The sequence below is a fragment of the Paenibacillus sp. Soil766 genome (genome assembly GCF_001428105.1).
Taxonomy (GTDB): Bacteria; Bacillota; Bacilli; order Paenibacillales; family NBRC-103111; genus Paenibacillus_E.
Genome location: NZ_LMSJ01000013.1, coordinates 57,672 through 158,016 on the forward strand (window position 1 = coordinate 57,672; position 100,345 = coordinate 158,016).

Annotated in this window: 90 protein-coding genes, 8 pseudogenes and 2 riboswitches (1 of these 100 running past the window's edge); of the genes and pseudogenes, 19 read left to right on the plus strand and 79 right to left on the minus strand. The window is 43.4% G+C overall.

The window, feature by feature from the left end:
* On the plus strand, positions 1-160 hold the 3' portion of the coding sequence (locus ASG89_RS11775; protein WP_057310843.1) for an MBL fold metallo-hydrolase. Its footprint begins 566 nt before the window's first position; only the last 160 of its 726 coding nucleotides appear in the window; its start codon lies beyond the left edge, outside the window; the stop codon is at positions 158-160.
* A 436-nt stretch (positions 161-596) separates the two neighbouring features.
* Here ASG89_RS11775 and ASG89_RS11780 read toward each other — a convergent pair whose 3' ends face one another.
* The 6 genes and pseudogenes from ASG89_RS11780 to ASG89_RS11805 form a co-directional block, all read right to left on the minus strand.
* Positions 597-1,214: an HD domain-containing protein gene (locus tag ASG89_RS11780; RefSeq protein WP_057310845.1), complete on the minus strand. Its 618-nt coding sequence runs from the start codon at positions 1,212-1,214 to the stop codon at positions 597-599.
* 82 nt (positions 1,215-1,296) lie between these two features.
* Positions 1,297-1,956: pseudogene (locus ASG89_RS11785) on the minus strand (HAD hydrolase-like protein).
* A 156-nt stretch (positions 1,957-2,112) separates the two neighbouring features.
* Entirely contained in the window at positions 2,113-4,383 is a 2,271-nt protein-coding gene (locus ASG89_RS11790; RefSeq protein ID WP_057310847.1) for a glycoside hydrolase family 2 TIM barrel-domain containing protein, read from the minus strand.
* Between the two features lie 132 nt (positions 4,384-4,515).
* Positions 4,516-6,141, minus strand: coding sequence for an extracellular solute-binding protein (locus ASG89_RS11795; RefSeq protein ID WP_057310849.1), 1,626 nt, complete (start codon positions 6,139-6,141; stop codon positions 4,516-4,518).
* 27 nt (positions 6,142-6,168) lie between these two features.
* Positions 6,169-7,059, minus strand: a complete 891-nt coding sequence (locus ASG89_RS11800; protein ID WP_057310851.1) for a carbohydrate ABC transporter permease — start codon at positions 7,057-7,059, stop codon at positions 6,169-6,171.
* 31 nt (positions 7,060-7,090) lie between these two features.
* Positions 7,091-8,053, minus strand: coding sequence for an ABC transporter permease (locus tag ASG89_RS11805; RefSeq protein WP_235549724.1), 963 nt, complete (start codon positions 8,051-8,053; stop codon positions 7,091-7,093).
* 258 nt (positions 8,054-8,311) lie between these two features.
* Between ASG89_RS11805 and ASG89_RS11810 the strand changes: the two genes are divergently transcribed.
* Complete coding sequence (locus ASG89_RS11810) at positions 8,312-10,081, plus strand: sensor histidine kinase (RefSeq protein WP_057310853.1); 1,770 nt, start codon at positions 8,312-8,314, stop codon at positions 10,079-10,081.
* Positions 10,059-11,621 (plus strand): helix-turn-helix domain-containing protein, encoded by a 1,563-nt coding sequence (locus ASG89_RS11815; protein WP_057310855.1) that lies wholly within the window; start codon positions 10,059-10,061, stop codon positions 11,619-11,621. Before ASG89_RS11810 ends, ASG89_RS11815 begins: the two co-directional genes overlap by 23 nt.
* Before the next feature lie 62 nt (positions 11,622-11,683).
* Here the strand turns inward: ASG89_RS11815 and ASG89_RS11820 are convergent, their stop codons facing one another.
* The 22 genes and pseudogenes from ASG89_RS11820 to ASG89_RS11925 form a co-directional block, all read right to left on the minus strand.
* Positions 11,684-15,319 carry a fibronectin type III domain-containing protein gene (locus ASG89_RS11820; RefSeq protein WP_057310857.1) on the minus strand — a complete coding sequence of 1,212 codons (3,636 nt, stop codon included), beginning with the start codon at positions 15,317-15,319 and terminating at the stop codon, positions 11,684-11,686.
* A 186-nt stretch (positions 15,320-15,505) separates the two neighbouring features.
* Positions 15,506-17,128: a hypothetical protein gene (locus ASG89_RS11825; protein ID WP_057310859.1), complete on the minus strand. Its 1,623-nt coding sequence runs from the start codon at positions 17,126-17,128 to the stop codon at positions 15,506-15,508.
* 159 nt (positions 17,129-17,287) lie between these two features.
* Positions 17,288-17,749: a hypothetical protein gene (locus ASG89_RS11830; RefSeq protein WP_057310861.1), complete on the minus strand. Its 462-nt coding sequence runs from the start codon at positions 17,747-17,749 to the stop codon at positions 17,288-17,290.
* Positions 17,706-18,590 (minus strand): hypothetical protein, encoded by an 885-nt coding sequence (locus tag ASG89_RS11835; protein WP_057310863.1) that lies wholly within the window; start codon positions 18,588-18,590, stop codon positions 17,706-17,708. Before ASG89_RS11835 ends, ASG89_RS11830 begins: the two co-directional genes overlap by 44 nt.
* Positions 18,533-19,723 carry a hypothetical protein gene (locus ASG89_RS11840; protein WP_057310864.1) on the minus strand — a complete coding sequence of 397 codons (1,191 nt, stop codon included), beginning with the start codon at positions 19,721-19,723 and terminating at the stop codon, positions 18,533-18,535. Before ASG89_RS11840 ends, ASG89_RS11835 begins: the two co-directional genes overlap by 58 nt.
* Before the next feature lie 163 nt (positions 19,724-19,886).
* Positions 19,887-20,075: a hypothetical protein gene (locus ASG89_RS11845; RefSeq protein WP_057310866.1), complete on the minus strand. Its 189-nt coding sequence runs from the start codon at positions 20,073-20,075 to the stop codon at positions 19,887-19,889.
* A 220-nt stretch (positions 20,076-20,295) separates the two neighbouring features.
* Positions 20,296-22,635, minus strand: a complete 2,340-nt coding sequence (locus tag ASG89_RS11850; RefSeq protein WP_082593020.1) for an FAD-dependent oxidoreductase — start codon at positions 22,633-22,635, stop codon at positions 20,296-20,298.
* A gap of 454 nt (positions 22,636-23,089) precedes the next feature.
* Positions 23,090-24,493, minus strand: coding sequence for a cobyrinate a,c-diamide synthase (locus tag ASG89_RS11855; RefSeq protein WP_057310868.1), 1,404 nt, complete (start codon positions 24,491-24,493; stop codon positions 23,090-23,092).
* Positions 24,486-24,629: a hypothetical protein gene (locus ASG89_RS36305; protein ID WP_157276617.1), complete on the minus strand. Its 144-nt coding sequence runs from the start codon at positions 24,627-24,629 to the stop codon at positions 24,486-24,488. The genes ASG89_RS11855 and ASG89_RS36305 overlap by 8 nt, the downstream gene beginning before the upstream one ends.
* A gap of 113 nt (positions 24,630-24,742) precedes the next feature.
* The gene (locus ASG89_RS11860) at positions 24,743-25,762 is read right to left on the minus strand and encodes an ABC transporter substrate-binding protein (RefSeq protein ID WP_057310870.1); all 1,020 of its coding nucleotides are present in this window, start codon (positions 25,760-25,762) and stop codon (positions 24,743-24,745) included.
* A 20-nt stretch (positions 25,763-25,782) separates the two neighbouring features.
* Positions 25,783-26,622, minus strand: coding sequence for an energy-coupling factor ABC transporter ATP-binding protein (locus tag ASG89_RS11865; RefSeq protein WP_057310872.1), 840 nt, complete (start codon positions 26,620-26,622; stop codon positions 25,783-25,785).
* A gap of 14 nt (positions 26,623-26,636) precedes the next feature.
* A complete protein-coding gene (cbiQ, locus tag ASG89_RS11870; RefSeq protein WP_057310874.1) occupies positions 26,637-27,431 on the minus strand; it encodes a cobalt ECF transporter T component CbiQ in 795 nt (264 codons plus the stop codon).
* Complete coding sequence (locus ASG89_RS11875) at positions 27,424-27,711, minus strand: energy-coupling factor ABC transporter substrate-binding protein (protein ID WP_057310876.1); 288 nt, start codon at positions 27,709-27,711, stop codon at positions 27,424-27,426. The genes cbiQ and ASG89_RS11875 overlap by 8 nt, the downstream gene beginning before the upstream one ends.
* On the minus strand, positions 27,708-28,484 hold the full coding sequence (locus ASG89_RS11880; RefSeq protein WP_057310878.1) for an energy-coupling factor ABC transporter permease: 777 nt from the start codon (positions 28,482-28,484) through the stop codon (positions 27,708-27,710). The genes ASG89_RS11875 and ASG89_RS11880 overlap by 4 nt, the downstream gene beginning before the upstream one ends.
* A 68-nt stretch (positions 28,485-28,552) precedes the next feature.
* Positions 28,553-30,607, minus strand: a complete 2,055-nt coding sequence (locus tag ASG89_RS11885; protein ID WP_057310880.1) for a VWA domain-containing protein — start codon at positions 30,605-30,607, stop codon at positions 28,553-28,555.
* Positions 30,594-34,475: a cobaltochelatase subunit CobN gene (cobN, locus tag ASG89_RS11890; RefSeq protein WP_268795614.1), complete on the minus strand. Its 3,882-nt coding sequence runs from the start codon at positions 34,473-34,475 to the stop codon at positions 30,594-30,596. The genes ASG89_RS11885 and cobN overlap by 14 nt, the downstream gene beginning before the upstream one ends.
* A gap of 10 nt (positions 34,476-34,485) precedes the next feature.
* On the minus strand, positions 34,486-34,905 hold the full coding sequence (locus tag ASG89_RS35560) for a (2Fe-2S) ferredoxin domain-containing protein (RefSeq protein ID WP_082593022.1): 420 nt from the start codon (positions 34,903-34,905) through the stop codon (positions 34,486-34,488).
* Positions 34,906-34,949: 44 nt separating this feature from the next.
* On the minus strand, positions 34,950-35,552 hold the full coding sequence (locus ASG89_RS11900) for a cob(I)yrinic acid a,c-diamide adenosyltransferase (RefSeq protein ID WP_057310884.1): 603 nt from the start codon (positions 35,550-35,552) through the stop codon (positions 34,950-34,952).
* Between the two features lie 18 nt (positions 35,553-35,570).
* Positions 35,571-36,341, minus strand: coding sequence for an ABC transporter ATP-binding protein (locus ASG89_RS11905; RefSeq protein ID WP_057310886.1), 771 nt, complete (start codon positions 36,339-36,341; stop codon positions 35,571-35,573).
* Positions 36,342-36,357: 16 nt separating this feature from the next.
* Complete coding sequence (locus ASG89_RS11910; protein WP_057310888.1) at positions 36,358-37,419, minus strand: FecCD family ABC transporter permease; 1,062 nt, start codon at positions 37,417-37,419, stop codon at positions 36,358-36,360.
* A 144-nt stretch (positions 37,420-37,563) separates the two neighbouring features.
* Positions 37,564-37,766, minus strand: a riboswitch (cobalamin riboswitch).
* 383 nt (positions 37,767-38,149) lie between these two features.
* Positions 38,150-38,503: pseudogene (locus tag ASG89_RS11920) on the minus strand (helix-turn-helix transcriptional regulator); the annotation flags it as partial.
* 126 nt (positions 38,504-38,629) lie between these two features.
* On the minus strand, positions 38,630-39,631 hold the full coding sequence (locus ASG89_RS11925) for an aldo/keto reductase (protein WP_057310897.1): 1,002 nt from the start codon (positions 39,629-39,631) through the stop codon (positions 38,630-38,632).
* A 113-nt stretch (positions 39,632-39,744) separates the two neighbouring features.
* On the opposite strand from ASG89_RS11925, the gene ASG89_RS11930 reads away from it, so the two are divergent.
* Positions 39,745-41,154, plus strand: a complete 1,410-nt coding sequence (locus tag ASG89_RS11930; RefSeq protein WP_057310898.1) for a PLP-dependent aminotransferase family protein — start codon at positions 39,745-39,747, stop codon at positions 41,152-41,154.
* Positions 41,155-41,399: 245 nt separating this feature from the next.
* Here the strand turns inward: ASG89_RS11930 and ASG89_RS11935 are convergent, their stop codons facing one another.
* Positions 41,400-41,915 carry a hypothetical protein gene (locus tag ASG89_RS11935; RefSeq protein ID WP_057310900.1) on the minus strand — a complete coding sequence of 172 codons (516 nt, stop codon included), beginning with the start codon at positions 41,913-41,915 and terminating at the stop codon, positions 41,400-41,402.
* Positions 41,916-42,202: 287 nt separating this feature from the next.
* On the opposite strand from ASG89_RS11935, the gene ASG89_RS11940 reads away from it, so the two are divergent.
* Positions 42,203-42,565, plus strand: coding sequence for a winged helix-turn-helix transcriptional regulator (locus ASG89_RS11940; protein ID WP_235549726.1), 363 nt, complete (start codon positions 42,203-42,205; stop codon positions 42,563-42,565).
* Positions 42,566-42,792: 227 nt separating this feature from the next.
* Positions 42,793-43,974, plus strand: a complete 1,182-nt coding sequence (locus ASG89_RS11945) for an MFS transporter (RefSeq protein ID WP_057310901.1) — start codon at positions 42,793-42,795, stop codon at positions 43,972-43,974.
* Positions 43,975-44,034: 60 nt separating this feature from the next.
* Here ASG89_RS11945 and ASG89_RS11950 read toward each other — a convergent pair whose 3' ends face one another.
* The 13 genes from ASG89_RS11950 to ASG89_RS12015 all read right to left on the minus strand — a co-directional run bounded on the left by ASG89_RS11950 (position 44,035) and on the right by ASG89_RS12015 (position 55,360).
* Complete coding sequence (locus ASG89_RS11950) at positions 44,035-44,331, minus strand: helix-turn-helix domain-containing protein (RefSeq protein ID WP_082593024.1); 297 nt, start codon at positions 44,329-44,331, stop codon at positions 44,035-44,037.
* 177 nt (positions 44,332-44,508) lie between these two features.
* The gene (locus ASG89_RS11955; RefSeq protein ID WP_057310905.1) at positions 44,509-45,303 is read right to left on the minus strand and encodes a Cof-type HAD-IIB family hydrolase; all 795 of its coding nucleotides are present in this window, start codon (positions 45,301-45,303) and stop codon (positions 44,509-44,511) included.
* Positions 45,304-45,908: 605 nt separating this feature from the next.
* Positions 45,909-46,355, minus strand: coding sequence for an NUDIX hydrolase (locus tag ASG89_RS11965; RefSeq protein WP_057310908.1), 447 nt, complete (start codon positions 46,353-46,355; stop codon positions 45,909-45,911).
* Between the two features lie 97 nt (positions 46,356-46,452).
* Complete coding sequence (locus tag ASG89_RS11970; protein ID WP_235549727.1) at positions 46,453-46,791, minus strand: DUF5412 domain-containing protein; 339 nt, start codon at positions 46,789-46,791, stop codon at positions 46,453-46,455.
* A gap of 463 nt (positions 46,792-47,254) precedes the next feature.
* On the minus strand, positions 47,255-47,761 hold the full coding sequence (locus ASG89_RS11975) for a GrpB family protein (RefSeq protein WP_057310912.1): 507 nt from the start codon (positions 47,759-47,761) through the stop codon (positions 47,255-47,257).
* Positions 47,762-47,849: 88 nt separating this feature from the next.
* Positions 47,850-48,278 (minus strand): SRPBCC family protein, encoded by a 429-nt coding sequence (locus ASG89_RS11980; protein WP_057310914.1) that lies wholly within the window; start codon positions 48,276-48,278, stop codon positions 47,850-47,852.
* A 501-nt stretch (positions 48,279-48,779) separates the two neighbouring features.
* The gene (locus ASG89_RS11985; RefSeq protein ID WP_235549728.1) at positions 48,780-49,466 is read right to left on the minus strand and encodes an HAD family hydrolase; all 687 of its coding nucleotides are present in this window, start codon (positions 49,464-49,466) and stop codon (positions 48,780-48,782) included.
* A gap of 340 nt (positions 49,467-49,806) precedes the next feature.
* A complete protein-coding gene (locus ASG89_RS38205) occupies positions 49,807-50,040 on the minus strand; it encodes an aspartyl-phosphate phosphatase Spo0E family protein (RefSeq protein WP_321166494.1) in 234 nt (77 codons plus the stop codon).
* A complete protein-coding gene (locus tag ASG89_RS36315; RefSeq protein WP_057310917.1) occupies positions 49,979-51,376 on the minus strand; it encodes a hypothetical protein in 1,398 nt (465 codons plus the stop codon). The genes ASG89_RS38205 and ASG89_RS36315 overlap by 62 nt, the downstream gene beginning before the upstream one ends.
* Positions 51,377-51,899: 523 nt before the next feature.
* Positions 51,900-52,136, minus strand: a complete 237-nt coding sequence (locus tag ASG89_RS11995) for a hypothetical protein (protein WP_057310918.1) — start codon at positions 52,134-52,136, stop codon at positions 51,900-51,902.
* 173 nt (positions 52,137-52,309) lie between these two features.
* Positions 52,310-52,450, minus strand: coding sequence for a hypothetical protein (locus ASG89_RS36320; RefSeq protein ID WP_157276619.1), 141 nt, complete (start codon positions 52,448-52,450; stop codon positions 52,310-52,312).
* Positions 52,451-52,609: 159 nt separating this feature from the next.
* The gene (locus tag ASG89_RS12005) at positions 52,610-53,494 is read right to left on the minus strand and encodes a hypothetical protein (protein WP_057310921.1); all 885 of its coding nucleotides are present in this window, start codon (positions 53,492-53,494) and stop codon (positions 52,610-52,612) included.
* 480 nt (positions 53,495-53,974) lie between these two features.
* Positions 53,975-55,360 (minus strand): copper amine oxidase N-terminal domain-containing protein, encoded by a 1,386-nt coding sequence (locus tag ASG89_RS12015; protein WP_235549729.1) that lies wholly within the window; start codon positions 55,358-55,360, stop codon positions 53,975-53,977.
* Between the two features lie 378 nt (positions 55,361-55,738).
* Here ASG89_RS12015 and ASG89_RS12020 point away from each other — a divergent pair, with 378 nt between their 5' ends.
* The gene (locus tag ASG89_RS12020) at positions 55,739-56,206 is read left to right on the plus strand and encodes a helix-turn-helix domain-containing protein (RefSeq protein ID WP_057310926.1); all 468 of its coding nucleotides are present in this window, start codon (positions 55,739-55,741) and stop codon (positions 56,204-56,206) included.
* Between the two features lie 275 nt (positions 56,207-56,481).
* On the opposite strand, the gene ASG89_RS12025 is transcribed toward ASG89_RS12020, so the two are convergent.
* The 18 genes and pseudogenes from ASG89_RS12025 to ASG89_RS12105 all read right to left on the minus strand — a co-directional run bounded on the left by ASG89_RS12025 (position 56,482) and on the right by ASG89_RS12105 (position 75,665).
* Complete coding sequence (locus ASG89_RS12025) at positions 56,482-57,105, minus strand: hypothetical protein (protein WP_057310928.1); 624 nt, start codon at positions 57,103-57,105, stop codon at positions 56,482-56,484.
* Positions 57,106-57,154: 49 nt separating this feature from the next.
* Positions 57,155-58,057, minus strand: a complete 903-nt coding sequence (locus ASG89_RS12030; RefSeq protein ID WP_057310930.1) for a DMT family transporter — start codon at positions 58,055-58,057, stop codon at positions 57,155-57,157.
* 109 nt (positions 58,058-58,166) lie between these two features.
* Complete coding sequence (locus ASG89_RS12035; RefSeq protein WP_057310932.1) at positions 58,167-58,652, minus strand: DinB family protein; 486 nt, start codon at positions 58,650-58,652, stop codon at positions 58,167-58,169.
* Positions 58,653-59,116: 464 nt separating this feature from the next.
* A complete protein-coding gene (locus tag ASG89_RS12040) occupies positions 59,117-59,632 on the minus strand; it encodes a GyrI-like domain-containing protein (RefSeq protein WP_057310934.1) in 516 nt (171 codons plus the stop codon).
* A gap of 285 nt (positions 59,633-59,917) precedes the next feature.
* Positions 59,918-61,189 (minus strand): erythromycin esterase family protein, encoded by a 1,272-nt coding sequence (locus ASG89_RS12045; RefSeq protein ID WP_057310936.1) that lies wholly within the window; start codon positions 61,187-61,189, stop codon positions 59,918-59,920.
* A gap of 332 nt (positions 61,190-61,521) precedes the next feature.
* The gene (locus ASG89_RS12050) at positions 61,522-61,980 is read right to left on the minus strand and encodes a VOC family protein (protein ID WP_057310938.1); all 459 of its coding nucleotides are present in this window, start codon (positions 61,978-61,980) and stop codon (positions 61,522-61,524) included.
* Between the two features lie 644 nt (positions 61,981-62,624).
* Positions 62,625-63,377, minus strand: coding sequence for an MBL fold metallo-hydrolase (locus ASG89_RS12055; protein ID WP_235549730.1), 753 nt, complete (start codon positions 63,375-63,377; stop codon positions 62,625-62,627).
* A gap of 53 nt (positions 63,378-63,430) precedes the next feature.
* Positions 63,431-64,174 carry an HAD family hydrolase gene (locus tag ASG89_RS12060; protein ID WP_057310940.1) on the minus strand — a complete coding sequence of 248 codons (744 nt, stop codon included), beginning with the start codon at positions 64,172-64,174 and terminating at the stop codon, positions 63,431-63,433.
* A gap of 12 nt (positions 64,175-64,186) precedes the next feature.
* Complete coding sequence (locus tag ASG89_RS12065; protein WP_057310941.1) at positions 64,187-64,987, minus strand: carbohydrate ABC transporter permease; 801 nt, start codon at positions 64,985-64,987, stop codon at positions 64,187-64,189.
* A gap of 10 nt (positions 64,988-64,997) precedes the next feature.
* Positions 64,998-65,891, minus strand: coding sequence for a carbohydrate ABC transporter permease (locus ASG89_RS12070; RefSeq protein ID WP_057310942.1), 894 nt, complete (start codon positions 65,889-65,891; stop codon positions 64,998-65,000).
* Positions 65,892-65,922: 31 nt separating this feature from the next.
* Positions 65,923-67,284 (minus strand): ABC transporter substrate-binding protein, encoded by a 1,362-nt coding sequence (locus tag ASG89_RS12075; protein ID WP_235549731.1) that lies wholly within the window; start codon positions 67,282-67,284, stop codon positions 65,923-65,925.
* A gap of 281 nt (positions 67,285-67,565) precedes the next feature.
* On the minus strand, positions 67,566-69,614 hold the full coding sequence (locus tag ASG89_RS12080; RefSeq protein ID WP_057310944.1) for a stalk domain-containing protein: 2,049 nt from the start codon (positions 69,612-69,614) through the stop codon (positions 67,566-67,568).
* Positions 69,615-69,892: 278 nt separating this feature from the next.
* Positions 69,893-70,201 carry a DUF2809 domain-containing protein gene (locus ASG89_RS12085; protein ID WP_321166495.1) on the minus strand — a complete coding sequence of 103 codons (309 nt, stop codon included), beginning with the start codon at positions 70,199-70,201 and terminating at the stop codon, positions 69,893-69,895.
* 154 nt (positions 70,202-70,355) lie between these two features.
* Positions 70,356-70,841, minus strand: a complete 486-nt coding sequence (locus tag ASG89_RS12090; RefSeq protein WP_057310949.1) for an NUDIX hydrolase — start codon at positions 70,839-70,841, stop codon at positions 70,356-70,358.
* A 380-nt stretch (positions 70,842-71,221) separates the two neighbouring features.
* Positions 71,222-72,838 (minus strand): LamG-like jellyroll fold domain-containing protein, encoded by a 1,617-nt coding sequence (locus ASG89_RS12095; protein WP_082593032.1) that lies wholly within the window; start codon positions 72,836-72,838, stop codon positions 71,222-71,224.
* Positions 72,839-73,006: 168 nt separating this feature from the next.
* Entirely contained in the window at positions 73,007-73,144 is a 138-nt protein-coding gene (locus tag ASG89_RS37630) for a hypothetical protein (RefSeq protein ID WP_235549732.1), read from the minus strand.
* A gap of 71 nt (positions 73,145-73,215) precedes the next feature.
* Positions 73,216-74,778 (minus strand): arylsulfatase, encoded by a 1,563-nt coding sequence (locus ASG89_RS12100; RefSeq protein ID WP_057310953.1) that lies wholly within the window; start codon positions 74,776-74,778, stop codon positions 73,216-73,218.
* Positions 74,779-75,190: 412 nt separating this feature from the next.
* A pseudogene (locus ASG89_RS12105) lies at positions 75,191-75,665 on the minus strand (GNAT family N-acetyltransferase).
* Positions 75,666-75,880: 215 nt separating this feature from the next.
* On the opposite strand from ASG89_RS12105, the gene ASG89_RS12110 reads away from it, so the two are divergent.
* Positions 75,881-76,072 carry a hypothetical protein gene (locus tag ASG89_RS12110; protein ID WP_057310955.1) on the plus strand — a complete coding sequence of 64 codons (192 nt, stop codon included), beginning with the start codon at positions 75,881-75,883 and terminating at the stop codon, positions 76,070-76,072.
* A 54-nt stretch (positions 76,073-76,126) separates the two neighbouring features.
* Here ASG89_RS12110 and ASG89_RS12115 read toward each other — a convergent pair whose 3' ends face one another.
* A complete protein-coding gene (locus ASG89_RS12115; protein WP_057310957.1) occupies positions 76,127-76,450 on the minus strand; it encodes a hypothetical protein in 324 nt (107 codons plus the stop codon).
* Positions 76,451-76,823: 373 nt separating this feature from the next.
* On the opposite strand from ASG89_RS12115, the gene ASG89_RS12120 reads away from it, so the two are divergent.
* The gene (locus ASG89_RS12120; RefSeq protein ID WP_057310959.1) at positions 76,824-77,261 is read left to right on the plus strand and encodes a DUF2231 domain-containing protein; all 438 of its coding nucleotides are present in this window, start codon (positions 76,824-76,826) and stop codon (positions 77,259-77,261) included.
* Between the two features lie 215 nt (positions 77,262-77,476).
* On the opposite strand, the gene ASG89_RS12125 is transcribed toward ASG89_RS12120, so the two are convergent.
* On the minus strand, positions 77,477-77,887 hold the full coding sequence (locus ASG89_RS12125) for a DUF4386 family protein (protein WP_057310961.1): 411 nt from the start codon (positions 77,885-77,887) through the stop codon (positions 77,477-77,479).
* Positions 77,878-78,138 carry a hypothetical protein gene (locus ASG89_RS36325; protein WP_057310963.1) on the minus strand — a complete coding sequence of 87 codons (261 nt, stop codon included), beginning with the start codon at positions 78,136-78,138 and terminating at the stop codon, positions 77,878-77,880. Before ASG89_RS36325 ends, ASG89_RS12125 begins: the two co-directional genes overlap by 10 nt.
* Positions 78,139-78,230: 92 nt before the next feature.
* Here ASG89_RS36325 and ASG89_RS35570 point away from each other — a divergent pair, with 92 nt between their 5' ends.
* The 3 genes and pseudogenes from ASG89_RS35570 to ASG89_RS38635 form a co-directional block, all read left to right on the plus strand.
* Positions 78,231-78,851, plus strand: coding sequence for an AraC family transcriptional regulator ligand-binding domain-containing protein (locus tag ASG89_RS35570; protein WP_157276620.1), 621 nt, complete (start codon positions 78,231-78,233; stop codon positions 78,849-78,851).
* Positions 78,852-78,890: 39 nt separating this feature from the next.
* Positions 78,891-79,286, plus strand: coding sequence for a helix-turn-helix transcriptional regulator (locus tag ASG89_RS35575; RefSeq protein ID WP_057310965.1), 396 nt, complete (start codon positions 78,891-78,893; stop codon positions 79,284-79,286).
* 38 nt (positions 79,287-79,324) lie between these two features.
* Positions 79,325-79,463 (plus strand): annotated as a pseudogene (locus ASG89_RS38635) (manganese catalase family protein); the annotation flags it as partial.
* A 112-nt stretch (positions 79,464-79,575) separates the two neighbouring features.
* Here ASG89_RS38635 and ASG89_RS12145 read toward each other — a convergent pair.
* Positions 79,576-81,249, minus strand: a complete 1,674-nt coding sequence (locus tag ASG89_RS12145) for a ribonuclease J (RefSeq protein ID WP_057310967.1) — start codon at positions 81,247-81,249, stop codon at positions 79,576-79,578.
* A gap of 275 nt (positions 81,250-81,524) precedes the next feature.
* On the opposite strand from ASG89_RS12145, the pseudogene ASG89_RS12150 reads away from it, so the two are divergent.
* The 6 genes and pseudogenes from ASG89_RS12150 (at position 81,525) to ASG89_RS12175 (ending at position 86,367) form a co-directional block, all read left to right on the plus strand.
* Positions 81,525-82,388: pseudogene (locus ASG89_RS12150) on the plus strand (MBL fold metallo-hydrolase).
* 108 nt (positions 82,389-82,496) lie between these two features.
* Positions 82,497-83,702 (plus strand): MFS transporter, encoded by a 1,206-nt coding sequence (locus ASG89_RS12155; protein WP_157276621.1) that lies wholly within the window; start codon positions 82,497-82,499, stop codon positions 83,700-83,702.
* 189 nt (positions 83,703-83,891) lie between these two features.
* Positions 83,892-84,404, plus strand: coding sequence for a DUF2243 domain-containing protein (locus ASG89_RS12160; RefSeq protein ID WP_057310968.1), 513 nt, complete (start codon positions 83,892-83,894; stop codon positions 84,402-84,404).
* Positions 84,373-85,206: a cytochrome c oxidase assembly protein gene (locus ASG89_RS12165; RefSeq protein WP_235549733.1), complete on the plus strand. Its 834-nt coding sequence runs from the start codon at positions 84,373-84,375 to the stop codon at positions 85,204-85,206. The genes ASG89_RS12160 and ASG89_RS12165 overlap by 32 nt, the downstream gene beginning before the upstream one ends.
* A gap of 218 nt (positions 85,207-85,424) precedes the next feature.
* The gene (locus ASG89_RS37000) at positions 85,425-85,778 is read left to right on the plus strand and encodes a WGxxGxxG family protein (protein WP_057310970.1); all 354 of its coding nucleotides are present in this window, start codon (positions 85,425-85,427) and stop codon (positions 85,776-85,778) included.
* A 70-nt stretch (positions 85,779-85,848) separates the two neighbouring features.
* Positions 85,849-86,367, plus strand: coding sequence for a DUF3231 family protein (locus ASG89_RS12175; protein ID WP_057310973.1), 519 nt, complete (start codon positions 85,849-85,851; stop codon positions 86,365-86,367).
* Positions 86,368-86,667: 300 nt separating this feature from the next.
* Here ASG89_RS12175 and ASG89_RS12180 read toward each other — a convergent pair whose 3' ends face one another.
* From ASG89_RS12180 to ASG89_RS12245, 15 genes and pseudogenes are all read right to left on the minus strand, one after another.
* Complete coding sequence (locus tag ASG89_RS12180; protein ID WP_057310975.1) at positions 86,668-87,504, minus strand: hypothetical protein; 837 nt, start codon at positions 87,502-87,504, stop codon at positions 86,668-86,670.
* Positions 87,505-87,777: 273 nt separating this feature from the next.
* Positions 87,778-87,951, minus strand: a pseudogene (locus ASG89_RS12185) (small acid-soluble spore protein H); the annotation flags it as partial.
* An 80-nt stretch (positions 87,952-88,031) separates the two neighbouring features.
* Complete coding sequence (locus ASG89_RS12190) at positions 88,032-89,381, minus strand: hypothetical protein (RefSeq protein WP_057310979.1); 1,350 nt, start codon at positions 89,379-89,381, stop codon at positions 88,032-88,034.
* A 486-nt stretch (positions 89,382-89,867) separates the two neighbouring features.
* On the minus strand, positions 89,868-90,218 hold the full coding sequence (locus ASG89_RS12195; protein WP_057310981.1) for a hypothetical protein: 351 nt from the start codon (positions 90,216-90,218) through the stop codon (positions 89,868-89,870).
* A 244-nt stretch (positions 90,219-90,462) separates the two neighbouring features.
* The gene (locus tag ASG89_RS12200) at positions 90,463-91,032 is read right to left on the minus strand and encodes a dihydrofolate reductase family protein (protein WP_057310982.1); all 570 of its coding nucleotides are present in this window, start codon (positions 91,030-91,032) and stop codon (positions 90,463-90,465) included.
* A gap of 563 nt (positions 91,033-91,595) precedes the next feature.
* Positions 91,596-92,326, minus strand: a pseudogene (locus ASG89_RS12205) (KamA family radical SAM protein); the annotation flags it as partial.
* Between the two features lies 1 nt (position 92,327).
* Positions 92,328-92,862 (minus strand): annotated as a pseudogene (locus ASG89_RS12210) (4Fe-4S cluster-binding domain-containing protein); the annotation flags it as partial.
* Between the two features lie 226 nt (positions 92,863-93,088).
* Positions 93,089-93,227, minus strand: a riboswitch (cyclic di-AMP (ydaO/yuaA leader).
* A gap of 304 nt (positions 93,228-93,531) precedes the next feature.
* Positions 93,532-94,089 (minus strand): hypothetical protein, encoded by a 558-nt coding sequence (locus ASG89_RS12215; protein ID WP_057310983.1) that lies wholly within the window; start codon positions 94,087-94,089, stop codon positions 93,532-93,534.
* A 123-nt stretch (positions 94,090-94,212) separates the two neighbouring features.
* Entirely contained in the window at positions 94,213-94,443 is a 231-nt protein-coding gene (locus tag ASG89_RS12220; protein ID WP_057310985.1) for a hypothetical protein, read from the minus strand.
* A 101-nt stretch (positions 94,444-94,544) separates the two neighbouring features.
* Positions 94,545-94,997: a DinB family protein gene (locus ASG89_RS12225; RefSeq protein WP_063867835.1), complete on the minus strand. Its 453-nt coding sequence runs from the start codon at positions 94,995-94,997 to the stop codon at positions 94,545-94,547.
* A gap of 194 nt (positions 94,998-95,191) precedes the next feature.
* Positions 95,192-95,356: a hypothetical protein gene (locus tag ASG89_RS36335; protein ID WP_157276622.1), complete on the minus strand. Its 165-nt coding sequence runs from the start codon at positions 95,354-95,356 to the stop codon at positions 95,192-95,194.
* A gap of 84 nt (positions 95,357-95,440) precedes the next feature.
* Complete coding sequence (locus ASG89_RS12230; RefSeq protein WP_235549734.1) at positions 95,441-96,397, minus strand: cytochrome P450; 957 nt, start codon at positions 96,395-96,397, stop codon at positions 95,441-95,443.
* Between the two features lie 250 nt (positions 96,398-96,647).
* The gene (locus ASG89_RS12235) at positions 96,648-97,223 is read right to left on the minus strand and encodes a TetR/AcrR family transcriptional regulator (protein WP_057310986.1); all 576 of its coding nucleotides are present in this window, start codon (positions 97,221-97,223) and stop codon (positions 96,648-96,650) included.
* Positions 97,224-97,388: 165 nt separating this feature from the next.
* Positions 97,389-98,720: a UDP-N-acetylmuramoyl-L-alanine--D-glutamate ligase gene (gene murD / locus ASG89_RS12240; RefSeq protein WP_057310988.1), complete on the minus strand. Its 1,332-nt coding sequence runs from the start codon at positions 98,718-98,720 to the stop codon at positions 97,389-97,391.
* 194 nt (positions 98,721-98,914) lie between these two features.
* The gene (locus tag ASG89_RS12245) at positions 98,915-99,457 is read right to left on the minus strand and encodes a GNAT family N-acetyltransferase (RefSeq protein WP_057310990.1); all 543 of its coding nucleotides are present in this window, start codon (positions 99,455-99,457) and stop codon (positions 98,915-98,917) included.
* Between the two features lie 384 nt (positions 99,458-99,841).
* Between ASG89_RS12245 and ASG89_RS12250 the strand changes: the two genes are divergently transcribed.
* The gene (locus ASG89_RS12250) at positions 99,842-100,057 is read left to right on the plus strand and encodes a hypothetical protein (protein WP_057310991.1); all 216 of its coding nucleotides are present in this window, start codon (positions 99,842-99,844) and stop codon (positions 100,055-100,057) included.
* Positions 100,058-100,345 lie beyond the last annotated feature (288 nt).

The following is a 100,345-nucleotide window of genomic DNA, read 5'->3' on the forward strand; positions in this document are numbered from 1 at the left end:
ACGACCACCCTTCGAAGATGACCCACACACAGTAGCCCGTGAACTGACCCGCCTTCTTGATTCGGGAATACAAAAATTTTACATAGGGCATGGTTGGCCATTAGAGGCACTCGAGGTCCAACGCCACGCCAAGTCTCTCATGTTGCTGCCAAAAAAATAATAATGTCGACGTTCATAGCCCAATGACTAAAAAATTCATTAAATCATTACTCAGCTGCACAATCTCATTGTTAGCATGATTCGCATAATCCGGCACCATCATATCCCTAACCATTTTAGTTCGTAGCCATATTTAATTGAGTTTTACCTGACAACTTCCCTTTCTTTATTTCGTCTTTGGCTCCAGCGTCAAAAGGATTTATCGTCAGAAGAATTTTTCAAGCTAGTGGAGAACCTATATTCAAGAGGGATTACGCCCTATTTTAAAGAATGAGTCTGTCATTCAAACCAAATCCATATGTTGTATAACAATACGTTTTCGACGGTGGAAATATTAGTTATAACTAAACTCCCGTTACTTCAAAAGGAAAAAGGCAACCGATCAATCTAGCCGGTTACCTTTCTCCAGAATACTATTGTTCTGCGCTAACGTTCCCTTAATTTAATTCACTACCTGATTTATCTTCGGAATTATAAAGATAGCCTTCTTTTTTTGCGAAATTCCATAGATAATTAAATAGTTCCGAAAATGAATCATTTTGATGTCTCCAGCTTTCGTTATAAGCTAATATTTTCTCAGGTGCAATTTGATTTTCTTTCCAAACCGTTCCCTTTGTATTGACGTTCTGAGCAAAAGCCTGCATCTTGTCTATTGTCTTAACGAATTGTGCTTCGCGTGTGTCTCCTGATTCAAACTCATCCCATAACTCATTGAATTCGTTTTTGAAATCCTCAGGGAGTTGTGCAAACAGAATTTCAGCAGCTTCATCCTCTCTCAACTTCTTCCCAACACGTGCCTTAATATCATGAGTGAATGTATCTCCGGCATAAATTTCCACTAAATCGTGAATTAGAATCAATTTCAAAGTTTTTTCTAAGTTAATTTCATACCCAATTTCCTTATGTAACAAAAGAGCAAACATACACATGTGCCAGGTATGTTCTGCATCATTTTCACGTCGTGCCGTATTCGATACATAGGTTCTGCGTTCGATTGTTTTAAATTTGTCTACTACTGAAAGGAAATTAATTAACTGAGTAATACGGGTAAACATTAAAACTTCTCCCCTTACTTGACTAAAAAGTCAACTACTTGTTGATGACCAGACAGCTTTATTGTTTAACTGTAGTTAATACCTATTTTTTCAACTGTGAGACTATTGTTTTCAGCTCAATTAAGTCATCAATAACGATATCAGCTTGAGAAAGTTCGTCTTCTCGAGCAAAATCAAAATTACATCCTATGGCAACTAAACCATTATCTTTAGCTGCATTTATATCCGATAGGCGGTCTCCTACTACTGCTGCATTGGTGATACCATATTTTTCAATAATAATTTGAACTAAGTCTGATTTATTTAACGACTTAATTTGTTGGATACTAAAAGTTTCAGAAACCCAATTATCTAAATTATAATAAGTAACAATTGCCTTTAAATATTCCGTTAAACCATTACTTGCTATGTAAATTGATCAATCATTCTCTTTTAAATGACTGAAAACTTCCATTACATTTGGATATAAAGCCCCTTTCCCACTTCTTATATTCTCAATTAATCTTTCTAGAAAGTATATATCGGTTTGTTCTCTTATTTCATTGGAATGATTGGGCATAAGAGCTTCCCATACTTTTGGTAAAGGTACACCCATAATTTCACGATATTTATTAATAGGCGTAACTGTATCCCATTCATTTATATCCCTTAAATGATTAAAAGTGTCTTCGAGTGATATTTCTAAAATTTTATCTGTTTGAAATAGTGTTCCATCCATATCAAAGATGAGTGATTGTGACATTGTACCTCTCCCTTTTTTTAATAACTGATTGATTATCATCCATATTTTAACACAAGCCTGTCAGGATAACTGCCCGTTCGTTTAGTTTTTTTTGTTCTTTCTCTGTGCTCTAGTAGCTCTACACGAAACAACAGCGACTTTACCAGCCTGTGATTTTTAATAGAGTTGCTTGGTTCGCTGTGGAATGGGAACGATTTGTGCTTGCAACACCTCCGATCGGATTACTACCTCAGCAACCATCACCCCCTTCACATTCGCTATACAGCGAATTATCCCTGGCGTTCTAGCTGCCTGGATATACACAGCACCTCTGCCAGCTTCCAAGCTGAAGGGATTTTCACCAATCAATCTGCCTGGACCCTCGACATGGAATGAAACCGCATGATGAGCAAGCTGAAGGGTCTGCCCCTTGCTGTCCTGTAAAGCAACTACCACTCGGGTGCAATCTGCACCGTCTGCGATAAGCTCGAGATCATCCGCAAGCATTGCCAATTGATCCGGCATCCCCACCGGAAACAGCTCATGCTCAGCTGCTGCGACACCGCCAATTTTGCCAACAACCTTGAGACTCGTTAGCAGACTCGATCCCCACTCCCACCAACTGCAGCCTGTGAACATAATCGGAGGATGCGGCAAGCTGGGGTAATTCACATAGTCAGGGCGTTCTGAGGCAACCTTAACCCCATTAACAAATAAATCTGCTTCTTCACAATTCGTAAATACAGGAACGACATCCCGAAAGTCTTCATTAAAGGACGGAATCAAATACCGGGCGATAAACACGACGGGCTGCTTGCCAGGCTCCATCTGACTGCGGTAGAAGTATCCGGCGAACTTGGGCAACCTGAAAATATCACAGACACCGTGATAGCAAATGCGATCACCAGAACCGAAATCCTGATGCGTGTTATAATCGAACGCACACCAACCAGCTGCTCCTGCTACGTGAGGAACGCCATATTGCCCATTCTGAATCTGAGCATGACCGAGCGCATGTTTAATTTGCCGTTCCACGCTGTCATACGACTTCGTCGGATACATATGCCCCATGTATTCCGTAATGAGATACGGGGAATGGTTTGGCTGAAGGATTTTCCCTTCCCGATTGCGCGTGAAATCGTTGTATGTAAACACATCTTCCAGAAACTCGCTCCCATGTATGGCACGCACACCACCGGTAGCCCGTGATGGATCCAGCTCGTGAGCAAGCGCATTCGTTCGCAAATAGAACTCGGTGTCGTCCTGAGATTCATTAATACGAACGCCCCATAAGAAGATCGAAGGGTGATTACGATCACGCACAATCATTTCTTCCAGCTGAAGCAGTGCTTTGTTCTTCCACTGCACATCGCCAATATACTGCCAGCCAGGCAGCTCTTCGAAGACAAGTAAACCAATCTCGTCGCACCGATCGAGGAACGATGGATCTGCGGGATAATGTGATGAGCGAACAAAGTTCAGCCCCAGCTCCTCTTTTAGAATATCCGCGTCTTTGCGTTGTCCCCTTTCACACATGGCTCCGCCCAAATAGGGGAACATCTGATGCCGATTCAGCCCTCGCAGTTTTAACGGATTCCCATTGAGATAAAATCTCCCATCCTTGCGGAACTCAGCACTTCGTATCCCTACTCTCGTCGTCAAATCGTCGTGTTCAAATCTCTCCTCCCCCATGTCGCACAAGGTCGTCCTCACTACATATAGATAAGGATCGTCGATATCCCACAGATGCGGGTTGTCCACCTTCATCGTCATTTGTCCAACTTCCGACTCCCCAACCTCAGCTGCGATAGTTGTAGTGACTTTCTCTACCACATCCCCCTCAGAATTGAGCAAGGAGGTATGGAGCATAAAGGTCCTCGCTTCACCCCGATTGTTAATCCGAAATATGCCGTCCATCGATGCTTCCTGTGAAGTCACATCTTTCCACGCATAAGAGGCCCATTCGATATACACTGAGCTCGTCACGATAAGACGGACATTCCGGTAGATGCCGCCAAACAGCATATAATCAACCAATCGCCCTTCTGGCGGAATATCGGGTCTACATGTAGAGTCCACTCTAACATTAATCACATTGGATTCCCCAATCACAACCCATTTACTAATCTCGAATGAAAATGAAGTATAACCACCTTGATGCTCGCCGACAGAAGCGCCGTTGACATAAATCTCCGCAGCAGACATCACACCATCAAACTCCACAATCAGACTTTTGCCCGTCCAATCAGCTGGAACCTCAAAGTGACGGCGATACCAGGAAACAAACTGATAGTCCTTTTCACTAAAATAGTGATGTGGAACAAGCTTATTCGTATGTGGTAGATGTACCTCCTCAAAATGAACATCTTTAAAGTCCTTGTGTTTGATTCTCGGCTCATCCAGGGCGCAAAATAGCCATTCCGTGTTAAAGTTTAAAATCTGTCTCATAGACATAACCCCTTTCTTTTAAATTGTCTTCCCCCTATTAAAAAGCACAAAAAGACATATGCAAACGTGTGGAGAGAGCTAACCACTTACGAACGTTGCATATGCCATTTTGCTCGCTTATCCGATCACAGCTTATTTCTTAATATTCGCCGGCCAGACGAATTGAACGCCTAGGGCTTTCTTGGCTTCCTGGAATTTCTTGTTTTGATAGTCATACAGCTTTTGAGAGCCCAGCTTTTCTTCTTGATCAATGCCTTCTTTGTAGAATTTCTCTACATCCTCTGGAGATTTCGCGAGAATCATTTTCGCTCTTGTTTTGACGCGAACTTCTTCACGTTTCGCATTGATTCCTGCTTCTTCCGAACCGCCAATCGGCGAAATGTTTTCGAATGCAAGCGCATCGTACGTGTATTTACCGAAATAAATGTTCGCTTTGGTTCCTTCCGTTTCCAGTACGCCGTTCACTGGCAACGTACGTTGAACGGGCATATAGCTAATCAGCCAATTTAACGATCCGTTGCCGTATTTTAATTTCGCTTTATTGGCGTCCTCGCTTCTAGCCTTAATAAACTCATCGGATAATTTCACCTTGCCGTTCGCATCGTAATCCCACGCAATCCCCTTAGGCCCGTAAGTCACAACCAAGTTCATCTCTTCAGCGGAAAGATATTTCATGAGTTTGATGATGCGATCTTGATGTTTGGCTTTGCTGCTAACCATGGTTAGTGTCCACCCGGAAGCCGCGACTGGATCGACCACCGGTTGTTTGCCCTTTTCACCACGTACCGGTCCAACCGCAACGAAGATGGCATTCGGATCTTTGGCATATAAGGCGTCTCTTTTAATCACTTTGTTTGAAAGCGCAAAGACTGCGCCATTGTTCACTTTCTCGGTAAGCTGTGCCTGATTCAGCGTCTGACTATCTTCCGGCATCAGCCCTTCCCGATATAAACGGTTAAGGAATTGATACGCTTCCAATGATTCCGGCGTTCTTTCGCGATCGACCAGATTTCCTTGCTCATCCTCACGCGGAGCACCGAAGAAGCTTGAGATCACCCAGCTTTCGAAGTAGGCTGGAGTCACATCGAATCCGTTATATTTCGTTTTCGAATCTTTTACTTTACGTAAAGCTGTGACCAGCCCTTCCTTCGTACTGAAGTCCTCAGGCTTAATGCCAAGCTGGTCCATGATGTCTTTACGGGCATATAATCCTTGGTTGCTATATAGGGTATCCCCTGGTTTCACATTTTCTTTGGCCCAGAAATAATTGGCATATCCATAGAAATGGCCATCCGGATTACGGAACCAGTCCTGCATGGATTTTGGCACATTAAATGTAGGCTCGTACTTAATAATCAACTCATCGAGCGGTGAGACCAAGCCAGACTTCTCAAGCACGCCTCGCTGCGGGGCCGTCTTATCCACCGTAATCATATCCGGGATATCTCCTGATGCGATAAGAGCACTTAATTTATCATTATTTCCTGAAGTGAATTCGATGGAAATACCTGTATCCTCCGTAATCATCTTATCCAGCAGGTTGTTAACCGGATCCCAAGTCTTCTTATAGGATTCATCCGCGACAAACCATGTCACCTTGATTGGCGTTTTATCATCCGGCTTTGCTGAAGCTGACGCTGACGCCGATGCCTTGGGCGAGCTCGTTGTTGTTTCTGAGCCCTTATCTGTAGAACAACCTGCAAGCAAGGTCCCAACCAATGTTGTGACAAGCCCCATGCTCACTAAACTTTTTTTCATTTGCTTTTCCCCCCTGATAGTCGTAAGTTAACCTTTCACAGAACCAATAAGCACACCTTTAACAAAGTACTTCTGCAGGAATGGATAAATCGCGACGATTGGCGCTGTTGTGGCCACCATCATGGCCAACTTCAATGTAGCTGAACTCACTTGCTTCGCTTCCTCTGGCATAGCGCTTGTCGCTTGCTGGCTAAATGCATCGCCATAGGAAGCATCTGTCACCATCCGCATCAGTACAAGTTGAACCGGCTCCAAGGATGATTTTGTCGTAAACATCAAGGCATCCATATAAGAGTTCCAATGATACACGCCATTAAACAAAGCAATAGCGGCTAAGACAGGCTTCGTCAGCGGCAACACCAATTGCAGCAAAATCCGATATTCTCCGGCCCCATCCATCTTAGCCGATTCGATAATTTGTTCAGGGATCGTTCGAAAGAAGGACATAATAATAATCATATCCCAAACACTGAACAAAGAGGGAATAATATACACCATAAAATTGTTTAACAAACCGATTTCTTTATATAGCAAGTAAGTCGGGATAAGTCCACCATAGAAGAACATGGTCGTGAGCATAATGACGAGATATACGTTGCGGCCACTAAGACCTTTGCGGGACATGCCGTAAGCAACGAGCGCTGTAAAAGCGATATGCGTGGACATACCGAGCAGCGTTCTGCTAATCGTAATGAAAAATGCATGATAAATGGTCGTATCTGAGAATACGGCTTTATAATTCGCGATTGTAAACTCCCGAGGCCATACATACACGCCGCCTCGTAAGTAATCCAACCCGTCATTAAAAGAACCAACTAAAGCAAACCAGAACGGAGCCAGCGTTACGAATACAACTGTAGACATAAAGATGATATTACCGATGTCAAACCATTTGTCCCTATTGGAACGGATATTCATTTTGTGTTCCTCCTTACACGCAGGCATCCTCTTAGAACAAGCTGTTGTCTGTCACTTTACGAGATACATAATTAGCAGCAAATAACAGAATCAGGGCAACGACTGATTTCGCTAAGCCTACCGCAGTCGAATAGGAATACCTCATTTGTCTGAGGCCAACCTTGTAGACATACGTATCGATCGTTTCGCTCACATCGAGATTCAGTGGATTCTGCATGACCATAATTTGCTCGAAACCCGTATTCAATATGGAGCTTATTGCAAAAATGAGCATAATCACGACTGTTCCCATAATAGCTGGGAGTGTCACGTACCACATCCGCTGAAATCTGCCTGCACCGTCAATCTTCGCTGCATCATACATTTCCTGGTCCACACCGGCAATGGCTGCGATATAAATAATCGCTCCCCAGCCAATTCCTTTTAGTATTTCAGCGCTAACCATAATCATCCAGAAGAGATGCGGCTTTGCAATGAAATTAATCGGTTCATCGATGATATGCAAACTCGTAAGCAACAGATTAAGGATCCCGTTCGAAGGTGATAGCACCGTTAGAACTAATCCTCCAAAAATCACCCACGAAACAAAATGAGGCAGATAAGAAATCGTTTGAACGAAGCTTTTGAATCGTTTCTTATTCAACTCATTTAAAAAGAGTGCAAACACGATAGGTGCAGGAAACCCAATTATTAATCCCATCAGATTCATCGCTAGCGTGTTCCTTAATACATTCAAGAAATTCGGATCATTCACAAATTCTTGAAAATGCTTGAACCCAATCCACGGTGAATTCATCACACCCAAGAAAAGATCGTAATCCTTAAACGCAATCAGAATGCCATACATCGGAACATACGAGAACAGTAGCAAAAACAAGATCCCCGGCCATACCATGCTTTGCAGCGCGAACTGGCTCTTGAAGCGCTGCCATCTGCCCATCGCTGATAATCGTGGCGCTCGCACTCGTTGTTTCGCATTTACGGCTCCATCCACTTGACTTTCCTCCCCGATTTGCTGCCCTAGGTCGTGACAACCAAATGACAGCGTTCTCTTTTAATGCTAACTCTACTTCTGCTATAGCAAAGCAACTTCGGAAGCATATCCTCACTATACATTTTGAAAGCGCTTATAAAAATATCACCATTTTAGTTTTGATACCTTCATTTGGGCTCTGCCAAAAGAGCGAAAGGTTTAGCATGCCTTTTGTCGAATACCTCCGTACAACATCTTTGGAGAAAGAAGGAGTGCAGGTTGGTACGTACGTTTCAAGCCTTGAGTATCAAAAGTAAAGTGACGCTTGCCTTTATTTTTTTCATTTTAATCCCCTTCAGTGTGCTTGGACTTTATTCCTATAACCAGTCACAACGTTTCATTCAAGCGCAATTACTTGCGAATTCGCAAACGACCGCCAAGCAGATTAAGTATACAATCGAAAGTAAAATCGACCTTATTGAAAGCGTTAGCAACAATATTACGTATAACTACCGATTGCAACAATTTCTTGGTGAGCCGTATTCATCGGACTCAAACTCTTTAGATACCTATTTCAACTACGCGGCTCCCCTTGTTAACTATGCTATGTTATTTCAGAAAATTAACATTCAACAAATATCCATTTATACAAATAACACTTCCATCCCGGAAGGCTTTGGTTCCTTTTACTCCGAGCAAAAAATTAAAAAAGAAACCTGGTACGATACCTTCATGGCATCTGAAAAGAAAACACTTTGGGTGCTGAATACGATTCAGGCAGATGGCAGTGAACTTTTCAGGTATATTCAAAAAATGATCTCCATTGAAGGTTCTTATCTAGGCGTTACGATTGTTGACGTGCGCTCCAGCGATTTGCTTGAACCTGCGGAGAGCCCCAATATTGCGAATCAGCCTGTTTATGTGTTGGATGAAAATCATAAAGTTATTCCCCAGGGAAATAACGATACCCTGAAAGCTTTAGATAAGGTAAGCTCTTCCCTCTTCTCGCAAGGTTACGCCAAGGAATCTGGCTTCTTATATGTCGCTGACACGTTAAAAGATGTCCAGCATGTCATCGTCATGGTGATTCAGCTCCCACCGCTGCTCGGTTCCTTACAGGTTGCGGCCAATCTAGCTTTTATACTTACTTTCATTGTCTTATTGATTGCTTTCTACTTCGTCCTCAAGATGACGTTAAGTAAAATGAAAACGAGCATTAAACAGATGGATCTCGCCATTGAAACAGGGTTTAAGCCCATTCCTATTGTACGGAAGGACGAGTTCGGAGTTATCACGGAGAAATTCAACATTTTGCTGAATAAAATTACCCTGCTGCTAAGCGATATGATCAAGAAAGAAACCATGCACAAGGATGCACAGCTCATCGCACTGCAATCGCAGATTAACCCACATTTCATCTACAATACGCTGGATATCTTTAGTGCCAAAATGGAAATCGCCGGCCAGTATGATGTGTCTGATGCTATGGCTGATTTCGGTAAAATGATGCGCTATAATATGGACGGTCATGCTAAATTCGCAACTCTTTCAGATGAGCTTCGTTATCTCGGACAGTATATGACGCTTCAGAAGGTGAAATATGGAGATAGTATTCATTTCCGCGTTCATGTTCCCAATGAGCTTCTCACCATTCAGGTATTAAAGTTCATCCTACAACCGATTGTCGAGAATAGCGTAAAGCATGGCTTCGCAAAACAGGACACACTCGATATTGATATTTATGTCAGCCAAGAGAGTGATTTATCCATCCGGATCTGTGTAAAAGATAATGGTGCAGGCATTGGAACTACTCGGCTCAACGAACTTAACGAACAGTTCCGTACTTCCGTTTATTTAGCCAAAGGCGATAAAGATCGAGAAAGCATCGGTCTAGGCAATATTAATGAACGATTGAAGTTATTTTACGGTGAGAATTATCCCTTACAGCTAAACAGTATCGAAGGCCAATTCGCAGAAACGATCCTAACCCTTCCTTATGACGCAAAACGAATCGAGGAGAATGACAATGTATACCGTGTTAATTATTGATGACGAAGAATTGATCGGCAGCGGTGTGAAAGCCAAACTAGAAAGGGCCAATGTAGCAGGTATCCGAGATATTTATGTCGCGAACGGTGGTCTACAGGGGTTTGAGATGGCTAAAACCTTGATACCAAATATCATTATCACGGACATTCGCATGCCCGAGTTAGATGGCATTCAATTGATTAAAAAGCTATCTCCGCTGCTAACACGCACCAAATTCATTATGTTGAGCGGCTTTGGTGATTACCCTTATGTCCGTGAAGCATTCAAATACGGCGCACTAGACTACTTACTGAAGCCTGCGTCCTCCGATGAGCTCGGCAAGCAAGTACTGTCCGCCATTGCGAGTATTGAGCAGGATCACTTTAACGACCAGCTCGCCGAAAGAAACCTTACGGATGCAAGAGCGTTGCTAATTGCTCGATTACCCCTCGTCATCCACGGGTCGAACGCCTTGGTGAGCAGCAAAGATTCCGAGTCACAGCAATCACTCGAAGCTTACTTTGCTTATCCGCTGTTCGCCGTTTCCATGCTATCCTTTGACGATGTTACCTTTAGCGAAGAACATTTGGATACGGTAAGTACATGTTTGGAACGGTGCATTCAGGACAATGATTTAGCGTTACAACTACGCTTCCTAGCGTTTCATGATGTGCAAGGCTATGTGTGCGTTGTGTTTAATTATGCTGGAGCTATTTCTTTTGAAACCATTCAAGGTTTACTCGGTAAAGCTGTTAGCGTGCTTCGAAAAGGCAATCCGCGAACGCCTACAGCCTCGATTAGCCAATCTGGGCAGGGCTTGGACGATTTATCGCGTCTTTATAAACAAGCACATCAAGCGATGTCGGGGCGGATTTTACGAGAACCAAGCGAGGTCTTCGTGACGCTTGAGCCATTGGGCAAGACGGAAGCTTGGCTGCCTGGCAAAAAGGAGTGGGAAGAGTTCAAGCAGGCTGCTGAGACTCTGCATGTGGAACGAATCGGCCGCTGGGTTGACCGCCATCTCAGCGACGCTCTGCGCACGCAGATGTCCTTGGAGCAGCTCAAGTCGATTTACGATCTGGTGCTTTCCGAAATCCATCGCCATGTCCATGATCGGTTTCTTTTTGAAGAGACCGAACGCGCTGCAGCTTTCGACACCTTTCACACGTTAGGCGAGCTCCGGCATTATCTCAAAAGCTACGCGACAGATACGAAGCAGCTGATCTCAGAGCACGCGAACCTGGGAGAAACGGTCATTACCGTAGCGGAATCCATCGTTCGTGAGCATTATAACCGCGATCTGCAGCTAGCCGAGGTGGCCAATCGGGTATCGATGAATTACTCGTATTTCAGCAAGCTGTTCAAGGAACGAACGGGGTTAACGTTCACGGCCTACTTAACCAAGGTCCGTATGGAAGAGGCCCAGAAGCTGCTCAAAGACCCCACCTTACGGATCAATGAGATCTCGGAAAAGGTAGGGTATGGCAATCTCTATCATTTCTCGCGTGCGTTCAAAAACTATTTCGGTGTTTCACCGAAGGAACATCGGAAAACAATGTAAATTGCTAAAGGAGCCCGCCATGCGCGAGGCTCCTTTTTGTTTGTTGCATGAGCAGGTTAGCTCTATGGGTTAGCTCTAACAACCACATCGTCAAAATAAGACTTCTGCATATGGCTAAAAACACCTATTTTACCTGCAGTAAAGTTTGAGTTCGTCGCAGTGACAAGCAGCTGCCCGTCTATATAACCCTTTAATACACTGCCATTTACCTCAAAGCTATAAGTATGATAAACGCCAGCTGTCGGTGCTGTGGTCATCGGTGTTGATGCAAGCATTGTCTCTATTCCATCCTGAAACTTGACGATGGACACTCTTTTGTAGTAGTAATCATAAAGCATGACGTAATAGTTTCTCCAATCGACGTAACTTGCGACCAAACCAATTCGACTATTCCAGCTATCCACCTTTCCTTTGGCCTCTACCGTGTAATTTGACCATGTGGCGAGTCCCGCAATGGACTTTGTGCCGCCTTTGGCCGCATTATCAGAAAGGTAGACCTTTGAGCTTCCGTCCGTAACAACTGTGAACGTTCCCCATAAGGAATCAACCGACCAATCATTCGCGTTGCCATCTTCAAAATCATCTTGAAGATAGGTGTTGGTAGTCGTGGCAGTAACTTCGTTGCTTGCTTCCGAAAACCGCCCCCCCGGGTCGAATGCTTTAACCGCATACCGGTAGGTTGTTGCGATCGTCAGGCTCGTATCCTTATATCTGTAGACCTCTCCATTCATCGTGGCGATTTCTTGTCCGTCGCGATAAATCTTATAGCCTGACACGCCCGTTTCATCCGAAGACTCATCCCATGTGAGATCCATTTGTGAGGAAGAGTTTGACACTGCAGACAAGTTTGAAGGGGCAGTAGGAGCCGTTGCGTCGTCATGGCGGACAAGCACGTTATCGAAGTAAACTTTTCGGCTGGAGCTGGTTATGAGGCCTGCTTTTCCGCCAATAAAATCAGTATCTGTGGCGCTGATCACCAATTGGCCGTTCAGATAACCTTTCAACGATGTGCCAACAGTTTCAAACCGCAGCTTGTAGGCTGTTCCCGCTTCAACGCTTGGAAGCCCGTACACGGACTGAATCACGACATTCTGGTCGCTCTGGCGCTTTTCAATCTTGGCATTGCCGGGGTTTGCGTGGTACGTAAAAGCATAATAATTGCCGCTATCTGCATACCGTGCAATAAGACCGAGGTCTCCCCTGTTATTTGCTTCCTTGACGTCCGCTTCTACCCAATAATCAGTACCGTAGATTGCATCGACCACGGAAAGTCCCGATTTTTCGGACAGATAGACGGAAGAGCCGCCATCCTGCACGGTGCTCCATTGTCCTTTAAGCGGACTCCATCCGTTTGCGTTACCCGCTTCAAAGCTATCCGCATAGATCGCATCATACACTAGCTCGAAAGCGTAGCCTTTATCCGTATCAAGCTGGACAACGATGTCGTTTCCTGTGGCGATCACGGGAATTTCCTGCAGCCGTACACCGTTTGTCGCCAGCTTGTAAGCTTTGTACGCTGCCGGGATGAGTGTCGTCTTCAGATGGAATTCCATGGTCTCGTGTTTGGCAAGTGTCGGCAATTTCCCTCTTACATAGGTCCTCTTCTTGCTATCGAGAGGATCTTGAATCGTATCTTCACCTGTCGCTGCTACATCGGTGGTATAGATGACCAGCATTCTCTCGCTTTTGTCTAGTGATTTATCATCAAGCGAAGCTGCGGATACGGTTCCTTTATCCACACTTGCCTTCAAAGATACAGGACCAAGCTCGAATAGGTTGTTATTGAGAGTTCCTACAGCTCCAATTGCGTAAGGGGTATGGATCAGATAGGTATTTAAATTAAGATCAAATATAAGCTCTCCCGTGTCCGAAACCAGCTTATTTTGATTCAGATTAGAGAGCATGTTGTTTTTCAGATTGACATCATCTATTGCATTAATAAACGTCTCCGCAACCTGTTTCAAGGTCATGCTATTCGTAATGGATATCTTATTCTGTGCAGGAATATTACCGCTTGCGATTTGCTCTGATGTAAGCTCCGGTGTGATTTTATAGATGGCATAAGGTTCTCCAGGCTTATCTGCGTACACGGTAACCATCTTGAACAGATGTGGTATATACATTCGATTAATCTCTAAATCTTCATTCTCCGTTGATGACGCATGCGTTTTGACCGATGTTCTGTCTCTTACAATGACAAATTTAGGTTCGCTTGCAGTGATGTGACCTTTACGGAAAAGAAGTGAACTTTGATATTCGGACATTGTTACCAAGGTATCTGTTAAGGTATCGAATGAGGTAAAACCACCTAAAGTAGCACTTTGTTGAACGGCCTCTCTTACACGGGACACATATTGAAACCTGTTTAGCATATCCCAGCCATTGTAGGCGCCGGTCGCAGCCACCATCAATCCAAGGTCGTCTCTGCCTTTCGTCGGAAACTCCTGATTATATTCCGTTAATGCAAAAGGCTTCTGGTACAGCTGCCCAAGAGCAAGACCAGGAATATAATTTTTAAATATAGTCCCTCCATATTGCGGCACATAATTAGCTCTTGTTTCCGGATCAAATACCATACTGTAACGAGGATGTGACGCCGGGGTATAAGAGAATGTTGCTCCCCTTCCATCTACAAGCCCATTATATAAGTGTGTTTCATGAATATCTGTGTGTGTTCGCCAGTAGTTGGCCAAAGAATCATTTATGTAATTAATTCCCCCGATAGGCACCTTTACGCCAATTACATCTTTCAGGTAATTTTTCATTTCATTATGGGAAGATAACGTTTTTTCTGTGAAGTACTCGGCAAGATCATCACGAATGCTTGCAGGCGCACTCCAAAATGTATTTGGAAATGTGGTGATAGCCGGACGTCCTTTACCAGCCAAAAATAGATTAAAGTCTGTCTTTAACCATTCTTTTACACTTGGGTTCGAAAAATTAGCATTATAAAGAATAGTTTCATTCATGGGAGATACACCCATCAAAATAGGATCATCCTTCAAGGCGAGTCCGGTATATGGATTAACATGAGTAAGCCATTGCCGAGCAAAGGATTGCCAAATCGCTTTACCGTCCGGAAAAAGCGTTGCCATATATTTGGCACCGAACGAGCCGTATTGGCTTAAGCTTGGTACACCAGAAAAATCCGCATAGGCCAGAATGTCGATATCAATGTAGATGCCTCGCTCCTTCAGCAAAGAAACAAAGTACTCAAAATTGTCCAGTTTGGCCGGATCCAATGTAACGGTGGTCGAAGTTGGCTTCACCATAAGCCCTTTTGCCCAGTCCACATTTTCATCATTGGAATGGTAGCGCACCGCATTATAACCCATAGCAACAAGCCGGTCGGCGATGATTACCATTTCTTCCCGGGTTGGATCCGTACCATAGCTGCCAACAAGATTGGTACCGAAGAACTTTACTTTCTTATTGGGCTCATCCGTAAAATAATAATCGCCATCCGCATCAATCTTTACGAAGCCTTTCGTTCCAGCTGGGGTTTGATTCATGTAGGACAAGTCCAGCGCACTTCCAGGTGCTACCGCCAATGTTGTATCAATAGCTTTCCATGTGCTGTCAGCAACTATGGGAGCTGCATTTGCGGTAGGGCCTGCGATACCTGCAGTCCCTAATATTTGCAAGACTAAAGCAAAAACTAGCGTAACTGAAACCTTAGTAATCATTCCTTTTCTCATTTTTAATCCTCCTGTACAATTCAATTAAAGCTCATTCATGCTTTCTCGGCAGAGTCGCTGATCTGTGCGACATAAACCACCTCCTTTCAAACCCTAAGTGAATTAAATTTACTATACGTTTTGTAAGCGCTTATAAAAATATCACCATTTTTGTTTTGATACCTACATTTTGGATGCCTTGGGTAATCAATGCGTCCATATTCTCCCGATGTTTGGATCATCTTGTAATAATGGAACATCAATCTCTTCAAATATATTTCCAATCAGATATACATGATCCACATCTACTGCATGGACGCCAATGTCGGAATTTTTCATCCTATTATTTGCTATGATAATGCTTTTATTGAATTTTCCCTTGAATCCATGCGACTTGATACCGATACATCCATAAGCCCCATACCTCGGGAAAAATCCACAATTATCAAACTCACAATCTTTAATAAGAATATCGCTAGCATGACCTCCTTCTGAATGAACAGGCAGCTCCGCACCAAGCAATATCCCAGGATTCATTGTATTTCGATACTTGCAATTAAAAATATATAAATGATCATATCGTACCAAATGACCTGCACCCGCGATGTTTATGAATTCCGAATCCTTGCAAATGTAACGGCTTGCCTTCCAACAGGACGCTGTACCTAGCGTTCCTTCCTTTAGTTCCTTGGCTAGGTCGCGATCAAAGACGACTCGATAATAGTTCCCACCATCCCCCTTTCTCACGTGACTACTTTCCACGATACGGTAGCTTTCCGATTCATCTTCACAGTAGAGCTGAATTTGACTACCAGCTACAAGAGGAGCAAAAGAGTACTTACAGAAGAATTCCGCTTCGTTGGATTTCGTGATTTGCTTAAGAACCAGCCAATTGTTATGCATATTCTGACCATCCATCCGTACACCCTCTGCAATCATCCGACTAATCTCTATGTTACCGCTGCATTTGTAAATTTTCCATGCATCACGAGGGCCTGTAAAAAGCTGCTTACCTTTTGGTCTAAAGACCACACGGTCTGCTGCTATCTCATGACAGTTCTCCGTCAACATACAAAATCCGTTGGCATTATACGTTCTGATATTAGTCAGAGTCAAATCATCGCATCTGGCAAAATAAGTTTGAAAATCGGTTTGCGCTCCTTGGTGCCAAGATAAAAATTCCCCAACCTGGACCTTGGATGCCACATCCATACTGTTTAGCACTAACCTCCTCTCGCCTTGCAATCTCCATGGACTGCCTGCCCCCCCACCGTATGTAACGCTTTCACCGATAAGGGCGCCTGTTTCCGGATGTAACCGATTCATGCAATACGTTCCCATGTTGTCATAACATGGATTTCCTTGGAATACTTCAACAGAAATTTGGTTGCCATTATTAGAGACTACTACACCAGCTGAGGCAAATTCTGGTCCGCGTGTGAATGCAAGATTACTCACTTGCAAATGATTACAGTCTTCACACCACAAGATAGCAGGTAAGTAATGATGGACTTGAAGATCATTAAAGCCAACAAGTACGGTTGCAGGCTCACCATTCTCATCAACAGCTCCCTGGAGTGTTAAGTATTTGGCTCCACGGATCGGGATATGACATTCCTTAAATGTCTCATCCCGACTTCCCGCATCATGGGCAAATCCCTCCGTTTGGATAATCTGAGAGGTTTCCAGTATATAAACACGCGGCTCGAAGGCTACGATATCTGCATTTACCTCAATTGCCTTATTTATGGCTGCCCGAATGCCTGCAGCATCATCTGATACCCTAGCATCTATATAATCTTCAACATAAATAATCTTGTTATTTATCATTTAAATTAATTCCCCTTATCATCTGTTTGAATTTAGTAGATACAAATTCACTCTGCGGTGATCGGCCCTTCGCTCATCTTGTTCGAAGAATGAAGAGGAGTCTGATGAGAAACGGCGGTAACGCAGTGCGTTACCGCCGTTGAATATAAATCTAACGAATTATGGAGCTGTACGTACCACAACATCATCAAAATAAGCTTTGTTAAAATGTGTGTTCACACCAATTTTCCACGTTGGGAACGTGCTGTCTGAAGCAGTAGCAATAAGCAGATCATTCACATAAGCCTGCAGCGTGTTCCCTGCTGAGGTAAATCGCAGATTATGGTAGATGCCTGTTGCAAGCGGTGTGATTGGAGCTGAAATCGCAAGATCTGTTAGAACGCCATTTTGCAGTCTAGTGATGTAGACGTTCTTTCCGAAGTTGTCATAAGACATGCTGTAATAGTTGTTATAGTCGACGAATCTGGCGATTACCCCCATTCTGCCGCTCGTTGTCTCCATTTTCCCCTTAGCTTCTACGCTATAGTTGGTCCATGTTGAGGTTCCTGTGACTGACTTTGTTCCTCCTTTGTCCGCATTATTGGATAAGTAAGCTTTTGAGCCATTTAGATCCGACTCCACGGAGAAATACCCCCCAGTAAGAAACGACAGACCACCCATTCGCGGTGCCAGACTCGAAACCCGTGGCGTACAGCGCGTCGTATACGAGCTCAAATGCAAATCCTTTATCCGTCTCCAGCGTAACCGACAGCACCTGACCGTTCACGGTCACAGGGATTTCCTGAAGACGCGTACCATTCAGCGCAAGCTTATACCCTTTGTAACCGCCGGCTGGTTTAATAGTGGTTAACGTGAGCTGAGCCGTCTGCTGCTTTACCAGTGTAGGCAAGATCCCTCTGTAATACTTTAATTGGCCGGAAGGCTGCATCACATATTGCTCATTGGTAGCCGCTACATCTGTCTTATAGATAAGCAGCATGCGTTCGCTATCCTTCAGTTCATTTCCGTCCAAGGAGGATGCAAAAAAAGTACCTTTCTCGACATCGCTGGTCACGGTCGCTTGCCCCAGCGTAAAGGTATGATTATTCATCGTTCCTGCCGCAGCAATCACTTTCGGCGTGTTCACGAACTCCCCGGTGTCGGACAGCAGCTTATTCTGATTCAAGGCCGCTAACATTTCCGTCTTCTTGTTCGCATCGTCCAACGAATTGATGAACAGTTCGGCCATCTGTCTGTTCGTCATGGAAGACGAAATCGGCAGCTTATTGGCTGTCGGCAGATTGCCGCTGGCGATCCGTTCCGGTGTGACGTCCGGCGTAATTTCGTACACAGACAAAGGTACATTCGGTTTATCTGCATACACAGACAAGGTCTTGAACAAATGAGGAATGTACATCATGTTTGCTACATAAGCGTCGCCTTCCGAGGCTGCACCTTTGTTGCGAGCCCATGTGCGTTCCATACGAACACGAATTTCGGACTTGCTGCCTGAATCGCCTCATTGCAGAATATGACCGACGCTTCTGTCTCCGACATAATGGCAAGCGGTTCACCTGCAATTGAGAACTCCTCAGGGGCACCCAGCTTTAGATTGTTATACCCATCCCCTGCATCCCGGCCGAAGGAGTAGCGGTTCATCATATCCCAGCCCTGATATGCCCCGATTGCCCCATTAAAGATCCCAACTTCCTCACGCCCTTTGAAGGGCTGGGTATCCTGAAACTCGGTAAGCAGAAATGGTTCGGCATACGGCTGCCTGAATGAAAGAGCAGGATAGTACGTTCCAAAATGGGTGTCCGTCGGCCAATCCTTCGGATAATTGGCAGCTGTAGCGCTATTGAACGCCATACTTAGACGTGGCTCCTTAAGCGGATGATATTGATAGCCGCTCCCTATACTGTCGGTGAACCTTTGGTTTGAAAATTGGTAATAGGCATGGGTTTCATACACATCCGAAGCTTGATCGCGCCAATAGTTCACATTCGGGCTAATCAGGTAGTTTAATCCCCCAATAGGAGCATTAATGCCGAGCTGATCCTTTAAATACGTTCTCATTGCATTAGAGACATTAATCGTTTTATTAGAGTAATAAGCAGTAAGCTGATCCTTAATTTCCCCCCATGCATCCCAATAGCTGACGGGAAAATTAGTGATGGTTGGTTTACCTAGCGAGGCCAGATACTGGTTGAAATCCTGAAGCAAGTAATCGCGCAATGGCGCCTTCATGCCGCTGAGACTCATATTCTGGAGTAGGGCTTCATTCCACGGGCTGACCCCGACCAGAACGGGATCATTCTTCAAAGCGAGTCCCGTATAGGGGTTCACATGAGAGAGCCACGTGTCGGCAATCTTCTTCCACATATCCAACGCCTGCGGGAGCAGCGGAAGCAAATACGGTGAATTATAACCCTCTGCATATTCGCCAAGCCCCGGTATATTTTTAAAATCATACAGGTGGAACATATCGATCGTCACATAAATGCCCTTGGACTTCAGCTTCGCAATAAAATACTCCAATCGATCCAGTTTATCCGGATTCAGCTGGGGCGTTGTCGATCCATTCTGGACGAATATCCCCGGTGCCCAATCCTGCATGGAATCGACTGAATGTATCCGCACCACGTTGTAGCCTAACCGTGCAAGCCGATCTACGGTTTAATCCGCATCAGCATGGGAGCCGTAGTACATGTTCCAGGTTACATTGGCTCCGTATAGCTTCACCTTCTTGTGCGGTGCCAGTTCGAAGGTGTAGTCGCCGTCAGCTCCTTGCTGGATGAAGCCATACTTCCCTGCCGGAAATCGTCATCGGCTGCGTGTCCATTGGCTTCCATACATCAACTGCCTGGGCCGTCGGTGTTTGACCTAAGAACCCGCCGACGCCAATCAAAGAGAGCATTAGGGTCAAACTCAGAAAGGAAGTCCACCCTTTACTCGAATTGTACACCATCAATCAGCTCCTTAATCGAGATTACAGTCGTTCCCTCCATGTATACGATTTCACAGTGCAGAACTTGCAGGTCTGTGTTTTTTAATGGAGCTGCTTGGTTCGTTGTGGTACAGGAACAATCGGCTTATGCAGCGCCACCGTTTGAAAGCTCACTTCAGCAGGCATCCCCCCCCTTCACAATCGCTTAACAACGAATGGTCCCTGGCGTTCTGAATTATCCTTAATAACATCGAATCTCGTAGATTGCAGCCGACGGATCTCCATTGGTCGCCTCGATCACGACGCGTATTGTATCCGTTTGAACCGACTGCGCTAGGGTATATCGGCAATGGCGCTGGTAATTATCTTTCACTTGGATGAGCTCTTGCCATCCACCGTCCACATACGCTTCAATTCGATAATCCTTTGGACATTGCGGATCGCGATAAAATGGTGGATACCCGCGGTATTCCCATAATAGGTTGCCCGGGAATGAGAGCTCGATCTGTCCAATCGTTTGTTGATCCTCCCACTTCAATTCCAGCCATTGCGGAAGCGCCTCTTTTGCATCCGAACGCCACAGGTTCGTAAACCGATAAGGCCGCGTTACACCGTTAATGACTTGCTCAGGGCTGTACGCATGCTGCGGAGGATCTACGCGGAAGCTACGGGTCGGACCGTTCCAATCCCGGCGCATCTTGCCTTCGCCCATTTCATACGCACACGTATGGCCTGGCACAATACCATCCCCGCAATGCCAAGCAACGTTGGGATTCGCCAGTAAATCCAATCGCACATAGGTCCCCAGCTTCAAGCCATCATCCCCGCTCAGGTGTACATCCCAATCGATCCATTGGTACTTGCCTGGCATGATTTCCAGCTCTGTTACGGCCAGCGGCGGATTGGCGTCGCAGCGATAGTCCCAAATATGATCCACTGGAATCATCTTCGCTTCCACGATTTGAGGGGTTTCGCTCAGATTGCTCACACATACCGACACACGGTTCAGCACGCCTTCCGATATCGCAATCCATTGCCCCTTCCGCTGAAGGAGAATTTCATCCTGATGACCGAGCTGGCCGGATGCGTGCAGTTCCGCCTTCACTTCCGAACCGTTGCACGAAGCTTGACTGCTAGCCGTAACGCGCGCCTTGCGCGCAAGATCCAGCTCATCCTCGTTCGTCGTGTTCAGCAGGAAGCAGCCGTCGCGCAGCAGTGTTTGCTTCACTTCTTGTATAGCCTGACTTGGGACATCCGCTATCGCTAATCCATGCTTTAATGCAATCGCAGCCGATGTTCCCACTGCCTGCCCAATCAGCGCGGTTGTCGCCATGACTCGTACCGTGCCTAATGCGGCATGCGTAACGGAGATATTCCGCCCAGCCATCATCAAATTATCGATATCCTTGGCAATTGTTGACCGCAAAGGAATACCATAAGGGCCGCAGTAGCTTTTCACCATATAAGGGGACGTTTCATCATAGCCTTCCGAACTGGCATGCTCACTGGTAGGCGCAAGAAGTCCCCCGGGTGTATGCAGATCAAGGAACCAGCCGCCATAAGCAATTTCATCCTCAAATACGGTTCGATTTAGCGGGTCGTGTTCCGTCATCAGATAGTGACCCATAATTCTGCGGCTTTCCCGTTTGCCAGGCACTTGGCCAATCCAATCTATTGCGTGATTCGCTGCCAGCTCTTGCGTGCGAGGATCCTTGTTCTTGATCCAATCCCAAATCCCTAACACGTAGCGTGTGAGCTCATGACGAATATCTTCACTTTCATAGATGGTGTGCCAAGGCATGCCGATTTCAATCCACCAATAACCGCCTCGCATATCGTTCGGATTACGGCCCTGCTTGTAGAAAAAATCCGGATTATCGAGCTTCGCGGCCCAATCCGGTGCGGTGAACGGAGCAGGGTAGCCCAAATCCTTTGTTTTAAAAAGAAGAGAGCTCCCCATCACATCTCCGTTGGCCCGGAGTGGCGCGTGCGGCTCGTCAAATTCCTCACGCGCTTCCGAACCCATTCGCCATTCGCAGCCTGCACGTTCTGCAACGATGCCGTCACCTGTGCAATCCACGAATACATCCGCTTCGAGCTCAAGCTCCATTTCAGCGTTCGCTACATACCCCACGACCGAAGCAATCTTTCGCTCACCCGTCATCCGAACATCCAGAATGGCCGTATTCAAATAGAAGGTTAAATTCTCCGTGCGCTGCGCCAGATCATACATCGTCATATCCCAAACGCTGTTCGTCCATCCATTCTCAAAAATCTGCTCATGATTGCGCGCGCGTTCCTCAATCAATAATTCCGAAATGATCCCCGTTTCCTTGGCGTAAACATGAAAAGCTGCTGCACCATGAGGCGTCACTCTGACCTCGGACGAGCTGTTCCCGCCGAAGACAGGGCGATCCTGTACCAGACATGTTTTGGCGCCATGTCTGGCCGAAGCAACGGCCGCACAAAAACCCGCAAGTCCGCCTCCGCACACGACAACATCGTACTTCTCCGTCTTTTGCCCCTTTTTTCTCGCTGTATGATTGCCATCTGTACGCGTATCTTTGAAGCCATTCCCCATATCTCTTCGTCTCCCTCTATGCAGCCGCACCTAACAATCCTTGATGACAGCGTTTTCTTTTTCTCCTTTTCACTTTATCCTGAACAGGTACGCATTAAAATAGCACCATTTTTGATTTGATGCCTTCATTTTGGCACCACAAGTACACATCATTTGAACCCGCCGATAAAATGTTAAGTGTATATGTGATGCTTTGTTTACATAGTTTGCACCTTCGATATATATATTCGGACACAAAAGAGTCCCAATCTCAGCTAAAGCTAGAATTGGGACTAATAATTTATTTAACGACTACTTCACTGATAGATTTAAGACTTCAAAATAATTAATGTAAATTCAATTGGCTGCAAAATTCATCGTCCCAACGAAACATCCTGGGTAGCAATAATCAATTAATTCACCCAATCAGATGGATCAATTAGTGACTGGTTATACAGAAGATCCTATCGATCGGTTACTGTCTCCTTTTCTCCTGATACGCCGTACAATGCCGGACAAAACGTTTAGCAGCCTCCACATTAGATGCAAAATGAACATGCGTGTATCCCGCCGTCAGAGTTGGCAGCGCGTAGCCGTCCTTGCCGGCCCCACGCAACCCTTTTGTCTCGTAGGCATAAGGGCACTCGTCTTGATCAGGATTTACAGCGATCGTAGAATAATGGAACTCGTGCCCGCGGATCGTCTCTCCTTCCGCCAGAAGCGCACTGTCGCGCAACCCCTTCACCTCACGGTAGCCGAGTGCAGCCAGCGTTGATTCCATACGCACCTCAGCGGGAATGAGCCCAACCATTTCGTGCTTTTCGCCAGAACGATCAGTGATGGACCTGGTTAAATACATGTAACCGCCACATTCCGCAAAAACCGGAAGTCCCGCCTCCGCTCGCGTTTTTATGTCTTCACGGACATGACGGTTTTCCGAGAGCCGAGAGGCAAATTCTTCCGGAAAGCCGCCTCCGATATAGACCCCGGCGGCGTTATCAGGAACGGCTTCTCCCGCAAGCGGACTGAACAAACGGACACGAGCGCCCAAATGCTCGAGCAGCTCCAGGTTTTCAGGGTAGTAAAAGTTGAATGCTGCATCTTTCGCAACAGCGATAATCGGTCTTGTTCCGGAAACGGCCATATCTGCGAACAATCGCTGTTCTGGCCAATCGAGCACGGGTGCTTCTCCTGCTAGCGCCAGTATGGCGTCAAGATCGATGCCCTTTTCGATCACATTGGCTGCATGCCTGAAGAGCGGTGCAAGTTCGCCTCGCTCAATAGCAGGCACGAGGCCAAGGTGCCGCTCCGGCACCTGCAGCCCGTCGTCGCGGCAGAGCCAGCCGAGTACGGGGATACTGCATACTTGCTCGATTGCCGCTTTGACAAGCTTGTAATGCGCATCGCTGCCGCATTTGTTGGCGATGACCCCGGCAATTCGTCTAGGACCCGCCAACTGCTGGAAGCCGAGCACAATCGCTGCCGCGGTTCTCGCCATGCTCTGTGCATTCACGACAAGCAGAACAGGACAGTCCAGAAGCTCGGCGATTTCCGCCGTCGATCCTGCGTCGGATAGCGGGTCATTACCGTCAAACATGCCCATGACGCCTTCGATGACGGACACATCAGCGTTTGCAGAGCCTCGTAAAAAGATTTCCTTCATCGTATTATGAGAAAGCATCCATGTATCGAGATTACGTGACTGCCTGCCTGAGACGGCCGTATGATATGTCGGATCAATGTAGTCGGGGCCGCATTTGAAACCCTGCACCCGCAAGCCGCGCTGCTGCAAGGCGGCCATCAAACCGATCGTCACCGTCGTCTTACCGGCACCACTTCCAATTCCGGCCACGACAAAACGGGGTCTGCGCTCACTCATGCGCGTTCCACCGAACTTCCGAGGGACCGAAAGGGTTCATGTTCGAGGTGAAATCCAACCAGCCTTCCTCCGAGGAACTGAAAGCCTCAATTGCCGTCAACAAATCTCCTTCATGACCGTACCTTTTCAGTTCCAATCGCATTCTCTCCTATCCTATATTTAATAATGTGTAACTAATCAAGCCAATGATCAGATGTACAACGACGATTGAAAAAGGAGGAGCGAGAAACCAGCCCCTCCCCCACTTACCTATTTTTTATACAAGTCTGGATAGATCGCATTCGCGATGCCAAGCAGCGCTTGCGTGATCCGCGGACCTGGTCGGGAGAGTACGTCTCCGTTCAGACCGATGACTTGTTCGGTTTTAATTGCCGTAATATCTCTCCAGCCGGTGCGGCCGTGAATGAGATCTTCCAGCTTTTTGCCCTCTTTATCCACCTTATCAAGCGTATAGATGATCACATCCGGATTGTCTTTGATAATCTTCTCTTCGTCGATCTGAATCCAGCCCTTTACGTCGGAAGCAATGTTCAGTCCGCCAGAAAGCGTAATGAGCTCGTTCATGAACTCACCGCTCCCCACCGTCCAACCAGGGGAAAATTCGATGTAAACCTTTTTCTTCTTCTCTAGTTTGATAGTCGCCGCTACGTCGGTTACTTTCTTAATATCCGCTTTCATTTGCGCAACGAGTGCTTCAGCTTCCTTTTGTTTGTCGGTAATTCGTCCGAGAAACAGAATCTCGTTAAGAACATCGTTAAGATTTTTCGGATCCGAGCAAATGACGTTAAGACCTAGCGTGCGAAGATTTTCGAGCGCTGTATCCTTAATGGAAATTCCCGTGACGACGAGATCAGCGCCAGTGGCCACGATCGCTTCCGCATTCGGCGTGGTGGTACTTCCGATCTTTGCCTTGCTTTCCACTTCCTTCGGAAAATTGTCGGACTTCGATACGCCTACGATCCGATCCGCTAAACCAAGCGCGAATAAAATTTCCGTCTCTGAGGGGGATGTGGACACTATCTTCTCCGGCGCTTTCACAAACGTGATTTTCTTGCCAGTTGCGTCCGTTTCTGTCAGCGGATAGAGCGTCCTCTTGGCATTTTCAGCCGATGTTGATGCAGATTGGCTAGCATCCGTCACTGACGATGTCCCGCTAGACTTTGAGATTGAACTCGTGTTGTCGGACGATGAATTGTTATTGTTCGCTCCGCATGCAGCTAGTATTACGACAAGTAAGATAGATAACACGATAAGACTGATTTTTTTCATTTCCACTGTTCCCTTTCAAATTAGCTCATATGATTTGCAAAAAGTTGGGACATCTCATGTACCTTTCGTGGAGGTGTTCCTATCGTTGCACGAAGAGTACTGGGAAACCCATCCCAAATTTCAATTAACATTGGAGGTTCAAGCTCGGAAGGAAGCTCTGCTCGATTGTAATAGAACACATCGAGAGGATCACCTTCAAGAACCTTTCTTCCTTGGTCCATAACGATTACCCAATCGGCCCAAGAATAAGCCAGATTCATATCATGAGTTGCCATGACGATCGTCATTCCTTGGCCGTGGAGGCGGTTCAACTCATCGATGAACTGCCGTTCGGCATGACGATCCAAATAAGCCGTAGGTTCATCCAGCAGCAGCATTTCCGGTTCGAGTGCGACTACACCCGCCAACGCGACTCTTTTTTTAAGTCCCAAACTTAAATGATGAATGGGCAAATTCGCAACATGCTCAAGATGGAAGGTTCGCAGCATCTGTGAAGTCCGTTGTTGAATGACATCTTCGGACATCCCGGCATTGCGCATACCATAGCCTATATCCTCAATGGGCGTAGAGTGAATCAACTGATGTTCGGGATCTTGGAAGACGAGTCCGATTTGTTGGCGAAGCTGCTGCAGATCTTTGCGCTTGTAGCTGAGGGGTTCTCCCTTCCATTGCAACATTCCGCTCATTGGCTGGACGATTCCGATTGAATGGAGAAAAAAGGTCGATTTCCCCGACCCATTATGGCCGATGATCGCGGTCCGCTTCCCTGTGGGGATGTTCATTTGCAGCTCCTGAAGCGCTTTGCGATCGGAACCGGGATATTGATAGCTCACTTCAAAAGCTGCCAAAATATGATTCATGTATAAAGCTCCTTTCATCTGTAAATGAGGTTAAGCAAAAGGAGCATACTGATGCCAATAAAAGATTCTATCCTATATCTGCGTAGTACCGCTTTATGGGAATAAGGCGCTAACCGCAGTTCACCAGCGAAGCCCCTTGCTGTCAAGCCTTGATTAAGCTCATCATAACGCTGTATCGTTTTAACAATGAGTCTCGAGATGAGAATCGAACTGTCTCGCAGCCTGCTCCGAAATCCAGTCTGTCCTCCTCTTGCGGTTTGGGCCGTATAGATCATCGTGGAGGTTTCCATAAGTATGAAAAGAAAACGATACATAATTAACATGAGCTCGATCAACAACGGATGGATTTTAAGCTTGTTCATAAGCTGAAAGAGCTCAGACATCGGGGTAGTCATTACTATGAAAGTAACACAGGATGAGCAAGCCGCAATTTGAACCCCTAACGACAACCCTCTGTGAATACCTGTTGACGTCATATAGATGGACCAATTATGAAAAGTCGCAATAACATAATGATCAGGCAACATAAGGGTATCATTGGACACAGCATGACTGATTTCAAGAATGATGGCTGGCAAGCTCGCCGCATAAAATAAGAAAGGAACGATGATCAGCTTTGAGTAAATTTTAAAGGGAATTCTGGCGTGAACAACGGTCCAGTACATCATCCAACAAAAAATCACAGCCTGAAACACTGCATTGGAAAAATATGTCATTATAAGCATGATGACTGCAAAACCGGTCTTCCAGACTGCGGATTCATTCCTAAGCTGATTGGAATATGAATAAGAATCGATCAGCTTAATCATCGGATCGGGATGATGTAGCCGATCCCTTGAACTTTCCTAACACATACCCAATAAAGCCCGCGCCTAGCGCTGCTTGCAACGCGAACATCATACTTTCTGTCTCCGCGGGTAGAGAAAGGAATGACTCGAACCATGGCTGATAAGAAGGCTGTAACTCGGCAATCATTTGTTCACCTGCCCCATCGGCTCCACCGAAGTCACCGTTAATCATTAGCAGTGGAATAACAATCATAAGCGCAATGATAATTAGGAACGTGATCGTCATTGTACGAGTTTTCATTTCGTTTCAATCCCTTTCATATGTTTTTGTAAGAACTGGATCTCTTTCGAATTGTACGAGCTCAACCATTTCCAGATCATCACGGTCAGCAGTCCCTCAATAACCGCAAGCGGTATTTGCGTAACCGCGAAGATACTACCGAATTTAGCTACCGAAGTTAAAAATCCACCGTCTTCCGCAGGGAATGCCAACGATAGCTGGATAGTAGTACACATGTAAGTAGATAAATCGGCAAGCGCTGCAGCAGCAAATATGGCGAAGAGCTGCTTCTTTGTCGAATGGATGAGCCCTTTGTAAACAAAATAGCCAACGATAGGTCCAACAACAGCCATAGAAAATGCATTAGCTCCAAGTGTTGTCAAGCCACCATGTGCGAGTAGCAACGCTTGGAACAGCAATACGATGGAGCCCAACACACTCATTGCAAACGGTCCGAACATGATGGCTCCTAAACCTGTACCTGTCGGGTGCGAACTGCTGCCGGTTACGGAAGGGATCTTGAGTGCGGATAACACGAAAGTAAACGCTCCTGCCAATCCGAGCATCAGCTTTAATTCGGGAGCTTCTTTGGTAATACGAATCAGTGAACGCAAACCGACAATAAAAAATGGAATAAATACCACCCACCAGAATATGGCCCAACCAATGGGGAGAAAGCCTTCCATGATATGCATGGCATAGGCGGATTCGGGGTCATTTAGAAATAAATACAGTGAGAACACCAGTATGAGAAAAAATACAGATCCGTAACGCTTAAGATACGTTCGTTGCATCTTTAATCCAGCCTCCAGTATGATAATAAGTCGCTCAAGGCTCAACTCCAGGAATATCGAAAACCGATTTACACACACTTCAAATCGTCAAGTCGTACATAAGATGCTTTCATTGTGCTGGCGATCAAGCGTGCCAAGCCTAGCCGAATACGTCCATTCTCCGTATCGATGATTGTTGCACAGAAGTCTTCCTGAGCGATCTTTTCAGCTAAATGTAAAGCGGCCTCGAGTGAGGTTTCGTGATTTACCGAATGGCTTGATCTGCTCACTTTGCCATCGGTAAATACAAAAATGCTGGATTGGAACGATGGCTCTCTCTTGCCCCATCGTTGTAACAGCTCTAGACACGTTCGTAAGCCCTTGGCTAGAGGGGTTGTTCCACCATTGCGAAGCTGTTCCAGTGCGTGCTTCGCTTGCTTGACGCTTTTTGTCGGAGGAAGCAGAACTTCAGCTTTTCCGTTACGAAAGCTGACAATTCCAAAAACATACCGTTTGGGGTATGCCTTCTGAATCATTGACAATATCGCAGCTTTGGCTTGCTTCATCTGCATGTAGCTAGACATCGAGCCACTCGCGTCTATCGCATAGAGCTGGAACTGTTTATGCTGAAGAATGAATGTCTTCTTGTATAAATGCTCCCGCCCTAGCTTGATCTTGCAATGGTTTTCGCTCTTGTTCTGCAGTTTTGGCTGAAAAATAGCGGCTGCTAACGTCTTCTGCCAATCGAAACGGACTGATGTATCAAGCTTTCCACCAGCAAACGATTGAGAACGCAAATATCGGCCACGTAAGGGATGGTTCACACCATTGGCACGTGTGCGAGTACGCCCCCCTCCGAAGTTACGACTAGCGATTGGGCTAGTTTTAGTGCTAACTTGATCAAGGGCAGCGTCTTTGATGCGGAACAAGCTATCAATCGGCAGTAGCTGCTCATCGATCGGTGCTGGAATAGAAGGCCCCTGCCCCTCATTTGTCTCTACTTGTGGCTGGCTCGCAGTCTCGCTTTCGGTATAAGAAGGAGTCGCATTATTCGCAGCATTCTGCCCAGATTGTCCAGAATCTCCGTTATTCGGATTCCCATTGTCATTGTTGCGCGACGACTCATCCCCGCTATAATCTTCAGGGGGCGAGTCGTCGGGATCTGGCTGCCACTGCTCCGTGCTACGATGGTACAGCACTAAAGGAGCAGCGTCATTGACATCCGCTACTGTGACACTTGGATGATTCCGATATGCGGCAAGCGCCTTAGCTGCTTCACACAGGACGAGATCCGCTCGTACCCCTTCTGTTCCAGCTTGAATACAGATTCGGGCGATTTGCTCCAACCTAGTTTGCGGCAATTCAACATCGGGTAGCTTGATTCTTGCGGAAGAAAGCTGCTCACCAACAGCTTTCTCTTGCACCTCCCACTGTCGGATGAATTGTTCTGGATTTGCTTCAAATTGCATCCGTCTGCTCATGATCGAAGTCCGGGCTTCGATATCTTTCGGCGTGATTACTGGTACAGACAAGCCGAATCGGTCGACCAGCTGAGGCCGCAATTCACCTTCTTCCGGGTTCATCGTGCCGACCAGAATGAAGCGCGCCGGATGCGATACAGAAAAGCCTTCACGCTCTACATGATTCCAACCTGAAGCGGCTGCATCGAGCAGCGCATCTATCAGATGATCTGGCAACAGGTTGATTTCATCTACATACAATATGCCACGATGAGCTTGTGCCAGCAGACCGGGCTGGAAGGTGTAAATTCCATTCCGGAGTGCTGCCTCCATATTCAGATGACCGCTTAGCCTATCTTCCGTAGCCGAAAGCGGCAACTCAACGAACGGAGCTTCTGCATACTCCACCGGTCCATCCCATTTTTCCCCTTTGCAATGTGGGCAAAATTCAAAGGGCATAGCCGGATCGCAATGTGATGAGCAACCCGGTACAAAAGGAACGAGCGGCATTAACTTGCGCAGAGCGCGAACAGCAGTTGACTTCGCATTGCCACGCTCTCCTTGAATGAGCACACCGCCTACTTGAATCGAAACTGTATTAAGTAGCAGCGACAGCTTGACGGCATCTTGACCCACAATGGCATGAAACGGATAGGAATGGCGCTTTGTATTAAGATTCCCCATCGGTATTCCCTCTTTCTTCAAGAAACTCTTCCACCTGCAGCAGCGAGTCCATTAGACCCTCGATCGTCTGAGGATTAGGGGACTCCCACATCTTACGCTGCGCCGCCTCCAGCAACCGTTCCGCGATTTCCTTGAGCGCCCACGGGTTCGATTGCTGCAAAAACTCACGGTTTTGTTGATTCAGGATGTATTCTTCAGACAGCTTCTCATACATCCAATCCTCAATAACATGTGCAGTAGCATCATAGCCGAACAAGAAATCTGTCGTATTGGCCATTTCGACAGCACCTTTATATCCATGACGACGCGCTGATTCGAGCCATTTTGGATTGACAACCCGGCTTCGGAACACCCGCATCGCTTCCTCTGTGATGTCCCGCACTTTAGGCATTGATGGGTTAGAAGTGTCACCGAAGTACATTTTCGGATTATTTCCTGTGAGCGAGCGTATCGTGGCAATCATGCCGCCATGCTCTTGGAAATAGTCATCGCTGTCGAAGATGTCATGTTCACGGTTATCTTGGTTTTTAGTCGCAATTTGAACATGGCTGAGGCGATGTTTGAATTCAGTCGGAGCAGGCGTGCCATACTGCGTGCTTGTGTAAGCATAACTGGACCAATTCATAAATACTTCGGCGATTTCGTGTTCCGTCTCCCAATTACCACTTTCGATCAAGGAAAGCAAACCTGCACCATAAGTTCCCGGCTTGCTACCGAAAATTCGATACTGCGAAGATTCGTGCGCTGCGGATGCTTCCATACCCAACTGCAACTTCTCGGTCGCTTCTTCTCGTATATGCTTGCGCAGCGGATTCATTTCATCCGGCTCATCTAGCTCACTAACGAGCTTGACAGCATCATCGATCATGCGAACAATATGTGGGAATGCATCTCGGAAAAATCCGCTGATCCTCACGGTCACATCAACCCTAGGCCTTCCAAGCTCTTCTAGTGATATGACCTCAAGTCCCATTACACGACCGTTTGAAGGCTGCCATACTGGACGAACGCCCATTAACGCATAAATCTGAGCGATATCGTCGCCACGCGTTCGCATAGCCGATGTACCCCAAACGATAATAGCTACCGTCTTCGGATATTCATTCTCTTCATCCACATAACGTTGAATGAGCTCATCAGCTAATTGGAGACCAATTCTCCATGAACTCGTAGAAGGTAATGCTTGCGGATCGACTGAATAGAAATTACGTCCTGTCGGCAAAATATCCGCCATCCCTCGGGTCGGCGCTCCGCTCGGACCTGCTGGAACGAAGCCGCCATTCAAACCGACAAGCAAGTTACCAATCTCCTCTGGTATGCGCAATAGACGAGGTATTAGCGAATCCACGACATACGAAGTTACCGATTGAATAACAGGATGAACGCGAACTTCATCAGGGATTTGAGCTTCCACGCTGAGTCCCTCAGCGTTTATTTTTAACACCTGCGCGAGTTCGCTTGTTCGAATGATTTGTTGAATGATGAGACGAGAAATCTGTTCAATCGCTTCCTTCATGTCTCGGACACGAGGAGCAAACTTCTTTTGGAAACCGGCAAATGACGCTAAATACCTTGGGACTTCCCCTTGCCAAGTCTCTCCAAGCTCGCTCTGCATCGCCGTCCATTTGAGATTCAAGCTTTCAGCGACAGCGCTAGGTAACCCTGAAATATCCCCATTTGGATGCTGTACTAGTGAATAAAGCAAATCAACCCATGCTGCCTCCGACTTTGGAGTCTCCCCAAGAATATGGAGTCCATCCCTAATCTGTGCTTCTTTGAGTTCACAAAGATAGCCGTCAAGATTTTTCAGAAAAAGGCTGAGTTCCGCGTATTCCGTTGGGAGTTCCGCCTGATGTAAATCCTGATCGAGCTGTGCTTGCTTTATTGTCTTCCAAAGTTCTTCTTGAATGTAGGGAAGCTTCTTCGGATCGAGCAATTGCACTTGGTAATACTCTTCGAGTAACAACTCGATTCGGCTCAGCTCACCATAAGTGTCGGCTGTGGTAATTACAGGCACCATATGATCAATAATCGTGGCATGGGTGCGCCGCTTGGCTTGTGTCCCTTCACCTGGATTGTTGATGATATACGGATAGAAATTCGGGAGATCGTCGAGAACAACTTCTGGATAACAATTCTCCGAAAGTCCGATGCCTTTACCCGGAAGCCACTCCAGCGTTCCATGCTTCCCAAGATGGACGACCGCGTCTGCCCCAAACGTATCTCGCAACCACCGATAATAGCTAATGTAATGGTGGGTCGGCACAAGATCAGGACTATGATAAATGGCGGAGGGATTATCGCTGAATCCGCGAGGAGGCTGCAAGCCGACGAATATATGTCCGAATCGGACACCCGGAATAATCACATGATCCTCATATACAAAAATATCTCCGGGAGGTCGGCCCCAAGCTTCCTGTACCTTGTGCCGCGCCTTTTCACTAATCTGCTCCCAATTGCCAGCATAGTGAGACACAGGAAGACGACCATGAGCCGTTGCAAGCTGCTCCTCGGTCAAATAATCGCGATCATTGCTGCAAGTCGCGATAATCAAATGCGCCAGCTCATCGCCTGTTCGCGGAAGATGCTCAGGATCACCTAGATCGTAACCGGCTTCTGCCATCGCACGCATGGTGGCAACGATCGAATTGAGCGAATCCATTCCGACCGCATTGCCTATCCGTGAATTTTTCGATGGAGAATTGTTCAGCAGGAATGCAACACGTTTATCCCAATTAGCCTTCTTGCCCAGACTGGACCACTTGATGGCAAGCCGAGCTATGTACCCCGTACGGCTGCGATCTGCAGCATATTTGCGAATTGATGTCTTCAGCACCGGATCCTCTTGCTCGACTTCCTTGAAGCTGATCGGCACTGTGATGATGCGTCCATCAAACTCCGGGAGCGCAACGTTCATCGCGATATCTAGCGGTGACAAGCCTGCATCGCTTGCATCCCACTTTTGATGGCTGTTGAAAGAAACAATCGCCTGAAGGACAGGAACATTTAATGCTTCGATTGTAGAAACGCTGTTTCGGCTCGGTGGGCATACGTCGTTCCCTCTACCATGCACCGCAAAGCTCATCGTCACGATTAACCCATCCACTAGTTTACGACCGTGCGAATTAACAAGAAACTGTCCGTAGCTTTCTTGCTGCTCGTCGTTCGAATTTTCCTTGAGACTTTGGGCAAAAATCGGGAGTGGAATGCCGCCTTTTTCTGCAATGTCCTCGCACAACGAGTCGATGAACTCGATGTTTTGGCTCATCCAATGCGCCCTGTAAAATAAAATTCCGATTACCGGCAACCCTTGAGCTAACTTCGATTGATGTTCTTGCGCCCATTGATCCGATGAAATCGGCAGTAACGATTTAGATTGATAAATGCCTGCCCATGGCATTGAAGCAAGTTTATCATAGCCATAGTTTGTCTTCAGCCAGTTGTCACTGACAAAATGCAACATCGAAATGAAATTACGGACTCCACCATAAACCGTATAGGACAACGCCTTTCTTGACAGTTCAAGCGGCACGTTCGTTGCTCGGTCAAGCTCTGGGTCTTGCTCGGTATTGCCAGGCCAAGCCATGAAAGGAATCTGCTGCTGGTGACATAGATTGCGAATTCTGTCGAAAGCATATGGTTGAGCTTTACGGCCTCCATGAACAAGAAGAATAACAAGCTTGGCTTGGTCCAGCCACTGATCTAAGAACGACCCAGCAAGATCATCCCGATCCAGCCAATCGGTAACATTGGCGGCACGTATCGCTGGAAAGTCCGATGGCAATGTTGGCAAAGCTGCTTTTAATGTCAAAATGTCCGTATCTGCTGTAGTTAAATATATAATCATCGAAGGCACTCCTTTCGACATTGAGAATGATTTATTGTTCTTTTGTTTCTGCCATTGCTTTTTCTTTTGCTCTTTTCTTTTCGGCTCCAACACTCGGGAGCATACCAGTTGCTCCGTTTCCGCTAGGGGCAAAACGACCTTGATTATAGGAGAAAGAAATCTGCTCTTGTAGTGGTGTGCTCGATTGTAAAAGCCCACGAACTAAGTTCTTTCCAGTCTCAGGAGTCATGTTCATATACCAGTTTCCTTCCGGATAGACAGTGACAACAGATGCATCTTCACAACGTCCGTTGCATCTTGTTCGCGTGGTATGAATCAGATCTTCCGCTCCATGCGACGCGATTTCTTCGCGTATAGCAACGGTGACTTCATCTCCTTGCTTACGTAAGCAGCTCGAGCCGTTGCATATAAGAATATGATGTTTCGTTTTTGAAAAATCCCAAGTAGATATTCGTTACACAACCTTTCATAGTGGTATAGACAACTTTCGTCGAGTTAGGAGTTTGCATCCTTTTTCTTCATTTCTCTAAATACTTTCGGGCTTCTTACATATTCAACATCCGCGACGCCTAATCGATAATTCATTACTCTTGCAGCAGCAAATAAATAATCAGACGTACGGTTCAAATACTTAAGTACATGCGGATTAATCCGCTCCTCCTTGGACAACGCAACGACACGCCGTTCAGCACGACGTACTACCGTCCGAGCCAAATGCAGAAAAGCTGAGGCTTGGCTGCCACCGGGAAGGACGAAGCGCTCCAGCTGTGGCGATTCTTGAATATACGCATCGATGCAAGACTCCATCGCAGGCAGAAACTCATCTAAAAGCTCTTCTGTTACCTTAAAAGGCCGACGTTCTTCCATTCCTTCTTTCTTGCTTAGATCACTGCCGCAATCGAATAGAATTTGTTGGATATGTTCCAGTTCATCTTTGATCTGAACTTCGCTTTCAGGGATGTAAGTGATCGCAATGCCGATAATGCTGTTAGCCTCATCAATAGTTCCATAAGAATCCACTTTTACACTTGCTTTCGAAACACGCCCACCGACAATACTTGTTTCGCCGAGATCTCCAGTTTTCGTATAAATTCTCATTTTTCATCGCCTCTTTCTTCACTGTATAGAACGAACAGGAGTAATATTCAAACCAAACGCAATCGGTTCTATCATGCTTTCGATGCCATATACCTGTTGCAAATTTTGCTCGGTCAACACTTCACTGGGATGACCGGTTGCGTACACTTCACCTTGCTTCATAAGAATGATACGATCTGCATAGCGTGAGGCAAGCTCAAGATCGTGGAGAACCATCACGGCTGAAGTATCGTTATTTCTCACCAGAGCTTGAATCGTGTCCAGCGCTTCAAGCTGATGCCGAATATCAAGACCTGTAATCGGCTCATCCAACAGCATGACCTCCGGCTGCTGTGCCAAAGCTCGTGCCAGCATAACTTTCTGGCGTTCGCCGCCACTAAGTTCGCTAATATAACGCTTTGCTAGCGAGGAAAGTTTAAGCTCATTAAGAATGCGTTCGACTTGCACCATATCTTCTTTTGTAATCCCCCAACGAAGATGTGGCGTTCTCCCCAATAGAACGACCTCCAATACGGTCATTGGAATGGACGGGGAGAAATGCTGCGGAACGAATCCGAGCATACGTGCCCGTTGTCGGGGAGAGTAATTTTGCAGCAGCTTGTCTTTGTAAGATACAGCTCCGCTTTTCGGCGGATAGAGATAGGCCATACATTTCAACAACGTGCTCTTACCTGCTCCATTCGGACCGAGTATCGCAACGGTTTCCCCTCTAACGAGCTCAAGACTCACTTTGTGAATCGCGGAACGTCCTCCATATTGAAAGCTTACCTCCTCTAATCGCAGGCTCATGGTATCCCCCCTTTTCTTAATTCCAATATTCTCTTTTCTTGCTGATCAATAAATAGATAAAGAATGGAACGCCGATGATCGAAGTAACGATTCCAACCGGAATCTCGACAGGAGAAAAGAGTGACCGTGCAAGAGTATCTGAGAGTAATAATAGGATCGCACCTAGCAAGCAGGATGCCGGAACGAGAAATCGGTGGTCGACTCCGATGATCATTCTCGCTACATGAGGCGCCACAAGTCCGACGAAGCCGATAACTCCTGTGAATGCGATCGTGATTGACGAGATGACCGTCACAGTGATAAGTGAGACTAGCCGAAGCTGTTTTACCCGAATCCCCGACGTTCTTGCAATTTCCTCTCCAAGTGCCAGCACATTTAACTGCCATGAGTAGCGCATGATGATCAACATACCAATCAAAGTGACAGGTGCGATTAGCTTTATTTCTGACCAATTCGTCCCGCTTGTACTACCCATCAGCCAAACAATCAAATCTTTAAGCACATCATTTTTGGAAATATATTTAAGTGCAGAAAGCCCTGAAGAGAACAAGTAACTGAAAGCAACCCCCGCAAGTAACAGCACCGTGCCTGAATGATTCTTTAAGCTAGAGATCATATATACTAACAGAATGGACAAGCAGCCAAATACAAACGCATTAGTTGCAATCAGCCATGAGCTTGTCAGTATCGTTTTAATGCCAAACAAACTAGTGCCCAAAACGATTGCCAACGCTGCACCGAAGGAAGCTCCACTTGACACGCCTAGCGTAAACGGGCTGGCAAGTGGGTTTCGCAAAATAGCCTGCATGATGACGCCTGCTCCAGCAAGTGCGATGCCCGTAAACACATCCATCCCTATGCGTGGGAACCGTACATTTCGTAGAATTATCAGATTCGTCGACTCCACCGATGGGGCAAACAACCCCTGCATAATCTCGTGATTGGTCACTTGAATCGTTCCAAATTTGGCGGCGCCAATGATGATAATTATCAAAAAGGCTGATAGTAACAAAAGGACTTGCCATTTTCTGCGAAGGGTTGCCGCATATTCGTTACTTGGAACTAACGTTTCATCCATCTGGATCCATCTCCTATGCTTGATTCAAATATAAAAAGCCCCCTGAACAGTTTCAGGAGGCTTGCATGCAGAATTAAAAAGTGTACACGACAAAACGGTCGCAACCTACTTTTAAGTTCCATGCATCTTTTCCTCGAAGATATTCATGAATAACACCAAATAGGCAGGTCTCCTGGCTATTGCGTCTTCGCAGTATCCAACCTTCCCATGAAGAACAAACATCACAGTGGCATAACGGATACGACTCGGCAAGTACAGTGGCGGGACCGCGTCGGTTTCGAACCGAACTTCCCTTTTAATCTCCCAATCGACTTCGATCAAGGAGAACCTATTGGCAAATATTTAGTTTTTGTTAGGACAATGTATAAGTGAACGCAATTAGTAATTATAGTGAATGAAAGTGCTTTTGTAAATGTATTTAGCGTAAAAACTGCGTTGTTATTTTTGACATTCTACTTTGCTGTTTTGTCACGATATATAATCAGAGTAATTGCATTTAATATGATGGTTACTATGAGAAGAACTGCTGCGACGTACGCCACAGTATCCATTGTGTCCATAAGTGCAGACCAATCCTTGATCTTTACCTTATGATATTCTTCTTCCACAATCCTGCTCTTCAAGAACGCTCGGATTGATAAAGTCCAATAATACACATCCATAAAATTTCGGTTCTCATCTTCGAATTCAGGGTGGATGACTCGGGTCAAAAGCTTTTAATTCAATTATGGAAGGAAAGCCGAGGATAAGCTTTTAGCTCGATTACTTCTTGACGGACCTTTGCCGGAGTAACACCATGCATCAATTGAAAAGCTCTCACGAAAATAACTGGTGATTCATAACCATACTTAAAGGCAATATCAATAACTTTTGCTTTGTTATTTTGCAAATCAATTGCTGCAAGGGTAAGCCTTCTGCGCCGTATATATTCCGTTAGCGTCACATTCGTAATGTATGAGAACATTCTTAGAAACTGATGCGACGAACAACAAGCTTTTTGTGCAACTTTATCAACTTCAATTTCTTCGGTTAAATTCATTTCGATGTAATCCATCGCTCGATTCATCCTCGCAAGCCAATCCATCTGATTCCCTCCTCTCCTTCTTTCACACCTAGCACCAATAAAGTTACGGAACCGGTTGAGTATAAACCTAGCGCCTTCATCTATTTAAGCTTATCTCCAGTACTCTAGTATCAACCTTGTTGGATTTTAGTTGACTGCACTTTGAGTCAGCAATTGCTGGATTTGCTGCAACTGTGTCTGGGTTAACGGTCCGAAATCCAACGCTTTGGCGTTCTCCGTCACTTGCTTTACTGTGCGGAATCCTGGGATGGGGAGCGTCATTTCGCTTCTTGCCCAAAGCCACGCTAAGGCACCTTGGGTAAGCGTCCGGCCATTTGAGGTCAAAATTTCTCGGATGTCTCGCAAATGATTGGTCATAATTGAGGATGGAATTCCATCTTTGAAATAAGTTAACCAATCCAAATTGTTTCTACTTCGAATATCTTTAGGGTCTACGACCGTTGTCACTTCTGAATATTTTCCTGTCAACAATCCCATTGCAAGAGGACCTCGGTTAATACTTGCTAATTGATGCTTCTCACAGAGGTCTATCATAGTAGTATTATCACGGAATATGTTCATCTCATGTTGAATAGCAGCACAATGTTTGCTTTGGGCAAAAATCTCAGCACGGTTCGTTAAATCGGTAGACCATCCGAAATAGCGGATTTTACCCTCTACTACAAGCTCCTCAAGCACTTCAAGAACCTCTTGTGCTTTATGCTCCGGATAATCGCCAAGATGGAATTGATACAAATCGATATAGTCCGTGTCTAATCTTCTCAGCGAAGCTTCGCAGGCCTGCTTGATGTAAGCACGACTCGCATTCTGGCCTGTTGCCTCCTTCGTTTTCTCATTCGTCACAAAACCAAATTTCGTAGCGATTATCGCATTGTTACGTCGTCCCTGCAGGGCACGACCGATTACCCTCTCACTGTGTCCTGCTCCGTAATTATCTGATGTATCGATAAAGGTAATGCCGTTGTCGATCGCACATTGGATTGCGGCAATCGATTCTTGATCATCAATATCACCCCAACCGAAGGGCTCACCGGTTTCTACCTCATACCAAGGCCCTCCGATCGCCCAGCAACCAATACCCATTGCACTTACTTCTATTTCAGATCTTCCTAATTTTCGTTTGAACATAACCTTCATCTCCTTTTCTCTTTTGTTCATCTTAAGTATAATGAATGAAATTGGTAATCATAAGAGCCAATAATTATCTTATTTCAGGAACCAATTAGGAGGGGGAATCATGGTTGTTTGGATTTAACCCAAAAGCAAATGCCGGGTCCATAACGAATCAATTATGCGGCTATTTACGCGAAAACATTGAGAGTGGGATGCTCTCCCCTGGTCTTCAGTTACCTTCAACACGCAAAGCTGCACAGGAGCTTCACATAGCACGGAATGTCGTAATAGAGGTATATGAGCAGTTAACCGCTGAGGGATACTTGTCTACACACATTGGCTCTGGAACGTACGTCGCTGAAGGTATTCAAACCAATCAAGCCCAGTTGTTGCAAGTCCCCCCAGTGCCACAGTCTGTGCCTCACCACGCTATGAAGGAGAACGAACTTATCAACTTTGACGCAGGCACGCCTGACTTAAGGCATTTTCCGCGCAGGATTTGGAGTAAGTATGTGCGTGAGATTACGGATTATGAACAGGATAATGTGTTTGATTACAGTGATATTCAAGGAGCTATGGAGCTTAGAGAAGCAATTGCCCGTTATGTATACCGTGTTAAGGGTGTTCGTTGCAGCACGGACCAAATCATCATCACTTCAGGCACTTCGGAAGGCTTTTTACTGCTAGCGTTTGCCTTCTCGGACCTTTTTCGAACCATTTATGTCGAAGAACCTACCATTGGATTTATCGCCGATATTTTCCAGAGAATGAAGTATGCCATCCATCCCGTCACTGTCGATAGTCATGGAATGATTATTAGCCATATCTCGCCTTTGGATCCCGGAGGCTTAATTATTCTTACACCTTCCCATCAATACCCGACTGGTAGCATTCTCTCGATTCAACGGAGGCAGCAAGCAGTGAGACTGGCTGTAGAGGCGGGGCATTATATTGTGGAAGACGACTACAACAGCGAGTTCCGGCATAAAGGAGCTCCGGTTCCGCCTCTACAGACCTTAGCACCCTCTCGAGTCATCTATGCAAGCACTTTCAGCAAAACGTTATCACCTGCTCTGCGGGTTGGTTTTCTCATCGTTCCCCCTAGCCTGACAGAACGAGTGCTAAAAACTAAGAGTGAATTGAATCTAACTACGTCTGGTATTACCCAATTAGCCTTAGCAAGATTCATAGAAGACGGACTTTTCGATCGGCATATCCACAAAATGAAGGCGATCTATAAGAAGAGACGCAGCTTCCTAGCTGAGCAATGTCACGATATCTTTGGAGATGGAGCTCAGATCTTAGGGGATGAAGCAGGGATGCACGTTCAAATCGAATTTCGACCAGAGCTGTACGGCAAAATCGATTGGCATCAAATCGAAAAGTTCGGTGTACGTCTTAGTTCGTTCGATGAATATGCAATAATCAAAGGCCAACAACCGGGCAAAATTGTACTTGGATATGGAAAGTTGACAGAAGAGGAAATTGGCGAAGGACTGCGAAGAATTCATAAGTTTATTAATACGATGAAGTTATGAAAGTAATCGAATCCTGCATACAAATGTCCAATGAAGAGAAATAAAGGAACTGTAGTCACTACTTTATTCATTATTAGAATTTGAACGGCTGCTTCAGCGGAAAGTGTTCCCAGTTCCGGAATAAGTCATCTCGTAATTAAAAAATAGCTTTTTCAATTAATTTTGCACCCACTATTGAGAAAAGGCAATCAGTCCAATGGACTGGCTGCCTTTTCATATTGTTATAAAGCTAACTGGTTACCATACTAACTCATAGAAGCAATATCATATCGTATTTGGTATACCTGATTGTTAGCATACCAAAATTCCAAAGTTTCCTTCCCATCAACATACCCAATAATACTCCCACCTTGTTCCCACCTTGTGTAGTAGCTAGCACCATATAATTGCGTTACTTTGTCAATTGATTCTCCAACACCTATTCCTTTGTTAGTTTTTAGTGGTTCAACATTTAAAGTTGTAATAATAATGCGGATAATTTCATCGTTACCCTTTTGAGTAGCAATCACCAGACCATCTTTTAATTTGTAATAGTCAAAAAGTGCATTTTCTATTCTTTCATATTCCTTACCGTATTTACTGATAAACCAATCATTCTTCATACTTTGGTGTAGCTTTAAACCATTGATATTTTCATTACTCAAATTTGTATTATTTGTAATAAGAGTGTAGTAATATCGTGGGGAAAAATTCGAACCCCAGAAGTAGATAGAACCCATAACGATTAGAATTAGTATTGTAATTCCAATCCTCTTCTTCATTTGTTTACCCCCCTAAAAGAAATCTATAGTTTATTGGAACATTCAAAATATTTTACCACAATTAGGAATGAAAGAAAGTAGACCATACGAGCAGGGAGGTTTTCTGAAACCCTCAATATTTACTTGATATGAGGATTCATCAGCCGTGCCCCTACCCTCACAGAATCCACTCTATATTCGTATAAGTTTAGCTCTAGGAGCTTTCTTAGATTGACATGAGCAAATGAGCAGGAACATAATGTAGGAACAAAATAATAATTGGATTTGGTGTTAGGAGGAGTCTCTAGATGAAAGAACAAGCCAGTAATGACAACCACATGGAGAAATCCAGCTCCAGTATTTGTGAAGTACTGCAAATTCTGAACGCCAAATGGGCCTTCCTCGTTCTTGAAGAACTGCTTAACGGACCACAGAGGTTTAATAAGCTTCAGCGGAACTTATCCATTGTCAAGACCCAATCCCTCACCGATACACTCCGACACCTGGAGAAAAACGGTCTCGTGCATCGCAAAGTCTATCCTACTGTACCCGTAAATGTTGAGTACTCGCTGACTGAAAAGGGCAATGATTTTCAAACAGCGTTGAAGGAAATGGACAAATGGGTGCAAAAGTGGGGTACAACGATGCAAGCCATGAAATCAGCCGACTAATGACTTCATTGCGCAGCATACAAAAAAACGCTAAGCGAGTAACTGCTTAGCGTTTTTTGGCATGGATATCCACTTACTTAAAGTAACCAGGTCCAACTAGATGGATTATGTCCAGATACTTTGCGTTCTTACTTTAATTAAGTAACTCAATTATAATCACAATACTCACTCCACCGGACGCGGCTATGTGTGAGGTTGGAATATAGGAGAGAAAGGAAATCATTTCTATGAATCAAAAAGTCATATACATGCTAACAATAGCTGTTTTCTTCACTGCTACTTCCGAATTGGTCATTGCTGGCATTCTTAATGTGCTAGCTGATCAATTACATGTCTCCTTCGCTCTTGCCGGACAACTCATCACTGTCTATTCGCTCGCGTTCGCTATTGGAACGCCAGTCATCGTGTCGCTGACGGCACGAATGGGGAGAAAAAAGCTACTTCTCCTAGCCATGCTTGTTTTTATTTTTGGCAATCTTATCTCATTTGTCAGCTCTAGTTTCACACTTCTGTTCGTATCCCGAATGATACTGGGTGTGAGCTCCGGTGTCTTGCTAGTAGCAGCCTTCAGCACCGCTGCCAAAATGGTTCCGCCTGAAAGAATCGGCAGCACAATCGGCACCATCATTCTCGGGTTCAGCAGCGCCATGATTCTTGGGGTACCGATTGGCATTGCGCTGACTCATGTATTCAGTTGGCAAATGATATTCCTCTTACTTGCCGCCGGCAGCACTATCATCATGATTGGCATGGCGCTCATGCTGCCGGAAATCCAGGGAGACGCTCCTGTTTCCTTCAGTCGACAATTCACCATACTTGCGAATCCAGTTATTCTGACCGCTTTGCTTCTTGTCCTGTTCAGAGAAGCTGGTAACTCCATCCTATTCACGTATTTAACTTCATTTCTTGATACGATTCTGCATAGGAGTGCTTCCGATATTGGGTTCATCATGCTTTCATTGGGCATTGCCGGTACAATTGGCTCCCGCATTGGCGGCTCGGCTGTCGACAAATGGGGAAGTGTTCGAATTATGGTCATCAGCATGATCGTTCATGTGGTTACACTCACCTTATTGCCTTGGGCTGTCCACGTATTTCCGCTTGCCATTGCACTTTTAGCAATGTGGATCGTAGCCATGTTCATTATGGGACCAGCTACGCAAAGCTATTTCATCGAGAAGGCTCCGCAATCGTCTAATCTCATCATAAGCCTGAACATTTCTGTGACACAGGTTGGTCTTGCGAGCGGAGCGAGCATTGGAGGCATGGCTGCGACAATGAATTCAACTATCTTGTACAATCCGTGGGTCGCGAGTGTAGCATTACTTTTAGCTTTCATTGCAGCAATTGTTTCCTTCCAGAAGAGCACAATGTCACAGGCCATATCAGTAAAAGAAGGATTAAGATAAGTTAAAAATTCAACTTCATCGAATAAAAAGAGCCGCCGCATGGCAAGCACTTCACTCTCTCTATTTCTTTAAAAAACTATCACGATATTGACCTGGCGTCGTTCCCCCCAACTTGCGGAAATAACGAATAAAATTGGCTGGCGTATTATACTTTAGCTTTTCCGCAATCTCGAAAATTTTCATATCCGTTTCTAACAGCCATTGTTTGGCCATGTTCATTCGATACTCCGATAAGTAATCACTGAAATTAACACCTGTTTCCTTGCGGAATACTTTGGTCAAATAGTTCGGGCTGTAATTCATACGGCGTGCGCATACCTTTAGTGAAAGATCGGTATCGAAGCCGGTCTCAATCATATGAATAATTTGACTAGAAATGCTTTGGTACTGCGCATCTATCTTGTTTTTTAAGTGAATGAGGAAGCTGGGGCGACACTGGCTCGCAAATCAAATGCAAAGTCATTCGAAAAAAACGCCTTCGTTGAAATGATTCAACAGAGGCGTTTGTATTGCTTCCCATTAGCGGCTTATGATTCATAGTACAAATTTCTCAAGAGCTACAGCTACACCATCATTATCATTGGATTCGGTAATGTGTTTTGCACAATTTTTTAACTCAATTATCGCGTTTCCCATAGCGATCGGAAATCCGCACCTATGGAATAGTCCTAAATCGTTAAAGTCATCCCCGAATACCATTACATTCTCTGACTTCACTCCGATATCGCTTAACACATCTTGAACAGCATCTTCCTTTGAGGCTGATTTGTGCATGATTTGAACCAATACGCCTCCATCGGTTGCGATTACGTTCACATCGTCACCAAATTGCTCGATAACATCCCCATATGTGCTGTAACCTAGAAGCAGTATTTTGTTCGGAGATAGTGAACGAATAAACGCCTTATCAACAACCTGGGGTTTAGGATCATGTGAATGGATACCGTAATGGCCATGTTGTGACTCGGGAACTGGAGTACACGTATACCATGCGTCATTGACCTCGTATGAAATTAACGATTGAGGTGCATGTAACTCAATGAAATTGTTAATCTGTTGGCTTATCTCTATTGGAATACTAATATGCCGCTGAGTTTGCTTAGACTTGCATGCTACTAGCGCACCATTGTAATAAACTAAGTAGTCTACAAAAGGAATATCCTTAACAAATTGATTAGCCGCTCTAGGCGGTCGTGCCGTGGCAACAATGATATGAATGCCAGATTCATAACATTTTTTCACAGCTTGATAATTCCTTGTGGATATGGATTTATCACTGCCGAGCAAGGTTCCATCCAAGTCCAATACAATTGCCTGTATGACTGACATGTGCATCCCCCTCAAGTAAAGGTTAAGTATTAGTTTTCCAATTATAACGCAAGACAAGCGATTTCTATAGATTCTGTTTCGGCTCATTCCGCTTCCTGAAAATTCGATGATTTGACTTAGCAAGAAGGGTCAAAATAATCTCTTACTTGTCATGCTAAAACTCATTACTTGTCATGCTAAAATGCATTACTTTTCACACGTCTGAAGTAACTGGTTGGCAACTAACCCCGATGATAAAATTAGATTCGAATCAACCACTTTAACTTGAAAAGGAGGTAAATCCATTGAAGTTTCTTCGCGGCCATAAATTTATCGCAATTCTTGCCATCGTGTTTACTCTCAGCACAGTATCAGCAGGGGCAGCAAGTGCAATGCCTAGAGAACCTCAGACTTCATCGCAATACTATCAGTGCTCGAGCTTTGGTGAGTGTTTGGAATTCGCTTGGTGGGGTTATTTTCTAAGGTAAGCGCAATGTAGTAGAACAAAGGGCTGCACAGGGCAGCCCTTTTTGATATTGAACTCTCGTTCTTACGTTCTTCAGCAATAACCGATTCACTTGTTTACTTTTAACCATTCAGAAAATGTTAAAAAAGCATCATGTTCGTTAGCGTAACAGGTATTGCTTGATGATTGGCAAATCTGGTGGACTGATTTCAGATGGAATTTCCTTTGATTCAAAGAAGTGTAACTCCATCACTTCTTCTCCATCCTTTTCTAAAGTGCCGAAATAGTCATTACATATATAAGCGGTCACAACATTATACACTTCGTCACCATGAGGATATTTGTAATAAAACTCGTTACCTGAAAACACTTCAAACAATATTAATGAGTTTGCGATTAAACCTGTTTCCTCAAATAGTTCTCTTTTAGCTACATCTGGGAGGCTCTCTCCTGGTTCTAATGAGCCGCCAGGTAACCCCCACAGACCATTGTCGGTTCTACGTTGTAATAATAAACGATTCTTATCATCGGTTAATAACACACATGCACCAGCCATGATTATGGGGTTTGTGCCGATAAGCCGTCTTAATTCCATAATATAACCCAAGATGATTGCTCCTCTGAACGTGATATAATTAAAACTCCATATTTTCCGTAAAGTTGCATTAATTTTCTTTATTAGCTGAATTTCGTGAATAGAAAATTCACTCTCTCCTAAAATCGAATTTCTCATTTGGCAAACTTAAAACATGACCATTAATTTTAACAGTTTCATCGTCAATCCATACGATATCTGCATTCTCTTCTCTATAATTCCAATAAATATTCTTTTTCTTCGAGTTTTTGTTGGAAACAAGTTCTGCTCTTACAGCATAGCCAGTCGTTGCTCCTCCACTTGAAACATACGCATTAATTGTATATTTGCCGTATGGGGAGTTTGATTGCTCAATTAATTCTCCTGTCGGGAGCCGATTCATGTCAAAGAAAGCCCAGTAAATCCCATAACAAATTAAACCAATGAACAGCAATCCAATTGAAAGCAAAAATTTAAGCACATTTTTTTTCTTTTAATTTCATAAATAATGGTCTGGTCATCGTTCGATTGCTCCATATTCCTCCACTTGTGGCTCCTCATACTTAACCAAAGTCCCCATATTTTCAGCTTCAAACTTTTTCAAAACTTCTATAATAAATTAGACGAAGTGAATTAGTGAAAAGTTTCCATAATTTAATTTTTGCTACTTAGACTATTCTACCCTACTACTCGGTAATTGAGAAAAAAGCTATCGATTCTGCCGATAGCCTTTTTCAGGTCGTGTAACATTAACTGATAAATCCCCTTGCTTTTAAGTCTTTTTTGTTTAGTAATATTCCAGTGGATATACTCCCTGATTTAAATAAACATTCCGAGTCGAACAGCAGTGAGATTAGTTGATTTATTAATTGAAATAACGTCTTATTTTCATTGTTTACATTTTATTCCATATTATTAAGCTGAACTACATCTCATTTCCAACCCGCACGTTGTAGTATCTTTTTTACAAAATCGCCTTTGGCATTCGAGTATGCGAAACGGTCATTCTGATATAGACGTGCTAGTTCCAACTTTAAATCACCATATTGTTTGGCATCCTCTGGATGAACTCTTAAATAGTCTCGAAACAGGATATGACGCTTATACTCGGTATTATCCATGGTGCAGACGTATAGGTGATGCCAGATTACATTGCTGGGTGGAATAAAAGCCTCTCGTCCAGTAACTCCTAAGTCCCCCTCATGAACGTAGCCAAGGCTGGCTAGCCCTTGAATAGCCTTCAGAACATCGGAATGTGTAGACACAACCACGTCGATATCAACAATCGGCTTCGCTGCCAAGCCTGGCACGGATGTACTGCCAACATGTTCTATTGTGACTACGAAATCGCTTAAAACAGGAATTACAAAAGCTCGTAACTGCTGAAACAATTGAACCCAACTAGGATCATAATCACGTATTATTAGACTGGCACCCATCTAACTCCTCCTGATCATGAATAGACGAGCTTGTGTGAGGAAATCAAATCATACCGAGGGAGCGGAATGAGCAATATAACATAAATTATTAAAACTTACGTTTTTGATAGGGGATACCATCGCCATCTTCACAATAAGATTTGAGACTATAAAGGAAAATAGCCCAGTTGTAGTTACAGGAGCGATAAAATGGCGTTACTTCTTTCCAGTTCATATGACGCAAAGTAATATAAGACTTCCCGTTCTTCTCTTGAATATCAAAGGAAATAATCGTTCCAATCCATTCTGGATCTGAATCTATACACTGCCAAACGACTTTTTTATTAGTGATCAATTCCTCTATTCTCATCTTAGTTATATCATTGCTGCCGAATCGAAATTCATTAATAAAGCCAATCTGATTATTTATAATGAGTTCATTGGTCCATATTTCCGACAGTCCCTCAGTGGTGGTTAAAGTTTCATACACCTTCGACGCTGGAACATGTACGGTTTGCAAGTGCTCGATATTTGCCATGTCTTACTCCTTTCTAACTGCAATAATTTTTATGTTTGATCTTTATGATAAGCCCCCGACCCTATAAATGGAAACCAATACGTTAGCTTGTTAGAAAAACTTTCCCACTTCTCGGTTTAGCAGACTCTACAACACTAACAGCGTCTCTTACATTTAACAAATCGCAAAAAAGAATCTGTCTCCATGCATTTTAATTTTTTGTCATTTAATAATTTTATCAAACAACTGAATGTCTCTTGCCAAGAGCCACAGGCATTGACTAACAATATATTATTTGGTCATTATGTATCATAATTAACTCTCCTTCGGTAGCATATTACAATCACTCACCCGAGCATTAACCAATTGAAAGCGTCCATCAGCAAATACATATTTGCCATTGGAATAGAAGACAATTAGCGGTGGATAGTCCTAATCACCATATGCCCTCTTCATTACTCAACGACATGGAAAAACATATCATTCTCTTTAGAAAGATACGAGGGAGCTCCTTCTTCAAAATCAGGTTACATTTAGGATAATGTCCTTTAGTTCAATCAGAGTCTTGATTCGATAGCTGGCCTGTGAGAAGTCATGTGTTTTTGTGAAGTCGTTATGGATAATAGCACAATCGATACCAGCCGCCACGGCTGAGTTCAACCCTCTGTTTGAATCCTCTACAACCAGGGTCTTTTCTTTGGTAGCTCCGAAGCGCTGTAGGCCGGCCAAGTATGGTTCTGGGTGCGGCTTGGTGCGCTCGTAGTCTTCGCGAACAAGGACGAATTCCATGAATTGTTTAATCTGGCGCTTTTCATGAATAAGGTGAAAATCCGCACGTTTTGCAGTCGTCACGATGGCCATGCGGACGTACTTTGACAGTTCGGCTAGAGTTTCAACTACGCCTTCAATCTCTATGGATTCTGTTCTTAGATATTCCTGATAATAGATGTTGCGAACCTCACGCTGCTTGCTGATGGTCTGCTCATCAATACCTGCCGCCTTGGCTTGTGACCAAGTGCCCAATGTCCGGGTCATGTCGCGGAGGTATTGATCTTTATCCAAGGTAAATCCAATGTCAGCCAGGGCACGTTCTCCCGCTTTGTAATACCAGAATTCAGTATCAACCAGAACACCATCATGATCGAAGAGTATGTACTTTTTCATTGTTTGGTTCTCCCTAGTCAGCAGTTTTTTAGCTCTTACTTTCATACGTGAAATAGATGTAATAAGTTGCCATTTCATTGGTGGCGTTATTAAACAAAACTGCCTGTTAAACTGAGAAAAAGAAGTTGAATCACTAGCCAGATGCCGTCTTAATACACCCGTCGGGAATGGAATCAAGTTCTTGTCATTGGCTCGTGACAAGGACTTGATCCCATAAAATAAAAAAGCTACGATTTACGCGGCGATTAATGAGATAATATTCTTGTAACCCGACACCGGCTATCTGAATTTCATCTCTCATTCCCATTGCGCGCGCAGTGGCATTATCGTGTGCCGGCAGCCTTCATGGTTTGCAACAAGAATGAAAAATAGACCTGCAAAGGGTTTAATCAAATGTTTTATTGATCTTATTGAAAGCATTAATTAATTCATCGAGTTCCATCGAACAATGAAGACATCTAGGGTCTGAAAGACCATATATTCTAGCGTATTGATTTAATTGTTGCCGTTTCTCGTAAATGGCCTGATCGATTGCTGAAAGGTTGTCCACAGCTTGTTCATGCAGAGCCTTTGATAGCTCCCGCTTCAAAGGAATCTTTCCCATGGATTTGCATTTCATTTGATATACACTCCTTCTCAACTTGTTTAACGATGAGTGAGAAGAAGGTATAGCGAGGCGGTTGAGCTGGTGGCGGCTTCGACCACTGATTCGAACTAAAAAGCCGGGAGTGTTCATAATTTTGGTTCTTTATTTTCGGCGGAGGCAGATGAATATCAGGAAAAAGAAAACCCAGACTTCCAAAGGACGCACTGCTTCCAGTTACGAATGATCCGCCCCCTCCAGTTGAAACGTTTCCTGTATAAAGAGTCAAAAGGGCGGAAAACCATGTACTCGCGGGACCCGTACGAATCGGAGTTGCTTCCGATGTTCTTGTCTGTTTCTTCGCTGCCATCTGTGGCTCGATCAGAGCATTCACTTCCGTCGAAAGGGGCAATGATAATCCGAGCTTCAACATCGGTAAGACCGTGGGAGGATCAGGATCTATGATAGTGGAACACGGGAATGATTTGCTTTCCGAGCCGCCTTTCCACTGAACCGCTGCTGGAGCTAACTTGACCTGTTCTTCGGATACATTACTGTTCACTGGAAACGGTCTTTCGGTAGTACTTTCATTCCCACTCGAATTGAAGTGCAGTTTCTGGGCTCCGTCAGTTCCGATAAGCGGTTCTTTCTTTCCTACGTCAACCTCAGCCTTTCCTCCCTCGATCAGAGGGAGATTCGACTGGCTCGTACTCGGCACTGGGATATCCGTCACAGTCACAGTCACTTTCACTTGAACGGTCGGGGTAACCACCTCGATTTGGGGTGCTGTTATCGGCGTCAATGGAACTTCAGCCTGAATCGCAGGCGTCTTTATTTGAATGATTGACGTGACGACTTTCGCGGAAGGCAAGTTTACCGACACCAACGGTATCTGATCAGTGGATATTTCAACCTTCGCTGATGGAACTTCCAAATTAACCAAAGGCGTTTCAACTGAAATGGAAGGCGTTATCACCTGAATATCGGGAAGCAGACCGTGTCCGGAAGTTTTCTCCGCAGACGGAGTCGAAACAGGTGGCAAAGATGCACGCGAATCTTTCACCTGGTCAATGGAAGGTTGAGTCGTCTTTTCGATATCTGACAGAATATTGGATAAAACTGGAATATTTGATGCCGCTGGCGTCAAATTTATTTCACCGATAACCGCACTCAGTGAATTTTCAGACCCGGAGTCTTCACTAACATGCTTGCCTGAATAGACTGGGTCCCCCGTTTGGATCTTCAGCGACTCCAATAGAGTGGCCTCTGCGATGTGGGAATACGCATACTGCTGTATAAATGCTAGAACGAATACGATGCACAAACACCTAAGCCAGATCGTTCCTTTTGCTCCTGAATGCTTTGTAAACATACTGTTTCTCACCTCCTTTCTCGGCCAAATCAAGTGGGGATACGTATTCCTAACATCTTCCACGAGATAACCTTTTCAGATCTATTGACACTCGAAATCGGACTTTTGTTACAGACATGCAAATAAAACTCCTAACAAACGTTTCTTCGAATTCCCCTCGGGTAGACCAAGGAGCGTACACAACGTCGGCGTGATTTTAAAATTGATTTTAATTTGGTTTCCATGAGTGTATTACTTTATTGTTATGCCTTAATAAAGCCGAGCGAGCTATTCCCTTCCCACTTAACTCTCCAAGAAGTTAGTAGTAATCTTCTTGAAGATTTAAAAAATTATCGTTTTTTGAATACTCTTTACTGTAACCATAACACCTAAGATAACCAATATATTCACCTTTCCTTGAATCATCCCAATCTCCAATTAATGGTCTCCTCCATAATTCACCTTTCGTAGATGAAAGAATACTGCTTCCTTGGGAATGTTCACCTGCTGTAAATTCTTTGAGCCCATTCTCCTTAGTATTAATTTACATACGTCCACAAGTGAAACACTGGTAGATTGTTCTTTGTAATTCACCAATAAGATATCTAATACTCATTATGGCTCGCTCTTTATCTTTTGCTTTTTGTCCTGATTTTTCTATTGCGTTATCTACTCCTTCTAAGAAGTCGAAAAAATCTTGATCTGAAATGATGTATCCTTTATTTGAATGAAAATCCGTTTGATCTACAATGATATCTCCACATCTACATCTAATCTTCATCTATTTCACTCCAAAAAAAGTATACGTATAATGACATATTTATGAATCTCGCAAATTTTCCATATTGAGGTATTCGTGAAACACTTTAACTATCCTGCCCGTTGAGAAATGGCAGTCGATACATTGGCCAACAAAATACCTCAGACCTGATCCCATAAAAAAAAAGCCGCGATTTACGCGGCAATTAATGAGATAATTTTCGTACCAATCATTTCATTAAGCACGAAATGCTCATCAATGAAATGATTGAAAATCTGATCCATGTACGCCAGCATGTTGGCTTTTAACTCTTCCACATGCACTCCACGCAGCACTTCTTCGCCTCTAACAGCTCCTGGGTCACATTCAAAAGTATCATAGGAATCCCGTAGTGACCCGTTATTCGAGTAATTACATCTTATCGTGAACTCGGTAGGTTCTGATTTAAAATTGACCGCTTCATTAATTTTACAAAGTAGGTGATCCCCCACCATCTAAGGATGAAGTTCATAGGTGGGGTGCTTCGTCAATATCCGATTAAAAAAATAACAACATATCAAAATAACGATATCAGATAACGCAAATAATAATAAATCCCAAAAATGTTTATATGTGAACATATGTAGATGAATCAAGTGTTTATAAAATACCCACATCAATATTGGAACCAACACCATTATTGACCAGTGCAACTTGTAAAAACAAACAAGAGCAAATATAGCTCCCCGTATTAACATGAAAATAATGATAACAGTCACGGTAGCTCTCGTAGGATTATTAAACCATGCGACGGCGAAATGATAATGATTGGAAAAGAGTGGAATTGCAATTAGGTCTCCATAAATAATGTAGTTCAAACAAAATAACGTAAACCACCGAATAAAACGCGAGGAATTTTGCAACAGCACCGTATGCCACCTCTTAGATATCCAAAAATAAATGAGTAATCCAACGGCTGTATAACCCGGATGCCACCAATTTAACTTATAGACCCCCAGCGCTAAAAATAAGTATTCAATGCCTACAAACATAGCGATAAAAGCCAGGATCCAACGATATCTGAGATTAAAAGCAGCGATAAACAATGCTACCGATGACACGTAATATACCTGAGACAGATATGTCCCTAATATCAAATCGTAGTAGGGGTCTTCCAATATTTTGGGATAATATTCGTAGCTTTGAAACCAAATGCATATCACATTTTCCAAATAACCAGCAATTGCACCCAAACCAAAAAATAACGCTAGAAGCTTTAGGTCTTTTTTTCTCCAAAAAACATAAACGACAAGAATAATACTCAAGCCAGCTAATATGAGAAACCAGATGGCATTCCCCATGAGTATCGGTACTCTTAGTTGAAGCGTTTGTGAGCGCATCACATATTCCTCCTTGAAAAAATAATCCTCCAAGAATAATAGTATTTTTTAAAGCAATATTAAAAATAGGAAAAGTTTCCATTCTATTGTTACCCTCTTTACCACTATTTATGATTCACCCACCGTCTTACAGATTCATCACGAAAGACCCATAGCTACTTAATTTAAGCAAAATAGTGAGAGGAGTTACTATGCCCTCCTCACTAATTTTCGCAACTATTATGTACGGTATAGAGAAAAATCCCCTCCAAGCTGCACTCAACTCCTTATGGTGCCATAAGGTTTTTGAGTGTTTACTTAAAGGGGATATTACCATTTCTCCGATTAATCCTGCTTTTTTCGTTAATACTGGAGCAATGCAACCAAGGAAATGATGTCCGCGGTCCATCTAACTGAATTTACTGAATCATAACTTCCTCGGTACTCTTTGAATTTGGGATATATCGGCGACTGCCCATTTAACCGAAAAAGGGCGTTACTTCACTTTACTGCAAGCACTTTTGCATCCGTAATCAGAATTTCCCCTTCATCATAGAACACCTTCATCTTCAACCCCTCGCTGACGAAGCGCACAGGCACCAGGGTGAAGCCGTTCCGAATGATGGCCGGTGTATCCAACATAACCTGCTTACCGTTCACATAAGCCTGACTCTGATCAATAACTAGTTCGACCTTCGTGTCTCCTTTGGTCAGCGTGACGAGATTCTTATCACCATTCCAGTCCACCTTCGCGCCAAGTGCTTCGCCAATGAAGCGGATTGGCACCATGGTGCGGCCCTCGAGCGTGAACGGCGCCACGTCAAGTGTATGCTGCTCCTCATCGACGAAGGCCGTAATCGCATCGAGCGTTAGCACAATGCTTTTGAACCCAAGCGGATTGACATTGACATAGTTAGATGCTGGATCGCCGAACTTCACCGGTTTAGAGATAACCGTGCCGTAAGTCGTCTCCACCTCAATGACGTAGTGTTGGCCATTCTTGATCGACCCGTTGTTGTTCGCGTATAAGTCGAAGACTCCGCTCCCTTGGAACGTGCCGACCGGCTCTTTTACATCGTTTTTGAACCCAGGGGTAATGACTGTATCTCCTTTCGCAATGCCGAGCAGCCAACCAACACCAGCCCGATTCGTACGCCAAATCCCAGGAGCTTCATTCCCCTTCTCGTCGGTAGCGCGAAGAATAACGGCCACCACCTCCGTCTTCTGGGCAAAATTCAACTTCAACCGGAAATGGCCGTCTGTTGTCCCATCCTTGCCGAATACAGCGATACCTGTATGGTCGGATGTCAAATCCAGCCAGCTGAACTCGCGAATCGCCACAGGCGCATAGGAGGTTTCGTTCTCAGCATAGGGGGTGATCGGCGTCCGCATTATACCGCTGCTTGTCACCATTTCCAAATAATAATACACACCAGGCTTCATCCCATTATTATCGGATGCGTACAACTCGAACTCGACGATGCCTTGGAATGTGCCCAGCTTCGCCTGGAACGTTTCGTTTATCGACTTGCCGTCCTGCACAACAGCCAGCAGCGTGCCTATATCGCCAGCTTCGGACTTCCATGTTTTCCAGATGCCTTGGCTCGTCTCATTTCCCTTGCTGTCGGCGGTTCTCAGTGTGATCGATTGAATATCCAGGCCTTCCCCCGCATCCATCAGCAGACGAAGATGACCGTCACGTGTGCCGTCCGGAGTCGACGCCGACACTTGGGAAATACGGTCCAGTTCCTTGTCAAGATAGACAAATTCCTTGATCTGAGAACCAGTTTCAATAGCCTTATCGGCTGCGAAAGCACCACTTCCCATTGTCATACTACTCATCAATAACGAGCAAGTTATCGCTAGCTTCAATTTATTGCTTATCATCGTACTCTCTCCTAACATTATCATAATGAGAACTGCAAGCCGCAACTCCTTGCATCACGTCTTATGTTAGTATAATGCCTGCCACTTCCCAAAGGATAGGGAACCACTCGGGAAATAACCATGAACCGATTCGGGAAAGAGTAGCTTCAGTGACCATTTAAATTCGAATGTTCGGAACTGAGCAGAGTGCAGCCCTTTTCATTTATTAAACTATAAAAGTAACGTTGTTACGTCCCTTAATCCAAAATCCTCAACCCACAGTCTTATTACTTCTTTTAATTCTAAATTTGCAAAACTTAATTTTTAAATATCTGGTAATATGTACTCTTGGTAAAATATTGATATAATTTTAATATCACATAGTTAGGAGAACTCAACATGCCATCATACAACCATAACCAACTAGCAGCAGTTTTTAATAAGCTCCGATCTAAAAAAGGCGTGACGATCGGCCAAATCTCAAGTAAAACTGGCATTTCCTATGAAATCTTATCCCGCTTGGAGAAGGGAAAAGAACAGCTAATCGCTCAGAGCACCGTAATTCTTCTAGCACAATATTTCAGCGTACCGATTGAAGAACTGGTTGGCTTCTCCCCTGTTGAGCGATATCTGGTTTCTGACGGAAGAAAAATCGATTTATCCGATTACTCGGAATCGGAGTTGGCAGAGATTGAAAACTTTATGATCTTTTTGAGGTGGCGAAGATCGGAGGAAAAAAAAGAGAAAGAGTTTGTTGATGAGAAAAGGAGTCAAATCAAGATGCAGAATCAAAATGGCAAGTCCATAGAAGAATTAGCAGCAAGGTTGGACCGATATTTGGGTCCAAACGGGATATTCAGACGTTGATCAGTGTTGCATGGCGTCCAGTCTAAATGCCAAGAATGCGATTCTGCGTTCTTCTAATTTGTTTTTTTGTTTCTAAAAATATTTGTAACAAAACATATTAGAAAATTCGTCATGTAAAGCAGTAAAAAAACTGCAAACACCAAGTTCTCTCTTGAATGATTGCAGTCTTTTTATTCACATTGGTGGATACACCAACTTTATTTAATATCTGATCAGTATGGGTTTGACTTATACTGTAAATCAATTTCTGCCAATCCAACACCCTCTTGCATAATTCAACTTAATTTCTTAATTAGTTTCTCCACGCGTTTTCGTTTGGTGTCTTTTTCAATATCCTCGAGTCGTGAGATAAGTGTCTTAATGAAAACCTCTTTGTTTTTATCGTTAACGATGGATATTGCATTCTCGGCATACATTGGGAGTTGATTTGTCGGACAGCTCTTAAGCAGTTCAAGGAGCAAGGTAAATGCATGATCGGCATAATGTTGGATAGAACAAAGCTTAATCAGGATATTCACTCCGTGATCTTTAGTGATAACCGATCCTTTGTTGGCAATATCAACAATTTTGGCAAGTGCTGCATAAATGGCTTCTGGAATTTCCATAGTTATTGCATCTAGCGCTGTCATAGCGCCCCAGACAAGTCGATTATTACCATGACTAAGTAATGCTACGAACTCTTTGCTGTATTCAGCAACTAATGACGGTTTTAGATCTCCGATTTCATAGAGAACTTTTATGCAATCACTTTGAATGTTCTTGTCACTGTTGTACAAGTTATCAACAAGTTCCTTCACTGCTCCCCTATCATCTCGGTCGGCAATATATTTCGCCAGTGCCTGGTTAGGACCTTCGTCTTTTCGATTGAGTGAGCTTGCTAATTTGTCGATTATGGTCATTGTTATTCTCCTCTAATGTCATTAGTAACTTAATTTACAAGATGAGAAGCTATATTATTTCTGCTCTCGTTTCTTGAGGCTGACGGCGCTTCATGTTGGCTATCGCGACACCAGTTAGAATCAGAATCCCTCCAGCTATTTGAGCGGGTCTAATTGGATCGCCTAGGAGGAAGTAGCTTACGATAATTGCGATGAACGGTGGGATGTTCATAAACATTGAGCTCGTGGATGGCCCGACGACGGCGATGCCTTGGTTCCACCAAAATCCCGCCAAACCTTGACCAATAACTGCCACACTAATGAGTAACAACCAGGTCAGCACTTGGTGGCTCCATTGAAAATGCCCTTGAAAGGCTTCGACGGCCACGGCTGGAGACATAAGAATCGTCCCGATGACTGTTGAATAAATCGTCACCTCATACGAGGTCATACCGTTTGTTAGCTTGCGAATAAATAGCAAGCTGATTGACATACCCAGCATCGCCAGCAACAAATATACATCTCCCTTAGACATGCCGAGCGTTTTCCCTCCATACAGCACAATCAAGACGACCCCAAGTAGAGCAACAATGGATCCCGTAAACTTCAGCCACGTGATTTCTTCTTTAAGAAACATACGCGACAACAGCGTCGTTGCAATCGGGGATAGCGCAATAATGAGCGCGGCGTTGCCCGCTGTCGAATACTTTAGTCCAGTAAAATAGAACAGCTGGTTGATTAATGTACCAAAAATTCCCGCGAACAGCAGCAGTACCCACTCCCGGGAGGTTGGGCGTCTCATCGATTTGTTGACGGCTGCTACGGAAATTAAGAACAGCGACATGACAACTAATCGTGCGAATGATAGAAGAATGGGTGAGAATTCCCGCAGCAAATAGGCGCTGGCTACGTAGTTACAGCCCCAAAGCAGCGACACTCCCCAAAGTTTCCATAGAACAGTACGGTCTGGCATCTCTAAGAAGTCTCCTTAAGTTCCATATAATATCTACCTGTGCTAAAGCTCGTCATTGCGAATGCCTCGGGCGACAATTCCCCTCAACAAACGTTCCCGTTATCTTAGTCTACCACTGTAAATGCCCTTTTCTCATTTTTGCTATGTACACTATTTGTCCTGTGTGACCAGGCAAATGTCTAAATTGATGCAGAAAAATTTCAAGGACAGTAGCTTGATTATCAACGCCGCTATTTGCTAGTTGTGGTTGTTCAAATAACATTTCAGGTTTTACTTTCACCGTTTCTAGAACCTCGATTATAAGGTCAAAGGATTTAGCAATAAGCTCTATAGCTTGCCTTTTCGATAATTGGAGACCACGTTCAAATTCCTTCTCTCTATCTCTTGTATCTGGAATGCTATAGAATACAGTTTCAATTCGTTGATGAACTGTTCCCCATATATGAGCAACTAAGTTTGCAATGCTATTACTTTCTGGTGTGGGTGCCCATACAATATCTTCGTCCGATAATTGCTCAATTACTTGAAGTGTCCCGTTTTTCTCTGAATTATATTTCTTCAAGAGAAATTCAATCAGTAATGGTGCACTTTCCATTTAACTAACAACTCCTTGAACTGGCTACATTTCGTTCTTCTTTGGTATGTCATCGAACTATCTTGTCCCGATAGCTGAATGGTGTTACCGCATTGCCAACCGAAAATCTTTTATTCAATATTCTTTATCTCTCCCGTTTCCGATTTGTCTACACAAAGCCTGCTTAAATAGCTGGTGCCGGCAGTCTTTATATGTTATGATATCGTATTGCATTAGCTTATTCTAGGTTTAAGCTTGTATGAATTTCGAAACGGTACAAATAAGCAGATAAACAGTTTTTTAGTCATACATTCCACCTTCGTATTGAATACATAGAACTTATAAGAAGCCCACTGAGAACTCCTAAGTAGTTCGACATTGAACTACCATTTTTGCGTTAGTTTAAACTTAAGGCCATCCTTTGTGGGATGGCCATTTCTTTGTAGATAACATGAATTTACTGGACAAAAGTTCGTCGTAGATATCTACGACGACTTCTTACGAATAGGGTATAGTATTTTAAAGTTAAATGTTTCGATTTCAGAATAAGGGACTGTGAGTGCGTTAAACGGTTCAAGCGGAACTGTCTCCATCCCGAGTACGTCTTGACGCCGATCAATCTCATAATAAGGTGACTGCTCGAGCCATGTAAATATCGCATCATATACTCGCCACATATGGGCCTCATTCCCGTAGACTTGGGCGCTCACACAAAGCCCTCCTTTTACCTCTAAAGTCTCGATGCCATCTGGTACATCCCCAAACTCACGAACCGCCAATCCGACCCAAAGCGTATCGACTTTCTTGATCCATTGCTCCTGTGGAATGAATACATACGCTGAAGGCCCGTCCATAAGTCGCGTATCATTAAGTTGGACCTGCGCGGTAAGATGGCTCCAGGCAACCCGCGTCCCGCTTTTGTCGGGTGTCATTCCCGTTCTTACTGCCATTGTCTTGAAAGGCGCCACTTCAACCAAATTAATCGCTATTGTTTCTTGCAATAATACCCTCTCCACTCCCACATGATTCATGTATAACTAAGTTGTCGACATCTTGTTAATATCATTCGATACTTTCCATAAAATTCCTTTTAATTAAAACTACATTATCACTGTTCTACAGCAGTTACCATGTTTGATATTTGTTCTAAATGGGACAATTGCAGCAAAAGTTCTCGGATTATGGCAACTGCCGCGGCTAACTGCTCCCTGTTTTTTGAACTCTCTTTCACCATTATTGAATGAGCGAACTTTTGAGCTCTATTAAGAAAAAGTGCTTGTGTGGGTTCACACAAGCACTTTTTCTATATTTAACGGACGAAGCGCATGGCTTTCGTCCACATGCAGGAAGGCGTCGTACCGCCGAGCCATCACTGAGGGAACGTAGTTCCCTCGCTCAGAAGTGGGGCGGTACACGACACCGATGGCACGGTGCCCCAGCACCTCATGCCCGAGTAACGGATCCTCCTTGTTAAGCAGGAGGATCTGATCATACGCGCCAGCGCGATGCATGAGCTCTTCCCAGCTGCCCTGTTGTGCAGCGGGCACTTGCATTATCGACATCGGCGCGCCCCAAGATTTCGCGGCAATGACGGTGCCGCGGTAAGTGCCGAAGCCGATGGCACACACATCGGCTTCGCCGTGCGCTTCGCGCACAAGCTGGCCGACGTTGATCATGCCGTCGGTCAGCATATCGGTTGCACGCGCATCGCCAATGTGCGTGTTATGCTCCCAGACGATAACTTTGGCTTCTGAGCCGTGGTGGAGGGTGAGGCGGCGCAGTGCCTCGACCATGTGTCGGTCGCGGACGTTCCACGATTCCGCGTCATGCTTGACCATAGTGCTGTAATAATCCTCCGCGTTTACGGCAACAAGTGCGTTTATTTCTGCACTAAGGGCGGCTTCGCTGTCTTCATCGTACCGCACTCGTTTCACGTGAAGCTCCTTCAGCAACTTCACGACATCGTCCTTACAGCTCTCGCCATAGAAAGCTGCAGAAACACCGTAATTTTGCCCCTCTTTATCATAGGAATCGAAACACTCAAAGGCTTTACGGGCTAAAGCTAACTGCTCAGGTGTCCCTTTTTCCTGCAGGTATCGTTCGATTTCTTCCATGGATTCCCATAAACTATAAACGTCAAGTCCATAAAAACCGACGCGCTGCGCCATCGGTTTGTCTTCATTATGCTTTTTTAACCAATCCATTAATTCCCCAACTTCTTCATTTGCCCACATCCACGTTGGCCAGCGATTAAACCCTTCCATCACAGTACGGGCGTCTGGCTTTGCATCCTTGTACTGCTTCACATACCGGTTAACCTCATAGCAGGAAGGCCAATCCCCTTCAACTGCTATGAAGGAAAACCCCTTCGTTTCAATCAATTTACGGCTCAATTCCATGCGTAGTTTATAAAATTCAGAAGTACCATGCGTTGCCTCACCAAGTAAAACATACTTCTTATCGCCAATCGCTTCGATTAATACATCCAAATCATCTGTACTGTTCAAAGACACAGCCTGTTTTCTGATCTGTTCTACGATGAGTTCATCCATATTCATTTGAGTTACTCCTATTCATAATGAGTTTTCTTAAGTAGTATGCACAAAAACACGATGAAAAAGCGCTTCACTTAAGATACATAACGAAGATTATCATCCACCACTACGCCTCCTTTGAACTGGCTGAAGGTTCCATTTCATAAAAAATTTCCAATAATAAGTAAAAAAGCAACTATCAGTTAATCCGATAGTTGCTCTTTGCTACTATTGTTGTACTGACAATTTCGCATTAGTTTAATGATCTAACCAGTCATTTATAAGAGCTTTTCTGCGCTGTCTGTAACGGCAAGTTTTAAGGCCATCCATTGCGGACGGCCCTTTCTGCAAAGTAGTTATGGTTGCCAAATTTCCCACAAGTTCCCATCAAGGTCAAGAAACTGAAAGTTTGGACCGAATTCTCTTCCAACCGGAATGTCGCTTAAAATGGTCACACCGTTATCCTTGAAACGGTTATACATTTCTTGTATACGCGGAGTAATGAAACACCCTACTGGAGTACGATTTCCATCACAGTTTGTAAAACCTAGACGATCGTGTGATTCGACTAGGAAAAGAGCTGGTACCGCACTTCTAAGACTGGCTCCTTGAAATTTTCCATTATGATCGGGAAATCTCAGGATCGAATGTTTCATCCCAGGCTTCACAAGATTGTGATTCGTCGGTTCGCATCCTAAGTTTATTTGATACCATTGAGTTGATTCATGAACGTCATTAACCGGAACATAAATACAAGTTATTCCAGTAATATCTTCTAGTTTTATATCCGGCGTGCCTTCTTCATTAATTTGCACTCGATCATTCCTCCTCCTCATTTGCTTGGGTCTAAAAAATCCATTCATTAAATTATATTCTATTTTCAACCAATATTTTCCTGCAGCTGGGTTACTCCCCTTTACGCTATCGTTCTCCCGGGAGCTTAATGATACAATGCAGCTAGGTTGTGCACCCCATTTTCAAGATACCTGTAGTTAATGTATTCTTATATATTTCTTAAATCCCTTACTAGTTGTTCCACTGAATCCCAGCTTCTCGAAAAAAATATGTGCATATGTTCTCTTTGAACTACTCATTAGCATCATCTTTTGCAGTTTCTATTCACACAAAATTTCCTTACAATAATACCCATAAATATTACGCGTTTATGCGCATATTTGTCACAATTAATCTAATCTGATTTAGAATGTATGCCGTTATTATTGCTGTCGGCAGCCTTCCAAAAGTATATTAAGTTAAGTTTCGTTATCACCGATTATTTTCTTTAAACAACAATGCTTACATTGCAGAGCGCGTATTTTCAGTACTGGAATTCCGAATATCCGATGGATTACGCTCTACCGCCTGTTACTTCAACGGATAACGGCAGCCGATCGTGTGGTGCCGGCTGCCGTCATCTTGTGTTGAGCTATCGTTTGTGTTAGCTTTCTCGCGGATTCCATTATATAGATATTTTCATCATGTCTTGGGCCAAGGTGACTTTAGAGCTTTCTGCAGGGGGATTCTCCGACAAAACTTGCGAATAGGGCTCCCCGTCTGTCAAGTGAACGGCATATATCCGTTCGATGCGCTCCAGTGGATAATATTTAAGCATCTCATCCAAACTGGTATGACCGTGTACTGACCCTCTGGCCTTAGTGGCTTCATGTATCAATACATCAATATTCCCATACCTAGCAATCGATTCGTTCGGCATCGTATCCGCAGAATATATCAATACCTTATCCTCCAACTCCGCTTTTACCCCAACTGTTGCACCTACATGTAAACTTGGAAACGTAGAAATCGTTAACCCATCCTCAGCAAGGATGGGAGAAGGCTTAGTCCAGTCGAATTCATGTATAGAAATAACGAATTGAATTGGCCACTCTGTTATCCGATAGCTTGCAAGAATTGCATTCAGTTGATCTTTATATAAACTCGAACAATAAATGGTTAGAGGTTCGCTCCTTCGAGCGATCCACATCCCCCACAGCAACGAAGGTAAACCGTAGATATGATCAACATGGAAATGCGTCAGTATAACACCTTTAATCCGGCTCTGTGGAATTCCCGCCTGCTTCAGTTTGCCCAGCGGGTTGCCCCCGACGTCAATTATCCAACATGATTCCCCTCGCTCAAGCAGCATATAAGTATTATCCCTTCCTATACTTCCGGGAGCGCTAGCGGTACCCATGAAAAGAACGTTTAACAAAACAGGTAAACCCCCTTTCCTTTGTTTTTACTAAGTTTCATATGCCTCACCGATTACTCGAAACAAATATAACGTTGAATTACTTTTGCAACGCCATCTTCTTCATTGGAATCAGTGACCGCGTCCGCGCGGAGCTTCACTTCTTCCTGAGCATTGCCCATAGCTACCCCTAATCCGACTTCTACGATCATGGCCATATCGTTCATGCTGTCTCCAACTGCCACGACCTCATGAATGCCAACGTTTAGCATATGGCATACCTCATGTAGCCCTGTAGCCTTCGTAATCCCAGCCGGGTTCACTTCGATATTCGTAGGATGGGAATTTGTTAGCTCGAAGTCGCCGATTTGAGGAATTCTTTCAAAAAGCGCTGTCATTTTTACAGAATCTTCTGTGCTAAAACCGAATTTGATCCATTCCATTTGGCGGTTATCGAGCTCGTCCCATGTATCCCTGTTCATCTTGCCCTCCGTATGGTAAGCCCAATACCATACGTCTAATTCAATTGCAAGCCGGCGCAACTGCTCGATTTGCACCATTGGAAGCGTATAGCGCACATGCAGCTTATCAGGCCCGCTCCACACTTCTCCGCCGTTAACAGCAACAATGGGTGTGTCGAGCTCTAGCTGTTCCGCGTACGAACGAATTAATTGAATACCGCGCCCCGTCGATAAAACAACATATACGCCTTGTTCACGGCATTTTGCAATCCATTCTTTGTTTTGCTGTGAGATTTCCTTCCGTTCATCAAGCAAGGTTCCATCCATATCTAACGCTAGCAATTTATATTTGATCATATGTCTCCTTTACTACTTCACACCTGAATGCATAAAGCTGTTGATAAACCCTTTTTGGAATATAAAAAATCCTAAAAGCAACGGTATGGTGATGATTAATGTTGCTGCCGTGACTTCTGCAAATTGAGCCCCTGTCTCTGACGCGTGGGCAAATATAGCAAGCCCTACCGTTAACGGCCGATTTTCCGGTGAATTTGTGACGATCAGCGGCCATAAAAAAGCGTTCCAATGATGGCTGATCGAAACGATGCCGAACGAGATAATTGAAGGAACAGCCAGCGGTGCATACACCTTCATTATTATTTGCAGTAAATTGCAGCCGTCAAGCCTTGCCGCTTCATCAAGCTCATAGGGCACGGACTTGAACGTTTGTCTTAGCAAGAAAATGCCAAACGCAGAAGCAAAGTAAGGAATCATGATTCCGAGTTTAGTGTCGATCAGATGCAAATGTTTCAACACTTGATAATTTTGGACGATCAATGAATCGGGAGGGATCATGATTTGCATCATGACTAACATGAGCAGAATATCCTTTCCCCAAAAATTCATTCGTGCAAACGCATAAGCCGCAAAAATGACAGTAACCAGTTGAATGGCCAGAATACCAACTACCACTTCAATGGTGTTTAAATAATACTGTCCAAAAGGGGCTGCTTGCCAAGCTGTTATATAGTTGTCAAATGTAAACTGCAAAGACCACCCGGAGGAAACGATGAGATCGCGAGGCCGGAATGACGTTAATAAGGTCCAAACTAAAGGAATGATCCAAATGGCAGCCAGTAGATACATAAAGCCATATTTCAGGTAACGCATTCCGATCATCCTAACTGTAATGAATTTTTTTATCTAAACCGAAAAATTGAATACATGAAACAATCAAAAGCAGCCCGATTAACACCACGGTTAAAGTCGCTGCCATTCCCTCATCCCAAAATTTAAACGCCGTCTCATAGATGAGATACAGCAGTAGATTGCTCGCGTTGTCGGGTCCTCCGCCGGTCATAACCGGCAAGTGGTCCACCAGCCTAAACGTACCGGTTGTCGCGATGATCCCTATAAACATCGTGCTAGGCATCAGCAGAGGGAAAGTAATTCTCCAAAAAACGAACCATGGTCTGCCCCCATCGATATCAGCGGCTTCGTAAAGGTCCTTCGGAATATTTTGCAACCCTGCCAAATAGAACACCATCAGAAACCCTGCTTCCTTCCAAATCGCCATAGCGATGGTTGCCCCGAGCACCGTACCGACATTGCCGAGCCAATTGACCGAAGGGATATGGAACCAGTCGAGAATACTGTTTATAATGCCGTATTTCGGAGTGTAAATAAACAACCAAATGTTAGCGATGGCGACAGCTGGGATGACCGTCGGATAAAAATAAAATGTTCTTATAAAGCCGCTGCCTTTGATCGCCCGATTCACAAATAAGGCCATTACCATCGCAATGGCCATGGCGATAGGGACTGTTCCGACTACAAATACAATCGTATTGCCGAGCACCTTCCAAAACTTTGCATCTTCCCATAATGTCCGGTAGTTTGCCCCTCCGACAAATTGCGGAATCCGAACCGCCAATTTCTTCATATAAAAACTGGTGGAAACCGTCTTGTACAGCGGGTAGAACGTAAACATGCAAAGGAAAATGAAAGTAGGAAGGAGAAGCAGCCATGCTTGCGTATTTTCACGCAATCTTCTGGCGAATAATCGCTTCCCCATGGATCAACCTCCAATCACGAATGCCAATCGATTATTTGTTAAAAGGAGCTAGGAGCTTCTCCGCTTCTGCCTGTGCATTCTTAAGCGCTTCCGCTGGCGGAACATTGCCCACGATCGCGGACTGCAGTTTGTCATTCCAAACTTTTCCTACTTCCCCTGAGTTGTGGGTTGAGAACGATGCAGAAGCATATTTCAATTGATCGCGAGCCGTAACTGCTTGTGGGAAGGTTTCGATGTACTTCTTCATGATTTCGGTTTCATTGGAGCTTCTTGTCGGCGCAACATAGCCCGTATCAATACTGAATTGAGCGAGACGCTCCGGCTTAGTCAGCCAGCGGATATATTTCCATGCTGCTTCTTGCCTTTCCTTCGCAATTCCTTTAAAGATATACAGGTTCGCCCCGCCTACAGGTGTACCGAAGTTTTTGCCGGCAGGAAGAAATGCAGTCCCGAATTCAAAGTTAGCTCCTTTTTTAACTGCTCCTAGGTTGCCTGTCGTATGATACATCATGGCTGTTTTTCCACTGTTGAAATCAGAAGGAATCGTTGCCCAGTTGGTTGCGCCCTCCGGCATAACCTTCTCTTTCCTGATCAAGTCGATCCAATATTGAAGTGCTTCCAGGTTCTCCGGTGTATTGAAAAACACCTTTTTACCATCCTGGTCCATCAAGTTTTTGCCGTTCTGCAGTGCAAAGGCTTGCATCATCCATCCGATGTACTCGGTCGAGGAAATCTCAAGTCCCCATCGACCAGGCTTAGTCAGCTTCTTGGCGTATTCTGTCAGCTCCTTGTAATTTTGCGGCGGTTTATTCGGGTCTAGGCCAGCTTCCTTAAATGCATCCTTGTTGTAGTAAAGGATAATTGTGCTTCTTTGGTAAGGAATACTGTAGGTCTTTCCTCCAGTTTGTGCGTTAGCCATAAATCCTTCATAGAAATCTTTGAGGTAAGCGTCTCCGCCGTCTTTGGCGGCCAGATCATTAAGCGGAATAATTGCATCCATATCCAGCAAGGTGAATAAATCCGTGGAGGAGGAAAGCATGAGATCTGGCGGAGTCCCCCCCATCACGGCGGTTTGTGCTTTAATTAAAGTATCCTGGTTACTTCCGGTGTAAATCGGTTTTACCGTTATACCATCATTGTTCTCCTTGTTGAACTGCTCCGCAAAACTATCAAATATCTTGGTTAGAGGTCCACCCACAGCTACCGGAAAGTAAAACGAAAGCTCGATAGGTTTTGCCGCTTTTTTCTCTGACTCGCTTGTCTTTGCTCCAGTGACGGCCGGCGAAGAACCGTCGCTTGAAGCTGGACTTGCGCCGCCTCCGCATGCTGTAAGTGCTAGCGTACATACAGTGAGAGCGGTTACAAATTTGATTTTGTTTTTGGTAATAAACACTCGTCCCATCCCCTTAAAAAGCAATTTTTATAACTCTTCCCGCCTTTTCGTTCGGGCTGCTTAGATTCTCCCCCTTTCGAAAAATAAAAAAACTCCCAATGCAACCATCCTCTTATCCCGTAGGAAAAAAGTAATGAGTAGCAATTGGGAGTCTCCGTATCTCAGCCCTAAGCTAATACTTCAATTGTATCTATGCTATGAATTCTCCATTATTTTACTCTATTATTCGGTATACAGCAATCTTTTTTACCGCTCCTTTTTTTAATGCGGTATCGTTATCCTTAGTTCATATTCGCATGTCCCTCTAAAAGCATAACAATTTCAGCCCTTAGCTTCTCATCCACAATGGTTTTAGCTTTTTCAAGCGGGGTAACTCCATTCTTGTCTTTCGTCTGTGTCTTCGATCCATTACTCAACAATAATCGGATTACCTCGGCGTTTCCTTCCATTGAATGCTGGTTGAACTCCACGGCGTAAGCAAGCACTGAATTGCCTTTCTCGTCGACTGCATTGACATCCGCATTGGCATTGATTAACATTTCGATAATATCATACATAACCTGAGCGGAGTTAAAGATGTAAGGATCAACCGCTCTCATAAGTGGAGTCAACCCCGACCAATTACTCTTCAGCATGAGTAATGGATCTGCCCCGTGCTCGAGCAACATTTGAACAATTTGCCGAGACTGTGGCGTACTCGCAAATACAACTGACATCAACGGTGTTTCGCCATCCGCGTTTGCAGTGTTCACATCGGCTTTATAAGCTATAAGATTTTCTACAATTTGGACGCTCTCATCAGTTAAATCAGAATTGGCATAAGGATGAAGAGCCGCTATCAGCGCACCTCTACCTAAATTCGGGTCGGCTCCCATCGCAAGCATCTTGTTAACCAAACCAAGTTGTTTTTTGCTCGATACCTGCATGAGTGGGGTCATTCCATTTGCACTTACATTCACCTTGGCATTGCCATCTAGAAGACTTTCCGTTAAATTAATGGCTCGTTCAGCAGCATAATGCAGCGGCGTGTAGCTATTCGATTCATCGACGATATTAAGATCAACTTGCTTATTAATCAATAGGTCAACTAAATCAGATACGTGTTGATTGCCTTTAAACATATGTGCCATTTTGAAAATCTGAAGGAAAACTAAATTGAGGTCGGATGGCGCTATCGTATCGACTTGCTCGGTAGTTTCAGTCAAATTACCTCGCCCTGCCGTTTCTAATAAATGGAGGGTAGTCAACTCAATTCGCGATTGGAGCTGCTCTGATGGCGTATAATCACCCTTTAAATTCAAGATGACCTCTTCAATTGTTTGATCGTGCTTTACATGATATTCATGGATCTTTTGGTCAACTTGGTCCAAATGATATAAGACAAAATGATCAACCACAGGAAAAGTTGAATCACTCCCCGCTTTCCAATAAACGAATAATTGCGTTCGTAGTGAACCATTCATTAACCCTTGGAAATCAACAGTAACATTAGTCTTTTCTGAAATTGAATAATTTGAGTTTACTTTGTCATCATATCTCCAAACAGGTAAATGTGATTTCGCACTTATTATTTCCTTATAATTGTAACCAAGCTCATTTTCAATATTATGCTCGAATTGTCCGATGTTAACGTAAGCAAACGTTTGAGGTAGTAATTCATTGTAAATAAGAACTGTCCTTGAATAGTTAATCCAATCAACTTTTGCACCTAACGCCTCACTAACAAATCGCAAAGGAATCATTGTTTTATTATTAATAATTTCCGAAGGCAGTTCTAACTTTACTACAGCTCCATTTACAATCGCATTCGTATCACCCACGGAGAGTTTGATTGTCGTGTTATCTTTTGTTGCTGTTACTGAATACGAATCTTGATTCCATTCAATTTCAGCTCCAAGCGCCTCAAAGATAACTCTTAGTGGGATTAAAGTAACACCATTTTTAAATATAGGAAGTTGTTCATTCTCAAAATTCATCAAGTTGCCGTTAAACTTTACTTTCATTGGTATACGTTCAGGCTCTTTTGGAGATGGCGGTGTACCTTTTGGATGCCCGCTATTCGTGCCATATATTCCTTTTTGAAAGGGAGTTAAGAAGGCATTAGTTATGGCTCTTAATTTACTATCTGCAATGCTTTGTGTTCTTAATGCATTCGCTAAAATTTCACTGCGATAGTCAAGTTTCAATATTTCATCATTTGATAGACCTTTAGTAATAAGAAGAATGTCATTTTCATTCATTGCTGGGCTGACCAAATTTTCTTGTGCTGAGGATACATTAGAAAACAAAAATAATTGAAGAATCATAATCATAATAATAATTTTTTTCATTCTCCCCACTCCTATCTTGTATATCAGTTGTCTTCTTTACATGTAAGTAATTTTCTAGACATCCTAATAAGTTTAGATGATCCGATCCAATTTGGGAATAGTTTCCTATACTTTATTCACATTCAACAAATCTCCCTTAAAAATGTAAAAAGGCAGCTGATTAATATCAGCTACCGGTATCATTATTGAACTATGTATACCATATATTGGAATTATCGTTTCCGCTAGTCAAACACAGCTAATTCTATTTCAAGCATTATTGTTTACTCATCGTGCTCTTAGGGCTGTTCTGTCTTCATTAGCAAACGGTCCATTGCAATAGCCGCTAATGCGCCTACCATATATCGGATCAAATCTGCATATAGGAATCCTTTTCCGAGTATTAGCCCGCCTAACAGAGTGTTTCGTAAGTTGAATATCCATTCTGCTTGGTACAATTGGCTGTATTCAATTACAAAACAGAACCCAAGACTAAGTACCAGAGCTTTCATAGATAATATACGGATGAATAGTGCACGTAGGCCGAAATAAATCATAGCCGCCCAGAGAGCATCACCGAAATGTTTCACTACAAATTCAGGCAGCATGGAGATATTCATCCTCGAACCGATCCCAAATATTATACATACTATTACTGCTAGTAGGTACTTCCCTCGTGTTCTCACAATTTTCCTTCCAATCGAAAAGACTTTCATTCTTTATTCTGATTGTGTTATTTGTAATTCTTTAACTAAAACGGTACTACAACACTCTTTGAAAATTAAGACTACATTCATGCGTTGTAGTAACATAATCCAAGTAATTCACAGAACCGTTAAAGTTCAAAAAAGCTTCATAACGCAAACGTATCGCAGGTAAAGTAATGAAATCTAGAACATTCTCCTTTGGTACCCACCTACATTCGCTCGTTTCATCAGAAGTAGTTAGTTCTCCGCCAACAACGCTGCACACGAAATCAAACATGACTTTCGTAGGAACATCAGTCACACCGTCATACCACTTATGTACCGCTGTATTGGATATAACATTAACTAAATGACTAACAGTTGCGTCTATTCCACTTTCTTCTTTAATTTCACGAAGAACGCCATCAATTAGGTTTTCTCCAACCTCAGTAATCCCCCCAGGATACACCCAACCATCATCATGAGCTTTCACTAGTAAAATATTTCCATGTCCATCTTCTACAATTCCGCCTGCCGATACAATATGTGTTGGGAATGTCATTCAAAGCCCCTCCTAGTAAGATAAGAATTGTATATTAATTCCATTTAATCCCCGTGCTTTCCTGCCTAGTGTGTTTGACACTCGATTGTCATTGCATAATCTTGTATACTGACACAACGTTAACCGTTCGAACAAGAGCTAATTTTCACTTCCCACCTAAAAAACTGCACCCCTCTGAGTCTAAACCAGAGGGGGTGCGAACGAACAAGGTCTATTCTGTTCTTTATTTACAAAGTGATAAGATACATTGACCGTTACCATCGCCTTCGCTACGGTTTTTTGAAGAAAATCGCGAAGATCCGCCATCCTCTTGTAGTTCTTCGTCTGCACTACTCTTTTAGCTTCCGTGGATGAATGATAATAGTTGCTCTATGTTCCGACTATTCGTTATAAATTGACAATACATCTTCAATTGTAAAAGGAACAGAAAACACTCTAACCTCGTCAAGCTTACCGTCAAAGTAAGCTCCATTCCCGCTCCCACCGAATGCATCTTGCCCACGGCGTGCACCCAAAGATGCGTAATCCGAATGAGCGCTCACACTGCTAAAGGCAGCATTGGCGAATTGCTTTAGTTCTCCATCCAAAAACAGCCGAAGCGAACCATTATTAAATACGGCTACAGCATGGTGCCAATTTGTTGTATCTGTATACGGGGTAGACACGGTTTGCTGTAGGCTACCTTCACGAACAGCAAATTTCAAACTGCCGCTTTCTATTTTCAAAGCCATTCCTGCCGCAGATCCGCCTTGTTCGTACAATACCTGGGATTGGTTCGTATTATCCGCTTTGAACCACAAGGATACAGATCGTACATCAAATCCATTGTGCATAAAACCCGTGTTTGAGCTGTTGTCCGCGAGTAATACATAATCATTCGTTCCGTCGAAATTCAAGGCACCGTTTATTTTACCGGCAGTCGTCCATGTAGCGCCATCCAAGGTTGCGTGGTTATTGTCTCCGGACGAATCCGTCACGGTCGATCCGGATGTTCCGTCCATTTTGAAATAAGCTACGCGTGAATATTCGTTTACTACGTTCCAATACTCGGATTCCGACACGTCTGAGACGCTCGCGTGCCTAACCTGATACGGAAAGCGGAACGAGCCTGCCGCGAACTCTGCTGACCATGCCCCCGGATTGGCGATATTTGTCGACTCCTTAATGCCGAACTTTCCTTGACTCCAATAATCGTAAAGCATCAGCCATTTGTTCTGCCCTTGCAGCTTAAAAACGGTTGGAGCTTCCGTATCCATCGGAGTAATGAATCCGCTAATATTGCCGTAAGGACCTCCTAAGCTGGTTGAAGAAGCCTGGCGCATCCTTGCACCGTTAGTATTGGGGTCTCCATCGAAAATAGGCGATTCATCCTTAAAAAACATATTGTAATTCCCGCCGTAAGCAGCGATATTTGCATCAATGGCGGAATAACCCGGATCAAAGAGTAAGGAGGCGTTCGAAAACGTATTCCAGTCTGTGGTCGTAGCTGAATAGTGCTTGTTGTTATTCGCGCTCGAGCTGTTTCTGGTAGAAGACCAATAAATCCGATAGTTGCCAGTTGAACTGTCATACGTCCACTCAGGCGCCCACATATTGAATACATCGCTAAAATTCTGCATGAGGTGAAGCTTTTCACCCGTACCCCATGAAATTAAATTAGTTGATTCCGCATGTCCGATTCCTGCACCACCGCAACAACCCGTAGTAAAAACCAGATGCCACTTGCCATCAGGCCATTTGTTCAAAAAAGGGTCGCGCAGAATGCCACTTCCGATCACAGGTGTCCATACCGGATTATTGGCATTTAACGCAAACCAATATTTCCCATCTCGGCTCACTGCATAATGCAACTTAGGCTGTACATCCGTCTGATTTACACCCGAACGAAAGTATGACATTAAGTATGCGCCGTCTGCGAACGACATTGTGGGAAAAACCGTTGCTGCTATCATTAAAAATGCAATGAAGAAAATACAAACCCGTTTGATTGACATCATCTATCCCTCCATATTTTCAACTATATTCCGATCATTTCATCTTGTAATTTGTTCCAGACGAGTATGTCGTGATCAACCAGGGTCACTCGAAACATCGATCTCCCTCTCACCTTCTTCCTTTTCCAGGATGTACGGACTTCAAATGTGTACTGTCGTATAAATGACTGGCTAATGCGATTCGGACATAAACTCAACAGTTGAAAAAGATACAGCAACGAAATGCCCCGAATCGATTTGTGCAAGGACATTCGGTGCAAAATGCAGCAAAAAAAACACCGCTTTCGTATGGCCGTGAATGGTTGTCACTCGCACATTCCAAACGAAGAAGTGTTCTTCTTTATATACAAAAGCGCTAATATATTAGTTAACCACAAATGTCAGCCGTTCAACGATTTCTTGAAGCCAGCGTGCCATTCCTTAACTTTCTGGATATCGGCGACTTGCATTTTGCGGTTCTGGACTTTATCCCATTTCACGTAGTTTTCCCGGGGGAGGACGCCCGTTCGTTCCGACCATATTGTGTATTCTTGCTCCAAGGCGGAAACCAGATCGGGACGGGCTTCGGCCAAATCGTACAGCTCCGTTCCGTCTTTCTCCAAGTCGTAAAGCTCCCAATTTTCCTGGTAAAACTTGACCAACTTCCAATTGTTGCGCCGAATTCCGCAATTCCCTTCGTGTTCCCAGAACAAGTACTCTTTATGTGGTTCGTCGGCTTCGAGGATGGACCGTATGCTCGTTCCTTCCACCGGCAAAATGTGATGGCCGTTATATTCCTTGGGATACTCTGCGCCAGTATATTCGACTATCGTGGCCATCACATCGGGGAGTTGAGCAGGTGAATGACGAATCGTTCCTCGCTTCTGCAACCCGGTTGGCCAGTGGATGATGAACGGGGACGCGATTCCCCCCTCATGGATGTAATGCTTATACATACGGAACGGAGTGTTGGACAAATTCGCCCACCCGTATCCATAATGTCCGTTTCCGACATTGAAATCGGGGCCCCCAGGGAGGAGGCTGGTATCTGTGATGACCGGAAATTCCCCGTTCCCCCCGTTGTCCGCCAAGAATATGACGATGGTGTTGTCCATCTGCCCGGTCCGCTCCAGCAGCTCGAGTAATTTGCCAATATTGCGGTCCATACAATCCACCATCGCGGCATAAACCTCCATGGCCCGCAACCGCCATTCCTTATGAGGCTCTTCCACCCAGCTCCCCGCCGCCGATCCTTCCTTCGGGGAAAGCTCCCAGTCAGCATCGATGAGCCCCATATCCCGCATCCTACTGAACCTCTCCGCGCGCAGTTCGTCCCAGCCGCTGTCAAAACGACCCTTGTACTTGGCAATGTCGTCCGGTTTCGCCTGAAGTGGAAAATGAGGCGCTGTATATGGCATATACAGGAAAAACGGTTGCTCCGGGGTCCGGTCGACATGCTCCTTAACAAACCGGATCGCTTGCATCGTCATATGATCAGTCGAATAGTACTCGTCGCCGAAGGATTCGGCTCCCATTGGTTCTCCGTTGCAGGTAACGTTGTCCGTTCTGTAATAGTCCGCCTTGTATTCAGCAGCCTTATCGAAGCCTCGCTTGTGTGCCAAAACCGAACCGACATGCCATTTCCCGGACATGTAGGTGCCGTAGCCACTACTTTTAAGAACTTCGGCAATCGTGACGCAACCGTCGCTGAGCTTCTCCGTATAAGGGCCGTAATATCCTTCCAAATGTGCCATGCCCGCTTGATGCGGATGTAGGCCGGTCAGAAGCGAAGCTCTGGCCGGCGAGCAGCGGGCTGTATTTGAGAAATTGGTCAGGCGTACTCCGTCCGCAGCCAGTCGGTCCAGGTTTGGCGTTTCGATATCTCCTCCGTAGCAGCCGATATCTGAGAAACCCAGATCATCGGCCAAAATAAGGACGACATTCGGTTTTCTGTCTTGTTCCATGTGCTAATCCTCCTACCGCATTTTTTTATAAATGGAAAAATCCACCAATCTTTGCCATTCTTTTTACTTTCACAAGTTCCACGATCAGCTACTGAAATCGCTTACAATTATCATAATTCCCTTCATTCGGTTTGTTAATATCCAATATGGAATAGTTGGTAAGCAATATGGACATGGAGGAATCCAATGTGAGAAAGACAAGAAGTTGTATCCATTAAAGTAAAAAAACCGCGCTTGCGCGGCATAAATGGATATATGTTCTTGTCCTTTTACAATTGCTGGCTAACTTAGTTATTTCCCAACCAAACTTTACGCTTCTAGTGGAATATTTATTATCTTGCTTTCATATGGGATCATTTATGGTAGTTTCTCTGCGCAGTCTGTAACGGCTTTCGAATTTTTCATCCCAGCCTTAGTTCATACTTTTTCTTAATTTAAGCAAGTTATACCAGCTTACTCCACCATGTTGTGATTCTGATAAGCCATGGTTAACAAACCCGAGTCTTTCGTAAAAAGAAATTAACTCCTGTTTGCAAGTTAGCGTGATTCCCTCTCTTTCGTTATATACTGAAAGCTCCTCCATTTCTTCAATTAATATCTTTGCAATTCCTTGACCTCTAGCCTGTTTTGACACTGCCAGTCCTAAAATACTCTGATAACCTCCACGCTTCGGATTCTCATTGATCTCTTTAAAAAGGTCATCCGTTATAAATGGCTGCGCAATTATTGGTCCATTAATATAACCAAGGATTTCGTCGGCTTTTTCTGCCACAATAAACGTATCTGCGATTAACTTCCTTGGTAGCTGCCTCTTTCTTTGTGAAGCCCTCGTTCTCAATGATTAACAGCTGTTCCAGATCTGAAATTTTAACATTTCGTAAAGATATCATGATGTTTATGTCTCGTCTCCATTCCTACAGTAATGTTCATTGTTAACGTAATGATTTAGAATGTTCTTGGATTATTATAGGCTTTATAATGATAAAATGTTATTAAAAGAGGATTTATAGGAGGTGTATTCAAAAAATGAACTGGTACTTTTTAACTGCTTCAGTTCTCGCATTGGGCCAGCTGGCATGTGTTGACTGTCTTTGGGTGGGGTATGGCTCTCCTTCTGGTATGGCTTGCTAAACAGTCATTGGTCACTGGTACTTCCAGAGTACTTATTGACACGGTAGCAGGCTCCATGCTCATTGGAGCGCTTTTGATTTTGATTGGTACAAAAGCGAATCATCCTGGGTGGGTAGGGCTATTAGGTGTAGCCGTACTTGTATGGTTTGGTGGTACTCAATAGCTGTAATTACTGTGCACTTACAACCCTACCCTATCATCCAGAAAGTTACAATATTCATATAATTGCTTTATGGTACAATAAATTCATAATTACGACTGAATTCGTGTTCTTTGGAACCCACCTACAATCGCTCGTTTCCTCAGAAGTAGTTAGTTCTCCGCCAACATTCGGATTTTTGACCATGAACAGATTACCGTACTGTTGGTAAAATGAATTCTTGTCATAATACATCACTTTAATCGTTACTTTCTCGTCTTTCCCCAACTTCTTAAGCGATCCGGCTTCTCTTAAAGAACTACTTGTCTTCTCCGAAAAATCCCACCCAGTCAACACGCCAATTACCGCAATGACAGCAAGTGTACACATCCAACGTTTCATTTGCTTCCCTCCACATTGTATTAAATACCAAATATAGTAATAATTCCTACAGTATCATACACGTATCAGGAATAAAATACATATTATGCCAATTTTAGTAGAATAGAGGACGAAAAAGAAAGGACATGCTGTCAGCACGTCCTTTGATTCCCTTTATTTATTTTATCGAGGAAAATCCAATATATTGCGGGATTTACTGTAGACATACACATTTGCTGTAGTTTTGTAATCCATTCTAAGTTACTGTTAATACCGTTTGCCCATATTAAGTAATATTTTTTGTCGAATTATGGAAGTTTTTATTGTTTTTTTTATATACTTCTGCGATACTTTTATATGTTAGTAAATAAATAGGAAAAAGGGGTATTATTTTATGGATTTTATGTTAAAGAATCTTCACAATGTTTTTAATCATGTTCCTGTAGCAATGCTGATTTTTAGTTTCATCTTTGACTTGATTGCTGCTTTGTTCAAGAAAAAGGAATGGAATTTTGCGGGGTTACTCTGCTTGATCGTAGGGGCTTTAGGAGCGATTGCAGCAGTACTCACTGGACCTGCATGGACGAAAAACCCACTCTTTCCTGACCACCAATTATTCGGACAGTTAACGATGGTTGCAGCTATTCTACTCCTATTGGTTCGATTAGTCTTCCGCTTTTGGAAAACGTTGGATATTGGGAAGAATCCTTTTTATTTAGTCGGAGCTCTTGTCATGGTGATTCTCGTAGCATACACGGGACATCTTGGGGGAGAAATGATACATAAGAAAGCCCCAACCCCTCCTGTTAAAGTTGAGGCGGTCCAAAAATAGCAATAGTAATATGACTTAAAGGTGGGTGAAAAGGAAATAAATCCTTAATCCCACCTTTAATTGTCTAATAATATGCTGATTATTGGGTTTCTGTAAAAACACAGCAACACCATCGTTATCATTTGAATCGGTTACTTTTTAAACAATTCGACATCATTGTAATCATCGCCAAAACCATGCTTCCTGATGAACCTTACCACAAGTAATGGCATCTCTCATCTTCTTGTGCTCCGTATGATGAAGCGAATACCTAAACCTGCAATGATTAGAATCCACAATTGATAAGCATACGCATTAATCTCAACGGCTGCGGACCATCCAGCCCATTCTAGAACACCGGCTATGATACCGAGTCCGCTTAAATCGGAGAGATAAGCCGCCCACTTCGGTAAATACCCGGATTGGTACAAAGCTATAGCTGTAAGAATCGCCCATATGCCCATCGTTGTAAAACCGAGGGTTTCCCCAAGCGTGACTCCTAAATACTGATGAAACGTATGAAAAACAAGTTCCACGGCTTCTTTCTGGGCGACATCCCTCCCATCATATTGGACGGCTAAATAATTAAAAGCGAACAACCACCTCGAGAAACCCAGCACATGAAAGAACGCACTGGCTAGCCCCACACCCTCCGACTCGTCTGGCTTGTAAGGCGGTATAACATCATGACAATCGGGATGATGAGCAAGCTGGATACGACCATTCCGGTCCAATACATTTTTAATGCTTCAAGATACATTCGCAGGATGACACCCACAGGTTTTCTCAAAATATCTGGATACTCAAAGCTGACCATAAGGCCCGTCCAGGAGACGACGATCATAAGAGGCATCAGCAGCAGCAGGATTCCCATTATTCGCATTTCGAAACGACTCATTGTTATTCCTCCATTGTTATCCATTTGATATAATTATCATAGGAGGTAATGCCTCTGATTCAAATGATACAAAACGCCAAAAAGTTATTCCGTTGCGAAAAGGAGAACCCTCTTATGGCCATAGCTTGTCTGTCTCTCTTATTCATCCTATTCTGAGTTATATGGTAGGGAAAGGTTACAATTCGGAATCGTTCTGCTTATTCGCTTCGTTCGATAAGAGGATCCTTCAAGAAGCGGAGGCTCGAATCGGTGAGGAGGAATTCGACCGCTTGTTGGATTCCGCTTCAGCGTTTACTCATGACCAAAACTTCGGTCTTCATTTGGGACAAACGATTGAATTATCTAGTCTCGGTATTCTGGGTTATGTTCTGCTGCATTGCAGTACGATAGAAGAAGTCCTTGCCGCATATCGGAGATATAATGTTATATTGTGCAGTGGAATTGAGATCGAGTGGGAAACATCCCTGAGGGAAACGGCTATCTTGTTCAAAGTCAGCGATCCGGCCAGACAAGTATCCAGACATGCTATAGAGGGAATGGTTAGTTCCTTGTATCATATTATTCTGAAACTAAGCTGCCGCAACTTCGTTCTTAACGAGCTGCGATTTGCTCATGAGGCACCGAAAGAGAGTGGGGAATATATAAACCTCCTTGGCATAAATCCCATGTTTAAAAGCAGCGCCAACCTCATTCGTTTGGATAACGAAGTGTAACAGTATCCAATCATTCTCTCGAACCTGGAATTGCTCAGTATGTTTGAGACCATTGCGGAAGAAGCGAGAAATCAGCTCTTGCATGGCCGTACATTTGCGGATCAGGTATATAAATGGGTTACACGGTGTATGCCTTCCTCCTTCCCAAGCGTTAAAGATGCGGCAAGCAATTTCAATGTCAGCGTTAGAACGCTGCAATCAAATTTGAAGCAAGAGCAAGCGACTTACAATCAACTATTCAACAAAGCTCGAATGGAATTTGCCGTTCATTATTTGAAAATCCCACATTTTACGGTAGGTGAGATCGCATATTTGCTTCAATTTTCCGAGCCTAGTGCATTTCAGAGCGCCTTTAAGAGATGGACTGGACTTCCGCCGGGACAGTTTAGGGAAACATGCCGTTACAAACAGCGCGGAGTACCCTACAACAAATGAATTAGAGCACATAAAAGTTGCTCCAAAAGTTGCTGTTACATAATATGCAGTTTAAACTACTGCTTAGATGATACTCGAATTGGTGAAGTTTACCCCGCCACTGCTGGGTTTCCGGTTCCTCAACTACCTGACATGCCAAATGAGCATAGCCCTGGCTTGCAAGATATGTTTGTGTAAAGTATACAATAGGCTTACTCCTGTATCAGCAGGAGTAAGCCTATTTCACTTTGATGGACGCTAATTAATCGCTATCGTTATCAGGCTATTTTCCACCCATATTCACGAAAAATTAAACCTGAATAATTATCGGCAATATCATTGGCCTTCTTTTGGTCTGGGTGTATAAATACTTACCAACGGCTTCTTTAAGCGCTTGTTTGTAGAGCCCCCATTGGTTCGTTTTGACCTCCTGCAGCTGTATGATGGTCGTTAATGCAATTCGATGTACTTCTTCCATTAACTCCTCTGACTCTTTAACATAGACGAATCCGCGGGATATAATATCTGGTCCTGATACAACGGTGCCATCCGATTTACTGAGTGAAAGCACAAAAATTAGAATACCATCTTCAGATAACACTTTTCGATCGCGTAAAACGATATGACCAACATCTCCAATACCAAGCCCATCTACCAGTGTATTTCCATTCGGAATATGACGCTCTTGACGAACGATAGAGCCAGTAAAGTCAACCACCTCGCCGTTATTGATGATAAAAATGTTATCCGATTTCACACCAACAGCTTCAGCTAATAAACGATGCTGATACAACATGCGATACTCCCCATGAATAGGGATAAAGTATTGAGGCTTCATTAAAGTCAGCATAAGCTTCAATTCTTCCTGACTGGCATGACCGGATACATGCATGCCCGTTACCGATCCAGAGCCATAGATTACTTTAACTCCTTTCGCGAATAAGTTATCTACGATACGAGCTACGTTCCGCTCGTTACCAGGAATTGGTGTGGCTGCTAGAATCACTGTATCGCCTGGAGAAACACCGACTTGGCGATGTGTGCCACTCGCTAAACGTGCTAATGCAGCCATGGGTTCCCCTTGACTTCCCGTACAGAGGATGACGAGCTCGTGAGGAGAGTAACGATTCACATCTTGAGCTTCAATTAACATGGTAGGAGGTATTCTCAAATAGCCCAGCGATAAAGCTATATCCACGACATTGACCATGCTTCTCCCTAAAAGGGCGATTTTACGGTTTGTTTTTTCCGCTGCAACAATGACTTGTTGTAACCTATTGACGTTCGAGGCAAAAGTTGATAAAAATATTTTTCCTGTAGCCTTGGCAAATGCTTCCTCAATATGATCGCCTACGAAGCGTTCAGAGGGTGTGAAACCTGGCCGCTCCGCATTCGTACTCTCGGATAGCAGAGCAAGTACTCCATTTTGACCAATCGCTGCCATCTTATGAATATCTGCGTATTGCTCGTTTACCGGAGTTAAATCAAACTTGAAATCGCCTGTATGTACAACTACGCCTTGTGGGGTATCGAAGACGATACCTAAGCAATCAGGAATGCTGTGATTCGTTCGAAAGAAGCTAAGTGGAATGGCCCCTAATGTAAGGTTAGTATTTGCATCAATCTCATGCAGGGTAGTCGTGCCCAAAAGTCCGTGTTCTTTCAGTTTTCCCTTAATAAGGCCAAGGGTAAGTCGCGTAGCATAAATGGGCATGTTCAACTGTTTAATAATATAGGGAATTCCGCCAATATGATCCTCGTGTCCATGAGTGATAACCAAACCTCTCACTTTATCTTTATTGTCAAGTAAGTAAGAGATATCAGGGATAATCAGATCTATGCCCAACAGGCTTTCATCTGGAAATTTGGAACCACAGTCGATCACAATGATGTCATCGTTATATTGAATGACGTACATATTCTTTCCAATTTCATTCACACCACCAAGAGCTACGATTGATAGCTTATCCTGGGCTGATTTCAATATATAACCTCCATAACTTACGATTAAAGTCTAGGTGAGATTCGCCGATTGATAATGGTACATATAAAACACTTGGAATTTTTTCCTTTTATCAATTGCTCATTTTCGCAAAGTAAACAACGCATTTAATCACCTCTGTTGTATTGTGTCCAAATGAAATAGTCAAATAATCACCTTTGCAGTAATTTTATTCTTTATCTAGTAGTAACTATCAAGTTAGCTTGGACATACTATCTAAAATTTAAGTCACTTTACAATAGGGGGAAGCTTGTAGAATGGAACATAAACAAATTAGGGATATGGAAGATACAATGGAAAATCATTATATACCGATAACTTCCGTTAGAAGCGGTGAAGGTTAAGAGGTTAGCCCCGATCTATTCTGCTATACCAACCAGATCGTTAACATAAGTATGGTTGGCACTGCCGAAGATTGGGTGTTAGTGGATACGGGCATGCCGCAATCAGCCAACCGTATTCGGAAGGTCGTAGAAGGTCGTTTTGGTACAGAATCGCGACCTAAGGCCATTATTCTAACACATGGGCACTTTGATCATGTTGGATCTGTTGTTGATCTCATTAAAGCTTGGAACGTATACGTGTATGCCCACGAGCTTGAAATACCTTATTTAACCGGCCAAGCCAGTTATCCCGAACCTGACGGTTCCGTTGAAGGCGGACTTATAGCCAAGATCTCACCATTCTTTCCAAATGAGCCTATCAATCTTGGAAGTCATGTGCAAAATTTACCATCCGATGGAAGTATCCCTTTCATGCCAGGATGGCGATGGATCCATACACCAGGTCATACACCAGGGCACGTTTCGCTTTTTCGTGATAAGGATCGTGCACTTATTGCAGGCGATGCGTTTGTAACGGTTGAGCAAGATTCACTGTATAAAGTTCTAACACAGATGAAGAAGCTGACAGGACCTCCGGTATATTTTACAACTGATTGGCATGCTGCTGAGCAATCCGTTAGAAAGTTAGAAGCTTTACATCCGAGTGTAGCCATTTCCGGGCATGGGGTACCTATGTCTGGCGAGGAACTAACAAGCGGATTGTCTCAATTGGTGGCCGATTTCAAACGAATAGCTGTCCCCGACCATGGTCGATATGTAGATAAAGAAGTTCAGTAATCGTTTCCTCCAATTAATTAAATCCGATAGGAGTAATTTGATAACGACTGCGCAAATTAATGCAAGAGGTGATAATGTGTATTCTTTACGGGGGCAAGACACAGGGTTTTGAAAACAAGTAAATGGAGTTTATTTTCAATAGCTTCCATCCCATTAATTATGACGTTGGGAAATTCTATGTTGATTCCCGTTCTACCTTCGATTCGCAACAAATTACAGATAACTTCGTTTCAAGTGAGCTTATTAATTACCGTATACTCTGCAGTCGCTATCCTACTTATACCGATTGCAGGGTATTTGTCGGATCGTTTTGGCAGGAAGATTATTATTGTCCCTAGTTTAGTTATTACTGGCATTGGTGGTTTGATTTCCGGTTTAGCAGCTTGGTGGATGGAACACCCCTATGTGGTCATTATGCTCGGTCGAGCGTTGCAAGGCGTAGGAGCGGCCGGCGCTTTTCCCATTGTGCTGCCACTTGTCGGTGACATTTATAAAAATGAAAGTGAAGTAAGTAAAAGCTTGGGCGTTGTAGAAACTGCCAACACACTTGGTAAAGTTCTGAGTCCAATTTTGGGGTCGATACTTGCTTTCGTGGTGTGGTATCTCCCCTTTTTAACCATCCCTGTGCTGTGTGCGTTCTCAACGCTATTAGTTGCTTTTCTAGTTAAATCTCCCCAAAAAAAAGATAACAAAGAAGAAAAAGTAACGTTTAGGGAGTTTCTTCAAAACCTAAAGAAGATATTTGGTAATAATGGCCGCTGGTTATCCGCTATTTTTGCCATAGGTTGCATATGTATGTTTGTTATATTTGGGACATTGTTTTATTTATCAGATACGCTTGAGGACAAATATCGTATTAAAGGCATTTGGAAAGGATGTGTGATTGCCATCCCTTCGGCCGTGCTGTGCCTCGCTTCATTCCTTACAGGCAAAAAAATTGGTGAAAATAAAAAGTTAATGAAGTGGATTACTTTTTCTGGAATAGCCATCATCACTGCTTCTCTTGTTGTTTGCGGCTTTATTCAATCCCTATATTGGTTGATTGGTTTGGTAAGCTTAGCTGGTATTGGAATTGGCGTCACTCTCCCCTGCTTAGATGCCTTAATAACAGAAGGAATTGATAAAGCGGAGCGCGGCACCATAACTTCCATATATAGCTCTATGAGGTTCATTGGTGTTGCTGTCGGTCCCCCACTGGCGTCAATTCTAGTTAAATGTTCAACGCAAATCATGTTCTTTAGTATTGCTGGTACATGTGTGGTTGCTGCACTGCTTGCTCTATTCGCTATTAAGCCAAGTAAAGAAGATCTCTAATTCATGGAGGTCTTTTTCCTATTAACATGAGCAAAAGAAAAAAGAAAGGTTGGCTTATTCCTACACCACTACAAATAATAGACCTGAGACTGTTAATGCTTAGCAACATTATTCTTCATGGTTACAACTTCAATAATTGGGCAAGTTATGAAAAGGGAAAATTGGAAATTTAGAAGAGGAATCCCAAGAATGAATACATCCAATCTGATGAATAAAGAACGTAATTTCACTGTCTATGCTAAACGCAATCTGTGGTCTGGTATCTTATTTGGCCTTGGTTTAATTGGTTTTATTGATGAAACGATATTTCACCAACTTTTACATTGGCATCATTTCTACGATAAATCCACGACCCGAATCGGCTTGATTTCCGATGGTATGTTTCACGCATTCAGTTGGTTTGCTACCATTGGATCACTATTTATGTTTGCGGACTTACGTCGTAGAGAAGCTTTACACCTCAAAAGATGGTTTGGTGGTGTTTTCCTAGGCAGTGGCTCCTTCCAACTGTATGATGGAACCGTCCAACACAAAATCATGCGCCTTCACCAAATTCGATATACAAATAATGTGATTTTTTACGATATGATATGGAATATTGGAGCTTGTATCTTGCTGCTCGCAGGAATCTTTCTTACGCTTCACTCACGAAAAGAATCACGTAATGGACATGTCGAGAGAGATGCTTCTCATGTCGAATGAACACCTTGCGCATGGAAGCTATGTTAATTCTAACTTTATCCTCATATTGCTAGGTCTAAGTGCACTCATTTTCTACTTATATGCCGCGAAGAAATCCAGCCGTACTTTCAGGAAATGGCCCGTCGCACGCGTTATCTATTGGTTTCTTGGCATATTTTGTGCGGTACTACCTATTGCTGGGCCATTAGCCCATCTTGCATACATGAATTTTACTGCTCACATGTTAGGCCATTTACTTCTTGGGATGATGGCTCCGCTATTCATAGCACTTGCTGCGCCAGTAACACTTGGCCTAAGGACCCTCCCTCTGCAATCATCACGTAGACTGGCACGCATCCTCAGAAGCTTACCTTTTCGTATCGTAAGTGATCCTTTTGCAGCTTCAGCACTCAATATCGGTGGGCTTTATATCTTATATACAACGGATCTATTTTCAAGTATGCACCATTCGTCCGTGTTATTTCTATTTGTACATCTACATATATTTTCAGCGGGTTACCTATTCACGACTTCGATAATTTACATCGACAAACCTTCGCATCGAACAAGCTTTGTATATCGTTCTATAGCATTTGTATCATCGATGGCTGCACACGGGATGTTATCAAAATATTTGTATGCAAACTCATTAGATGGGATCTCAGCAGTCCAAGTAGAAATCGGCGCTAAACTCATGTATTATGGCGGGGATGCGATCGACATGGTTATCCTTGTGATCTTCTTCTCTCAGTGGCTTAAAGCTGTACACCCTCGGCATGCAGTTATAACAATACAAAGGGAGCTTATTAATTCAAAAAAATAAAGCCCATTCATAAATACAGATAATAAGCCAAATACCTTAGCAAATACAGGCATTTGGCTTATTTGTTTGAGATTAATTATTGTAGAAACCAAAAGTCTCCTGAAAAAATCTCACTACTCCACCTTACATTCCTTTTAATCCCTCTTTATTAAAAACATCAATTGAGCATCCTAACTATGCGATAGCAAATAAAGCATTTTGAGAGGAGATTGGTTAACATGAAAAAGATTCAAACTATTACCTTAGCTGTTCTATTAACATCAGCATTAAGTCTTGGAACAGTTGGAGCCCATGAAAATACAGGAGCTGGAATAAATGCTTCAACAGGTTCAACTAGTATAAACACAAATAGGTATGGAACGATTAGCTCTCCTGCTGCTTCTCCTAGTAATACGCTAAACCAAGCAAATTACGGTACTGGCTTAAACTCGTATTCTAGCAATTCAAATTCTATCCGCGCTTATGATACCGCAAATACAGGATCGGATGCCTCAAACTGGGGTTGGCTTGGGTTAATTGGTCTGCTTGGCCTAGCTGGACTGAGATCAAGAAATCATGCTGGGGAAAGGTAAGCTAATCCTAGTTCGAATTAGCTTATAAGATTAATAAAGTTAATAATTGAAAATGAGGAGAGATTATAACATGGGAATTTTAAGTGGAAATCCGAAAGATGAGCCTTTACACTACGGTGAAATATTTAGTTGTTGGCAAGCTTCAACAGTAGCTAAAGGAGCTGTTTCTTGCTATCAGGCTTACTTAAATCACTCTGGCGACAAAGAACTCAAAAAAATTCTGGACGATCTGATTGATCAAGCAAAGCTGGAAATAAAAGAACTGGATAAGATTCTTGTTGAGAACGGACTTGCACCAATTCCTGCATTTCCAGAAAGACCGTCAGTTAAACTTGAGGATATCCCCGTTGGTGCAAGATTTAACGATCCAGAAATTTCAGCCATAATTGCAGCTGACACTTCACTAGGACTTGTTGCTTGTAGTCAAGCTATGGGACAAGCGATTAGAGAAGATATTGGCGCTCTTTTCGCGAAATACCATATAACGAAAACAGCCTTGGGTTTAAAAATACTTGAAATGAGTAAAGAAAAAGGTTGGCTAATTCCTCCACCACTACAAATAAAAAGACCTGAGACTGTTAATGCTTAAGGATTCAGGTATTTAAGTGAGCCAAGGTCCCTTAACAAATAGACAGGAGGTGAACAATAAACATGAGTAAAACAAAAGACACTAACAACCCAAAGCATACCATTTCATCAAATAAAACCGGTGAACAAAAGAAATCCAAGTAAAACTGTTAAGTACCCCTCTGAAAAATTATTTCAATAAGTGGGTTTACATATTAGATATCACTAATATGTGAACCCACTTTTGTTCAACTATCGTTCTTCCCTTAGCTTAATGGTCTCCTCTGATATGAATTGCACCATGTTTTCCGCAGTTTTGTTTTTATCGCGAAGATAATCTTTTATCTGTGATATTAACAAGCATGATTAGAAATAAGGATAGAAAAACATAATACATCTGGTCCCACCATACAAGACTGTGAAGGATTCCAATCATTATAAGAAATTGATTCACTATATAAAAAAATAAACCTGTTAAAATATATTTTTTCCACTTTGTTTTCCAATTGATTTTAACAATTAAACAATAATAAAGGCTTGCGCACAAATAATATAGGGCTGAGAAGGCGATTGAATCGCGACCTACATTATCAAACCAATTAGGGCGATAATACCGATTCAAAAAAAATAGCATCGGAAGAATATGGCAACTGGCAGAAATGGAGCCAGTGATTAAATAAAGCATCAAATTGTGTTTAAGGCCCTGAGAAGGAAGTAAAATCCATTTATAAAAGATCTTGGCCAAAACAAAATACATTACGAGACCTAATCCGGTATATTCTAATCTCCACCAATGGTGTGTATAGATATGTAGCTTTAAAAAGAACCATTCAATTCCTACAAAATATCCTGAAAAAATGACAATCCAAAGCCAATTTAAGTGGAAAGTTGCTATCAGGGTTGCTGTGATCGGTAAAGATAATGCGTTTGAGAAAAATGCTCCCAATTCACTATCATAAAATGAATCATGTTTGATAATATTGGGTTTATAATCATAGCTTCCTAAGAAATTAAAAATCATAGTCTCGATGATATAACCATACCCGACCATTGTTAAATACAGAAACAGAGTTTGCGTGTTTCTTTTTTTATATATTATAGAACAAAATAATATTAAGCTTGAAATAAGTAGAGCAAAAAACCAAAAAGAATTAGGCACATCGTTCACTCCTATATTACATGAATACAATAGTTTGTTTTGTGGAATATTTTTATATTATTGCAGATTTTCAAATTTATATACCTATACACATGCTCCTTATTAGCATAATGATAGTATTTTATTTAGTCGTATTCTTCTGTACCCAATTTCATTAGTAAAGAGGATACCGCTGAGGTATCCTCTTTACTCTTTCTTAAACTTACTTCTTTTCAATCACTTAGGCGATGGGCATATCAATTTAATGTCTTCCATCTCTAACATTTGAGAGCTCTCGACTAAACTACTTAAAGGGACGCTTTGCTCGTTTTCTGGTTGATCCAAAGGATAAATTCTAGCGGTTTCGTTCTTTTCGTCTACATGTTGGATGTAGATTGGCGTCCCATTATAAGTGACATTAACCATGGCAGGTGAAACTGCAATCTCTTGAGCGCGTAGATTATTCATTTTGGCCTCCTTCACGTACTAGTTACATTATTTGTGTATGTGCAAGGATGTATTCATGGAAAGGCACCGGCAGCTATTTGTTACGGGTAGACATACACATTTGCTGTAGTTTGTAATCCATTATAAGTTGCTGTTAATACCGTTTGCCCATATTTAAGTCCCGTAATATTACCTAATCTATCTACGGTCAATATGGATGGATCAGCTGTTGAATAGCTACCATATTGGCTGACATTTACCTTTCGATCCCCGTACACTGAAGTGAGAACAGTATCTAATGTTTGTCCGACACTCAGACTATAATCTTCTGAATCGAGCTTCAGCCCTGTTTGTGGTGGGGACGAATAAACCGCCAGTTTCATCAGAGTTTCTGGAGAAGAAAGGATCATAGCCCCTCCGCTCTTAACTGAAATTGCTTTTGTCAAACCACTAACTGGCTTTGACCATTGAATAGTCCCAGCAGCATCGGTTTTGATAACTAGATGAGACTGGCCTACTAAGTAGCCGCCATCACTGGTATTTGTTAGAGAGACGGTTTGTCCTCCATCAAGAGTTTTCGTCCAGCTCTCTTCACCTATGGCATCGGTTTTTATCAGAACAGTTTCGTCTTCTGAACGAGAACCAACGATTAGATAACCGCCTTCAGTTGTTTGAATAACATAGCCTCCGTTGCAACTATATGTCTTCTCCCACTCTATTTTACCCGAAGAATTCAACTTCCAAATAGAAACATTGGTACCCTTGGTACCGCTGACAATATAACCGCCATCTGCTGTTTCCTCGATAGTACGTGCTTCTACATGCGGACTATTCGGTCCGCCTGTACCTAAAACGGTTGTCCACTCGTTCATACCGCTACGATTCCTTTTTTGGACTGAAGTATGAAACGACCCTACATTTAGACTCTCCGTAAAAATAGCATTTATATAACCGCCATCTTTTGCTTGTCGAATCATATTAAAGTGACCGTAGGCACCTGAGTCAAAAACCTGTGTCCACTGCATTACTCCGTTCTCATCTGTTTTGACAATTACATACTCATTATAGCGAAAGTAAAATCCTGGGACAGTTCCTCCTACTATATATCCCCCATTATCTAGATGGCGAATAGAAGAAACCGTTACCTGTTTCTCAATACCCGAAGAATTTAATGCCTGCAGTTGAAATACTTTTGACCACTGTTGATTTCCTTGTTCATCTATATTAGCAAGAAAAATCTTGCCCTCCTCAGAGGTACCCATCACGGTATACCCATCCCCTGACATTTCTTGTACTTCTGAGAGTACAAAACCTGTGTCATAATTTTTTGCCCACAAAGTTTCGGGTGCTAGTCCTATGGCAGCGGCGTGCCCTGAGTTCCAGCCAATTAATAGGTTGAATGAAAGTGTTCCTACTACTATCAACTTTCTCCATGAAGCTCTTTTTTTCATACTTGTCCAACTCCTTGTTCGATTTGTAATCCGACTGCATTGACAATTAGAACGAACTGTTCATCTCCTTTCTCTTGACTAAAAATACTATAAATTGTATTTATTACATATATTCGGTTGATATCTCTATTAAAAGACGTCAAGCAGCATGCCTTAGATAAAACAAATGAAACAACTCCCCAATATATTTTTCTTTGATCTCACTTTATTTACTTTCGAAACACAAGCTCTTCAACTTTCGTATCCCGAGGGAGCTTAATCAGTTGGAAAATACTCCTCCCTGCCTTCGGTCGAGAATGGGATAAAGTACTTGTCATTTTGTTTTGACAAGAATTTTAACCCATAAAACAAAAAAGCCGCGATTTACGAAGCACTAAATGAGATAATGTTCTTGTCACCCGACATTCTCCCTTAGGGGTTGTTTCTTCCGTCGAAATGATTGGTGTTTTTCTAATATTGAGAATATATCGCTTACCTCATGTCCACTTAATGCTCGTAGCCGGGATCATCGTAATCGGAATTTTGCAGCTTATTAAGTATGTTCATATCATGAATATGAGCCTTCGTCTTGTCAGTTCCCAAATTGTAGATTAATTGATAGAGTTTGAGCAGATCATCGTTAAATTGATTCGTTGCTTTATCGTGATCGGCGGATTTATACGGAATTGGAGCTCTGAATTGGGTCACTTCATCGTCCCGCTGTAGTTGCTCAAGCATTTGACGTAGCTTTTCGAGCTCTTTCTCTGTCCCGCGGACCTCAAGCTGTTCATTCATAGAAGCTTCCCTATCAAGACTTTTGTTGGATACAGAGACGTATAGCGTATTTTTAGTAGACATTCCAAACACTCCTTTTCCGATAGACTACTTCCTATTAAAGCCAATATGGCTTGTTTGAAACAGCGTTCCTAGAGGCCCTAACGGCTGTTCGTATGATTTAATTTCATATGTCCATATAAATAATATTATTAAGGAATACTGTCCATTATTTGAATGAAAACAGGGAGCGACTGCCGCGGCAATCAGCACCCTGTATATTGTGCTATCATTCCCTGTTAGAGTGGATCACCTAGTACGGTGCGACTTATTTCTCTAACTTATAGCGGGTAGCGATAATGCCCGAATTAAGCGTTCGACTGGACAGCAGCTTGAGCCTGATTTTCTCGATACCGCCGTCGAAAGCCGATTTTCCACTGCCAAGGACGACCGGACAAATCGTCAGTAGGAATTCGTCGATCAGGCCGAGCTCAAGCAGCGTCTTCGCAGCCCCCGGGCTGCCGAAGATAACGAGATTTTTGCCAGGCTGCTCCTTGAGCGCCTTGATTTCCTCTGCGATCTTGTCCTTGATTAGCATCGTATTGTTCCATTCCGCCTTGTCCATCGTGCCGGAAATGACGATCTTCTTAACATCCTGCAGCCATTTAGCATGCTCTATACCGTGCCTCGACTCATTCGGATCATCCAGGACCATGGGCCAGTAGCTCTCCATCATCTGATACGTCGTACGTCCGTATACGGGAGAGCCGACTTCGGCTACGACCTCCTCGGCGTATTTCTGTAATTCCTCATTGTACGGTATCCAGTCCAGCCCTCCGTTCGAATCTGACGCATACCCATCCAGCGACACATGCATGAACAATACGAGTTTTCTCATGTCTGTTTCTCCTCCGATTTCGAATTTATCTTGTTCGACTTTTTGACTGTTGTCCTGTGTTTTGTCTTGCTGTTACGTTCACTATAAATCATTACGTTACGTAAGGTTCAAGGGGGTATCTGAATTTTTTTTGCTGACAACAATGTTGCACAAAACTGCCAGTTACTTTAATGAACTTAGGAGGAGCTGCCCATTGATGCGATCTACTCCCTATTTTCAAGTATCGTTCCCGAGGGAGTTTAACGAAAATGGGTTAGAAGTTATGAAATAAGCGGCATCCGTTCACGAATCCAAGGATGAACTTCTTCATTTTCCATTTGAAAAGCATAATACCCCAAAATCCCCGTCAACGTAAATCCTTACATTTTGGCAAAAACATCTACGGGAACTTCGTTAACCCCATAATATCATTGACCTTATAAGTCCTATTTTCATTATGCCTAATAAATGTAATATCAGGTTGTTTAATACCATATTCAAAAAGAATCCCGTTTAGAGGTTCTTCATTCATATAATGGGTATCACTTGTCTTCATAATCATAATGAAACTGCTCCCCTCTAATTTAGGTGGCTTGAGGCAATTCCGGAAGTTCATTAACAGAGATTACATCTTGTGCAATTTTTTGCGGCTTTTCCCAAAGCACTTCACTTCCTGGCAAATCATCAAACCAAGCTGCTCCATTAGGGCAATCTAGAACTATAAATTTACCATACTGGTTATCCCTTGATTGATGATATTTTAAGTAAGCCTTTCCATTTTCAATCGCTAGAATTTCAATTTTGCCAGAAGTATGACTCATTGACAATCTTACTCGCTTGCCAAGACCAGATGTTTGGGATTTAGCTTGTTCCACGATATGGTACACCTTCTCTAAGGGTAAAACGAAATCACGATTACCTGCAACAGGACGATTAATAAAGAAATAATAAGGAGTTACTCCTGCCCAAGATAGTCTATCCAGTAGCTCCGCCAGAATTGATGGATCATCATTGATTCCCTTCAGCACAGGAGTTTGGTTAACAACGATGGCTCCTGCATCATGCAAGGCTTCAAAAGCCATCTTTGCCTCATTCGTTATTTCTCTTGGATGATTAATATGCGCCATGACATAGATGCGTTTCTCAGCAGTCGAGTGACTTCGAATCATCTCGAGTAATTCTTTATCTTCATAAATCCGCATCGGATTAAAGACGGGTAATTTGGAACCTAAACGAATAATTTTCACATGCTCGATCTTACGCAACTCTTCGATAATTTTTCGTAATCTACTCGTGGATAGAATTAAACTGTCTCNTAAATACTTGTACACCAAAATGTCGAATAATTTTCACATGCTCGATCTTACGCAACTCTTCGATAATTTTTCGTAATCTACTCGTGGATAGAATTAAACTGTCTCCACCGGTCAGAAGTACGTTATTTATTTCAGGATGACTGGCAATGTAAGCGATTCCCGGGTCAACGTTAGACATTGCTTCATTGACGTCATTTCGAAATAAACGTTTACGAAAACAATAACGGCAATATGCCCCACATACCTCTGATACCAGTAGCAATGCTGTCGTGCGATATTTATGTTGGCAGCCCGGTACTACATAGTTCGTATCTTCATCCGAAGCATCCCAACGTCCATACTCTAATAATTCACCTTCGTTAGGAATAATTAATTTCCGGATCGGATCATTAGAATCAGGCCAGTTTATTAATTTCAAGTAATAATCATTAACTCGAAACACGAACTTTTCCGTGATTGCTTTCAACTTTCTCCGTTCCGCTTCAGGAATATCCAAAATTTTATCAATATCGGTGATATATTTCGGTTGCGCCATAGATGATCCTCCTTGAATACTGATTTTAGTAATGAATATTTAAATCGCTCAGACCGTATGTATGCCTCCTTTTTTTAGAAATAATGGATGGGTATCAATCGCAAACAAAAAGACCCGTATAGCAAAGAAATCGCAGGAAATCTACGAGTCCCATTGCTGTAACGGGTCTTACAAATATAAAAACCCGTCAATACGGGTCAAAATGCAATTATTTGCATCATAAAAAAACTTGACCCATCCACTGCTGACGAGGTTAGCTGCCGGGCTCGGGAAAGATGGTTCCCTACTTCAAAGATTCGCCCCAAAAAATTGGTTCCCCCGCTTTCCGAGCTTAGATAAAGCTGGAAATTAAGCGTAGGTATATCTTACACAATGCTTATTCATCCGTCAAACGAAATCATTAACATTTTGTCCATTTGACATCAAATGGATTGTCGCCGTAGCTGAGGTGAAAATGAAATGAATAACATTACAGCAATCAGAACACTGAGAATCAAAGCCGGCCGAACTATCAAAAACCCGCGGTAAAAAGGACTGTTGAACCCCCATAACCACTGGGTTTTAATAAATCCATTTACCGTAGTTTTAATAGGATTGTTTCACTATTGGTAACCTATCATCCAATTATTATTAGTTCTATTTCCATTTTATGAAATACTGTCCCTTGGCTCACTTTTTTACACTTATATACTGACGTTCTTTCCACTCGAACTCATTCCCCAATTGAAATGTGGATAGTTCAATCACGAGATCAAGTTCCTTTCTAGGAGTGTCCGAGAATCTTTCCTGTCCGTATGCCCAGCAAGAATAGAGCTCTAAGTCGTCACCTTTTTCTATATTACGGCTCAAATAATCGAATAGCTCTATTAAGCACTTTTTGCTAGTCTGGTATGAAACGGGATGAGACTGTTTCATTTCGTTATTGATCTTAAAGGAACCGCCTTCGGGGTTCACTTGATAAACAAATGGATGACGGAAAGGATTCGATGAATGTCTGGTCATGGGCCCGGATATGTATAAACCGGCTGCATCCTCTTCTGTCTCATAGATATCCATTAGCTTATCACCTTGTGGGTATTTCTCCAGTAGTATTTGCATATTGAGTTGATCCATAGCTGCAGGATTCACATTCGTTACGTAATCATTAATCGTCATAACCGTTTTTTTCTGTCCGAACGAGCCAGTTGGAAGCGCATGGCTTGCAGCAATATAATAAAATCGAGTCACAGTGTTAAACTCATCTCCTACTCGAAAATCTCTTCAAAGATTCTTATCATTATCGAATGCAGGCTGCCGCTATTTGCTTTAGTTGACTCTGTCATGTCATATCAGTCATGTTAGTAGTTGTATTTAACGTAAAAAACTGATTATAACTGTTGTTGCACCAAACAACACTAAAATAGAGAAGAAGAAGTATCCGAATGCCTTAAGAGGAAGTGGCATTGTATGTAAATCAAATTTTCGAATTGGTCCTCCACCCTCAATATTTTGAATAGAACGAAGTTCCTCATCAACAAATTTATCGTTGTTATATAATCTTTCCTTCTCTGGCTGGGTTTCGTGGATTTTTATTGTGCTCATTCCATATCCCCTCTCAACTCAAAGTACATGGAATATTATACCATTAATAACACGTGCATCCAGTGTAAATCTGTATGTTAGCTGAGTGAATGATTTCACTGTTAAGTCAATCGTACTTTTATTTGATTGAGATGATGATTGTCGTGGTCAATAAATATCTCTAGATATGTCGCAACTGTAAACTGGCGATTCTCCGAACCAATTGTAAATATGACATCACTCTCGATTCCAGACATCATTTCAATTAACTGTTTTCTATTCTCAACAAACTCATCTATTAAAGTGCCAGTTGTTTTAAAAGCACTGATATATTGTATAGCCTCACTATTATGCTCATCATGGTCGGGAAATGAGCTTAGTACAGCTCCTTCATTCATAAAAGGAAAATGCTTCTCCTGGATGAATTTATCCCAATAAAATAGATGACCTATAATTTCCTTAACTGACCATTTGCCTTCACTTATTGGTTCGAGGAAACGATGTTCATCCAGCTCCTTAAACCTCGTTATTTCTTCAATTATCTTTCCATAGTTCAGTACCTCATTAGCAGTCATAGTAATCCTCCCATATAACTTTTAAATAATGTTAATTATATCCTAAATTTGTGCAAACATAAAGAACGTGCGTTCTCATCCTTTTAAGGGCCAGTCCCTGATTTATCGAATATCCATCCTAATCTTGTTTGTTTAACATAGATATAACTCGAACTTAGATCACTAGCATAGAACAAGTATCCTTCGGATCCCCTTTACCCTTGATTTTTCAATTCAGTTGTAACAGCAAGTAATGGATGTCCAGTAAGTAAAATATGTTTTCTTACTTCAATATTTGCTGTAGGAGAAGGGAAAAAGCAAAATAGTATAACTAGCCCTAAAATTGTTATGAAAGTTACTCGCTCTTTTTTGCTCACCATAATCAACTCCATGTTTAAGGAATAAAAAAACGATCACCGAGAGGTGACCAATTATTGTCTATTTATACAGATGTTAAACACCTCTTATTTTTTCAAAATAATAGGTATTTCTTTTACGCCGAACATGATCCAACTATCGATTCGTTCCAAAACATGCGAGTGATGATGTCTGAATTCAGGGAAACGCTCAAGCAATGTTTGAATTGCAATTTTACTTTCCATACGAGCTAGCTGCGCTCCCAAGCAGTTATGTATTCCGTGACCAAAAGCTAGATGCGGATTAGGATTCCGGTGGATGTTGAAAATGTGAGGATTCTCAAATATCTCTTCATCATGATTTGCCGATCCGATCCATAGGTTAATCATTTGTCCTGGACTCAGTGTGTGCCCGCTCAGAATCGTGGTCTCTTTAACCGTTCGAATCATCATTTGAACAGGTGAATAATAACGAAGTACCTCATCAAGAGCCTGTGGAATCAAGGATCGATCAGCCATGAGTTGCTCTCTTACGGAAGGGTCGCTGTCTAAAACGAGCATTGCCGATGAAATCAAGTTGGTCGTCGTCTCATTTCCCGCGACAAGCAGCAGGATGCAGAAGCTGATTACTTCTAGATCGCTTAGTTGCTCTTCTTCTCCTTTTGCACGAATGAGATGACTAATTAGATCCTCCTGCGGTTCACGTCGCCTTTTATTTGAGATATCGGTAAAATAGACACTCATTTCTCGTTGACATTGATAATATTGTTCAGAGTTGTTCCCGACCAACGAATCAGACCATTGTTTAAAAAGCGCTCGATCTTCCTGCGGAATGCCTAACATTTCGGCGATAACGATAATCGGCAAGGGGCTTGCAAAATCATGGAGACCCTCCATGATTCCGCCGAGTTCTATCTGGTCACACAAGGCATGCGCGATTGCTTCAATCTTTGGGGCGAGTCCTTCGATCACCCTAGGGCTGAAAGCTTGAGCAACGAGCATCCGAAGCTGCCGATGTTTGGGAGGATCCTGTCTGAGAATGCTGGCATCAATCGGATCTTTCATGGATTCCCTCCCTTGGGAAGAAAAGAGCCCATGGTTGGTAAAAATCGTTTTGACGTCTTCGTATTTGAACACATCATATGAACCATACTTCTCATTCCAAAATACTGGAGAGGAAGTGCGCATTTGTTTGAAATAAGACAAAGATATTAGCTTGGAAGCTTTCATAATCATACGTTTCACCATCACTTTCTCACATATTTGCCACTATACTGACTGGTCAGTATAGTGAAGTCAAAAAAAAAAGGTGAATTTATTCACCGGAATTTATCAGCAAACCTGATGTAATGATTGTGTAAAAGAATCGTTCAATAAGCTCTCGAGACATTTCATTTTTGTTATCCAAATACTTACATGCACTTTCGAGCATCCCGATAATCCCTGCAGCGGCTAAATTGCAGTCAACATCACGAAGTACACCCTCGCGCTTCCCTTCCTCCAATACGCCTGAGAGAAAATGAATATAGTCAACCTTTAGTTGTTTCAGTTCTTCCAAAACTTCCGATTCAATTCCGTTTGATAATTCATTGAATACGATATGGGCTAAATTGCTGGAATCCAAAAACAGTTCGAGATTGTGTCTGATGATTCTTTTTATTTGTTCATCCAAGCTGAGATTAGCATTAAGATCGGTCCGAATTCTATCGATAATTTCCTGAAATCCCTCCTTAACCAGTGTCTTGAATAATTGTGCCTTACCCGGAAAGTGGTAGTACAACGACCCTTTTGCGACATTTGCTCTCAAGGCAATTTCATCCATGCTCGCCCGATGATATCCTTTTTCCGAAAATACTTCAATGGCTGCATGGATAATTTTCTCTTTACTCAAATCGAACTCAGCCTTTCGTTATAATTATTGTACTGACTAGTCAGTATAGTTATTTTGATGATGTTGGTAAAAAGTCATCAAAGAAAACAATATGTCTTTTGCTAAAGGTTACTACACTACCCATTTGCATCATCACTATCTGAAGTAAGCCATATCTGAATGGATTCATTCCTTTCCCTCCGATCGTTGAAGCGACTCGACCAGGTTTACAAAGTGACGTCCGCGCTCTTCAAAATTACGATACTGGTCAAACGCAGTGCATGCAGGACTCAGCAGCACAGTGTCGCCCGGGACGGCCAGTTTGTGCGCCTGCGAGACTGCTTCGGCTAAGCCTTCGCAACGAACAATAGGTGGGCAACTCGGCAATCTTCGTACCTCTTCTTCGATTTGACCGGCCGCTTCCCCGATCAACAGCAGCACCTTGACATGATCAGGCAGTAGTTTAGCCATCTCGTCAAACGGTACTTTCTTATCTCGCCCACCGGCGATCAACAACACCCGGCCCTCATGCGAATGCAGCGTGGCGATGGTACGGGCGGGGCTAGAGCCGATTGAATTGTTGTAATAATGCACACTGCCAACAGTTGCAATCCACTGGTTTCGGTGCTCCACTCCAACGAAGTTGCGCACCGTCTCCAGGATTGCCTCATCAGACACAGTCCCTCGCACGGCGGCCACGGCAGCCATAACATTCTCCACGTTATACCAACCCGGTAAACGAATATCACTGATGGGTAATAGACCGTCGATTATCCCATCGTGGACAGTGTGCACGCCGAAATACTTGGACTGTCCCCGCCCACGCAGTAAAGCGGTCGCCGGATTGTCGCTGTTAAGGACGGCAAAGTCGTTAGCATTCTGAAAATCTAACAGGCGGCGCTTGGCGGCGATATATTCATCCATGTCGCGATGCCAGTCGAGGTGATTCGGCGAGAGGTTGGTTATCACCGCCACATGGGGAGAACGCTTCATGTCCATCAGCTGGAAGCTGGAAAGCTCGACCGCGCACACATCCAGCGGCGACATCTCGCCCACTCGCGTCAGAAGTGGCGTGCCAATGTTGCCGCCTAGATGAACGGTACGCCCCCCCTCAGCCAGCATGTCTGCAATCAAAGAAGTGGTGGTGGTCTTACCGTCCGAACCCGTCACGCCATAAATAGGACAAGGACACAGTGCAAAGAACTCCTCCATCTCACTGGTCACACGACTGCCTCCAGCGCGGGCCGAGTCCAACGCCGGATGGTCTGGGCGCATGCCCGGAGTGCGGAACACTACGTCGCCACCAACGCGATCCAGATAATTCGCGCCCAGGCGCAATCCGACGCCTATATTGTCCCACTCCTCTCGGGGTAAGGCCGAGTTGCGGTCACGCACGGTGACATGCGCTCCGGCAGAGCACAACATGCGGATTAGTGGTGAATTGCTCACGCCGGCGCCGATGACGGTCACGTCCCGACCGGCCAACGAGTGGATATAGGTCTCAAAAGCAGGATTCATAAGCACCTCCGCTTAGAAAATGTCATTTGATTAAATATACCACATATTGGAACTGTACTGCCCAATCGTATTAGCTTAATGGAGCTGCCCGCATCATACCGCGGCAGTTCCATGGTGTAAGTCTATTCAACTCTTGTATCCGTTTCTTCAATGGAAAAGGCAGCCGATCGTATCCCAGTTACGTAATCGCAATCTTATATGATTTTCCAGTCATCTTCTAGGATGCCGAACACCAGTGAATCACGCCAACCGTCTTTTACTAACAGTGCATCCCTCAATCTGCCTTCTTGTATCATTCCTATTTTGGCAAGTACTTTTGAGGAGCCTATATTTCTTGGGTCACAAGTTGCATAAATTCGATGGAGTTGGAACTTCTTAAAGCCAAAATTCACTAATAATTTAGCAACTTCTGTAGCGATTCCTTTACCCCAATAATTAGGATGAACTATATAGCCAATCTCGCCATTTTTATGTGTAAAACATCTGATATTAAATTCACCTGCACCAATCATTTTCTCTGTACTTTTCTCAACTATTGCAAAGACATAACGTGTTCTATTTGTTTCATTAGTATCAGCTAAAATTTGATTTACAAATGCTTCTGATTGATCTTCACTATTAGGTCCCCAAGGTTGAAAACGGCAAACAATCTCTTGCGAAGCATACGCATGAACATCTAGCCAGTCTGAAGAGATAAATTCACGTAAATATATACGATCCCCTATAAGTTTGTACATTTGCCAAACTCCCCCTCCCTGATTCTCAAACAATTATTACATAATAAGTTCGCAAATTTGGCGTTAAGCCACCAACAGTCTCGCCTGGTTCACTGATAGATACTAAAGCACCAAAGGGAATTAAAGAATTCAACTTAACCCGTGTAGGAAATAAAGAGATGGTTTGCAGATCAAGGAAACGGAAATTTTTCTTTGAGTTAGAAGTACAGTAAAAGCTACCTGATAAACCTAATAAAAACAGGAGCAATAGCTGTTCACAGTGATATGCTCCCTATTTATTGTGCTACTGTTTCCCATGAAAGTTTAATGACCCACTAGTACCTTATTATGTAAATATTAAAATAATTAATAACTAAGGTTATGAGCTGAAGGAGTGTATCAAGGATGAAGAATAGATTCGAATTTACTGCAGTCGTTTTAATAGGAAATGGCGAGTTAACAGACGACTTTACCATCGATCTCGCCAAAATGGTTGACCGTATGACCGCACAACTGGAGATAGCCCAGAAAGCACTGCAAACTATTGCAGCGAGCTCAGAGCAAGGTAACGAAGCAGCCAAAAACATAGCATTAAAAGCGCTAGAATCAATTGCCGAGTAAGTGTCGGCAGCCTTCTCTTTAAGGCTGCGTTAATTTTTTCTCTTAGCTTTTGCAAATGCCACACTAGCCAAAATAATGAACAGTATTGCTAGCTTCACCGGACAGCGATGTATACACAAAAAAGCCCGTTTCCGTGTGATTAACACGAATCCGGCTTTTGAATTTTTGATATGAGATTTGAATTTAGACTTAGTAGTGGACACAACGAATTGGGGAGTTAGATAATAGACCTATCCAAATTACGAGGTGTCCGAGATGAGTGAATTCCGCCAACGTTACAATCAAAAG

Coding starts and splice junctions, on each gene's coding strand:
- ASG89_RS12005 (WP_057310921.1), bottom strand. CDS start 53,494: ATGCGCTCACAAACGCTTCAACTAAGAGTACCGATACTCATGGGGAAT.
- ASG89_RS11910 (WP_057310888.1), bottom strand. CDS start 37,419: ATGGATGAAACGTTAGTTCCAAGTAACGAATATGCGGCAACCCTTCGC.
- ASG89_RS12025 (WP_057310928.1), bottom strand. CDS start 57,105: ATGACCATAATCGACAAATTAGCAAGCTCACTCAATCGAAAAGACGAA.
- ASG89_RS12070 (WP_057310942.1), bottom strand. CDS start 65,891: ATGGGGAAGCGATTATTCGCCAGAAGATTGCGTGAAAATACGCAAGCA.
- ASG89_RS12035 (WP_057310932.1), bottom strand. CDS start 58,652: ATGGAAAGTGCACCATTACTGATTGAATTTCTCTTGAAGAAATATAAT.
- ASG89_RS12175 (WP_057310973.1), top strand. CDS start 85,849: ATGGGAATTTTAAGTGGAAATCCGAAAGATGAGCCTTTACACTACGGT.
- ASG89_RS12015 (WP_235549729.1), bottom strand. CDS start 55,360: ATGATAAGCAATAAATTGAAGCTAGCGATAACTTGCTCGTTATTGATG.
- ASG89_RS36335 (WP_157276622.1), bottom strand. CDS start 95,356: ATGGTGAGCAAAAAAGAGCGAGTAACTTTCATAACAATTTTAGGGCTA.
- ASG89_RS12020 (WP_057310926.1), top strand. CDS start 55,739: ATGCCATCATACAACCATAACCAACTAGCAGCAGTTTTTAATAAGCTC.
- murD (WP_057310988.1), bottom strand. CDS start 98,720: ATGAATCCTGCTTTTGAGACCTATATCCACTCGTTGGCCGGTCGGGAC.
- ASG89_RS12095 (WP_082593032.1), bottom strand. CDS start 72,838: ATGATGTCAATCAAACGGGTTTGTATTTTCTTCATTGCATTTTTAATG.
- cbiQ (WP_057310874.1), bottom strand. CDS start 27,431: ATGATTAAGCTGATCGATTCTTATTCATATTCCAATCAGCTTAGGAAT.
- ASG89_RS12045 (WP_057310936.1), bottom strand. CDS start 61,189: ATGAATATGGATGAACTCATCGTAGAACAGATCAGAAAACAGGCTGTG.
- ASG89_RS11950 (WP_082593024.1), bottom strand. CDS start 44,331: ATGATTGAGACCGGCTTCGATACCGATCTTTCACTAAAGGTATGCGCA.
- ASG89_RS36325 (WP_057310963.1), bottom strand. CDS start 78,138: ATGAGTCGTTTCGAAATGCGAATAATGGGAATCCTGCTGCTGCTGATG.
- ASG89_RS11925 (WP_057310897.1), bottom strand. CDS start 39,631: ATGTTCAAACGAAAATTAGGAAGATCTGAAATAGAAGTAAGTGCAATG.
- ASG89_RS11855 (WP_057310868.1), bottom strand. CDS start 24,493: ATGAGTGAGCGCAGACCCCGTTTTGTCGTGGCCGGAATTGGAAGTGGT.
- ASG89_RS12245 (WP_057310990.1), bottom strand. CDS start 99,457: ATGTACAAACTTATAGGGGATCGTATATATTTACGTGAATTTATCTCT.
- ASG89_RS12115 (WP_057310957.1), bottom strand. CDS start 76,450: ATGAAACGTTGGATGTGTACACTTGCTGTCATTGCGGTAATTGGCGTG.
- ASG89_RS12160 (WP_057310968.1), top strand. CDS start 83,892: ATGAATACATCCAATCTGATGAATAAAGAACGTAATTTCACTGTCTAT.
- ASG89_RS12230 (WP_235549734.1), bottom strand. CDS start 96,397: ATGAAAGATCCGATTGATGCCAGCATTCTCAGACAGGATCCTCCCAAA.
- ASG89_RS12220 (WP_057310985.1), bottom strand. CDS start 94,443: ATGAGCACAATAAAAATCCACGAAACCCAGCCAGAGAAGGAAAGATTA.
- ASG89_RS11865 (WP_057310872.1), bottom strand. CDS start 26,622: ATGAATCATATTTTGGCAGCTTTTGAAGTGAGCTATCAATATCCCGGT.
- ASG89_RS11955 (WP_057310905.1), bottom strand. CDS start 45,303: ATGTCAGTCATACAGGCAATTGTATTGGACTTGGATGGAACCTTGCTC.
- ASG89_RS12080 (WP_057310944.1), bottom strand. CDS start 69,614: ATGAAAAAAATTATTATTATGATTATGATTCTTCAATTATTTTTGTTT.
- ASG89_RS11780 (WP_057310845.1), bottom strand. CDS start 1,214: ATGTTTACCCGTATTACTCAGTTAATTAATTTCCTTTCAGTAGTAGAC.
- ASG89_RS11945 (WP_057310901.1), top strand. CDS start 42,793: ATGAATCAAAAAGTCATATACATGCTAACAATAGCTGTTTTCTTCACT.
- ASG89_RS11820 (WP_057310857.1), bottom strand. CDS start 15,319: ATGAGAAAAGGAATGATTACTAAGGTTTCAGTTACGCTAGTTTTTGCT.
- ASG89_RS11940 (WP_235549726.1), top strand. CDS start 42,203: ATGAAAGAACAAGCCAGTAATGACAACCACATGGAGAAATCCAGCTCC.
- ASG89_RS11800 (WP_057310851.1), bottom strand. CDS start 7,059: ATGAATATCCGTTCCAATAGGGACAAATGGTTTGACATCGGTAATATC.
- ASG89_RS11885 (WP_057310880.1), bottom strand. CDS start 30,607: ATGGGGAATCTTAATACAAAGCGCCATTCCTATCCGTTTCATGCCATT.
- ASG89_RS11905 (WP_057310886.1), bottom strand. CDS start 36,341: ATGAGCCTGCGATTAGAGGAGGTAAGCTTTCAATATGGAGGACGTTCC.
- ASG89_RS12085 (WP_321166495.1), bottom strand. CDS start 70,201: ATGCTGCCTGAATTTGTAGTGAAACATTTCGGTGATGCTCTCTGGGCG.
- ASG89_RS11815 (WP_057310855.1), top strand. CDS start 10,059: ATGTATACCGTGTTAATTATTGATGACGAAGAATTGATCGGCAGCGGT.
- ASG89_RS12065 (WP_057310941.1), bottom strand. CDS start 64,987: ATGCGTTACCTGAAATATGGCTTTATGTATCTACTGGCTGCCATTTGG.
- ASG89_RS11975 (WP_057310912.1), bottom strand. CDS start 47,761: ATGGGTGCCAGTCTAATAATACGTGATTATGATCCTAGTTGGGTTCAA.
- ASG89_RS12200 (WP_057310982.1), bottom strand. CDS start 91,032: ATGAGAAAACTCGTATTGTTCATGCATGTGTCGCTGGATGGGTATGCG.
- ASG89_RS12100 (WP_057310953.1), bottom strand. CDS start 74,778: ATGGAACAAGACAGAAAACCGAATGTCGTCCTTATTTTGGCCGATGAT.
- ASG89_RS11825 (WP_057310859.1), bottom strand. CDS start 17,128: ATGATAAATAACAAGATTATTTATGTTGAAGATTATATAGATGCTAGG.
- ASG89_RS38205 (WP_321166494.1), bottom strand. CDS start 50,040: ATGAAATGCAAATCCATGGGAAAGATTCCTTTGAAGCGGGAGCTATCA.
- ASG89_RS12165 (WP_235549733.1), top strand. CDS start 84,373: ATGTCGAGAGAGATGCTTCTCATGTCGAATGAACACCTTGCGCATGGA.
- ASG89_RS11845 (WP_057310866.1), bottom strand. CDS start 20,075: ATGGTGTACAATTCGAGTAAAGGGTGGACTTCCTTTCTGAGTTTGACC.
- ASG89_RS11995 (WP_057310918.1), bottom strand. CDS start 52,136: ATGAAGATTAGATGTAGATGTGGAGATATCATTGTAGATCAAACGGAT.
- ASG89_RS11860 (WP_057310870.1), bottom strand. CDS start 25,762: ATGAAAAAAATCAGTCTTATCGTGTTATCTATCTTACTTGTCGTAATA.
- ASG89_RS11985 (WP_235549728.1), bottom strand. CDS start 49,466: ATGAAAGTAAGAGCTAAAAAACTGCTGACTAGGGAGAACCAAACAATG.
- ASG89_RS11875 (WP_057310876.1), bottom strand. CDS start 27,711: ATGAAAACTCGTACAATGACGATCACGTTCCTAATTATCATTGCGCTT.
- ASG89_RS12110 (WP_057310955.1), top strand. CDS start 75,881: ATGGCTCTCCTTCTGGTATGGCTTGCTAAACAGTCATTGGTCACTGGT.
- ASG89_RS12250 (WP_057310991.1), top strand. CDS start 99,842: ATGAAGAATAGATTCGAATTTACTGCAGTCGTTTTAATAGGAAATGGC.
- ASG89_RS11900 (WP_057310884.1), bottom strand. CDS start 35,552: ATGAGAATTTATACGAAAACTGGAGATCTCGGCGAAACAAGTATTGTC.
- ASG89_RS11795 (WP_057310849.1), bottom strand. CDS start 6,141: ATGAAAAAAAGTTTAGTGAGCATGGGGCTTGTCACAACATTGGTTGGG.
- ASG89_RS11790 (WP_057310847.1), bottom strand. CDS start 4,383: ATGAGACAGATTTTAAACTTTAACACGGAATGGCTATTTTGCGCCCTG.
- ASG89_RS12090 (WP_057310949.1), bottom strand. CDS start 70,841: ATGACATTCCCAACACATATTGTATCGGCAGGCGGAATTGTAGAAGAT.
- ASG89_RS12195 (WP_057310981.1), bottom strand. CDS start 90,218: ATGTCTACTAAAAATACGCTATACGTCTCTGTATCCAACAAAAGTCTT.
- ASG89_RS36315 (WP_057310917.1), bottom strand. CDS start 51,376: ATGTTTACAAAGCATTCAGGAGCAAAAGGAACGATCTGGCTTAGGTGT.
- ASG89_RS11835 (WP_057310863.1), bottom strand. CDS start 18,590: ATGGAACGCACATGGGCTCGCAACAAAGGTGCAGCCTCGGAAGGCGAC.
- ASG89_RS12060 (WP_057310940.1), bottom strand. CDS start 64,174: ATGATCAAATATAAATTGCTAGCGTTAGATATGGATGGAACCTTGCTT.
- ASG89_RS11935 (WP_057310900.1), bottom strand. CDS start 41,915: ATGAAGAAGAGGATTGGAATTACAATACTAATTCTAATCGTTATGGGT.
- ASG89_RS12225 (WP_063867835.1), bottom strand. CDS start 94,997: ATGACTGCTAATGAGGTACTGAACTATGGAAAGATAATTGAAGAAATA.
- ASG89_RS35575 (WP_057310965.1), top strand. CDS start 78,891: ATGTTTGAGACCATTGCGGAAGAAGCGAGAAATCAGCTCTTGCATGGC.
- ASG89_RS11840 (WP_057310864.1), bottom strand. CDS start 19,723: ATGCAGGATTGGGCACCGGGGATATTCGTCCAGAATGGATCGACAACG.
- ASG89_RS12030 (WP_057310930.1), bottom strand. CDS start 58,057: ATGCCAGACCGTACTGTTCTATGGAAACTTTGGGGAGTGTCGCTGCTT.
- cobN (WP_268795614.1), bottom strand. CDS start 34,475: ATGTCGAAAGGAGTGCCTTCGATGATTATATATTTAACTACAGCAGAT.
- ASG89_RS37000 (WP_057310970.1), top strand. CDS start 85,425: ATGAAAAAGATTCAAACTATTACCTTAGCTGTTCTATTAACATCAGCA.
- ASG89_RS12190 (WP_057310979.1), bottom strand. CDS start 89,381: ATGAAAAAAAGAGCTTCATGGAGAAAGTTGATAGTAGTAGGAACACTT.
- ASG89_RS11850 (WP_082593020.1), bottom strand. CDS start 22,635: ATGGGGAATGGCTTCAAAGATACGCGTACAGATGGCAATCATACAGCG.
- ASG89_RS12120 (WP_057310959.1), top strand. CDS start 76,824: ATGGATTTTATGTTAAAGAATCTTCACAATGTTTTTAATCATGTTCCT.
- ASG89_RS11980 (WP_057310914.1), bottom strand. CDS start 48,278: ATGGCAAATATCGAGCACTTGCAAACCGTACATGTTCCAGCGTCGAAG.
- ASG89_RS11880 (WP_057310878.1), bottom strand. CDS start 28,484: ATGCAACGAACGTATCTTAAGCGTTACGGATCTGTATTTTTTCTCATA.